Source organism: Maribacter algarum (ex Zhang et al. 2020), from assembly GCF_005885635.1.
Taxonomy (GTDB): Bacteria; Bacteroidota; Bacteroidia; order Flavobacteriales; family Flavobacteriaceae; genus Maribacter_C; species Maribacter_C algarum.
Genome location: NZ_VATY01000004.1, coordinates 230,686 through 346,028 on the forward strand (window position 1 = coordinate 230,686; position 115,343 = coordinate 346,028).

A 115,343-nucleotide genomic window follows, 5' to 3' on the forward strand; every position below is an offset into this window, starting at 1 on the left:
CGATTGAAGCGGCGAAAACAAATGTTTTTGGAACACAAAATACAATTGATGCTGCTGTAGCCAATAAAGTAAAGCGCATTATCTGCTTGAGTACTGATAAAGCGGCTTACCCAATTAACGCAATGGGAATCAGTAAAGCTTTGATGGAAAAAGTTGCTGTTGCAGCATCAAGGAATATTCCGAATGATGACACTATTGTCTGTTTGACGCGATATGGTAACGTAATGGCATCGAGAGGTTCGGTAATTCCCTTATTTGTTAAACAAATTGAAGATAAAAACCCGTTGACCATTACCGATCCAAACATGACTCGCTTCTTAATGTCTTTAGAAGATGCTGTGGATTTGGTCTTATTTGCCTTTAAACATGGTAATCAGGGGGACCTTTTTGTAAACAAAGCTCCAGCCAGCACCATAGGAGATTTGGCAAATGCTATTAAAGGAATTTTTAATGCCGATAATGACATCAAAATTATAGGAACACGACACGGTGAAAAGTTATATGAAACTTTGTGTACGCGCGAAGAAATGCAGAAAGCCGAAGATATGGGCGAATTCTATCGAATTCCTGCGGATAATCGCGATTTGAATTATAGTAGATATTTCTCTGAAGGTGAGACCGATATTAGTTCTATTGAAGATTATCATTCGCATAACACGACACAACTTACCGACGAAGAATTAAAGCAAACGTTACTAAATTTAGATTACATCAAAGAAAATCTTTAAATGGTCTTTCATAATTTAATTCACGGTGCCAATTTTTCTGATGAACGTGGTGGACTGAATTTTTTTAATTCATTTGAAATGAAAGAAATCGTTCGCATGTATGAAATAGCTCCAAGTGATACTTCAACAATACGAGGATGGCAAGGACATAAGGAAGAAAAAAAATGGTTTTATTGTCATTCGGGAAGCTTCGTAATGAATTTGATACAAATAGATGACTTTGATTCTCCGTCAAGAATAATAACACCTGAACGGCTTTTACTAGCATCGGAAAAGCCATCTATTTTGGAAATTTCAGGAGGCTATGCCACTGGATTCAAAGCTCAAGAGGAAAACTCGAAACTACTGGTGTTTTCTAATTTCTCTTTGGAAGAATCTAAAAATGACGATTTCAGGTTTCCTCTAGGTCAATGGCCAGGACAATGGTAGCAATTAGATAATTGAAATAAATAGATTTTTTCCTAAAGGGAATGGCACCAGAAGAAAAATGGATACTGAAACAAATTCAGCATAAATGAAAAAAGTAGGAATTACAGGGCAAGCAGGTTTCGTTGGAAATCACCTATATACGACTCTCACCTTAGATGAAACAGTAGAGCTTGTGCCTTTTGAACGCGATTTTTTTGACGATCAAAGTGCTTTAGAAAGTTTTGTTAAACAGTGTGACACTATTGTTCATCTTGCCGCAATGAACAGGCACGAAGATATGAATGTCATATACAATACAAATTTGGGCTTGGTAGAGGCATTGATTACTGCTTGTAAAACAACATCTTCCACCCCACACATTATATTTTCTTCCTCTTCTCAAGAAGATCGAGACAATTTATACGGAAAGTCAAAAAAGGAAGGGAAAGAGAAATTTGTTTCTTGGGCATCTGAAACTGGTGGAAAGTTTACTTCACTAACCATTCCCAATGTTTTTGGACCATTTGGGAAACCAAATTATAATTCTGTTGTAGCAACCTTTTGTTACAAAGTAGCAAGAGGAGAAGAACCTACTATCATTCAAGATGGTGAAGTTGGTTTAATCTATGTGAATGAATTAGTAGCTGTCTTTATTGAAACTATAAAAAATCAAGTCAAGTCAGAAAGCATTGGCGAGAATAGCTCTGAGGTAAGAATTCAACCAACTAGTAAGAACAGAGTTTCTCGTATTTTGGAATTGCTCAACCAATACAAGTCTGATTATATGGGGAATGGCATCTTCCCAAGTTTGGAAAATCAGTTTGAGAAAGCCTTATTCAATACATTTAGGTGTTATGTGCCCGAAGCGCATTATCCTGTAAAATTCACAAAGCATACAGACCCTAGGGGAAGCTTTGTAGAAATTGCAAGAACACAAACTAGCGGACAGTTTTCCTTCTCAACGACAGTCCCTGGAATTACCAGAGGGAATCATTTTCATACAAGAAAAGCAGAGCGCTTTGCCGTAATCAGTGGTAAAGCATTGATTCAGTTGCGTAAAATAGGAACTGATAAAGTCATTGATTATTATCTTGACGGTAATGAGCCGGCCTATGTGGATATGCCAATTTGGTATACGCATAATATCAAAAATATTGGAGACGAAGAATTAATAACCTTATTTTGGATTAACGAACCATACAACCCCGAAGATGCGGATACGTATTTCGAAGATGTATGATTTGAACGCGAGACCTTAAAACTTGAACGAAAAAAAACGTAGAATTCTGCAAATCAAGGGAATAACCTTATAACTTTGCAAGCAGTAACCCTAAACTTATCAATCTTTTGAAAAAACTAAAAGTACTTACCGTAGTAGGAACAAGACCTGAAATCATCCGTTTGGCCTGTGTATTAAATGCCTTAGATGCCAATGATGCCATAGATCATACCTTAGTGCATACGGGTCAAAACTATGATTACGAGCTAAATGAGATATTCTTTGATGATTTAGGAATTCGTAAACCTGACCATTTTCTTAATGCAGCTGGTAAAAATGCGACGGAAACGGTAGGAAATATTCTTATCAAAATCGACCCACTTTTAGAGGAAATAAATCCAGATGCTTTTTTGGTTTTAGGAGATACCAATTCTTGTCTTTGCGCCATTCCAGCGAAGAAAAGAAAGATTCCTGTTTTTCACATGGAGGCAGGAAATAGATGCTTCGACCAACGTGTTCCGGAAGAAACGAATCGCAAAATTGTCGACCATGTTGCCGATGTCAATCTCACCTACAGTGATATTGCCAGGGAATATTTACTTCGCGAAGGACTTCCGGCAGATAGAATAATCAAAACCGGAAGCCCGATGTTCGAGGTACTACAACAGTTCATTCCTAAAATTGAGAAATCAAGTGTACTTGAAAAACTCGGGCTTGAGAAAGAAAAATACTTTGTAGTGTCATCCCATAGGGAGGAAAACATTAGCAATCCTAAAAACTTTGAAGGATTGATTACTTCATTAAATCAAATTGCTGAAAAATATGATTTCCCGGTAATCGTTTCCACGCATCCGAGAACACGAAATATGTTAGATTCCAAAAATTTGGAAACCCATAAAAACATACAATTTTTAAAGCCATTAGGTTTTACTGATTATAATGCTTTACAGTATAATTCTTTTGCGGTTCTCTCTGATAGTGGTACCATTTCAGAAGAATCATCAATATTGAATTTCAGAGCTTTAAATATTCGCGAGGCCCATGAACGACCAGAAGCAATGGAAGAAGCATCAGTAATGATGGTAGGTATGAATCCTGAGCGAATAATGCAGGCCCTTGCAGCTTTAGATGTTCAAGAAAGAAATCCAGAACGTAACTTCAGACCGGTTGCCGATTATTCAATGCCTAACGTTAGTGAAAAAGTAGTTCGAATCATACTATCTTATGTAGATTATGTGAACCGAGTTGTTTGGTCTAAGCCCTAATCTTATGAAATAAGCCATGACAATTATTTTGTATCAATCGATGTAATAATGGCGAATTCCATCTGATAATATTAAAAAGAACAAAAAACAGATGAAAGTTATTTTTCTGGCACTTGCCTTTCCAAAAATGGATAAGACCAAGTACCTCTATACACAATTAGTTTCTCAATTTCACGAAAATGGACATGATATAACAGTTGTGGCACCAACATACGATGATACTATTGTCGGCTTGCAAATTGAAGAAGGTGTAAAGGTTATTCGCGTAAAAACTTTACCGCTTTTTGGGGTGGGTTTAATCAAAAAAGGGATTGCCAACGTATTACTACCGTATCAATACAAAAGTGCTTTGAAAAAGAATAATATTGGTCTTGATTTTGACTTGATTATCACTCCTACTCCACCTATTACCCTATATGGAGTCGCAGCTTGGTTGAAAAAGAAATCGAAAGGGAAACTCTACTTAATTCTTCGCGATATTTTCCCTCAAAATGCAGTTGACCTGGGTATGCTTAAAAAAAGTGGGCCAATACACTATTATTTTAGAAGGAAAGAAAAGAAGTTATATGCAAAAGCCGACCATATAGGTTGTATGTCTCAGGGCAATATTGACTTTGTTAAAAAGCACAACCCTTCAGTTTCTGCCGATAAGCTTCATATGTTATCAAATTGGGGAGATATTATTCCTCTTGCTCAAGAAGAGAAAATAAACGAATTACGACAGCAAGAAGGTTTTCAAGACAAATTTGTAGTAATATTTGGGGGAAACATTGGTTTGCCTCAAAAAATGGAAAACATTGTTAATCTCGCTATAGCCTGTAAAGATGAAAAAGACATCGTTTTTTTAATTATTGGACGAGGAAACGAACAAGAAAATCTTAAAAATCTCATAAAATCCAAGAATGTTAAAAATATGGAATTGAGAGATGGGCTACCTCAAAAAGAATACATGAAGTGGGTACAAATGGCCGATGTGGGCTTGATATCTTTAAGCGAAAAATTTACCATTCCCAATATACCCTCAAAAGCATTATCGTATTATAATACTAAAACTCCCATATTGGCCTCTATAGACCTAAACACTGATTTTGGAACCATATTAGACGACCTTAAAGTTGGGGTGTGGGCTGAAGCTGGTAATACTCTAGACTTAAAGAAAAAGCTAATGTTGCTATATAAAGATGCAGTGTTAAGAAAAGAAATGGGGCAAAACGGTTTTGAGTACATGAAAGAGTATTTGTCTTCTGAAACTGCTCTAAACATAGTTCTAAAGGAGGCTGGACTAGCTTAAAACCGAAGATTTTATCTTGAAAAATGACACCATACCGATAGTCAATTAATTTGAACAAGTAATCACGCTATTTATCTATATGTTGTCCATGAATCGATTAATAATTTTTAATTTGCTAATCATAGCGCAGAACTGACTGGGATGTATAAACTTTTTTTCAAAAGAGTCATTGATATTCTTTTTTCCCTAGGTGTCTTAACAATACTAAGTCCAATCTTCTTAGTAGTATTTCTATTGTTAAGTATCGCAAATAATGGGAAAGCCTTTTTTGTTCAGAAACGTCCAGGAAAAAATGAGGATATTTTTAAAATAATAAAGTTCAAGTCTATGAATGATAAAAAAGGAATAGATGGTGAACTTTTACCAGATGGGGACAGAATTACGAAGGTTGGTCAATTTGTCCGTAAAACTTCGTTGGATGAAATTCCGCAACTCTTGAACGTATTAAAAGGCGATATGAGTTTAATCGGGCCAAGACCACTTTTAGTTTCTTACCTTCCTTTGTATTCCGAAGAACAAAGTAGAAGGCATAATATTCGACCAGGAATAACTGGATGGGCACAAGTCAATGGCAGAAATGCAATATCTTGGGAAAAGAAGTTTGAATATGATGTGTGGTATGTTGATAATTGTTCATTTTTAGTGGACATGAAAATTTTTTGGATGACCTTTTTAAAGGTGATAAAAAGGGATGGTATTTCGTCAGATACTAACGCCACTATGGAAACATTCACAGGTAATTAGAACGTATGCAGTTAAGTATTGTCATTCCTTGTTATAATATGGAACGCTATCTACCAGAGTGTATAGACAGTCTGCTAGATCAAAATTTGAACCCAGCCGAATACGAGGTTATTATCGTTAATGATGAATCAAAAGATTCTACTTTAGTCGTTGCCAACAATTACGCAGCCAAGCATGAAAATATAGTAGTTATTGACAAAAAAAATGCTGGGGTTGGTGCTGCGAGAAATTCCGGTTACGATGTAGCAAAAGGCAAATACCTTTACTTTTTAGATCCAGATGATTATCTGGCTAAAAATACGGTTACCACGGTTTTAGGGTTAATGGAAAATAATGACCTTGATATTCTTACTTTTCATAGTATGCCCGTTGTTAAACGACATGTGCCCAATTCATTGAATATAGAACATGGAGTCAAAGAATTAGAGGTGCAGGACGGCATTTCGTATATAGCAAACATCAAACATCACAATGAAATTTGGTGGTATTTTATAAAACGTGAATTTATGGTATCCACAGGAATTCGTTTTATAGAAGGAAAATGGATGGAAGATGCCATTCTAACATCGGAATTATTCTTAAAGGCAAAACGAATGGCACATGCTGATATCGATGTACATCGATATCGAATACTACCCACATCGGCAATGCGGAATAAAAGCTCGGAACACTATAATAAAGTGATTTATGATAACGCCAATGCAGCACATGTTTATGGCGAACTTATCAAATCAGTGCCTGCAGCGCATGAAAAAGCAGAACCTTGTATAAAACGTTTGAAGACGCGACAACAATCCTTTGTCTTTTTTCTCATGGTTCGCTTAATGAAATCCGATATTTCGGTAAAGAAAATACCTGAAATGCTTAGTGGCTTCGAAAAAATAGATGCCTATCCCTTGAAAAAATTCATAGGTGAAGATTATCATGGCATTGGCTATTCCTTTCTTGTTTTTATATTTAACCGTAAACCTTTGATAAATCCATTTATCAAATTCTTTAGAACCTTTTATAACATAGCCAAATGAATATTTTAATTACCTCTGCAGGAAGAAGAGTTTCTTTAGTGCGGGCATTTCAAAAAGAATTAAAGAAATTGTATCCGGAGTCAAAGGTAGTAGCAGCTGATGCTAAGCCTGAACTATCAGCAGCTTGTCATGCAGCTGATGAGTACTTTCAGGTTCCTCGGCTAGATAAGCCCGAGTATATTGAGAATCTCATAGTGCAGTGTAAGGAACATGGTGTAAAATTGGTAATTCCAACTATTGATACCGAGCTGCTTCTTTTAGCAAAAAATAAAATTCTTTTAGAAGAAAATGGTATTATTCCAATTATAGCCTCAATCTCATTCATTGAAAAGTGCAGGGACAAAAGAGTTATACATGATTTTTTCGAATCACATAGTATAGCAATTGCGAAAGAGTATAGCAAAGATGATTTTGAATTGCCAATGTTCATTAAGCCAATTGATGGAAGTAGAAGTGTCGATACTTATCTAATTAAAACCAAGGAAGACCTTACGGAGTACCACTTTGAAAATGAAAAATTAATGTTTCTTGAGTATCTAGACCATGACCATTACGATGAATTTACCTGTGATTTATATTATGGAAAAGATCACAAATTAAAGTGTGCAGTGCCACGAAAACGAATTGAAGTCCGTGATGGGGAAGTAAATAAGGCGGTTGCAATGAATAATAGTTTGGTTGATTACATCAAGGAAAACCTTGCTTATGTTGAAGGTGCTGTCGGTTGTTTGACTGCCCAATTTTTTAAGCACAAAAGCGAAAGTAAGATTTATGGTATTGAAATTAACCCTAGATTTGGTGGAGGGTATCCACTCTCTTATTTAGCTGGGGCCAATTTTCCAAAGTGGATTATTGAGGAATACATCTTAGGTAAAGAAATAAGTGAAAAATTCGATTGCTGGGAAGATAACTTGCTCATGATTCGATACGACGATGAAATTCTAGTTCATGGATATAAAGGTTGATCAGAACACAGTTATCGTTTTTGATTTGGACGATACACTTTACAACGAAATCGACTATTTAAAATCGGCCTATACTGCTCTTGCTAAAGATTTGGAACCCGAAAATTGGGAACAGCTTTATGCTAACCTTTTCTCTCTATATAGGAACAACGAAAACCCGTTTAAATATGTGAGTGAAAACTTTGGTGTATCTACCACTGAATTGATCGAACTTTATAGAGATCACATTCCTAACATTACTCCTTTTGAAGGTGTTTTGCAAAAATTTCAAATTATAAAGGATAGAAAGGGTAAAATTGCCATCCTAACTGATGGGCGTAGCAAATCGCAGAGAAATAAAATCAATGCCCTTGGACTTATACCCTATCTAGATTATATTGTGATTTCAGAAGAAATAGGGTCTGAAAAACCGGATAAGAAAAATTTCAAGTCAATTGAAAATCATTTTAAAGTAAAGAACTATTATTATATTGGAGATAATCTCAAGAAAGACTTCATTACTCCCAACCAACGAGGTTGGCAAACCATAGCACTTTTGGACAATGGTTTGAACATTCATTCAAATGCCTATCTCTATAATAAAGAAGAACACCTTCCGCATAATTATGTGCTTCACTTTGATCAATTGAACTTCATTTAAAAAAATATTCTTCTGACAATAAGTTTTTTGGCTGAAATTAAAGTTCAATATTTAGTCGAATCCAACCTTTTATTAGAAATAGCTCAAGGAATATGAATATTGGTAAAATTTTTCATGTTTCAACCAAAACATAAACAACTGAAAAATAGCTTATTAACAATTAAGTTCATATTTTTTCTAAATAAGTTGGACAAGAAAAATCCAAATTGTACCTTTGGTCGTATATAAAGTGTATTTCATCGATAGTTTTGATCAAACCGATAATATTAACTTTTAAAAGCCCCGAAGTTTTGAACACCTATAAGCCCTCGATTCTAAAAGATTTTATTGACAAGGTTAGAGAGAAAGCGGTAATCTGGATGTATAATCGTTCGCCTATTCTTTTCACACTATTTGTTTAATAAACTTACCTTTGGATTTTAAATAATTAGCCCCTCCTTTGAAAACGCTACTTCAAAAGATTGAGAGTAAATCTTCATGTAAAGTAGTTTTTACAGATTTTTTTGACACACTAGTCCATAGAATAGTTCATCCTCATTACACAATTAAATTATGGGGTAAATTTATGATTCGTGAATTGGGACTTCTTATCAATGCAGACGAATTGTTTGCTATTCGAATCGACTCGCTTTCACATCTATCAAACAAATTATTTCTTAAAACAATTGAGGTTCCTTATGAAGAACTTCAAATTGAAGTTTACCGTAGACTTATTAATGCAGAAGTCTTACCAAATACATCTTTTGAGCATTTTTGTAAAATTTTCACACAAGCTGATTTAGTTTCAGAAACCTCTGTACAGTTTAAAAATGAATCCCTAGTTCACTCTTTAAAAGAAATAAGAGGAAAGGGATATCGCATTTACCTAATCACAGATTTTTTTCTTCCTCATGAAATTATTTCTAAAATTCTTGAATACCATGGCATGTTGGGGGTTTTCAATGCTATTTTTGTATCCTGTGATTTGAAAAAAAGTAAGGAAAGCGGTTCGATTTATCCAGAAGTCCTTGAACTTACAAATTCATCACCCGCTGAAACGATTATGGTTGGCGACAACAAAAAAAGTGATATCATTAATGCGCAAAAACATGAAATAGAAGGTATTCATACAAAAAATCTGAGACATCATTTTCGTAATAAAAGAAATTTAATGGGGAATGACAACCATAATTTTGATAATGTTTGCGAAACTATTGAGAAAACTTGTGCAAAAAGTAAATATCCATTTAGTGAATACATAATTCATTTTTATTTTTTTACGGAACGTTTGTATAAGAAAGCCAGAAGAGATGGGGTAAAAGACTTATTTTTTTTGGCAAGAGAGGGTCTTTACTTGAAGAAGTTATTCGACTTTTACCAAGAACTCAATCAATTCAATTCTAAAAATCAAATCCGTACTCATTATTTAAAAGCATCGCGGCAGTCCGCACAACAAGTTGCTCTTAAACCTCTTGAGGAAGAAGATTTCAAAGAATTAGGAGGAATGTATAACCAAATGTCCATAGATCAATTACTGACATGGTTCTTATTTCCTGAAAAATTAAAAAAACAGTTAATCGACCAATTAGGCATTAAACCAGAACAAAATTTTTCAAATTTGTTTACCTCAGAATTGATGAGCGAACTGCGAAAAAATGAAATTTTTGTAACACAATATGAAAAAAACCGGGTAAACCAAAAAGAAGCTTTCATGAAGTACTTAACTTCATTTGGTGCGGATATTGAAAAGAATGGGATTTCCTTGGTAGATGTCGGCTGGGGAGGTACAATGCAAGAATGTATCCATAAATTTCTTAATAAAGAGGTTCCAGTAACAGGATATTATATTGGACTTAAAGCTATTTACAATATTGAACCGGACACCAAAAGATTTGGCTTAAACTTCTCGCTCTATCCCAGTCATGGAGTTTCCTATGACATTTTAAAAGCAAATGGTCAGTTGTACGAACAACTATTAGGTGCCCCTCATGGCAGTACTTTAGGTTATAAACTTGAAAACGGACAGCCTGAGACTATTGAGTTTCATGAGGAAAGTGAAAAGTACGTTTTTGACAATTATGTAAAAGACGTTCAGTCATATATGTTCGGACGATTTGAGGAATTGTTCCTAAGCTTAAGATCTATTGATTATTCTCAAGTTCGAGTTCAGGAATATATGACCAGTATGGCAATGCGAACTGGAATATTAACGAACAAGAAACGTATTCGATTTATTAACAATATTTCAAAAGGTTTTTACCAAAATGTTGGGGAAAATAAGGTAGGCCTCAATTATAATCCAAAGCAGCTTTCGGTTTCAAAACGCTCTTTGGTTTATAAATTTATTCGATCTCCTGAGAAGGTTTTTCGTTACCTTGTTAAAGTCAAACCTTTCTTATATGCAAAAGGCCTTTACTGGTGCTCTTGGCCTGTTAATTTGGCATATTACTATATGAAATTTAACTTTTGGGTGAAGAAGACTTGGTTTCCAAAGCGATTGTTACGTTCCTAAAATCGGAGTTCGCATTATCCTATTTAAAATTTCGTTCCACTAGAACCTCTTTCTTAGTAATGGGGATTTTATAAATACAAAATAGATTTGTGCGAATAGAGGTCAAATTCTCCTTAGAATCTCTATGCATATCAGAATTAAGAATTACCTGCTTCTCTGTTTCCGCATTAAAAGTAAGCACGGGCAACCCATCAAAATTTTGTTCTCCAACGCAGTGAAAAATTACCATTTCTTTAGAAAAGTCAATAATTGGAAGTGGAAGTCCAGGTTTTCGAGTTCTATTAATCTTAGCGTATAAACTTTTAAGTCTTTTCTCATCTTTGATAATCATAGTTTCCTCAACATCGAAACCGCCATACTCATCTTGAACAAGCAATACCATCTTAGAGTTCGCAGGCTTAGAACCTGAACTAGAATCTTTCATACTTGCCTTCTTTTGCCCATTGCATGATGCCAAAACAAATAAAACGGCTACCAAATAATTTTTCACCTAACTATAACTTTTATTGAATCTACTTTTGTAAGCTTTTTCATAAACCTCTTCGTATAAAGGAAGAATATTGAGGATATCAAATTTTTCGGCTGACTTAACAGCGTTGTCTTTGAATCGGTCTAAAACCTCTTCCTCCTCCAGTATCTTAAGTGCATTCTGTGCCATTTCATCCACTTCTCCAACATCACTTAAAAAACCTGTAATTCCATGTTCGTTAACCTCAGGAATTCCTCCTGCATTACTTGAAATTACGGGTACCTTATTAATCATAGCCTCTAAGGCAGCTAAACCAAAACTTTCCGTTTCAGAGGGCAATAAAAATAAATCAGTAAAACATAAGATTCTATCAATTTCATTACTGTTACCAAGAAATATGACTTTATCAGAAATCCCTAACTTCTCACACAATAACTCAGCTCCTTCTTTTTCGGGACCTTCCCCTACCATCACCAATTTTGCAGGCGTCTTTGCCTGCACTTTGTTGAAAATATTAATCACATCGGGTATTCTTTTTACCTTTCTAAAATTACTAATATGAGTTAAAATTTTCTCATGATCAGCAGCCATTAAAGACCGTTGACAATCAGTAAAAGAAGCACTATACTTGCTCTTATCAATGAAGTTGGGAATTACCTCAATGTCCCCTTTAATATCGAAAATTTCTAGAGTCTGTTTTTTTAAATTTTCAGAAACCGAAGTTACCACATCAGAATTATTTATACTGAATGTAACCGCAGGTTTATAAAAAGGGTGTTTGCCCACCAACGTAATATCAGTTCCGTGCAGGGTGGTAATCATTGGAATATGAATATTTTCCTCTGCCAACATTTGTTTGGCCATATACCCAGCGTATGCATGAGGAATGGCGTAATGAACATGCAACAACTCTATTCCGTGAAACTTGATTGTATCGACCAGTTTGCTTGACAAAGCCAATTCGTAAGGTTGGTACTGAAATAAAGGATATTCTGGCACATGCACCTCATGAAAGTGTATTCTATTGTTTAGCAAGCCTAAGCGAACTGGTTGTCTATAGGTTACAAAATGAACTTCATGACCTCTATTTGCTAGGGCGATGCCTAGCTCTGTGGCAACTACACCACTACCACCCCAAGTAGGGTAACATACGATAGCTATCTTCATTAATCAAATTTAGTGAAAACAAGATTTAAGTCGTCTTTTAGCCAATTTATTTACATTTATTTTAAGAGAGTATCTTAATCGATTATGGCGTCGTAAATAGCTTTCTGGATTCTTGTGCGTAAACCAGATTTTACAAGTAAGGTGTTTGAAGCTGAGGGATATGTTCTATTCGAGAGAAAAACGTAAACAATTTCTTTTTCAGGGTCGGCCCAGGTATAGGTGCCTGTGAAGCCACTATGTCCAAAACTTTTTCTTGAAACACAACCACAAGTTGGACCCTTATCACGCAATTGTGGTTTATCAAATCCCACACCCCTTCTTACCTTCTTATTACAAAAGTAACAAGTATTGAATTTTTTAACCGTTCTTCCATCTAAAAACCGAACACCACCATACGTACCTCCTTGCAGGTACATCTGCATAATTTTTGCCACATCGTTAGCATTGCTAAAGAGTCCTGCATGACCTCCTACCCCACCTTGCATTGCAGCACCCATATCGTGAACATAACCTTGTACAGTCTGATACCTGTAGTAATTATCCTCTTCTGATGGTACAATCCTTTTTTTAGAAAATTTCTCCAATGGATTGTAGCTAGTATTTGTTGCGCCCAAGGGCTGGTATAAAAATTCATCTGCTAACTTGTCTAAACGCTTCGTGTTTTTATCCTCAATGTATTTTTTCATAACATAATAGGCCACATCGCTATAGCGGTATCTATTCGACTTTAAATCTTGTCTACCAATACGATTGTAAATTGAATCCTTATAATCATCCGTCAAGTATAGATTATCAGTGACTTTTGTAGAAAATCCTTTTAGGGGTTTGTTTCTGTAAAATTCTCCTGAAGGTTTTCTTTTTTCATCCAAGGTACTTACATAAAAAGCAATCCATGCCGGAAGTCTTCCGTAGTGCGATAATGCTTTAAGTACAGTTACATTTTTCAACTCCGTATCGGCATATTCAGGTACTAAATCAGCAAAAGTGTTGTTAAGGCGAATCTTCCCTTCTTCTTCCATCTTCATTACAACAGGCAGGGTTGCTAATATTTTAGTTATAGAAGCTAAATCGTAGATGTGATTTGGAGTGATTTTTTCTTCTGATTTATAGGTAGGTTTTCCAAAACCTTTATTATAAATTACTTTTCCCTTACGGGCAATCAGTACCTGAGCTCCCGGATACATTAAAGAATCAAGTCCATCTTGAACCAATTTATCCACTTCAGCAAGTTTAGAAACATCGAAACCCACACGCTCTGGAAAACTATAACCTAAACGTAAAAGGGACTTCAACTGTACACTAGAATTCACACCAAATTCTTTATGTCCTGAAACCGGCAAAACACCCTTTGCTGGGATTGCACCAAAAATCAACTGCGCTGTTTTTTCCTGTGCCAACTTACTATTTTGATGAGCTACCACCACCCCATCAATATTTTTAAAAGAACTAACGCCCAGTAAAGCGTATGGTTTGGCAAAAACAGAAAGTATCACATTTGAACTACGTTCTTTAGCAATCTCTTGTAACCAAGTCTTTTCTTTCGCACTAAAACTATAAGCCTTCCATGGGCTTGCATTGCTCTTATGGAGGCCGATAATGACCAGGTTGTACTCCTTTAATTTTTTCTTTAAAGTACCAATGTCTTTCCCATTGACTTGAGTAACATTAGCATATTTATTAAGCTCACTTAGAAAAGGGGCATTGTCAGCGTCCCCGAACTTTACATATGCGATTTTCTTGTTTTCCAGCTTTTTAATACCCATTAAATAATAGGCATTTTTAACTACTGTAATTGCATTTTCAATAGCTTCTTCATAAACCAAATCATCTGAACGTGAGTTCAAATCTTCATAAAGATTCTTCAGTGCTATTGGGCGATATTTATGTAAACCAGCTTTGTATTTGGCCATCAATATTTTCTTCACTGAGCTAGCCAAACGCTTTTCAGTAATTTTACCCTTTTTGTATGCCTTTACCAACTTCTCCTTTGCCTTTGACACCTCGGTGGGCATCAGTAACATGTCATTGCCAGCTAAAAAAGCTTTTACTTCAACATCACCATTCTTTCCAGTATTGGCGACACCACTCATATTTAGTGCATCGGTAAAAATCAATCCTTCGAAGCCCATTTGTTCTTTAAGAATTCCGGAAATAATTTGTTCAGAAAGTGATGAAGGTAGTCCTTTTTTAAGTTCTAAAGCCGGGACTTCTAAATGTGCAACCATTATACTACTGACTCCAGCATCAATTAATTTTTTATAGGGATATAGTTCGATACTATCCAGCCTTGATTTTGGAAAATCAATTATGGGCAGGGCTTTGTGAGAATCTGTTGCAGTATCTCCATGTCCCGGAAAGTGTTTACCACTTGAAAGTACGCCTGCACTCTCCATACCTTTTACAAAAGCAACTCCTTTTTCCGTCACATTTTCTCGGTCTTCACCAAAAGAACGACTGCCGATTATCGGATTTCTTGGATTAATATTGATATCAACATCTGGCGCAAAATTAATATGCACCCCCAATCGCTTCGCATGTTTACCAATTTGTTTTCCCACTTTCTCAACTATTCTATTATCAGAAATAGCACCAAGGGTCATGTTATAGGGAAAAGCGTATGTGGAATCCAATCGCATGGAAAGTCCCCATTCGGCGTCCATACCAATAAGTAAAGGGGTCTTGGAAATTTTTTGGTAGGAATTGGTCAACTTGGCTTGTCTCACTGGGCCTCCTGTAGAAAAAATTACTCCTCCAATATGTTCGTCTCGAATAAGTTGTGCAATCTTATCGGTAGCAGATTTGTTTTGATCGGAGGCAACACTAACCATAAAGAGTTGACCAAGTCGTTCTTCCAAAGACATGGCGTTGTACTTAGAATCCACCCATCTTTTTTGGGAAACGCTATCCTTGACCACAAGTGGGTTGCTCTGCGCATTTGCACAAAAGACGGCAAGTAAAAATAAAGGGAGAACTCTTAAAACACGCATATTCGATCGGTCTATCAAAATAACTGTAAACACTTGCATTTATTGCATTTCATCGGATTTATCAAACACTTCATCTTTGATAAAGCCACAATGCCACCTATCTAATTTCAAAACCCGTACCAAAACTGTCTAAAAGCGAAGTAGGATTGAAATTTTACATAAAGCGGCTGTGCCAACTTTCAGAGGCTGGAACTTCCCAATGTTCTAGATATTCACCCTTAGTGGCAACCAAATTGTTGAACACAATTGTTTTTGCAGAAACGGCTTTTTGCTTAGCCATCTTTTTAAAATCCAAAAGGGACTTATAAGCAACAAAATCACCTTGTTTATAGGATACATTCATTTTGTCTAACAATTCGACATTATATTTCTTTTCCAAATGCTGAATAAAATGAACAGATGCATCGATACTACAACCAGATGCAGAAGTCAACGACTGGTCTAAACCTACAATAATAAAACGATTGTATCGAATTTCAAAACCGGCCTTCAAGTCTTGACCATGGGCAGTCCATTCTGAAATAAAGGCACAGAATGCCTCTTTCAATTCAACTAATTCGTTTGGACCAAAACTCCTATTTGCCTGATATATCCATACTCTTGAAGTATCTGGAAGGGATTCAAATTCTACTAGCATATTTTAAAGTTCAAATTCAAGTATCAAACACAAGTTCAAATACTTAAGTATGTTTGGGGTAGTATAACTATTTCTACAAATCCTCAGCTGTAGCAATTAATTCTGCAATATCCATGACGGCTACTGATGCTTCTTTTTCTTTATTTTTTACACCATCGGTCATCATAGTGTTACAAAAAGGACAACCAGCCGCTATGATTTCAGGTTTGGTTTCTAAAGCTTGCTCCGTTCGTTCGATATTAATGTCTTTATCTCCTTTTTCGGGTTCTTTAAACATTTGTGCGCCACCAGCCCCACAACATAATCCTCGCGTTTTACAACTTTTCATTTCAACCAGCTCTGCATCTAGTTTCTGAATGAGCTCCCTTGGAGCTTCATAAACTCCGTTTGCCCTTCCCAAATAACAAGGGTCATGGAATGTGATGCGCTTGCCCTTGTATTGACCACCTTCCATGGTAATTCTTCCTTCAGAAAGCAGTTGTTTTAAAAACTGTGTGTGATGAACCACTTCATAATTTCCTCCCAGTCCTGGATATTCGTTTTTTAAGGTATTAAAGCAGTGCGGACATGCGGTTACCACCTTTTTCACCTCGTAAGCGTTCATCACCTCAATATTGGTTACCGCCTGCATTTGAAAAAGAAATTCGTTTCCCGATCGTTTGGCTGGGTCTCCAGAACAGCTTTCCTCAGTTCCCAATACCGCGAAAGAAACATTCGCTTTATTCAAAATTTTGACAAAAGCTTTGGTAATCTTTTTTGCCCTATCATCAAAACTACCTGCACAGCCCACCCAAAATAAAACTTCAGGTTGCTTACCAGCCGCAAAAAGCTCAGCCATCGTCGGTACCCTCAATGTATTCTCCATAAACTATTTTTTTAAGATTCTTCCGCCCAATTCAGACGATCCATCTGATTGAAAGGCCAAGGGGCTCCGTTATTTTCAATGTTGCCCATCATATTATTTAAATCAGATGGCGCGGCAGATTGCTCCATGACCAAATACTGACGCATATCCATAATAATGGATAAGGGATCAATACTTACTGGACAAGCCTGAACACAAGCGTTACAAGATGTACATGCCCATAGCTCTTCATGAGATATATAATCTCCTAAGAGTTGTTTTCCGTCATCTACAAAGGTCCCTTTGTTAGCTTCAATATTTTTACCAACCTCCTCCAGTCGATCACGAGTATCCATCATAATCTTTCTTGGGGAAAGTTTTTTTCCAGTCTGATTGGCAGGGCACTCACTTGTACACCGACCACATTCTGTACAGGTATAGGAATTTAATAGTTGAACCCAACTCAAATCAGTAACATCAGAAGCCCCAAATTTTTCAGGGTCTGGGGCATCCTCAGCTGGTGCCGCAAAAGGGTCAGCATTAGGGTCCATCATTAACTTTACCTCTTGAGTAACTGCATCATTATTCTTGAACTGCCCTTGCGGAATTAATTTTCCATAGAATGTATTTGGAAAAGCCAATAGAATATGTAGATGTTTGGAATAATATAGATAGTTCAGGAAGATTAAAATGCCGATGATATGCAACCACCAAGCACTACGTTCGATTAAGGGCAAAGTACTTTTAGATAATCCGCTAAATAAAGGAGCAAGGTATTGACTTATAACATTACCTGATTCCAATTCTTGGAACTGAACATCAGTTGCGTTCATTACCAAAAACAGACACATCAGAACTACTTCAAAATATAGAATTATATTGCCATCATTCTTCGGCCATCCAGTCATTTCCTTACTCAGGAAACGCTTTATTTTTATAATATTCCTCCGAATCCAAAAAACTATTACAGCAACTAAAACCAGTACGGCTAAAACTTCAAAAGAACCGATAAGAAATCCGTAGATAGATGTATTTAAAACTTTTAATCCTATACGATGCGTTCCAAAAAGACCGTCAATAATAATCTCTAGAACTTCAATATTGATGATTACAAAACCTATGTAAACAATAATGTGAAGAAATCCTGCAATTGGTCGAACCACCATTTTGGTTTGCCCCAGTGCAATTTTAGCCATGTTCTTCCAACGTTGTGGCTTATTATCAGATACATCCACATCCTTGCCGAGGTTGATGTTTCTTCGAAGTCTTAAAACATTCTTAGCAAAGAAACCAATACCAGCAATAAGGATAATAGCAAATAAAATCTGGGGAAGATAATTCATGTTTTAATTTTCTATTTGTTCCGCAGGGTCTTCTTCAGGAACTTCATATTGCTTTTGTTTTTTTCCAAAAACAGAAACATTTACATAACGTTTCGGATTCAGTCTAAAATCTTGAAGTAATAAATCAAGCTCGCGTGACGCATTGTTCAAATTCGTATACAATTCCTCATCCTTCATCAACTTTCCAATTGTTCCGTCACCCTTTTCAATTCGCGACATCAAATTATTCAAATTTGAAACGGTACCTTCAAGACTGGCCAAAGTACGTCCCAAACCAGCATTATTAAGAGAATCTGAAAGCTTTGCAAAATTTGAAGTCAACTCCTCAAAATTAGTAAGTGACTTATCTAACTTACTTTCGTTATTCTTCAATAACCTATTTAAGGTTCCACCTGCCCCTTTCAAATCAGCCATTAAAGCACTTAAATCACTTATGGCCTTTCTTAAATCACCCTTGGCCTTAGTGTCTAAAACCTCATTTACATTTAACATTACGGAATCCGCATCAGTTAAAGCAGATTCAAATTTTTCTAGAATTGGCGATAATTTTTGGTCCGCAACTTCACTCAAACTTGCTTTTCTTGAAGTTTCCAAATAATCTCCAGTTGCAACGGCAGCCCCTTCAAAAGATGGGTTTATGCGAAGTCCTTTACCCCCAATCAAACCAGTATCATATAATTCAACTGTACTTTGTTTAGTGAAAATCAAATCTCTATTCACTGAGAAAGCAACCAATAATTTTCCTGAAGCGTCTTTAAACTTTACCGTATTCACCGTACCTACATTTTTACCATTAATGGAAACAGCGGTACCTGGCTGCAGGCCTCCGACATCATCATAGATGGCATAAAGAGTTAAATCATTGTCAAAAATGGATGTGGATTTTAGAAAGCTGTAACCAAAAATGACACATAATATGCCCATTACAACGATAAGTCCCGTCTTAATTTCCCTGGATAATTTCAAAAGGATGGTTTTAGGATTCAAAACAAAATTAGAAATAAATATTCGGACATGGTTATTATTCTGAAACCATTTTAATGGCCTGCGGTGTGGGAATACGAACACCATCCTTATAAGCAACGATGTAGCTAGTCGGATAACCTTTAGAATCAGCAGTCTTTTTAAGTAGCTGTGCATCTCTATAAGAGTTAGCCTTACCATACATATAACGATACAGATTTTTGTAAGGCTCTTTTGATAGCTTATTAAGTCCGTTAAAGCGGCTAGGCTCCAAAGGCAAGTTTTTTGAACCCGCCATAAGCTGAACTCTAAATTCTACGCTTGATGCCGATTTAACTGGTTTAGCTACTTCCTTCTTCACAATAACAGGTTCTCTCTTCTCAACTACTGACGGTTTGGGTTTTTCTATGATTTCTTCAGCCGTTTCAACAACCTGCGGCTTTTCTTCAACCACTACCTCATCTTTTGTTACAACTTCGGCTACTTCAGTAATCTTTTGTTCTTCTTTTACAACGTCAATCATATCGGGAGCTTCTTTTTCCTTAGCGGCAATTTTTTCCTCCAAGGTCTTTTTAACAACTTCTTTGGCTGCAGGTTGATTTTGCATAGGATTCGCTCCAGGGTCTTTGGCAAACTCCTCAGCGGCACTTACTTCTTTTTTAGGAGTACTTTTTTCTACTCGTGGGGTATTAGTAACAACTTCTTTTTCAGGGTCTGGAACTGGCATGATAACTTTTTTTGGAGCTTGCGCTAAACTAGATGCCACACCACCCTTATAAGACAAAATAGCTTCGGCAATAGCAGTACCCATTTCTGATTGTCCTTTTTTAGAATTTAAATAAGCACCTTCCTTATCATTGGTTAGAAATCCTGTTTCCACTAGAACACTAGGCATAAAAGTTTGATGCAAAACGATAAAACCTGCCTGTTTTACCTCTCTGTCTTTTCGTTTAAGTTTTCCGGTGAAATTTTCTTGTATCGTTTTTGCCAAAGAAATGCTCTGATCTAAGAATTCTTCTTGCATAATAGTTAGGCCAATGACTGATTCGGGAGAATTGATATCGTAATCGGCATATCTAGTTTCATAATTATCTTCTAAGTAAATTACAGAGTTCTCTTTCTTGGCAATTTCAAAGTTTTGCTTGTTTGCATGAAGCCCTAAGACAAAAGTACCAGCTCCATAGGCATCTGAGGAATGTGAATCGCAATGAACGGATACAAAAAGATCAGCATTAGCCTTGTTAGCGATCTCCCCACGAACGAATAAATCGATAAAAGTATCGTCTTTTCTGGTATAGATGACTTTAATATTTGGATCTGATTCTAATAACTGCCCCACTTTTAAAACTATATTCAAAGCTATATTCTTTTCCAAATACCCGTTTCCTAGATTACCAGGGTCATGACCACCATGCCCCGCGTCAAGAACAACTACAAACGGGTCATCAATGTTTTCTTCAACGTCATTTTTGACAAATGAAGTCAACAACAGCACCAAGAGCGAAAAGGGGATAACAAAAAAACGTTTCGTATTCATAGAAATGAGGTGTTTAGGTCCTTTCAATATGGTTAAATTTATTGTAATGCCCTATTAAAGGAACAAAAAATATATGTAAGTTTGATCTCCTAAAGTGAAGCCAAACCTTTACAAAAATAGGATTTATAGCCTTGCAATCAAATAAACATTATTTACTTTTCCTCTTCCTACTTTTAATTGGTACGCTTTCTGGGCTGGCGCAGGAAGACCAGATAATTAGTTTGCCCATCAAGGCAGAAAAGGATACAATAGTTGCTCCTCTCTTTCCAAGACCTGTTGAAAAAGACAGCATTTCAAAAGATTCTACTGAAATTACTGGTGCTAATGGAGGTTCTCCACTCTTGCTTGACAAGATTCAATATAAGGCCAAAGATTCCATAATTTTAAGTCAAAAGAATCAAAAAATCTATCTCTACAATGAGGCGGAAATATACTATCAAGACACTGAACTCAAGGCCGGAATAATCATTATGGACTATGTTAACAACGAGGTATATGCAGGCCGTATTAAAGATTCATTAGGAGTTTACTCTCAACTACCTTATTTCAAACAAGGAGAGCAGGTAGTAATCCCCGATTCCATCAGGTTTAATTTCGATTCTCAAAAAGCCTTGATATTTAACTCAAGAACTGAGCAACAAGCAGGGGCCGGTCAACTAGGTAGTGACGCCATGAAGGTATATGCAGAAATCACAAAAAAAGAGAATGATTCGGTCTATTTTATGAACGAGGCAAAAATCACCACTGCAGAAGATACCATCAACCCTGATTACTACATACGGGTTCGAAAAGCCAAATTGGTGCCGGGTAAAAAAGTAATTGCTGGCTTGAGCAACATCTACATTGCCGACGTGCCAACGCCTATCGGATTGCCTTTTGCCTATTTCCCATTAAGTGTAGGAAGAACAGCTGGTCTTCTGATGCCCTCAATAGGTAACGATCCTAATCGAGGCTATTTTTTGCAAAATGGTGGTTATTATCTACCTATCGGTGATAATTTAGATATTGAGTTGACTGGAGACTTTTATACGAATGGAAGTTGGGGAATCAGGTCGCGCTCGAACTATGTAAAGCGTTATAAGTACAGAGGAAATATTAACGTCACTTATCAGAATCTAGTCACTAGCCAAAAAGGATTCAGTGATTTCAGTCGAAGTTCAAACTATAACATTCAAATATCTCATTCTCAAGACACTAAAGCGAGTCCCAATTCAAGATTTTCCGCTTCGGTCAACCTCGGTAGTAGTCAGTTCTTTCAAAACTCTTTGGGTAGGGTAAGTAGCGCCAATTTATTGCGGAATAATAACTCTTCTTCCATTTCGTATTCTAAGACCTTGCCAGCCTATCCTTCCATAAATATGAGTTTGACCGCCACTCATAGTCAAGATACATCCCCTGGGTCAACAGACGACGGTAAAGACAATATCCAAATGACACTTCCAACTTTTCAAGGAAGTATGGAGCGTATTTTTCCCTTTGTTAAAAGAGATGGAATAAAAAAGGGTATTTTTCAGAATATCAATTTACAGTATGATGTGAATGCTCGATATTCATTAACCACGAATGATGAAGACTTTCTTACTGGAGCAATGTTCGAAAATGCTCGTTTTGGCGCCAGACATAGAATACCTATTAGCACCAACTTTAAATTACTGAAGTACCTGAGTGTAACCATGGGAGGTAACTACGAAGATGTATGGACTGCAGAAACATTCAATCAAAGATTTGTTGAGGCAGAAGACCCAACTCAACGAGGAACGGTCGTAAGAGACACTGTTGCCGGTTTTGACCGTTACAATACGTATAATTTTAGCGCCAGCATAGGAACAACGATTTATGGTACGTTTCGATTTGGAGACGACAAAAAAGTGCAGGCGATCCGTCATGTAATGCGTCCGTCCATAAGTTACGGTTATGCTCCATCATTTGACCAGTTTTATGACGAATATATTGGAGAAAATGGAGAAGTAGTTCAATTTAGTAGATTCGAAGGAACACTAAATGGTGCACCTCGTCTGGGCAAATCAAATAGTTTGAGTTTTTCTTTAGCAAATACCTTAGAGGCCAAAGTACGCAATAAGGATTCTACTATTACTGAACCAAAGAAAGTTCCAATTTTAAGTAATTTCAATATATCCACAGGGTATAATCTAGAAGCGGATTCCCTGAAGTTAAGTCCATTAAGTGTTAACGGGGGTACTAACATCTTGAACAATAAGATGTCGATTAACTTTTCAGCAGGCTTAGACCCCTATGCGATTGACAATAACGGTAGGCGAGTCAATACATTTAATATAGACAATGGAGGTAGCTTATTACGTTTAACAAGAGCCAATGTCAATATTGGCTATCGCATCGATAGCGAAATGTTCGGCAAAAAAGATGAGGAAGAAGAGGAACCAGATGAGGAACTGGATGAAGAAGCCGGCCAATATGATTATTCTGCACAAGAGGAGATTAACAATCCTTTTGAGAAAGTAGATGAATTTGGAAATCCCATTTATGAAGAGGACAAACGAAAAGATCAGGATATCGAAAATCCTATTTTTAGCACCAAAATTCCTTGGGATTTCAATCTAGCCTATTCGGCCACCTATAATAACGCAGCACGTCAAAATGAATTCGGGAGTCATTCGATCATGGTAAGGGGGAATATTCAATTAACCCCTCGATGGAAAGTTGGAGGCTCAACCGGGTATGATTTCAAAGGAAAAGGATTTACCTTGACGCAGTTACGATTAGAACGAAAATTAGGTAGTTTTAATTTGCGATTCAATTGGACCCCTTTTGGACAATATAGAAGATGGGATTTCTTTATAGGGATTAGCTCTAGTATTTTGAAAGACTTGAAATGGGAAAATAGAAGCCAACCGCCAAGAAGATAATGCATTGTTTGAATTGTTTACTTGATGATTCAGTCTAATAAATAAAATATAGATTGCCGCCTCCGCGAGAATTACGATAAAAACATTTTCTATGAAAAAAATAATCAATACCTCAAATGCCCCAGCTCCTATCGGGCCTTATAATCAAGCTGTTTTAAGTGGGAACACCTTATACATTTCTGGACAGATTCCCATGGATGCAGCAACAGGAAATTTAATAGCCGGTGATATTAAAGCCGAAACCAAAAAATGCATGGAGAATCTCAAAGCAATTCTTAATGAAGCAGATATGGGTTTTGAACATGTAGTAAAGTCTTCTATATTCTTGGCTGACATGAACCAATTCTCTCAGGTAAACGAAGTTTACGGTGCATATTTCAACGCCGAAACAGCTCCGGCCAGAGAAACTGTTGAAGTAGCAAACTTACCTAAGTTTGTAAATGTAGAAATTTCAATGATTGCAGCACTATAGTATAGGCTTAGATGGTTTCTTTGTGAAACTCTACTAGCCCTTCGATCGGTCTTTGACGAATAACTCCGACAATAAGATCGTTTCGCTTTAAAACAGTTATTAGCTCTTCTTTTAGATAATGCGCAATGCTTCCTACAAAGTTGATTGGTACCTTGGTGGCCAATTCAAACTGCATGATATAGTTGTTAACAAACTGCTGAAAACCTTTATCTATTACGCCCTTACAATACGGATGATCTTTATTTTCTACTAAAAATCGGGCGAAAGTTGCCAAATAAGTATTTGGATTGGGTTGCTTGTAGAGGTTTTCTTTGATAACATCTGCATCCAAATCATAACCTTTGGCAAATTTCATTGCTAAATCTTGTGGCATTTTATGGAAGTAATAATCGCGAATCAATTTTCTGCCGAAGAAATTACCGCTACCATCATCCATAGGAATATAGCCTAATGAAGTAACCTTTTGAAAAAGTTGATGTCCGTCATAATAGCTACAATTTGACCCAGTACCAAGAATACAGACAATACCTTGGTGACCAATTTTCGTGGTTGAAAAAATCGCAGCATAAGTATCTTCCTTAACTTCAGCTTTTGCATTAGGAAAGAAATCAGAAAAAATTTCCTTTAAGAACTTTTTCATTCTATCTGTTCCGCAGCCTGCTCCATAAAAATATAACCGAGTGACCTTTTCCTTGTTTTTTGATAGTTCAAAATTGTTGGCCAACCGATCTTCAATAACCGCTTTAGTCAAAACTTCAGGACTTAAGCCTAAAGTTTGGGTAAGGAACAATTGTTCTCCTTTTTCATCAAGAGCAATCCAGTCTGCTTTGGTTGCACCACTATCAACAATCAATATCATAGAATGATTTTTAAAAATAGTATCCTGAAAACAAGTGTAAACCACTAATCTTCAGGATACCATAAATATAAACTTTTTGTTTATAAACTAGCTACATGCTGCGTAAGATCTACCATTTTATTGGAGAATCCTGCTTCATTATCATACCAAGAGATTATTTTATAAAAACCAGAATTTAGCTCAATACATGCTTCTGCATCGAAAATACTAGTTCTAGCATCTCCCACAAAGTCTTGAGAAACAACACTTTCATCTGTATAACCTAACACACCATTAAGTTCTCCTTCTGAAGCCGCTTTGAATGCTTTTTTAATCTCACCTAAGGAAGTTTCTTTTTTAACCCGAACTGTTAAATCAACAACAGAAACGTCAGCGGTTGGAACTCTAAACGCCATTCCAGTTAATTTTCCTGTTAAAGCTGGTATAACTTTAGTAACTGCAATAGCAGCACCTGTAGTTGATGGAATAATATTCAACATTGCAGAACGACCTAAACGATAGTTCTTTCTGGATGGAGAATCAACTGTAAATTGTGTTGAAGTACTAGCGTGAATTGTAGTCATTAAAGCCTCTTCTATTCCGAAGTTATCATCTAAGACTTTTGCCACAGGAGCTAAACAGTTTGTAGTACAAGATGCATTGGAAACAATAGTATCGGATGCTTGTACATTTTTGTGGTTAACGCCGTAAACAAACATTGGGGCATCCTTTGAAGGCGCAGAAATAACAACCTTTTTAGCGCCACCATCAATATGATATTGAGCCGTTTCCAAAGTGGTAAAGATTCCTGTACATTCATTAACTATTTCTGCCCCAACAGCATCCCATCCGATGTTCTTTGGATCTCTTTCCGCTGTAATCCGTACCGTTTTTCCGTTAACTACTAAATTTCCATTTTCTACTTCAACCGTTCCGTCAAATCTACCGTGAACAGAATCATATTTTAATAAGTATGCAAGATGTTCAACATCCAAAAGGTCATTAATAGCAACTACGTCAACGTCACCTCTTTTTACGGTAGTTCTGAATACCAGTCTACCTATTCTTCCAAATCCGTTAATTCCTATTTTTAAGTTTGACATTTTCTTCTTTTTAAGTGTTTTTATATTATGTTGTCATTATATCTGAAACTCGAATGAGTTCGCTATCTATTTTTGTATGTCCTTTTATGGCCTTGCTTATTGGTGTTAAGGTCAACTCGTTGTTCTGAATACCTACCATTAGATTCGTTTTTCCTTCCAACAGAGTCTCTACAGCTTTCACTCCCATTCTACTAGCCAATACTCGGTCGTAACAAGAAGGTGCTCCACCGCGCTGCAAATGACCTAATACCGATACTCTAACGTCGTATATCGGCAAGTGCTCTTCTACATATTCTTTTAGCTCAAAAACACTTTTCCCGATTTTATCGCCTTCGGCTACCACGACTATACTGGAAGACTTCCCAGACTTCTTACTGCGCTTTAGGGATTCAACGAGACGTTCTAGGCCTAAATCTTCTTCTGGAATAAGGATTTCCTCTGCACCAGCTCCAACTCCAACATTGAGGGCAATATGACCAACATCTCTCCCCATCACTTCAACAAAAAACAACCGATTGTGGGAGCTAGCCGTGTCTCTAATCTTATCAATTATCTCAACAACCGTATTACAAGCCGTATCAAAACCCAATGTATTGGATGTGCCAAAAATATCATTGTCTATTGTTCCAGGTATACCCATTACCGGGAAACCATACTCTTCATTGAAAATCATTGCTCCTGTAAAACTACCATCTCCACCAATGACCACAAAAGCATCTATTCCTTCAGCTGTTAACTGCTCATATGCTTTTCTGCGCCCCTCGGCCGTTCGGAATTCTTGACATCGAGCGGATTTTAAGATTGTCCCACCTTTGTTGATGATGTTATTTACGCTTCGGGCATCCATGGGTTTGAAGTCCCCTTCAATCATTCCCTGATATCCACGAAAAATACCAACACAGTTTATTTTCAAAAAGGCACATGTTCTGACTACTGCCCGAATGGCGGCATTCATGCCAGGAGAGTCACCTCCTGAGGTAAAAACACCTATCTTTTTTATCTTTGAAGCCATGGAAAAATTAAGCCAACGAAATTAGCAAACTTATTCGAATTATAGAACCATAAGAGGTCTTAATTTCGAATCATTTTACCACTAAAACGTTTTCGTGTGCTCGATAACACCAAAGTTGTTTAGAATACAACTAATAGGTTGGATTTTGTAGTAAAACTAACGCAAACCTTTGTTCTTAGTATAGAATCTTACCAGACTATCATTCCCCATTACAGATACCGGCTGTGTTTTCGGTTTTTCAGGCTTCTTCTGAGGCTCTTCTTCTTCGCCTTTCTTGAAAATTTTTCTCCATAATTCCTTGAAATTATCAAAATCTACTTCATAAGAGAGTCCAGCACCCTGAGTAGAACCAAGATTATCAGCCAGAATTTCTTGTACATCACCTTGTCGACTAAAGAACTTTGCACTCAAGGTGCCCTCTTCATTTAATAATAGCTGAACTTCAACGTCTCCTGCTACTATGGTTTCACTGTTTCCCCCAACAGGCACCCCAACCTTACCATTGATTAAAACCCTTTCACTTAGTTGGGTTGAAACGGTGACTCCTAACCTACTATCTGTGTTAATTGCGGCCGCCCTATCTTGAACACCTTGCTGATAGTCAACTCCAAATTTGAACTTGTCGTCGTTCGAACTTAAAAGCTGATTCAACATACTGGTGACAGACTGAGTTATATTTCCGGTAATTGCCTGTCCTGTATTAACCCCATTTTGATTGTTGACAAAAGAACCTTGCGCTAGTAAGAAAATAGCATTTCTTTCCTCTACGCTGGGATCCTGAAGTTGATACTCCAATTCTGATTTTACAATAGAATTTGTACCAGGAAATTCGATATTAAAGCCAATATCAGGGCTTTCAAGCTCTCCTGTCAAATCGATAACCACATCTGTTGATATACCGCGGGAATAACCTGAGTTATTCAATAGTGGTGCAGGATTAGCATTCAGGTTATAAACTGCTTCCATTCGTATTTGGGCCGCAAGAGGATCTTGTTCCCAATTAACGGTACCTCCAGGTTTAACATCGAAGGTTTTATCAATTAAGCCGCCGAACCTATAATTATACTTGCCGGTTACTACTGCAAACGTTCCAAACATTTCAAATCTGCCACGAGTATTGATTCGCATCAAAACAATGCCTTCTCCTGTTCCACTTAAAACACTACCTGTTTCAGGATCTCTAATTGCTACGGTAGCTTCAGGAGTAATATTCAAGTCAAACTCCAATTCTAAACCTTCTACATCATCCAAAACACGCTGCTCTTCAAAGTCTACCCTATTCTTCTTGTCAATAAAATTAATGAAGGAATAATCTCCTAATGAAGGAGCGTCGCTAAGTGGAATATTTATTGATGTACCCCCAGCTGTTTCTCCATCAACCGTAATTGTAAGTGCTTTAGTAGGTCCAAAAATTCTCCCTGTACCTTTCAAAAAACCTTGGCCAAAATAAAGTTCTTCTTCATCGTATTCCGTATTGAGAATGAGAAGGCGATCATTACTTGCATTAACATTTAAGTCAAGTAGCCAATCTTTGAAATAGGAATGTTTTATGGTACCATCAATTGTTGCTCTAGTTTGCTCAGCAACATCAGTCAAGGCGATTTCGTCAAAATCAAAGGTTTGGTCGATAAGTCTTACTCTTGAATTTGGTGCAAAACTATAGTCCACGTTAAGATAAGGCACGGCAATTCCTGCATTGTCCAAGGTCAGCAATCCATTGATTTCAGGGTTATCTATATTCCCATTTATACGTACGCTGCCATTTAAATCACCTCTTATATTGTCGATTACACCTTCACCCAAGGGGCTAAATGGTTCTAAGTCAAAATCACGAAAATTGGCGAGCAGCTGGGTGGTGGGCATATCTCCCTTATTGCTAATATTGCCAACTACGCCCAATTTTTCGATACCGTTGTCCGTTATTTGAGTGTTTACGACATAGTCGGTAAGGTCTTTATTCCCTACAATTCCCATAGTTAAATCTCCTAATCGTATCCCGTTGATTGAAAAATCATCGATACCTAGATTTGATGAGGGCAGATATATTCCGTCCTTTTGAAAAATATTCAAGGTACCATTGACCTCACCCTCAAGATTAAGGCTGTCAATGACAGGCGCAATTTTATCAAGGGACACAATTTTAAATTGTAATTGTAGGTTTTTTGATGTGGAATCTGCCAAGGTACCGCGAAGACGAATTTGCTCCTCTGCTTCATTATTCATGACAATTTCTTGAATATTGATACTATCTAATGTTCGATTCAGGATAACCTTGTTTTTCGTATCACCATCTTTATTCAAAACCCAAGTATTCCCCTTAAAGCTAACGTCTGAAGTTTTTAAACCGATTACAGATTTGTTTTGCTCATTGAACGTATGGTAGAAATTCAAATTGTAACTATCATTATACTCACTACCTCCCCTAAATTCAGCCCTAAAAAATAAGGTGTCTTTTAAAGTGGTGTTAATTAAATTGAAATCTTTTACGTCATAGTAAGGTGTTGACAGATCACCAACGGAGACGAACGTATTGAATAACGGGTTTTTGTTATCAATTTTCATTTCAATTTGATCTGCCTCTGTTCCAAAAGCAGAAATACTGGGAGATTTAAAATTGAGCTTAAAATCCCCTTCATCAGCAACAATATTTCCTTTGATAAAGGTATTTGGGTCAAACTTAACCTCTGGAAAGAATACATCCACGATTTTGTTATAAATCTTAAAATTGAAGGCTAAAGTCTGTCCCTCAGAAATTTCAAATGGACGGTAGTTCGTATACACCGTGCCCAGGGAGTTTTGTACTAATCTACCCAACTCCTCAACCTTAAATTTTCCTTTAAGATAGCCGGTAATAATATCCGTAGAATTAATATCGATGGTTCTTGTAGAATCCGCTTCAAACGTAGATGAAACCTTAAAATCTTCGAAATAATAGGTGTCGTTTTTATTTTGGAAATTGGTCTTGGTGAATCGAATATCCCCTTCGATGTTGTCAAGGGTATTTCCAGTGATATCCATATTTACATTTCCTTTAAAAATGGAAACACTATCATTTATAAAATTCAATTTTTTTAAATCGGCGTAATCAACGTTAGCAATGAAATTATAATTATTATTACCCGAACCAAATTCAGCTAAACCCTTGAAATTGAATTTCAAATTTTCGTCATTGGCGACCAAAGTACCATCAAACAATTGGTCTTTTACGATTCCAGATACTTTTATGTTTTCGTAGGTATAGCCATTAAAATCAACAGAATACACTTGTCCTATTACTTCGGTATTCAAATTTTCTTGCAAAAAGCCTTTACCTTCCACATTAAAGTCAAACGTAGTTTTCCCTAAACTTTTCCGCTGAGTTAATCCGCCAAGGTCAAAATCTATTAGGGACACGAATCCTTCATATTCGGCATTGTCTATGTTATCTATATTAGTGAGTTTTAAATCTGCGTAACTGCTACCAACAGCGGTATTCAAATTTACCTTTGCATTTATAGCCGTTTCAGACACTAAGGCATCACCTCTAACCGTAAACTGTCCCAATTTTTGAAAGGATGTTGGCAAAGTTCCAAGAATATTAGGAAGAAGAGATCGCAGTTCATAGTAACTTGTAGTGACATTCTTCATTTTAGCATCCATAATAAAGGACACATCCTTTTTAAAAAGGTTCTTAAAATTGAAGTCTCCTCGAATACCGGTATTATCTGATTGAGCAAAGAGCTTTTCTGCATTCAAATCATTCAAAACGCCATTTATACTTGACGCAAAGTTAACTTTTTTGCCCTTTCCAAATTGATTGTAAAGCTTATTAATTTCATCAAAAGCAACGGTCGATTCGGTAAAACTGGCTTGAATCTTTACCTTATTCAAAAAATCTTTGAAATCTTTCCGTTCATAGTTAAAAACAAGATTTCCCTTCAGTTCTGATTCAGGAGTTTTAATTCCTAGAGAATCAAAACGCATTTGCTGCTTGGTATATTTAAAATCTGTGGATAGCTTATCTACTTGAAGCCCCCGATGGCTATTAAATGACATCGCTTTAATATCAACAGTTACTTCCGGACCTAGAATTTGAAAGTCTTCTCCTGAGATATTCAGGTTTTTGAAGTTGAGCATTTCAACTGTCTCGCGATTTTCGTCATGAAGTTTGAATGTACTATTGGCAATTTCAACCTTAGAGGATGAAAAAAAGAAAGGTGGTGTTCCCGGTTTTCGAGGTTTACCATCATCTAATTTATCAATAAATACTTCCAAATTTGTGGAAATTGAGTCCTTATAAGTCTTAAGTTTAAAATCAAGTTCATCTATATCGATATCACCGAATTCTAATTTTCCTTTGGCCAAATTCCTGACATTTAAAATTGAGGTTGTTAGCTCGTTGATATAGAAAAGTGTGTCCTTTTCGTAATCTTCAATATAAACACCTTCTAGCGAGGTATTAAATGAAATAAGGGATACTTTAAGCTTATCAACGTTAATATTTGTTCCGTATTCTTTATTAATTGAATCTGTAGCGAGCTTCGCCAAACGAGTTTGAACAAAAGGTGCGGAGAGAATAAGAGTCCCCAAAACACATATCAGTATCAATACCAATACGGTTCGAAGCAATATTTTTCTCAGTTTCTTGATAGGACTTTTATGTTTTACCTTTGCTTTTTGGTTGTACTTCAATTTTTATTCCAAACCTTATGGAAAAAGAACCAATTTTTATTCTTGCGATAGAATCGTCTTGCGACGACACTTCGGCGGCGGTTTTGTGCAATAAAAAAAAGTTGAGCAATGTCGTGGCTACACAGAAAATTCATGAGGAATATGGGGGTGTCGTACCCGAACTTGCCTCAAGGGCTCACCAGCAAAATATCGTTCCGGTTGTACACCAAGCATTGTCGAAAGCAAATATCGATAAAAAACAGTTATCAGCCATAGCTTTTACGCGAGGACCAGGACTTATGGGTTCTTTATTAGTAGGCACTTCGTTTGCAAAATCATTGGCTATAGGATTGAATATTCCCCTTATCGAGGTCAACCATATGCAGGCACATATTTTAGCTCATTTTATTGAGGAGGAAAGTATGACAGCGCCTACCTTTCCTTTTTTGGCCCTTACTATCAGTGGTGGGCATACCCAAATTGTTTTAGTAAGAGATTATTTTGATATGGAAATCTTAGGTGAAACTTTAGATGACGCGGTTGGAGAAGCATTTGATAAAAGCGCAAAAATATTGGGACTGCCCTACCCAGGCGGACCACTGGTGGACAAATATGCCCAACTCGGAAATCCGAAAACATTCCAGTTTACAAAACCGCGGGTAGATGGCCTAAACTTCAGTTTCAGTGGCTTGAAAACCGGCATTCTATATTTCATCCAAAAAGAAGTTAAAAAGAACCCTGATTTTGTTGCCGAAAATATAAATGACATCTGTGCTTCTATCCAATATACCATTATTCAGATTTTAATGGACAAGCTGAAAAAAGCGGTAAAAGACACGGGAGTAAAACGAATAGCTATCGGAGGAGGCGTTTCTGCCAATTCAGGTATACGAAAAGCGCTGAAAGAAGCGGAACATCTACATGGTTGGATCACTTTCATTCCTAAATTCGAGTATTGCACTGATAATGCCGCAATGATTGGAATTGTTGGTTATTTGAAATACAAAGAAGCACATTTTACGAAACAAGATGTTACTGCCAAAGCTAGATACGTCATAGGTAGTTAAGAAATCTCTAAGAATGAATAAATACTGTATTCACAGTTAATTGAAACAAAATAATCATAAATCAATGCAATTATTCTACAATCCCCGATTAGATACTAGTGCATCACAATTTACTTTTAGCGAAGAAGAAAGTAAACATATTGTTAAAGTGCTGCGTAAAAAAAAAGATGATATTTTACATATCACTAACGGCAACGGATATCTCTTCGAAGCCAAAATTATTGATGCATCCGTTAAAATGTGCAAAGCGGAAATTATTGACACAGACAAAAAACACCCAAAAATGTATTGGTTTCATTTGGTAGTAGCTCCCACCAAAATGAACGATAGATTTGAATGGTTTCTAGAAAAAGCTACGGAAATTGGGGTGAATGAAATAACGCCTATTATATGTGAAAACTCCGAAAGAAAAGTCATTAAGTTGGAACGTTTGCAAAAGGTGATTCAATCTGCAATGAAACAGTCTCTACAAACATTTCTCCCCAAACTAAATGCACCAATATCCTATAAAGAATATATGGCCAAAGCGCAAGAAGGCCTTTTATTTATAGCACATTGCGAGGATGAGGAAAAGCTTGATTTAAAAAGAAGAGTAGCTCCTGACAAAGATGTTACGGTGCTCATCGGACCAGAAGGAGACTTTTCTAAAACTGAAATCAGCCAAGCATATGAAAAAGGATTCTTACCTGTTTCTTTAGGAGAAAATCGATTGCGAACTGAAACAGCGGCAATAGTGGCGTGTACAACAGTTAATATGATAAATAACGGATAAAAAAACCGCCGAATCATAGCAATTCGACGGAATTTCAAACAAACAACTTCTTCTTCATAGTCAGCGCACCAAACTTTGTTTGGCTGCAGCCTTGATATCGTATTCCTTGGTTTCCACAAGAACGATTAGGTTTAAATTATCATTAGGTTTGACAAGTTTTGGTATGGAAATTTCAATAGTACTAGCAGATTCCTCTAGTACAACCGATTTTTCAGCTACTACTATATTACTATTTTGTAATGTTCGGTTTCTATTCTCACCACGTTTTACTTGAGTTGTACGCTCATCAAGCACCAAAAGTGTTCGTATCATTTTATTTTTCAAACTTCCTTGGACCTGATACTTGAAAGAAACTTTATTTTTATCAACTGAAGCTCCATTAAGGTTAATTTTGTTTGTAGCTTTCTTTTGTCCGTAATCGTTGATTCTACCGTACATTTTTGCCGAACTTGAACCTACAAAATGTTCTTTTCCATTGACCACCAATTGTGGTGTGTAATTACTGCGGTTTCGAAATTTTATATTGTAAGCTCTTTGCTTTTTAGTAAATTCTGATTTGCTAAAAGGGTCCTTCCAGCCAATATAATTCCAGTAATCCACATGATATGATAATGCAAAAACTTTTTCTTTATATTCCTTTTTCACCTTTTGTAGAAGCAAATCAGCTGAAGGACAACTTGAACAACCCTGCGATGTAAAAAGCTCGAGAACAACAATAGGTTCATAAATTGCTTCTTCGCTCAGCTCAAAATTGGACCGATCTTTTTTATTAATATCAATAGTGAATGCCATTGTGACAAGGCTTCCTAATACAATTAAAACGATATAGATATTTTTCAAGATGATATTCATTAAATTTGTGACCACTCCTATTTAGTACGATGATTTATGAAGCACCTTACTCGATTAACATTAATTTTTGGTTTTTTCACCTCTCTCTTTGCTTTAGGACAGGACATAGCCATTCTAAAATATAACGGCGGTGGTGATTGGTATTCCAACCCTACGGCGGTTCCGAATCTGATTCACTTTTGCAATAAAAATGTTGGCACCAAACTCAATGAAAAGCCTGAAACTGTTAATCTGGGAGATTCTAGAATTTTTCAATACCCCTTTTTGTACATGACTGGTCATGGAAATGTAGTTTTCTCGAGTGAAGAAGCAGAGAACTTAAAAACGTACTTAATTTCTGGAGGTTTTCTCCACATCGATGATAACTACGGAATGGAACCTTATTTGAGAAAAGAATTGATAAAAGTATTTCCTGATAAAGAATTAGAAGAGATTGGAGCAAACCACCCGATATTTTCCCAGGAGTACAAATTTCCTGAAGGATTACCCAAAATTCATGAACATGATGGCAAAAGGCCTCAAGCCTTTGGAATTTTCCATGAAAATCGTCTTGTACTTTTGTTTACTTTCGAGTCAGATTTAGGTGATGGATGGGAGGACCCATCCGTTCACACTGACCCTGAACCTGTTCGATTACAAGCATTGCAAATGGGTGCGAATATAATTTCATATGTATTTAAAAACTGATTTAGAGGAGTTTTAAATACAATAAACTCAATAACTACAAGCTCTCAGCACAAAACCATAAAAAACTAATAATTTACCAATGACTGCCAAAACCATTTCCGAAGGTATTTTAAGGGCATTAGCCGTAATAGTCGGTATTCTACTTCTTGGTTACTTCTTGTACCAAATCAGTTCCGTATTGACTTACATTGCCATCGCTGCTGTAATTTCATTAATAGGACGGCCTATCGTTCTTTTTCTTAGAAGGAAACTTAAATTCAACAACACGATTGCGGTAATAGTGACCATGCTGCTTTTGATTGGAATTATCGCAGGAATAATCGCCCTTTTTATTCCATTGCTAGTTAAACAAGGACAAAATCTTTCGTTATTAAACATGGAGGCACTACAAGGAAACTTTGAGAATCTCTACTTGCAAATCATCGAATATTTTGATTTAAGTTCGGCAGAGATTGAAGAAAGTATCAAAAACTCCAAACTTTTGGCAAACTTTGATTTTGGATTCATCCCCAACTTCCTAAATTCCTTGGTTGGTATACTGGGTAGCTTAAGTATCGGTCTATTTTCAGTGCTGTTTATTGCTTTCTTCTTCTTAAAAGATAGTAAATTATTTGAAGATGGATTAATGGTTTTTGTTCCAGATAGCAAAGAAACCAGATTACAAAAATCAATTAATACGATTAAGGATTTACTGTCGAGATACTTCGTTGGATTAGTATTTCAGATATTGATTTTATTCGTGATTTACTCGATTGTTTTATTCATTTTTGGAATAGAAAATGCGATAGTAATCGCCTTCCTTTGTGCTCTATTAAATTTGATTCCATATGTCGGTCCAATAATCGGTGGGGCTTTGATGCTTGTATTGTCAATGACTAGCAATTTAGGAGCCGATTTTAGTAGCGTTATTTTACCAAAAACAAGCTATGTAATGATTGGTTTCGTTATCGGGCAATTGGTCGATAATTTCTTTTCACAACCTTATATTTTTTCCAATAGTGTGAAATCCCATCCGCTAGAAATCTTTCTTGTAATTATAATTGGTGGATTATTATTTGGGGTTACAGGTATGATCATTGCAGTACCCGGATACACCGCAATAAAGGTGATTTTAAAGGAATTTTTATCAGAAAATAAGATTGTAAAATCCTTAACAAAAAATCTGTAGTTTTACTTTGAATAAAAAACTATTAAACACTGGTGTACAAGATTTTATACTTCAAAATATAAATACTGACATCATGTCAGTATTACTAAAAAAACCGCTGTTCGAAGATATTTCCCAGCAGGAGCTTTCACAGCAGATAGAAAGCAAAAAAAAGTGTAAAAAAAAACTACCAACTTGGTACAAAACTCCAGGGATATACTATCCAAAAAAAATAAATATTGAACAAACCTCTTCTGAAATCGCAGCGCAATACAAGAGTGGGATTATTGCGGGAAAATCATTACTAGACCTAACCGGAGGCCTCGGAGTTGACAGCTATTATTTTAGTAAAAAAATAGCCGCTGTTTTTCACTGTGAAATCAATAAAAACTTGCAAGAAATTACAGCTCATAATTTCCATATGTTGGGCGCCAAAAACATCCAGACTTTTGCAATAAACGGATTGGATTTTATAAAGAATTCCAAGAAAAATTTTGATTGGCTTTTTCTCGATCCCTCTCGAAGAAATGATTCCAATGGAAAAGTCTTTCAACTTTCGGATTGTGAACCTAATATTCTAGAAAACCTGGAACTGCTTTATAGTAAATCAGAAAATATCCTTCTTAAAACATCACCGCTTCTAGATATTTCAATTGGCCTTAAAGAACTGAGTGGAGTAAAAGAAATTCACGTAATCGCCATAAATAATGATGTGAAAGAACTCCTTTGGGTGATGAAAAAAGGATTTTTGGGCGGAATAAAGATTAGAACTTGTAATTTTACAAATTCAAGAGTTCAGAACTTCGATTTTGAGTTAACTGAAGAAAAGACAGCCCAACCAGATTTCGCTCTACCCCTTTCCTACCTATATGAACCAAATGCTTCAGTTTTGAAAGCTGGGGCCTTCAAATGTATTGGATTTAAATGCAACCTAAAGAAACTTAACCCAAACACACATCTTTATACGTCATCAAGACTAATTGATTTTCCGGGCAGACGCTTTAAGTTGTTGAAACTTGTCGCTTATGGCAAGAAAAACGTCAAAAATCTTAACTTGACCAAAGCCAATATAACCACACGTAACTTTCCCGAAAGTGTGGATGGCATTCGCAAAAAGTTCAAAATAAAAGAAGGCGGGAGTTCATTTTTGTTCTTTTTCAAGGATATGGATAATACAAGTCAAGTTGCATTGTGTGATAAAGTTTAAGTGATTTTTTGGAAAGAAACGTTTAGTTTTAAGAGACAATTATATTCTACACCAGCAGACTCTCTTATCCTCTCTTTTTAACTTTTTCCGTGTAAAAGGCTAATCCAAGAAAAAACAACGCTTTTTCGATGAAAACCCAACATTTTAGAGAGCTGGGTTTAACGTTAAAAAATGCGTTGAAACGTAACAAATGAGTGAAGGTTTGTTAACGAGCACACTATTTGCAACATTTTCTTTTTTTATTAAAAAACTGCCGAATCACTAATATTTACAGTACATGAATGTGAAGTTGTAAAAAATATACCACGAAAACCTTGTAGTTGACAACCGTAAATTATGGGTTATTGTTTGTTGTATTCCGAAGAATTTTGCTATTATTACCGCTTAATTGGGTTTTTCTTAACACTTTTAGGTGGAGAACTTCTCTGAAATGTCCCTCTTAAATCAAAATTAATTTAAACTAACAAACAACAAGGATTATGAATCAAAAACGTGATTACAATTCGTTAAGGCCCAAAGGGAAGCTCTCTTCTTTTGGTATCGGGCTTTTGTCGATGGTGATTTGTCTAGGTGCGCAACTAGCGATGGCAAATCCGGAAACAAGCTTAACTAAGTTTGAACTTGCAAATGCAGTTCAATCTACAGTAACTGGAACAGTTACTGATGCAACAGGAGCACCACTTCCTGGTGCCAACGTACTAGTGAAGGGAACAACGAACGGAACACAAACCGATTTCGATGGTAACTTTACTATTGAAGCAGCAAGTGATGCTACTTTAATTTTCAGTTATTTGGGTTTTCAAACGCAAGAAGTTGCGGTTAATGGTCAATCAACCGTTAATGCAACAATGGCTGAAGACGCTGCTGCTCTTGATGAAGTTATTGTTACGGGGTATGCAACGGAGACAAAGCGTGAAACAACTGCAGCGGTCTCCATAGTTAAGGCTGAAGAATTAGCTGCTATCCCTTCAGGTAACATTGAACAACAATTACAGGGTAGAGTTGCGGGTGTAACTGTTTTGACCAATGGTCAAGTAGGTTCTTCTTCTCAAATTCGTGTTCGTGGTTTCGGTGCCTTTGGTGGTAACGAACCTCTATATATTGTTGATGGTGTTCCAACTTCGAATACAGATTTTATCAATCCTGCTGATGTCGAATCTACTTCTATCCTTAAAGATGCGGCCGCTGCCTCCATTTATGGAGCAAGAGCAGCAAACGGGGTTGTTGTATTTACTACGAAGCAAGGTTCTCGAAGCAATCGCAAAACTAGAATGACCATAGACATTTCAGGTGGTGTGTCTGATCCCAATGTTGGTGGGGCTCCAGAGCAATTGAATCCACAAGAAATGGCAGAATGGACGCATAGAGCATATGAAAACAATGCAGCTGCCACGGGTACTGCAGTTCAGTATTCACACCCTCAGTATGGAACAAATGCTACACCTAGATTTCCTGACTACCTGCACGCAGATGGTCAAAACGGTGTTTTTGAAGCTGATGTGGACTTAGCACAAATACGTGCCAACTACGAGGCTGATCCGGCTAACGTATTCCTAATTCGACCAAATTTGGCAGGAACAAATTGGTTTAAGGAAATTACCAGAATTGCACCAGTAAGTCGTGTAAGTCTAGGTTTTGATGGTGGAAATGAAAGTGGACGTTATTATATGGGCATATCTGCTCAAAATCAAGCAGGTATTCTTTTAAATAATGATTTTGCCAGATATACTGCTCGTTTTAACTCAGAATGGGATATTGCCCCATGGTTAAGTATTGGTGAAAACTTCCAGGTGACTTACAGATCAGTTGTAGGTGGGTTTGGTGGTGAAGGCGGTATTGGTGGTGCTGATGATGAATCAGTTATTCTTTCCGCCTACAGAATGCCTACTATTATTCCTGTACGTGATGAATTCGGAAGTTTCGCAAGTACAAGAGCTTCTGGGTTTAACAACCCACGTAACCCAGTAAGACAGCTGACACTTAATGACCAAGATGATACTGGTTACAATATTGGTGGTTTTGGTAATCTCTACCTTTTATTAAAACCAATTGATGGCCTTACCTTGCGATCTAGTCTTGGTGGTGGTTATAACAATAGTCATTTTGTTAATTATGGCTTTAGATACTTAGGTGATTCAGAACCACAAGCCAGTAATAGTTTTTCTGAAGGTAGTAACTATAGTTTCAACTGGACCTTCACCAATACTTTTACTTATGAAAAGCTTTTTGGAAAACACAAAGTAAAATTATTCGGTGGCGTTGAAGCCTTAAATACTGGTGCTGGAAGATTCATCAACGGTAATGGTATTAACCCGTTCTCTACTGATTTGGACTTTCAGAGTTTGAGTGTAGTGCAGAGTCCTAACGTGAATAGTGGTCAATTTAAAGGGGTGAATTTCTCTTCAACTTTCGGAAAACTTGATTACAACTTTGACGAGCGCTATTATTTAACTGGTGTTATTCGTCGCGATGGATCATCTCGTTTTGGTGGTAACAATCGTTACGGTACATTCCCCGCAGCTTCTGCTGCATGGCGTGTTATCTCGGAACCCTTTATGCAAGACCAAGATTTTATGTCTGATTTGAAATTCCGTGCAGGATGGGGACAAATGGGTAACTCAAACAATGTTGATCCGAATAACCAGTATTCTTTGTTTGCATCGAACAGAGGTAGAACATTCTATCCGATTGGTGGTCAGAACAGTGGTGCTGATGAAGGTTTCGCACAAAGTAGAATTGGAAACCCTGATGCAAAATGGGAGACCAGTACAACCATAAACGTTGGTTTGGATGCTGCCTTCTTTAATGACAAATTAGAATTCCAGATAGACTGGTGGAAAAAAGACACTGAAGACCTTCTATATAATGTACCACTGGCTGGTGTAACCGGTAACTTTGCGGCGGCTCCGTCAGTAAATATCGCAAGTATGGCGAACTCAGGGCTTGATATCCTGGTAGCCGGTAGAGGTAACTTTACAGAAGATTTTTCGTATGATGTTACTGTTACTGCAGGTTTCTTAAAGAATGAAATAACGGCTTTGGCCCCAGGTATTGATTTCTTTGACGGTAGAGGTTATAGAGGTATCCAGGCTACTAGAAATGCTGTAGGACAACCTATCTCAACTTTCTTCGGATATAATGTTATTGGATATTTCAACTCTCAAGCCGAGGTAGATAGTTCTCCAGCTCAAGATGGTAAAGGTTTAGGTCGTTTTCGTTATGAAGATGTTAATGGCGATGGTGCTATTACTCCTGATGATAGAACATTCTTAGGAAGCGCTGTACCAGATGTTACAGGTGGTTCTACCATAAACCTGAGATATAAGAACATCGAGATGGAAATGTTTTGGTTTTACTCCATAGGTAATGAATTGTTTAACCAATCTAAATGGTTTACGGACTTTTTCGGAACGTTTGAAGGTTCAGCGAAAGGTAGAGCAGCTTTCAATTCATGGACACCTGAATTGGGTAACAATGCAGCAGCGCCAATCTGGGAAAGTGCCTCTAACTTAAGTACGAGCGGAGCAGGTAACTCTTGGTACGTTGAAAAAGGGGATTATTTGAGACTACAGCGTCTGGCTTTCACCTATAGTTTTGATGATAACATAATAGATAAAATGGGTATAAGCAAGTTGAAAATTGGTTTTTCTGCCAACAATATCTGGACACTAACAAAGTACAGTGGTTTAGATCCAGGAATTGGTGGTGGTGCTGATACGAACTTTGGTATTGATGTAGGTAACTATCCTGTTTCACCTTCGTATCTGTTTAACTTACAAATCGGTCTTTAATCTATTGTGATAAAGCTGTGATATTTGTATCAAAATAATATAATATCTTTAACGAAAATATAACTATGAAAACAATGATTAATCTAAAAAAATTGACAGTCTTGACCATGGGGCTCCTGATGTTCGGAGTTTCATGTAGCGACGAGTTCCTTGAGGTTTTACCTACGGGCTCTCTTGCTGATGCTCAGGTAGGTACCAAAGATGGTATCGAGGGCTTATTAATTGGAACATACTCTGCCTTAAACGGTGTCTTCGGAAATCGTTTTGAAGGTCCTAATCACTGGGTTACCGGCTCAATAATGGGCGGTGAAGCAAATAAAGGAACCGATGCAGGTGATTATTCTTCGATCAACCCGATTCAACGTTACGAAATCGACCCAACTAGCGGTGATATCAATCAACTCTGGTTAGGGAGGTTTGAAGGAGTTTCCAGAGCTAACGCAGTTTTAGCTGCCTTGGCTAATGCAACTGATGTAACAGCGGAAGACGCAGCAAGAATAGGGGGAGAAGCCAGAATGTTAAGAGCACATTTTTATTTTGATTTGAAGAAGCACTTCAATAGTGTTCCAGTTTTTGATGAAACTGTTGAAGCTGTTGATGTGGTCACTGTGCCAAATACAACAGAGGTTTATCCTCAAATTGAAGCTGATTTACAATTTGCATATGATAATTTGCCTTCAACTACAGATGCTGGCCGCGTTAACAAATGGGCTGCCGCTGCCTTAATGGGAAAAGCTAAGTTGTATCAGAACAAATTTGCTGAGGCAAAGACTTGGTTTGACGATGTAATTGCAAATGGAGTTACTCCTTCAGGAGAAAAATATGCTTTATTAGATAATTATGCGGCAATATTCAACGCAGAATTTGATAATAATGCTGAAGCTATTTTCGATGTAGAATCTGCAAACGATACAGGTAGTACTCAGAATGCAAACTACTTTGATGATTTAAACTACCCATACAATACAGGACCAGATGGCCCTGGTAACTGCTGTGGTTTCTTTCAACCAAGTATTTCATTAGGAAATTCTTTTAGAACGAGTGCTGGCTTGCCTTTATTAGACGATTCTTTCAATGATCCCGCCAATCAAGTTGCTGATAACTTTACATTTTCTCAAATTGATGGAGGTGACGAAGCTGCATTTGTTGAAGATGCTGGTCCTTTAGACCCAAGAATCGATCATTCAATTGGTAGGAAAGGTATCCCTTATTTAGATTGGCCTGGTGTTGATGGGGTTCACCCTGGTTCAGCTTGGATTCGTAGTTTCCCTTATGCGGGTCCTTATTCACCCAAAAAGTATGTGTACTATCAATCTCAAGAAAACTCACTTACAGATGGTAGTTCATGGACAAGAGGTTATGCTTTAATGAACTACACGATTATTCGGTACGCCGATGTTCTATTGATGGCTGCTGAAGCAGAGATTGAAGCAGGCACGTTGGACAAGGCATTGGAATATGTTAACTTAGTTAGAGCTAGAGCTGCAAAGGCTGAGTTCTGGGTTAAGGATGCCGATGGAACTGATGCAGCAAACTATGATATTGCGGAATATACTTCTTTCCCTGATAAGGCGTACGCTACCGCTGCAGTTCGTTTTGAGCGTAAGTTAGAGTTATCTGGTGAAGGTCATGCTTTCTTCGATTTAGTTCGTTGGGGTATTGCAGCCGATTATCTAAATTCCTATTTAGCTTTTGAAGGTTCGAAATTGGTAACTAAATTTGGTGGAGCTAGCTTTACAGCTGGTAAAAGCGAGTACTATCCAATTCCTCAGACTCAAATCGATATTCAAGGATCCGATGTTCTCACTCAGAACCCAGGATACTAATACATATCTTTTACAATAAGTTAAAAGCTGCTCTAACGAGCAGCTTTTTTTGTTTCTTTCCCTTTGTTCATGCATCTTTGTGCATATCATAAATGTAAATTCAGACTACCGAATGCATAACAAAAAAGTCCTGTCCTTTAAGCTTTTATTACCTTTAGTAGTTATATTAATTTTTATAAGTGGATGCAAGGAAAAGAGGCCTACTACCCTATTTACTAATATCGATAGTTCTCAATCTGGTTTAGAATTTAATAACCAACTTACAGAGAATGACTCGATAAACATACTCAATAACGAGTTTGTATATAATGGCGCAGGGATAGCGCTAGGCGACGTTAATGGGGATGGTTTGGATGACATCTTTATCGCAGGAAATCAAGTTGACAACAAGCTATTTCTAAATAAAGGTGAACTAAAGTTCAAGGATGTTTCTGAAAAAGCAAAAGTTTCAAAACCAGATTCACTAATGTGGTCATCAGGTGTCTCAATTATCGATATAAACAGTGACGGGCTGCTAGATATCTACGTGTGTAATACTTTTAGAAAAAATCCGTATCAGCGCCAAAATCTTTTATATATCAACAAGGGAGTTGATAAAGAAAGCGTACCATCCTTTGAGGAGATGGCTGCGGCTTATGGCATAAATGATTCAAGTTATTCTTCACACGTCCAATTCGTTGATTTTGATTTAGACGGAGACCTTGATTTATTCGTTGGGGTAAACTGTATTGAAGGAATAAACCCCACGGAGTTTCGCCCCTCTGATGACGATGGAACTTCAAAAAGCAAAGATGTGCTTTATGAAAACATTCAAAACGATAGCTTACTGCATCCGAAATTCATTAATGTTTCAGAAAAAGCGGGCATTCGCTATCATGGTTACAGCCATAGCACCATAGTTCATGATTTTAATCAAGACGGATGGCCTGATTTTTATGTCGCAAACGATTTTTTAAGTAACGATCTAGTTTACATAAACAATCAAGATGGAACCTTTACAAACCGAGCCGGGGATATTTTCAAACATTTCAGTCTATCGAGCATGGGAAGCGACATTGCTGATATTGATAATAATGGGCGAATGGATATTTACACGACCGAAATGCAACCTTACTACAATAAACGTAAAAAACTATTTCAAGGTCCTAGTAGTTATTCAAAGGAGATATTTACCCGCAAGTATAATTATGAATACCAGTACACTCGAAATACCTTACAAGTCAATCATGGTGTCAATCCAGAGACTCTACTGCCCATATTTGGGGATATCGGTATGTATGCTGGTGTTCACGAAACTGATTGGAGCTGGGCTCCACTGTTTGCGGATTTTGATAACGACGGGTGGCAGGATCTCTTTATCACAAACGGATTCCCCAAAGATGTTACCGATAGGGATTTTGGTGACTTTAGAATAACCGCCAGTAGGCTTGTCAGCAAAGAAAAATTGTTAGCAGCAATTCCAGAGATTAAGATACCCAACTTTATTTTTAGAAATAATGGAGATTCCACCTTTGATGACCTTACTAACGAGTGGGGCTTGAATTTTGGAACCTTTTCAAGTGGAGCGGCCTACGGTGACTTGGATAATGACGGAGATCTTGACCTGGTAGTAAACAATATAAATGACCCCGTACTTCTTTTAGAGAATAATTCATCCGAACTACAGACTAGCAACCATTATTTAAGGCTAAAATTAAAGGGGAACACTAAAAATCCGGTGGCAATTGGGGCAACAGTAGAAATTTATTCGGATGGAGCGACTCAGAAGAAGTCCGTATTATCAGGAAGAGGATACCTATCTCAACCCGAACAGACACTGCATTTTGGCCTAGGGAAACAAACTAAACTGGACAGTATTAAAATTTCTTGGCCGGATAATAATATCCAAAAATTGACGGAAGTTACGTTAGACACGACACTTACAATTTCCTATCAATCTAATTTACTTGGTATACAACAAACTCCGGACAAATGGGATACAACCTTGATGAAGGAGGCCTCCAGTGAATACGGTTTAAAACACAATGTACGGGATATTGATTTTATCGATTTTAACTTCCAGCGTACCTTACCCCATAAATTCTCGCAGTTTGGACCATCTCTCGCTGTGGGAGATGTTAATAATGATAGCCTAGATGACCTTTTTGTGGCCGCAAGTAGAAATTTTAAAGAATCTTGGTTCCTGCAACAAAAAGATGGAAGTTTTAAGCAACAGGAAGTCGCCTATAAATCAAATGCAAAATTAGAGGAAGAAGATGCAGGGACTCTATTATTCGATGTTGATAATGATGGCGACCTTGATTTATACATTGCCAGAGGCTGTGGTCAGTACCCAAAGGATGACAAGTACTATAAAGACATTCTACTTATAAACAATGGCAAGGGAAGTTTTGAGGAAGCCGCCAATAGCCTTCCAGATATTCGAATTAACTCTTCTTCTGTCAAGGCTGCTGATTTTGATAAAGATGGAGATTTAGACCTTTTTGTAGGTAGTCGTGTTGAACCCTTTGCCTACCCAACGGGCGAAAGGTCCTATATTCTTAGAAACGAGAGTACGGAAAGCAATATTAGTTTTGTAGATGTAACTAAAGAAGTATCAAAGGAGCTAGCATCTCCAGGTTTGATATGTGACGCGCTTTGGACCGATTTTAATGGTGATTTCTGGCCTGACCTAATTCTTGCAAGTGAATGGGCTCCAATACGATTTTTTGAAAATAATGAGGGTATTTTAAAGGAAATTACCAACGAAACTGGAATTTCAAGAAATCTAGGGTGGTGGAACAGTCTGGCGGCGGCCGACATAGATAATGATGGCGATATGGACTATATAGCAGGGAATTATGGACGGAACATTAATTTCCAGGGAAGTAAAGAAGAACCTGTTCGGGTCTATGCTAAAGACCTAGACCAAAATGGAACTATTGATCCCCTAATCTCATATTATTTAAGAGATAGTATTGGCACACGAAAAGAATATCTATACCACCCCTGGCAGGATGTTACCAAACAATATGTTGGCATCCGTAAAAAATTCAATTCGTTCGGTGCGTTTGGAGCCTCTACCCTACCCGAAATGTTTTCAGATGGACTCCTAGATGATGCAACTGTATTATCATTTAACTATATGAAATCTGTATGGATAGAGAATATTGGTGGTGGTAAGTTTGACATGCACGCTCTTCCTACGGAGGCCCAAATAGGTCCGATTTTTGGTATTCTTCCAAAATATTTAGACGATGATAACAACATTGACCTCTTGTTGGTTGGAAATGATTATGGTATGGAGGTTCAACAAGGTAGAGCCGATGCTTTAATAGGGCTGGCTTTAAGGAATTCGGGAAAAGGTGATTTTAATACAATTCCCATTGAAAAAAGCAATTTTTATGTCCCCGGTGATGGTAAAAGTTTGGTTTCCATATCGCTAGGAAATGAAAAATCATTGATTATTGCTTCTCAGAACAACGATTCTTTACGCGTTTTCGAGCCCAAGCATAGAGATTTAGAAAAGGTATTAGCCCTGAAACCAAACGAAGTAAAAGTAATAGTTTCATTTACGGATGGAAGCAAACAAGTTTTTGAATACTATTGGGGAAACACTTTTCAATCACAATCTAGCAGAACTTTTTCAATCAACGACGGGGCGAAAGAAGTCCTGTTTTTTGATAATTCAGGAATAGAAACAAGAAAAATCAGTTACTGATAAAACTGGAAGCTGGTAATCCTGCTCCATTGAATAAGTTAGGTAACGCAGTATTACTCCAAGCAAATCGGACTTTTTTAGGTTCTTTTACTTCTTTAGCTGAAAGGATTACTTTCTCATCCTTGATTTTAGCCTTAGCGACATAATAATTACCATCGGTACCTGCGACTTCAAAATGTGTGCCTTTTTTTCCTTGAAAGTTTAAACCTTCGGAATGGTCAAAACTCACTTCAACTTTGCTGCCTAAAATGTTAATTTCTTTAAATAATGGACCATATACTTCTGCCTGAAGACTTTTGTACTGTTCCTTTAAGGCAATATTGGCCAGTCGAAGTCCGACATCCTGCTTATTTGTTGGATGTATATCGTCCACAGTACAAATATCACTAACAACCACCATGGCAGTGTTTTCGATCTTCAAAGCTCTTCTTTGAGCATCTCTAACTAAGACCCCTTGTTCTGGCTTCCCATATGTATAGGGAGCTATTTGCACATAATAAAAAGGAAAGTCATACCCCCAGTTCTTACGCCATGATGTTATCATTTTAGAAAACAATTCCTCATAACTTTCATTATTCGCTGTATTTGATTCTCCTTGATACCATAATGCACCAGCAATTTTGAATTGTTGTAAAGGATAAATCATCGCATTATACAAAATTGAAGGTTTCACGGGGGCCCATTTGTTTTCTCCTATTTTTTTTGCCTGTTCCCCCAGATAAGTGCTTTCTTCAAAAACCGATTCAGGAGTCCAAACCTCAGCACTTGTAGCTCCCCACCCAGTATCTATTATTCCTATCGGGATGTCCAAATCTTCCTTAAGTTTCCTAGCGAAGAAGTATCCAATTGCTGTAAAATCTTGCATTGATTCGGGAGTACATTCTTCCCAAGAACCTATTATATTGTCCTGTTTAGTTTCAGAGGTTCTCTTGGTTACACTAAAAAATCGAATATTCGGGTAGTTCGCATTTTTTATTTCTTCAGCAGCATTATCAATTCCGAGATTGGCACTCCACTCCATATTTGACTGTCCGGAACAAAGCCAAACTTCTCCAATCAAAACATTCTTTAAAATTATTTCATTCGATTTTCCTTTCACATGAACCGTGAAGGGGCCTCCGGCATCAGGGGTTGAAACCTGAAGATTCCATTTGGTCGTTAACAGTGTGGTCACCTTATACTCCTTATCATCCCAGCTTGTGACAATGGTAACCTCTTCGTTCAAATCTCCCCAACCCCATATATGTACTTCGCTGTTTCTTTGAAGTACCATATTATCCGTAAAAATGTTTGGTAGGACTATCTCCGCATGAACAATTGTGCTAAACAGAAATGTAACAGTAGCTAGAAACCAGATTCTCTTTTTCATATCAATGTTCTCCCCTATGTTTGTAATCCCCAAAACGATATTTTACGGTCTTCTTAAGGGGAATATTCATGCCTTTGGTTTTTTCCAACCAATCATAAATAGCAATAGACATCGATTTGGCAATTTCCTGTTTGTCAGGATCTGCAATTAAATTATACATTTCATCTGGGTCGTTTTTTAAATCATACAATTCGTTTCTATCCCAAATACCTTGAAATTTCATGTATTTATATTGATCCGTTCGCATACCAAAAACCGTTGGGGTCATCGGAAAATCATATTCCCAGTAATATTCATAGAAAACCTCCTTTCGTGAGGGAGCATTTGTATCTCCTGTCAAAATCGGAATAAAAGAAACTCCTGGCATATTATCAGGTTGTTTCACGCCAGCTTCAGCTAAGACTGTTGGTCCAATATCAATATTCTGTACCATTTGCTCAGGAGTTATCCCACCTTCAAATAATTCTGGACATCGCACTAATAATGGAACTTTCACAGATTCTTCATAAAAATGGCGTTTATCGATTAGTCCGTGCTCTCCCCAGCTAAAACCATTGTCGCCCATGTAAATCACCAATGTCGATTCATCAAGACCTTCTTTTTTCAAATATTCCATCACGGTGCCAACACTTTCATCAACACCTAAAAGGGTTTCACAGTAGTCAACAACCATTTCATGAATATCACGATTATCATGGTACATATAATCAACCCCGTGCCAACTGATACGCTGGTCTGCAACCCATTGTGGCCATTTTAAATCGCGATATGCTCCCGTTTTTGTTTGATCATAAGTAGCTGGCAATTCGATACGTTTCCCCTTGTATTTGCCTTTATGACGTCGCGCAGGCTTAAAACCTGCATGTACCGCTTTATGAGATAAGTACATAAAAAAAGGCTTCTTCTTATCACGATTGTCCAACCAATCCACGGCATGCTCCGTCAGTAAATCAGTTATATAAGTTGAGTCCTGATATTTTGTTCTTTTACCATTAATGTTTAACGTGGGATTATAATATACTCCTTGACCAGGAAAACTTTCCCAATGGGTAAACCCTGGTTGGGGTTCATCACCATGATCTCCCATATGCCATTTTCCGAAGAATCCGGTTTGATAACCTACCTTTTCCAGGTACTGAGGAAAGTAGGTCAAATTACCAGGGTCAGGTGCCTGATTGTCCACAATAGTATGTGAATGCGAAAACTGTCCGGTAAGGATGGAAGCCCTACTTGGCGAACATAGCGAAGTAGTTACAAAAGTATTGGGCAAATAAGCTCCTTCGGCAGCTAGCTTATCCATATTCGGAGTCTCCAACCAAGGTACTTTCCCAGTAAAGCCCATATAATCAAAACGGTGATCGTCAGTTAGAATAAAAATTACATTTCTGGGTTTCTTTTTCTTTAAAAGTTCAGGTTCTGTGTTTCCGTAGGCATTCCCTAAGACAAGACAAAAAAAGAAAAGGACCGTGGTTTTTAGGATTCTCATAACTATTGATTTTTGCGACTTTAGGTTTTGTTGAAAATACTAAAAAAGCAATGAAATGAACAGTTTATTTCTAACAGAACACGAAGAATCTGTATCAATTACCATATTAGAAATCAATCCTTTCGTTCTTGTCTCATAAACCAATCATACAGCTCCTCCGTCTTGTATGCTTGTATCCAAGAATTATGACCCACCCCAGGGTATCGGGTAAACTTTACATCATATCCCATTCCCTTTAATCTATTCACCATGGTCTCTGATTCAGAGATAGGAATAGATTCGTCTTCTTCCCCATGAAAAACCCAAATTGGCATATTTTTATCAATCCAAGCTGCATACGGAAGGGGCGTCATACCGCATATAACAGCCATAGCTGCAAATTTTTCAGGATACTGCACGGCCATCTCCCAAGCGGCTCCTCCCCCTCTACTTAATCCTGTTAAATAAATTCTCTTTTTATCTACTCGATTATTCTCAACAACACTGTCCAATAATTGATTCAAAGCACGTGTATTCCACCATTTTTTTTGATATGGGTTTTGGGGAGCAAGAATCAAGAAAGGAAATTGCTTTCCTTCCACAATCATTTTAGGAGGACCGTTTCGCTTTATTTCCGTCAAGTCTTTACCAGATTCTCCACCTCCATGAAGAAACAAAAGAATAGGGAATTCCCTTTCAGTTTCTTTTTCATAATCCTCAGGAAAGTAGAGGTAATATGCTAATTTTTCAGTTGTCACAGTTTCCAATTCTGCATCAATCAAATTGGGTTTTGATTGAGCTGCACAGCTCTGAAAAAGCACTACAACGCACAATGTACAAAGGTATTTCTTCATTTATATGGACAAATCATTTTAAAAAATCAAGATACAAAAAAAGGCACCCGATTGGATGCCTTTTCATTTATGTATTTTTTAGTTTATCGGTATAAGGTGAAGTGCCCCACATAACGTATTTTACTTTTGTCATTGGCATTCACCACATACCAATAGTCTCCTGTTGGAAGTTCGGTACCTTCATACTTGCCATCCCATTTGGCAACTTGATCCAAAATCGCAACAACTCTTCCATATCGGTCATAAATTTTGACTTCGATATTCGGGAAGAACTCACGATTATTAGGAGCCCAGAAGTCATTGTTATTATCCCCGTCTGGGGTAAAGAAATTCGGAATATCCAACATTCCAGTGAATTCAAAAGGGATAGCAATCATAGCTACGCAACCACCTTCATCATGTACTTCTATGTTGACTACACCATTTTCATTCTGAGTATAAACAGTTTCGGTACCTGTTGACTCTCCCTGGAAGAAATACTCATAGTTTCCAAATCCGCCTTCAGCTAGCGCTGTGACCTCATTTGGGCCTGTTTTCTCCGCAGTCAATGTCAATGGTTCATATACCTCCGTTGTAAACGTAACTGAATTGGTACATCCATTTTGGTGATAGATATAAACAACATGATCTCCCGCTGGTAAATCTCCCCAAGAAGTTTGTGTGCCTGCATTAGAACTTATCGCGTCTGTTGGATCAGCAGGGTCTAGTGCAAACAACAAATCTGGAAGCAGACTTGTATCCAACATCGTTACTGTAGCCGTGCTATTCGGGAAGATTCCTTCGCAACCATACACTACCTCAGGTGATGCTGTTAAATCAACACCAATTTCAATTGGGATTATAATATCCGTAGAACAATCATTAGCATCTCTAATAAAGACGATATAAGATTCTCCACCTATTAAATTATCAAAATACAGGTTATCATTTCGAACAAACACTTCGCTTCCGTCGGAGTTTGGACCAACCAATCGTGTTTCATAATATGTTGCAAATGTAGAAGTATCGACAAATGGTGTACCTCCAACCACATTTATTTGGGCCGTGCCATCGGCAAAACCAATACATGTTTCTGGGGTCACATCCACCAAATTGGCAGTTACCACCTCAGGTTCTGTTACCTCAACAGTAGTTCTTTCAAAACATCCATTTTCATCTTGAATTAAGACTTCATAGCTACCAGCGGCTAGCTCATCAAAGGTATAGATACCTGGTGTTGTCACTTCACTAAAGAACTCATTAAAGTTAGGGGCAATTGCAAATTGTATTAATCCCACCCCGCCACTCGTAACTTCAATTGTAATTTGACCATCAGCAGTACCATTACACGTTGTGGGTGTTGCCGTCGGTGTAAAAAGAATAGGTTCAGGACGTAACACTTCAAACGGTCCGGCGACATCATCACAAGTTGCTCCACTTGTCACTCCAATCCAATAATCACTTCCAGCAGGGATACCTTCAAAAGTTCCTATGGGTTGAGGACCTCTAAATACGGTAGCCGTACCGGGATTATAACCATCAGTTGGCTGACCGATATACAAGGTGAACATTTCACCTCCTACACCTCCATTGATAAAGGATTCAATTCGTCCATCTAATTCCGAGGCACAAGAAATATCATCTACAGGAGAGTTTGGCAGTATTTGTATACCTAAAGCATCTGTCAAGGTGATACCATTTGTATTTACTGGCAAACAAGTATTTGCTGAATTTTTCTTGCGAACCTCATACTGGTAGCTAATTCCTGTTGGGCTTCCTGGCACATCGAAGAACACCTCCGTTACTCCAACACCCATATCTATCCAAGGATCCGTAAGCGGGTCAGGAGTAGGTATTTGACGATATTCGTATTCGAAGCTAGATAATGGATCGTGGTTGTCAATAAACAAACGGATTTGACCATTTCCGCCACAACCAGGTACACGTGTCTGTGCTAACCTCGGTTCGATTGGTGGTGGTGGATCTACATAATAAGGTACTGTAACAAATGCACAATCAAAGCTAGAAGTAACTTCAATTGCATACCATCCTTCGCTTATAAATCCGCCAGTTGCGCCAATAAAGGTGGGTGTGTTTTGCAATCCACTTGAAGAAGCGATATCAGTATTATCATTAGAATTTAGGTAAAGTAATCGGTAAGTGTATCCCGCACCAGGGAAACCTCCACTCGCTCCAGCGGTTGCCGTTGTTGCGTCACCAGTTGTTGGGTCGAAAGCCTCTAGAATAGCATTGTTACCATTAGGACATTGCAAAGCCAAAGGTTCACGAATACCTGCATCAATTTGCGGAACTTCAACAAGTTCGATATCAAAAGTGTTTGGACATCCTTCAACATCTCGAATTTCAACTTGATAGAATCCAAACGAAAGACCCGTAAATTGATGACTTGCGCCATACGCAACAATTTCGGTGTAAGCGGCAATACCATCAGGACTTTGTAAAAGACGATATTCATAAGCTGAAGTATCCCAGCCACCAACGCCGGTCGCTTCTATGATTCCGGTATTGTTATTACAACTTACATTGCCAACCTCAGCAGCTGTTACTGCCAATGCTCCATTCGGCGTACGTATTGTTGCAATGTTACTTTCGGCCGAACAGAAAGGAGTTGCGGTCGAAGTTACTTCAACAAAGAAATTACCACCCGGCAGACCCGTAATAGTTTCTGGGTTGTTAGCTGTATCTAAGTTACCAGTCGCCAAAGGAGTCGTTTTACCTGAATCATTGCCACTATATACGGTATATGAGTAAAGACCGGTATAGTCTGTAACCTCAATTGACAATTCTCCATCACTAGCACCGAAACAACCAATAGGTTCAACTTCAGCAATAACGACTGTGGGTTCAATTGGTTCAACAACTGTATGAACAGGCATAGGGTAGGCACATCCGCCAGGCAAATTATCCTGAACTTCAAAAAGGTAATCTCCAGATGCCGGTAAGAATACATCCACAAAATTATCGCCTGGATTATTCGTAACTGGAGCAACCGAAGTTGCCGACACAGTTAAAACTGTAAAGTCGGTTGTTCCAATAACTTCAATACGAACACGCTCATCATCCCTACAGTTGAGTGGGTCGATTTGAATAATGGACGGAACAACATCCATAGGTGGGTTTATCGTTACATTAGCCGTAGCCTGACAACCATTATCATCTATGGAATACACTGTAATGTTTTGTACACTTCCATTATCTACAATCTCGAAAGTCGGGCTTGTTTGGTAATTCTCAAAACCAGTAATACTATAACGGTAGTTTCCTGCCGTTCCTGGGCTTGTGATGGTCGTTGTTATAATTGTAGAACTGAACCTATTCGCTCCTACCACACAAGTAAAATCTGGGGCAGTTGCATCGATAGTATAAACCACTGGTTCTGTAATATTTATCATTCCAGATAAAGCAATACAATTCCGATCCGTAACTACTTCCACCTCGTAACTTCCTGGTGCAAGTCCTGGAAATGAACCAGAAGCATTATTTGAAATCAAAGCTCTTGTTGCGAAATCTAGTAGACGATAGTCAATTGGTGAATCGACATCGGTTCCCGCTTGTAGCGTAATGTCTATACTCCCATCATCATCTGCATTACATGTTACATTTTGAACATCTGGTGGTAAAATCACCGGTGGCGTCGCTGCATCTAGGTCAATATTGTCAACTAAGAAGGTACAATTTGCAACTCCATCAGTTACTAATCTATCAGTTACAACTACTTGGTAACTACCTGGAGTGATTCCTGTAAACACACCGTTACCTGTTATGTTTGTAAGATTAAGTACAACGGGATTTGCTAAATAATCTGTCCCTGTTAACGCGTAGTCAAAATTATTACTGCCTCCATTCGGAATAATAGTAATCTCTCCATCGGCATTGTTACAAGATGGTTCGGTGGAAAAGCCTCCAGAGGCGGATAAAAATTCAAATACTTCTGCCGTTCCTTGACTATCGCAACCATTTGCATCGACAACATCGACTATGTAGCTACCAGGAGTAGTTACGGTATAGGTATATTCCCATGCAGTTCCTCCGCCATTCAATACAGGAAACTGCGTGTCACCCCCCAAAGTAAATCGTGGCGTGTCAACACTGGATGGAACACTTACAATGATATCAAACGTTGGCGATGCTACCGCACATTGATTGTCTACAACAAATGTAGGTGCAGGTAACGCAGGATCTAAAGGAATGATTTCCGCAATCGCAAATGAAGTACATCCTAAAGCATCTTGTACATATACGTCATAGTTACCTGCTGCCCCGAAAAAGGTGGTAGTAGGACTAAAATCTCCTGGAGTTGGGGGAGTTCCCACGGACATAAAGGCAAACAAATACGGTCCGCCGCCGCCGCCATTTCCTTGTACAGTAAATGAACCATCAGCAGTACAATTGGCAGGGTTTGTTGAAAGAATATCAATAGAAGGTAAATTTTGAACAATCGTGACCGGAGCTGCATCTGTACAGTTATCCGTAAGATCAGTTACAATGATCTGATAATTCCCTGGAAGTGTTTCGTGCGTACCAGAATGTGTAGGCGAAACGTTCGTTGGAGACTCCAATGTAATTCGTGCTCCAGTATCAGTGTTTAACAATTCGATTACCAAATCACTACTTGGCGCAAAACCATTGACATCATAAGTTATTTGTCCGAAACGATTGGCATCACAAAATCCCGGGGTTGTGCTTGCTGTTACATCTAATGTCGTTGGTCCGTCAACCGGTGGAATTTCATCAAGATAAACGCATCCAGTAGCCGTGTCTGTAACCTCAACAGTATAGGTAACTCCAAATTGTAAGCCCGTGAATGTATGTCTTCTAGGCGGGCTGTTCGGAGCAACCGGAGCCGCTGGGTCGTTTTCCAAACGAATCAGAAAGGGTCCAACTCCACCGAAAATCTCAACGGTATTCGTAAAACCGGTAACGCTACAGACTGGAGTAACAGGGTCAGGAACCACATCAACTGTAGTTTGAACAACAGTGACTGTATCGGTATCCCTACATCCTAATGCATCAATCGTCACAATGGTATAAATACCCGGTTCTAAATTGCCAAAATTGGCCGTCGTGCTAGCCGTTGGTCCCGTTCTTGTAAGTTCAATTCCGAATTCATCTTCCAATATATAGGTAAAATCCGCACTACCTCCTGTTACTCCAGTAACGTCAATAGAACCTTCTACTGTACCCGTTGTACAAACTGCCAAATTAGGCACTACTGTGGCATCAGGTGCTGCAGTTCCATCCAACGGAATCAGCTCGGAACCTGTTACTTGACAACCTCTCGCATCACGAATGATATAATTATAGGTTTGGCCAGCGTTCAAATTTGAGAAAGTAGCCTGTGTTCCAAATGCGCCTCCTTCAAAACTAATTTCGTAAGGTGGTATACCACTTGTAGCATCAGGAATAATAGTCATAATACCATTATTAGTCTGACCACAACTAGCAGGAACGACATTTACGGTAGCTGGGTCCAAAGATACTGGGGGATCTAGGACTATTGGCGTTGATTCTGCTATACATCCTTCGTTATCAGATACTCTAAAAATATAGGTCCCGTCAACATTGGTATTGTACAGAAAGTTATTTGTCGTAAAGGCAACTGGTGCAGCAAAACTTCCTCCATTATCTGAACTAACTTCGTAAAATTTTGGATTAGGATTTGACAAATACCCCCCCGTAACCTGAACTCGAATTTGCCCATCAGCTCCACCACAAGGTATTGCCGTTTCTATGCTAGTATTTACCCTCAATTGAGGTCTCACCGTTACGTTAATAGTATCACTGCAATTATTACCATCAACAACTTCAATGGAGTAGTTGCCTGGACTAAGATTTGTAAAAGTGTTACTTGCTTGTAATGTTCCTCCATTAATTCTGTATTGATGTGTTCCAATAGCTGCAGAGCCCGCGGTCGACGTTACTACCATAGTAGCTCCTGTTCCGGGAACATAACAGAAATCAGAAGATACAGCGTCCAATGCGATTGTCGGAGAATCTATTTGCGTTAAGTCAAATGTGAAAGTTGCTGTACAACCTTCCGCATCCTCTACTAACAAGGTATACGGATTTCCAGGGGTGGAAGGCACAGAAAGCCCGCCAAATGTTGGTCCCGATTTTGGTCCTACAGTTGTTGTTCCGTTAGGATACGTCAAGGTATATCTATTATTTCCCCAACCACCAGTTGGGTTTGCAACTACTCTACCGAGATTACCGTTATTACATGACATTGGTGTTACAGTTCCTAATAATGACAAAGGTGTTGCCGGTTCTGAAACCGTGAAGTTCGCCGTATCGGTACAACCGGTATCTTCATCCGTAATTGTTATCGTATAGGTTCCCGGTCCTAGACCCGTGATTGCTACTTCGCCGGCTGTCTGACCTGTAACAACTGGATCTGCGTTTATTTGATATTGATAGGTATTAGCAAATCCGTCAATAAGAAACGCTCCAGACCCATCACTTGCACCTGAGCATACCTGCGTATCTCCTCCGGATTTTACCCTCGCTCGAATGGAACTGATTATGGAAGGGGAATATCCTTCTGTGTAGGTACAATTATTTGCATCTGTAATTTGAAAAATATAGGACTGAGAGGCGTCTAAGGCTACAAAAGTATCACTACCTCCATTGTTTTGAACTACTGGACTAATAATCGAGTAGTTTACAATCGCAGCATTACTAGTTGGTACTAGTTGCAAATCAACTGTATTGGCTGCACAATTACTATTCGTAGAAATAAAATCGATATCTGTTGGGGGATCAATATCTAAAATTGTTATTGGTGTAAGCTCCAAACGACATCCGCCACCATCTTCTACCATCGGCGTATAAGTTCCAGGAACTAGCCCTGTAAAAGATGTGGTTGCATTAAAGTTGAGTCCATCAATACTGAAAACATAGCCACTTCCTGATCCACCACTTGCTGCTCCAAAATCGATTTGGCCACCAATCGTTCCTCCTGAACCGTCGCATGTTCTGTCAGCAACCTTTGTAGCAGAACCGGTAATCACCCCAACACTGGCAACTGTAATATCCGGAAGGTCTAAAGTACATTCAAAACCGCCTTGTTGGTATCTAACCGAAATCCCTGTATAGGTAGTTCCACCCGGAGTTGCTGGAACAGAAATCGAGGTATTCGTATCCCAAGGATCTCCAGTATTTACACGATACGATAAATTATATCCGTTTGCATTGGTAACATTAAAATTGATTCTCGCGCCCCCGTTCGAACAAGTTCCGTCGACTCCACTAGCGGTAACAGTCGGAGGCGCTAGATCTTCAACATTAGCAGAGGCTTGAATCGTACAACCATTACTATCGGTAATTAGAAAGTCATAACTCCCAGGCGCAGTTACATTGAAAGTAGTTGTTCCTGTATAAGATGGTTGCGAAGGTCCACCATTTACGGTAAATGTGTATGGCGCAGAACCACCACTTGTATTTACGGTAATATCAACATCGGTAATCGTCGAACAACCGAAACTGCTGTTTACCTCTGTTGAAGCATCCAAAGCTACTAGACCATTACCAATTACGATGGGATTCCCGCCGGTATCAAGAGGCTGTCTGGGTGGGTCGATACCGTTTAGTGGATCACCCGTACATTGCTGTGTTTCTACTTGAACAATATAGGTTCCGAAACCTACAGCCGCAAAAGTATAGTTGTCAGTAGGCAAGAAAGCGGTAAATTCCTGAGGAACTCCACCTGCGTCCAATAAGGTGTATTTGTACGGTCCCGGTACTGTATTGTTTACGTTAACCGTAACGCTGCCCGTATCTCCCGCACATTGGGCGTCCACATAAGTGACGTCTATTGCGATGTCTCGTTGAACAATTTCGATTGGTGCGTATGGATACTCACAAGCTCCTGGAGTTCCTTGTTGACGTGCTTTAACATTATAAAAACCAGGGGTTAAATTGTCAAAGATAGGTCCTTGCCATGGTCCGAAACCACTTCCACTATCAATACTGAACTCATATGCGCTAGAAAGACCGGTAATTTGAATTCTACCATCTACACCACAGATGAAATCAGTTTTCACGAAGGTTTGAGTAATAGTACTTTTAGCAACCTCGAAGTAGTACCAAGGTCCCGAACCATTTACCCTTACTCTAAATTCTGAGCCAGTAGCGGCAGGTATTGTACTTGCATCGATCGTAAATGTTGAACCTGAGCCGACGGTAGTATAACTACAAGATGCATCAGGACAAGGGGTATTCAAATCGGGAGTACACCCTCCTGTTGCCTGTTGCCATTCTAACGAACCTCCACCACTTACTGAAACTATGCGATCATCTGAATCACCACAGAGGCTAAATTTTGCTACGGTACTTCCATCATCGGCACATACCAGTTCTTCATCCGCCCCTTGAATGATAGTCATGAACATCGGTGCCGAAACCGAAATGGGTTTAGATGTTAAATTTTCTGAGTTTGAATTGTGTGTAGCCAGAGTAGTCGTATCTTCAGTCGAAGAACTGACAACGGTAGTTTCTATAACAGAAGCTACTTCAGCGATAAAACTAAATACTCGAGTATTTGCTACAGCGGTGGTACATACTACTGATAAGATCATCAGTAATACGGCATACCAAAAGTGCCGTGAGTTTTTTTGGAGCATAGGTTAAGTCAATTTGGGCAGGAATATTTAGAACTTGGGGACCTAAATATTCTCTTCGTGTAATTATTTAAACTTATAAATTCTGTTTAATTTTACCCTTACGGGTTTACCTTATATTATACTTCTAACGTTCGATTATGAAAAATAGTGTCTTTCTTTCTTGCTTATTCGTTATCTTGTTCAACTTTTCTTGCGCCCAAGATTCTGAAAATCAGGTTTCTACACCAAAAAATATTCCCTTTTTAGCAGAGCTATTAATCGATGAAATGCAGATTCCTTGGGGTATGGCCTTCTTGCCTGATGGCGGAATTTTAGTAACAGAAAAATCCGGTGAATTGATTCACTTTGCGAATGGAAAAAGAACTACAATTTCCAATGTTCCAGAAGTTTACGTTAGAGGTCAAGGTGGACTGCTAGATATTGTAATTCATCCGGATTATGCAACCAACGGTTGGATTTATATTTCCTATTCCTCATCAGAAGGTAGCGGAAAGGGTGGTCATACGGCTCTAATGCGTGCTAAATTGGAAGGTAACACGTTGAAAAACAAAGAATTACTATACAAGGCCGGACCTAATACTACAAAAGGACAGCATTTTGGTTCTCGGATAGCATTTGATAACGGTGGATATCTGTTTCTTTCTATTGGAGAAAGAGGCGCTCGCGATGAAAACCCTCAGGATATCAATCGAGATGGAGGAAAAGTTTATCGTTTTAATGACGATGGAAGCATTCCAAAAGACAATCCGTTTGTGACTGTAGACAAGGCAAAAAAAGCGATTTATAGTTATGGACATCGCAATCCACAGGGATTAGCAAAACACCCGGATACTGGAGAAATATGGGACCACGAGCATGGACCGAGAGGTGGAGACGAAATTAATATAGTTAAGCCTGGGGCAAATTACGGATGGCCTGTAGTTACCTATGGAATAAATTATAGCGGAACCAAAATCACAGACAAAACCGAAATGGAAGGTATGGAACCGCCTATTCACTATTGGGTTCCTTCAATTGCACCTAGCGGAATGACCTTTGTAACAACAGAAAAATACGGAGCTGACTGGAAAGGAAGTTTATTAGTGGGCTCTCTGGCCTTTCAATACTTAGAACGTCTTGAAATAGAAGGAACTAAAGTAATCAAGCGCGAAAAATTAATGGGCGGTATCGGGCGTGTTCGCGATGTAAAGGAAGGACCTGACGGGTATATTTATGTAGCTGTTGAAGGAAAAGGAGTTTATAAACTTATTCCAAAAAAATAATTTCGGTTAACTACCAGCCTCAATCGCTTTTTTTACGGACCCATGTTCGTTTAGTAATTGTGCTGCCTCAGAATAGGAAATACCTAAACCTTCCATTACATATCGGGTTCCTCGGTCTACTAGCTTATTGTTGCTCAATTGCATATTGACCATTTTATTTCCTCTTACCCTTCCAATTTTTATCATCAACGCGGTGGAAATCATGTTCAAAACCAATTTTTGAGAAGTACCACTTTTCATACGGGTGCTACCCGTAACAAATTCAGGGCCTACATTGACTTCAATAGCAATATCAGCGGACTTAGGCAAAGGAGAACCAGGGTTATTAGTAATTCCAGCTGTTAACAATCCATTTGCTTTAGCATCGGCTATTCCTCCTAAGACATAGGGAGTGGTTCCGGAAGCAGCAATTCCTACCACAACATCATTTGAATTGATATCGTGCTCCATCAAATCTTTCCAAGCTTGTTGCTTATCATCTTCGGCATGTTCTACCGACTTGCGAATGGCAATATCACCTCCAGCAATTAGCCCCACTACCCTCTCGTGTGGCATTCCATAAGTCGGAGGAATCTCAGAAGCATCTAAAATCCCTAGTCTTCCGCTTGTTCCTGCACCAATGTAAAAAAGACGTCCTCCATCAACAAAACGCTCCGCCAAGGCATCCACTAGTTTTGAAATTTGAGGAATTACCAGTGCAACGGCTTCAGCCACTTGTTGGTCTTCTTGATTCATTTTAGTCAAGATTGAATCAGTATCCAGCTGCTCTAAATTATCATGATTTGAGGGAGTTTCGGTGATTTTAATGTAATCCATAGAATTATAAAAGATGTATGTCGTGTGTTCTAAAACTTTTTAACAGCTCATTTTCTGGAGCTAACTCGGTAATCATTGTATTTATCGCATTGATATCACAGGTTTTATAACGATGTTGCGAATTAAGTTTCTCCGAGATGCACAAAAGTACCGTTTTCTTTGCCGCTTTTATGACTGCCTTTTTTAATTGAACAATGTCCCAGTCAAATTCCGTAAGACCGTATTGGGAATCTACATAACCGGTTCCTATAAAGCTATAATCAACTTTGATTTCCGAAAGATTATGAATAGCATTTGCACCAATTGAAATCTGCGCATCTTTAGAAATCTGTCCACCTATAAAAATGACTGTAACACTCGGTTTTGAAGATAGCTCCATTGCCACCGGCAAACTCAGTGTGAAACAGGTCAATTCCAAGTCGATAGGAATTAATCGTGCTAATTCTAGACAAGTAGTACCTCCATCAACAAAGATTACAGAACCTTCCTTCAAGAGCGATAAAGCTTTTTCAGCAATCTCCATTTTTTCTTTCAGGGCGTAAATGTTGGTGTTTCGGGTACTACTCGTTGTAAATCCAAGGGAAATAGCCCCCCCATGAACTTTTCTAAGTTTTTGCTCTGAATCCAACTCTTTTACATCCCTTCGAACTGTATCGATTGATACATCTAGCGTCTCTGCAATATCGGTAAGTAGTATCCGATTATGCAGTTCTACTTCATTTAATATCGTCTGTTGCCGCTCTTCCTTTAACATATATTCTAGCTTGAAAATACAAATATAGCGAATAAATCCATATGCCGTTTTTTACTGTTTTATCGATTTTGTTTTTATATAAAAGCAAAAAACAGCATAATATCTTGCAAAAAACAGCAAATGTAAATATTATTGCATACATTTGCCGTAATTATACACAGACCAAAAACCTAAAATTCATTCAATTACATGACGACAATGGCTGCACGAATTAAAACCGATATCCGATACAAACCAGTAGGACAGTTTGAAGAAACCCGCTTCGAGAAAATACATAATGTGATTTTTGAAAACTCGAATGACGCCTCAATCGAGGTTGCGGAGGAAATTGCCAAGCTAATCCGCAGAAAACAATTATCAGATGAAATGTGTGTTTTAGGATTAGCAACCGGTTCTTCCCCCATACGCGTATATGAAGAACTCGTTCGAATGCATCAAGAAGAAGGACTGAGTTTTGAGAACGTAGTTACATTTAATCTGGATGAGTATTTACCGATGGATAAGGAAAATACCCAGAGTTATCACTATTTCATGCATGAGCATTTGTTTAATCATGTGGATATTCTTCCTGAAAATGTACATATCCCAGATGGGAAAGTATCCAATGAAAAAGTAGTCGACTATTGCTTATCCTATGAGAAAAAGATAAAAGATTTCGGAGGACTTGATTTCCAACTCCTAGGTATCGGGCGCACAGGACACATAGGTTTTAACGAACCAGGGTCGCATTACAATTCTGGCACCCGTGTCATTACCCTTGACCATATTACAAGAGTAGATGCCGCACCCGCTTTTTTAGGCATAGATAATGTACCACGAAAAGCCATTACTATGGGTATCGCTACTGTCCTTGGTGCAAAGCGAATTGTACTACTTGGTTGGGGGCAAAACAAAGCTGAGATAATAAAGAATACTGTTGAGGGAGAAATATCATCCCAGGTTCCGGCTACATATTTACAAAGCCACAAGAATTGCACCTTCGTCCTCGATATTGGTGCCGGTAGCGAATTGACCAGAAACAGAACACCTTGGATAGTAAAGCCTTGCGAGTGGACTGAGGAACTTACTGCCAAAGCAATTGTCTGGCTTTGTACCAAGCTAGGCAAAACGATCTTAAGCTTAACAGATAAGGATTATAACGACAATGGAATGGCAGATTTGTTGATGATTCATGATTCGTATGACCTCAACATTAAAATGTTTAATCGCCTGCAACATACCATTACTGGATGGCCCGGAGGAAAACCAAACGCCGACGACACGAACAGACCTGAAAGAGCGACACCAATAAAAAAACGTGTTATTATTTTTAGTCCGCACCCCGATGATGATGTAATTTCAATGGGAGGGACTTTTGATAGATTAATAGAGCAAGGGCATGAGGTACATGTCGCCTATCAAACTTCAGGAAACATAGCTGTATCAGATGCTGATGCAAGAAAATATGCAGAAATCGCCAAGCGGATTGCTCCCTCAGAGGAAGCCCAAGCCATTATTGATTCCATAAAAGCGAAAACTGAAAGTAGTTTCGATTCATCGGAAGTTCGAAAACTAAAAGGAAATATCAGAAGAGGAGAATCATACGAAGCTACGCGCTATTTAGGTTTGGCAGACGGTAACGTGCATTTTCTAGACCTTCCCTTTTATGAAACAGGAACCATTAAAAAGAACAACCTGTCAGAAGAAGATATCGCCATTATAGTGAACATAATTCAAGATATCAAACCACATCAAATATTCGCTGCGGGAGATTTGGCCGACCCGCATGGTACCCATCGTGTTTGTTTGGATGCAGTTTTTGAGGCCATGAAGCAGCTAAAATCCGAATCATGGATTAAAGACTGCTGGCTATGGCTCTACCGGGGAGCATGGCACGAATGGGATATCAATGAAATTGAAATGGCCGTGCCTATGAGTCCAGGACAAGTATTACGAAAACGGAATGCAATTTTCGCACATCAATCGCAAAAAGATGGCGTGATGTTTCAGGGCGATGACACTAGAGAATTTTGGATGCGTGCTGAAGAACGAAATCGTGATACCGCAAGAAGGTATAATGAACTCGGCCTTTCAGATTATGCCGCCATGGAAGCTTTTGTTCGACATAAGTTTGATTAGGTTTGTATTTTAACGAAATAGTTAAAATCTAAATGCTTCGAACACTTTCACTTTTAATCCTATTCATATCGGTAAGTTCCTGCTCGGTATTCAAATCTATCCCCCAACCCCGAACAGAATTTCGTGGATTTTGGGTAGCTACCGTGGTAAATATCGATTGGCCTAAGAATGGGAATGATTCGGCAGAAAAGCAAAAAAGGGATTTCTTAGCAATACTTAATTTCTATCAAGACCTCAACTTCAACGCGGCTATTGTTCAAATACGAACTGCTGGAGATGCTTTCTATGATTCCAATCATGCTCCATGGTCCCGATTTCTAACGGGAACAGAGGGTGAAGTTCCAACATCAAAATCATCGCTTTTGAAATGGATGATTGACGAAACGCATAAACGCGGAATAGAATTTCATGCGTGGCTTAACCCTTATAGTGCCACCTTTGATTTGAAAACCGAAATTTTAAGTGAGGCCCATGATTATAACCAGCATCCAGAATGGATGTTGAAATACGGAAAGAAATACTACTACGACCCCGGTTTACCGGAAGTACAGCAAAAAATGGCTTCTGTTATTGATGAAGTAGTAACCAATTATGATGTAGATGGTATTCATTTTGATGATTATTTCTATCCGTACCGAATACAAGGTGAAGTTTTTCAAGATTCCATTTCTTACTACAATTGTGCTTTACCCAATCAGAATTTAGAAGATTGGCGCAGAAGCAATATTGATTCCCTTATCAAAAACAGCCATGACATTATCAAATCAAGAAAACCCTGGGTACAATTTGGAGTAAGTCCGTTTGGGGTTTGGAAAAACAAATCCACCGACCCAAAAGGTTCCGATACCAAAGCCGGACAAACAACCTACGAAGATTTGTATGCTGACCCCTTACTTTGGATGGAAAAAGGATGGCTCGACTATCTGATTCCTCAAGTATATTGGAGCATGGAGCTGCCCGTGGCCTCCCATCGCAAAATAGTGGATTGGTGGTCAGACAACAGTCAAAACACCAATTTATATATTGGTAATGGACCTTATAAAATCAGGAATAATAGTGACAAAGCCTGGGATGACAAAAAGGAGCTTCCAAATCAAATCAGCTATTCACGAGAAAAAAATGTTGTTCAGGGGAATGCTTTTTTTAGTGCGAAAAGTTTAATGAACGACAATGCTGATGTAGTAAAGTATTTAAAACGAAAACATTATAAAGAACCTGCGCTTTCTCCAGTATCTAAATTGGCTTCCCAGAACCCAAAAAACTTTATCGCGCCAAAATCAATTCGAAAATCAAATGATACGATTGAATTAAAATTTGACGACCAAGAATCTATTCGGTATGTGATGATATATCCTTCAGGGAAAAACGAAAAAGAAACCTATCCCCTGAAAAAATTAATCACAAAACTTTCTGTGGAAAACGGCAAAGAAGTGACTCTTCCCTCAGAAATCATTGGAGAAAGAAAATATGTTGCGCTGACTTTTATTGATTTTTACGGAAGAGAGTCTCAACCGATAATTGTAAATTTAAAGCAAAGTACGGAATAATAAATACGAGGTACGAAGTCCTTGAAAAGCCAAACAAAAGAAAAATGTCATGCTAAGCCTGTCAAAGTACTTATTATTTTTTAATACTGATTCTTAAAACTATGATTCAAAAAAACAAATGGGCATGGGCATGGGTACCAACCATGTACTTCGCTCAGGGCCTCCCCTACGCACTCGTAGTTACAGTATCGGTAATCATGTACAAAAAGTTAGGAGTGAGTAACTCTGACATTGGCTTATACACCAGTTTTTTGTATATCCCTTGGGTAATTAAACCTTTGTGGAGTCCTTTTGTAGACCTAAAAAGCACAAAAAGAAATTGGTTTTTATGGATGCAATTGCTCGCTTCCGCGGCGCTTTTAGCCATTGGTCTCACCTTACCGACGAATATTTTCTTTGTTACCAGTTTAGCTTGCTTCTGGATGGTCGCTTTCGCATCGGCTACAAATGATATCGCCACTGATGGATACTACATGATTGGGCTAACGGAAGACAAGCAATCCTTTTTTGTGGGAATGCGAAGCGTATTCTATAAACTAGCTAATGTAACAGGGCAAGGACTTTTGGTAATATTGGCGGGCTTTCTCGAAAATAAATATGGTGACAATACTAAAGCGTGGTCCTATACGATGATATGTGCAGGTTCTCTGATGTTGCTCATGACCTTATCTAACCTTTTTGTCACACCAAAATTCGAAAGTTCTGAAGCCATAGAACTAGAAAAACCCAAAGGTTTTTTGGAGGTTTTTGTTTCTTTCTTTAAAAAACCAGGAATGGGTCTGGCGATAGCTTTCATTCTATTCTTTAGGCTTGGCGAATCACAGTTGGTAAAAATGGCCTCGCCTTTTCTGCTAGACTCTACAGCAGTTGGTGGGCTAGGATATAGCACATCTGAGGTTGGAACAATTTACGGAACAATTGGAGTTATCTTTTTGACCATAGGCGGCATTTTAGGAGGCATCTTAATCTCGAAACAGGGCTTAAAAAAATGGATGCTACCAATGCTAATATCCCTGAACGCTCCAAATGCGCTTTACGCCTTGCTAGCAATTACAGCAACAACCGAAGCATGGGCTGTAACGGGTACTGTAATCGTAGAGCAGTTCGGATATGGATTCGGAATTGCCGGTTTCATGGTGTATTTAATTTATATCGCGGAAGGAAACTCAAAGACCTCTCACTACGCATTGGCCACTGGTTTTATGGCCTTGGGAATGATGTTACCAGGTCTCATAAGCGGTTTTATGCAAGAATGGTTGGGCTATGATGGCTTCTTTATTTGGGTGGTAGTTGCTGCGCTTCCAGCATTTTTCATTTTAAGATATATCAAATACCCTGCTGATTTTGGAAAAGCAAAAGCTTAAAATGAAGAAAATACCAAATTACGAAGTCGCCAAATCTGAATTCAGCTTATCGGAAAAAGTAGGCCAGCTATTTATGCCTGCAGCATTTATTAACGATACGGAAGAAGAAATTCAAAAACTAGAAAAACTAATCCAAGAAAATGCTATTGGATCACTTTGTTTTTTTCACAGTCGTGCAAGTGCAGCAACGAACTATGAAGGTAAGAAAGAGGTAGTTTATAATGCTGAAAGTTTCGAGACTCTTAAAGCACTTATCAAACGCTACCAAAGTGTTTCAAAATATCCTCTATTAATAGCGATTGATGCTGAATGGGGACTTGCGATGCGAATTGAAAACACCCCACAATACCCTTATAATATAACCTTGGGAGCGATTCAAAAAAATGTAGGACTCGTTTTTGATGTAGGCCGAAATATTGCAAAAGACTGCAAAGCTGCAGGTATTCATTGGAATTTAGCACCATGTATTGATATTAATAACAATCCAGATAATCCGGTAATCGGATATCGTTCCTTTGGGGAAGACAAAATCAATGTGACCGAAAAAGCTTTAGCTTTTATTAAAGGAACGCAGAGTGAAGGTATTTTAACAAGTATCAAACATTTCCCTGGCCATGGTGACACTGCGACAGATTCACATTTGGGCCTCCCCTTAATTGAGAAATCCAAAGATGAGTTGGTCGCAAATGAGTTGTATCCTTTCCAAAAACTGATTGGAGAAGGTATTGATTCCGTAATGGTCGGACATTTATCAGTTCCCACGCTAGCCAATGGGCAAAAGATATCCACAAGCATATCCAAAGACATTATTAAAGGTCTTCTTAGAAATGAAATGGGTTTCAACGGAGTGGTTATTTCCGATGCCTTGAACATGCATGCAGTTTCTAAAAACTATCCAAATAAAGGAGAATTGGAATGGTTGGCATTTGAAGCAGGCAATGATGTGTTGTGTTTTGCAGAACATATTCCACAAGGAATTGAAACAATACTCAAAAATGCATTTGAGGAACGAATTGAAGAAAGTTTTCAGCGAGTTTGGAAATTGAAGGAAAGATCTTTTCAAATACAAACTCAAGAATCAAATACAAATCTTGAAAATCCTAATGAACTAAATCGAAGGCTAGCCGAAAATAGTTTGACTTTATTGAAAGGAAGCGATACCGATATTGCCACTTTTAGAAGTACTGACTTTTGCACTTTGACTATCAAACGGTCGATGCGAGACAGTGAACCAGAGGAGATTCTAGACAGACTGAAGGAAATGAAATCTGAAGTCGAAAAAGAGAAGGATATTTTGATTTTACTAACTCCTCCTCAGGTAAAACCTGCAAATATCTTTGGCTTACTTCAGCAAGAAATCGATTTTGTAAATGCTCTTATTCGGACTAAAAGTGTGGTTTTGTATCTTTTTGGAAATCCTTATGTTTTGAATCATTTGAATATTCAAAATGCCAAAGCGGTGGTCGCAGTTTATCAAAACTTTACTGAATTTCAAGATGTGGCTACGGAACATTTTTTAGGAAAATTGAAAGCAAAAGGAAAATTACCCGTATCGGTAAATATGAATGCAAATTAAATGGAACAAGAAATTCTAAAATCTTGGAATGAAAACGCTGATGAGTGGATTAAGAATTTGGAAGAAAGAAAAATCTCTTCTAGAGAAATTACCGATAAAGCTATTGTAGCTGCAATTTCGGAATTGGACGCAAACAATATTCTTGATTGTGGTTGCGGCGAAGGATGGCTTACTAGAAGCATGACTGAAATCGGAAAAAACTGTGTTGGTATTGATGCTACCTCCAGGCTTATTGAAAATGCAAGATTAAAGGGTTCTGAGACATTCCACCTAATGAGTTACGAAGACGTAATTAGCGAAGTTCAAATTCCTGAAAGTCCCTTTGATACTGTAGTTTTCAATTTTTGTTTGTATCAAAAAGATGGTCTGGTGGGGTTATTCAAAGGTATTAAAAAAGTAATTTACAAAAATGGTCATATCCTCATACAAACCTTACACCCCTACTTTTTGAAACAGCAAGGGCTACCTCAAAAGAGCCAATGGATTTCAGATTCTTGGAAAGGATTATCGGGTGATTTTAAGAATGGACATAAATGGTATGCAAGAACTTTTGAGGACTGGATGACAGAATTTTACAAGAGTGAGTTGGATTTAAAAGAGAAGATAGAAGTAAGAGATTCTGAAAAGATTCCTTTAAGCGTCATTTACATATTAACTTTAAAGTCATGAAACAATTTAAAGTTTTAGGATTAATGTCAGGCACATCATTAGATGGACTTGATTTATGCTATTGTCATATCACAAAAGATTTGGACAAATGGTCTTTTGAAATAAAAGAAACTAAAAGCATCTCCTATTCTGATGATATGCAATCGGAACTTAAAGATTCTATTTACTTAAAGGCAGATGAATTGCTTCAGTTCCATAATACTTATGGCACATGGTTAGGACAGCAAGCAAAACAATTTATTTCCGATATAAAACTTGAAGTCGACTTTATTGCTAGTCACGGACACACAACGCATCATCAGCCCAAAAACGGACTTACTTTCCAAATCGGTTCAGGACAGCATTTGGCAAATGAAAGTGGATGCAAAGTTGTTTGCGATTTTAGAACAAACGATGTTGCACTGGGTGGTCAGGGTGCGCCTTTGGTTCCCATTGGGGACCAACTGTTTTTTGGAGCATATGAACTTTGTTTGAATTTGGGGGGAATCAGTAATATATCATTAGAACAAAAAGGAAAGCGGATTGCTTATGATATTGGTTTGGCGAATATGATTCTGAACTACATCACCAGAAAAATCGATTTAGCCTATGACAAAGGGGGCGAACTTGCTGCTTCCGGAAAGGTAAATCAAAATATGCTAGATAGATTAAATGGATTGAAATACTATTTACTGCCACACCCGAAGTCCATTGGGTATGAATGGTTTGTGGAAGAGGTGGTTCCTATTGTTGACATCACCGATGATTCCATAGAAAATCTATTGCATACCTCTATTCATCACATTTGTGAAAAAGTTGCGCAACAAGTAAAACTGAATAGCACAAAAGAAGAAAGTTCCCTATTTGTTACAGGTGGTGGTGCATTGAATGATTTTTTGATTGAAACTCTCCAAGAAAAACTTGGAAAAAGCACGAAAGTAGTCGTCCCTGAAAAAGAACTTATTGAATTTAAAGAGGCAGTAGTTTTTGCTTTGATGGGAGTGCTACGAATGGAGAAAGAAATCAATGTTTTGAAATCAGTTACAGGAGCCAAAAGAGATTCTTCAAGTGGGGTACTCTATTTGCCGGCTTAAAGATTAAGGGAAATCGTTATCTTAGAAAATTATTGTAAAAACAACCAACTATGAATGACAAACAACAAAAAGCAAGTGCCTATTGGAAAGAAAATGTTAGATACCTTTTCATTCTTCTAGGCATTTGGTTTGCGGTTTCTTACGGAGCCGGAATTCTTTTTAAAGAAGCCTTGGATTCGATTCAAATAGGAGGTTTTAAACTTGGTTTTTGGTTTGCCCAACAGGGTTCCATATACGTATTTGTTATTTTAATATTTGTTTATGTAAGATTGATGAACAAGCTCGATAAGAAATACGGTTACGATGAGTGAAGTAAGACTTAAGACTAACTAAAAAACCATATACTATCAACTAACAACCAACCCTATGAGTGTTCAAACTTGGACCTATATTTTAGTCGGAATCACCTTTGCCCTTTACATAGGCATTGCCATTTGGTCAAGGGCGGGTTCTACAAAAGAATTCTATGTTGCTGGAGGTGGCGTTTCTCCGCTCGCAAACGGAATGGCAACCGCAGCAGATTGGATGTCAGCAGCGTCTTTTATTTCGATGGCTGGTATTATCGCCTTTGCCGGCTATGACGGTTCCGTTTATTTAATGGGATGGACTGGTGGATATGTACTACTAGCACTTCTGCTAGCCCCCTACTTGCGAAAATTCGGGAAGTTCACAGTCCCTGATTTTATAGGAGATAGATATTATTCAAACACGGCAAGAATCGTCGCGGTTATCTGTGCCTTGTTAGTTTCTTTCACCTATGTTGCAGGACAAATGCGTGGCGTAGGCCTAGTGTTTTCCCGCTTTTTAGAAGTTGACATCAATACTGGCGTAATCATAGGAATGATTATCGTGCTCTTTTATGCTGTGCTTGGAGGTATGAAGGGCATCACCTATACCCAAGTAGCACAATATTGTGTCCTGATTTTTGCTTTTATGGTCCCTGCAATTTTTATTTCCATCCAAATGACGGGGAACCCGATTCCTCAACTCGGTATGGGTTCCACGTTAAATGATGGTTCTGGAACATTTCTATTAGATAAATTAGACGGACTCTCCACAGAACTTGGTTTTAATGAATACACTGACGGCTCAAAATCGATGACCGATATATTCGCAATTACATTGGCACTGATGGTCGGCACCGCGGGTTTGCCACATGTAATTGTTCGTTTCTTTACAGTAAAAAGAGTTAAAGACGCACGTAAATCGGCGGGTTGGGCATTACTGCTAATAGCCATACTGTATACCACAGCTCCTGCCGTAGCAGTATTTGCTAGAACAAACATGATTAATACCGTTAGTGACCAGCCCTATGCAGATATGCCAGAGTGGTTTTCAACTTGGGAAAAAACTGAACTTATCAAATTCGATGATAAAAACGGAGATGGAAAAATTCAATATGTGGCTGATGTCAAGTTAAATGAACTAACGGTGGACAGAGATATAATGGTGTTGGCGAATCCTGAAATCGCTAATTTACCAGCATGGGTAATTGCCTTAGTAGCTGCCGGAAGTTTAGCTGCTGCGCTTTCAACGGCCGCAGGACTATTGCTGGTTATTTCCTCATCCATTTCTCATGATTTAATTAAAAAGGTACTAAAACCAGAGATCTCCGAAAAAGGAGAGCTTTGGGCGGCAAGAGGTGCTGCAACAGTAGCTGTAGTTATCGCTGGTTATTTCGGTATTGACCCACCAGGCTTCGTGGCAGCGGTAGTTGCCCTAGCCTTCGGACTGGCGGCAGCATCATTCTTTCCTGCAATTGTACTAGGAATATTTTACAAAAAAATGAACAAAGAAGGCGCCATAGCAGGTATGGTCGTCGGTATTTTACTGATGCTCTTTTATATGCTCAAATTCAAATTTGGAATTTTCGATGGTGGTAAAGCAGCAGTAGCTGGCTTAAAAGAAAGTTGGTGGTTTGGGATTTCCCCTGAAGGATTTGGTACCGTGGCTATGCTTGTAAATTTTGCAGTCTCAATTGTAGTTATGCAGTTTACACCTCCACCACCTCAAAATGTTCAAGATATTGTTGAGGATATTCGAATTCCAAGTGGTGCAGGAGCGGCTACTGGGCATTAATTATTTATTTATTTTTAAAGGAAAGAAAGCAGAAGATGAGTAATTACCATATCAAACATTTAGAAGAATATTTTCAAGTCTATCGGAAATCAGTCCGAAATCCCGAAGGATTTTGGGAAGAAATTGCTGAGGAGCATTTTGTATGGCGAAAGAAGTGGGACAAGGTTTTGGAATGGGATTTTACCAAACCTGAAATCAAATGGTTTGAAGGGGCTAAGCTCAACATCACTGAAAATTGTCTAGACCGTCATTTGCCTACTCGAGGAGATAAAACTGCAATTCTTTTTGAACCCAATGACCCAAAAGAAGAAGCCCAACATATAAGCTATAAACAATTACATGAACGTGTTTGTCGCATGGCAAATGTTCTTTCAGATCATGGAATTAAAAAAGGAGACCGGGTTTGCATTTATTTACCCATGATTCCTGAATTGGCGGTCTCAATTTTGGCTTGTGCGCGAATCGGAGCTATTCATTCTGTAGTTTTCGCTGGCTTTTCTGCAAATGCTCTTTCCACTAGAATCAATGATTCGGATTGTAAAATGGTGATTTGTTCCGATGGATCTTATCGTGGAAGTAAAACCATTGATTTAAAAGGAATTGTAGATAAAGGTTTGGAAGATTGTCCTGGTGTTGAAAATGTTCTGGTCGCAAAACGCATCAATTCCGATATTAAAATGAAAGAGGGAAGAGATAAATGGTTACAGCCACTTCTCGATAGTGCTTACGCCGATTGCAATGCTGAAATCATGGATGCCGAAGACCCGCTTTTCATTTTATATACTTCAGGTTCTACCGGAAAACCGAAGGGCATGGTTCATACAACGGCCGGTTATATGGTTTACACTGCTTATACTTTCAAAAATGCATTTCAATACACCGAAAACGATGTCTACTGGTGTTCTGCGGATATCGGTTGGATTACTGGACATTCTTACATCGTTTACGGACCTTTAGCCAACGGAGCCACTTCAGTGATGTTTGAGGGAGTGCCTTCCTACCCTGATTATGGGCGTTTTTGGGAAATCATTGAAAAACATAAAGTCAGTCAATTTTATACCGCACCAACGGCCATAAGAGCCTTGGCAAAAGAGAATCTCGATTTTGTAGAAAAACATGATTTATCATCTTTAAAAGTTTTAGGATCTGTAGGGGAACCAATTAATGAAGAAGCCTGGCATTGGTATAATAACAATATTGGTAAGAAGAAAAGTCCGATTATAGATACATGGTGGCAAACGGAAACGGGTGGAATGATGATTACTCCAATTCCATATGTGACACCCACTACTCCGACGTATGCAACCCTTCCTTTTATCGGAATTCAGCCCGCATTGATGGATGAAGAGGGCATAGAAATTAAAGGCAATCAAGTGGATGGGCGTTTATGTATTAAATTCCCCTGGCCATCCATCGCGAGAACTATTTGGGGTAACCATGACCGATATCGAGACACCTATTTCTCAGCCTATAAAAACATGTATTTCACTGGTGATGGTGCACTTAGAGACGCCGTAGGTTATTACAGAATTACGGGAAGAGTAGATGACGTAATCATCGTCTCTGGCCATAACTTAGGAACCGCACCTATTGAAGATTCCATCAACGAACATCCTGCGGTGGCAGAATCAGCTATTGTCGGTTTCCCCCATGACGTAAAAGGAAATGCTTTGTATGGCTATGTAATTCTCAAAGAGACTGGAGAAAGTAGAGATAGAGATAATCTTCGAAAAGAAATAAACCAACAAATTACAGAACAGATTGGACCAATTGCCAAACTGGATAAGATTCAGTTTGTGCCCGGACTTCCTAAAACGCGTAGTGGTAAAATTATGAGGCGTATTTTGAGAAAGATTGCGGGTAAGGATACTTCCAATTTAGGAGATACAAGTACGTTGCTAAATCCTGAAGTTGTAAAGGATATAATGGATAATGCCCTCTAATCATATTTGTTTTCTATTTTTACATCAAATTAAAAGGGTATGTTGGTTATTGGAATTGCAGGAGGAACCGGCTGTGGTAAAACCACCGTTGTCAACCAGATTATCAATGAATTACCCGATGAAGAAGTTGGGGTAATTTCTCAGGACTCCTATTACAATGACCTTTCTCATTTAACGCTTCCTGAAAGACGAGAAACCAATTTTGACCATCCTAATTCCATAGATTTTAAATTACTAGCACAGCATCTAAAAGCTCTTAAAGATGGACACTCTATCCAACAACCGGTGTATTCTTTTCTAGAATGTAATCGTAAGGAAGAAACTGTTCCTACACATCCAACCAAAGTATTGATAGTTGAGGGTATTTTGATTCTAACCAATCCCGAGATACGAGAGATGTGTGACATCAAAATCTTTGTGCATGCCGATTCCGACGAGCGACTTATCCGGAGATTAAAAAGAGACGTCAACGAACGTGGGTGGGATTTAGATGAAACTTTGGAAAAGTATCAGACCATTCTCAAACCAATGCATGACCAGTTTATAGAACCCTCCAAAGAGTATGCAGATATTATTATTCCCAACAATAAATACAATACAGTTGCCGTAGATATCGTGAGAAGTATTGTCAATGAAAAATTAGTATAATTTATGGCTTGGAAGGATTTCAAAAAAAGCAAATGGTTCAAAATAGCTACTATTTTTAGTAGCATCTACGTTTTGATTCTTACCGCTTTTGTGGTGTGGATGGTCTTTTTTGACACTAATTCCCTGCGCATTCATATGGAACTCAAGCGCGAAATAGACAACCTTGAAAAGCAAAAGGAATACCTGAAGGAGCAGATTGAAAGCGATAAGAAGATTATTGAAAAACTGTCCGACCCGGAAGAACTGGAGAAATTTGCACGGGAACAATACTATTTGAAGAAAAAGAATGAAGAAATCTATCTTATTGAGTATGAAGATAGTTTAAAATTGAAACAAAAAAAGAACGATTAACCGTTTAAAAAATCGATATACTCACCTCATTTTAAGCCAACTAAACTCCTTCTCCTACTCAGACTCAAAACTTTAACTCAATTTAACGCAAGACACGATAGTTATTCACTTTCTGTTAACAAAATTCGCCGAATAGCATCGTAAATAATTGTATTTTTACGGGCTAACTTAACATACCTATGGGCAAAATTATTGCAATTGCGAATCAGAAGGGAGGAGTAGGTAAAACCACAACAACCGTAAATTTAGCTGCTGCGTTAGGGGTACTCGAAAAGAAAGTACTGCTGATTGATGCAGATCCACAGGCGAATGCTACATCTGGCTTAGGCATAGATGTAGATAGTATCGAACTGGGAACGTATCAGTTACTTGAGCATACGAAAACTGCTGAAGAAACTATACTAGAAACATCATCACCAAATGTTGATTTGATTCCCTCGCACATTGATTTAGTTGCCATAGAGATTGAGCTGGTCGACAAAGATGAGCGTGAATACATGATGAAGAAGGCCATTACAGACTTAAAAAACAAATACGATTATATACTTATAGATTGTGCGCCTTCGCTTGGTCTTTTGACCTTGAACGCTTTGACCGCCGCTGATTCCGTAATGATTCCCATTCAGTGTGAGTATTTTGCACTTGAAGGTCTTGGGAAGCTTTTAAATACTGTAAAGAGCATCCAGAAAATCCATAATCCTGATTTAGATATTGAGGGTATGCTCTTAACCATGTACGATTCGAGATTACGGCTTTCAAACCAAGTAGTTGAAGAGGTTCGAAAGCATTTTGAAGACATGGTTTTCGAAACGGTCATTCAAAGAAATGTGCGTCTAAGCGAAGCACCTAGTTATGGAGAAAGTATTATCAAGTACGACGCGAGTAGCAAGGGTGCCGCAAATTATTTGAATTTGGCAAATGAAGTAGTAAAGAAAAATAAGGAAGTAGTATAAATGGCGAAAGCAACTAGAAAACAAGCCTTAGGACGGGGACTCTCGGCATTATTGAAGGACCCTGAAAATGACATTCAATCTGCGTCAGACAAGAATGCTGATAAAGTTGTTGGGAATATCGTTGAATTGGATATCGATTCTATAGAAGTAAATCCGTTTCAACCGAGATCTCATTTTAATGACGAAGCCTTACAAGAATTAGCATCCTCCATTCGTGAACTAGGCGTAATACAACCCATTACAGTTCGAAAACTGGATTTCAATAAATTCCAATTGGTTTCTGGGGAAAGAAGATATAGAGCTTCGAAACTTGTTGGTTTAGAGACCATTCCCGCATATATTCGTATTGCGAATGACCAAGAGTCTTTAGAAATGGCCCTGGTTGAAAACATTCAGCGCCAAGATTTAGACCCGATTGAAATTGCACTTTCCTATCAACGTTTGATTGACGAAATACAGTTGACTCAAGAAAAACTAAGTGACCGTGTTGGAAAGAAGCGTTCCACTATTGCAAACTATATGCGCCTTCTCAAGTTGGACCCTATTATTCAAACAGGAATCCGTGATGGATTTGTGAGCATGGGGCATGGGCGAGCTTTGGTAAACATGGAAACCAAAGAAGACCAGATTGCGATTTATGAAAAAATAGTAGGTAATAATCTTTCCGTTCGAGATACAGAGCGTTTGGTCAAAGCGCATCATGAAGGATTGAGTTCTACTCCTTTAGGAAAAAAAGCCACTCCCGAATTTATAAAAACTGCTAAAGATGAAATTACCAATCATCTGTCTTCAAAAGTAGTCATTCAAGCTTCGGAAAATGGAAAAGGAAAAATAACCATCCCATTTCAATCAGAAGAAGAATTTTTACGAATAAAAAAATTACTCCTTGGTAAGTAGGCAATTCATTATTTCTTTTGTTTTTGTACTTTCCGCATTCATAAGTTGGGGGCAAGAAGAAGATATTGATAATCCCGCAGTAGATTCTCTCAAAACTGATTTGAAAGGTGAAGGCTTTGTAATTGATACACTGGTCTCGAAAAGACGAAGTTTAAATCCGCTTGCACCTGCGAAGGCTGGTTTTTATTCCGCTGTTTTACCAGGTTTAGGACAGATTTACAATAAACGCTACTGGAAAGTTCCGATTGTTTGGGCTGCTATTGGAGGTGGCGCTTATGCATACGTAAACTTCGATAACAGATACAATGCATTTCGCACAGCATTTAAAAGAAGGAAGGCCGGCTTTACTGATGATGAATTCTATGACTTAAGACTAGAACCAGGGGAAGTGACTACTAGAACTACCCCAGAAATTGATGACCAACGTTTAGAAAGACTGCAAAATGACCGACAGAACGACCGTGATTTGGCGCTATTAGCTACTATTGTTTTATATGCTTTAAATGTCGTGGATGCCAACGTGGATGCCCATTTAAAACAGTTTAATATTGATGATGATTTAAGTATGGATATGGAGTTTCAACCTTACCTAGAAGTAAACCCCATAACTACCGACCCGCATTACGGTATGGCTTTAATCGTAAAGTTTTAAAGATGAAAATTGCATTATTTGGTTACGGAAAAATGGGGAAAATGATTGAGCAAGTTGCTCAACAACGAGGTCATACCATTGTTGCAAAGGTAGATGTGGATACTATTGACATTGATTTCTCATCGATGGATGTAGCCATAGATTTTAGTATGCCAGATGCTGCTTTTGGAAATATTTCTAACTGCATAGAAAATAATGTTCCTATAATATCGGGAACTACAGGGTGGCTTCAAAACTATGATAAGGCTATCGCTTTATGTAACGAAAAAAGAGGGGCTTTCATATACGCTTCCAACTTTAGTTTAGGTGTGAATGTTTTTTTTGAACTCAATTCCTACCTCGCCAAAATGATGAAAAACTTGGAACAGTATGAGGTTTCAATGGAAGAAATACACCATACTCAAAAATTGGATGCTCCTAGCGGAACGGCCATTACATTGGCTAAAGGTGTAATTGAGCATACCAATTATGAACATTGGAAGCTAGATGAAGGAAAGGAAAAAGAAATTCCCATTACCTCCAAAAGAATAGGCGTTACACCTGGTACACATACGGTGGTTTATAATAGCAAAGTAGATACGATTGACATCAAACATACGGCCCATAACCGAGAGGGCTTTGCCCACGGAGCAGTTATTGCGGCAGAATGGCTGGTGGGTAAAACCGGAGTTTTTTCAATGAAAGATGTTTTAGGATTATAAAAATTAACCATCCAACATAAATAACAAACAAAGATGGACACAACACAATGGCTCATATTTATTCTTATTATTCAAGTCATTCACTTTTTAGGAACTTGGAAACTTTATGTAAAAGCAGGAAGAAAGGCATGGGAAGCAGCTGTTCCTGTCTATAATGCTATCGTTTTGATGCAAATCATCAATCGTCCGAAGTGGTGGGTGATTTTGTTATTTATACCCATTATCAATTTATTGATGTTTCCCGTTATATGGGTGGAAACCATTCGAAGTTTTGGACGCACCAGTTTACCAGAAACTTGGTTGGTCATTCTTACCTTAGGTTTTTACATTTACTATGTCAATTATAAACTAGATGTTGAACATGTAAAGGAAAGAAGTCTCCACCCAAGAAGTGTTGCAGGTGAATGGGTAAGTTCAATAGTTTTTGCTATTGTAGCCGCAACCTTAGTCCACACTTATTTTATTCAACCTTATGTAATTCCCACTGGGTCTTTAGAACGCACCTTGCGCATAGGGGATTTGTTATTTGTCAGCAAGTTTCATTATGGGGCCAGAACACCTATGACAGCTGTTGCAGCTCCAATGGTGCATGATACGCTTCCCTTGGTTGGATTGCCCTCTTACATCAGAAAACCACAAATTCCATACTTCCGATTACCAGGATTCAAGGATATAAAAAGAAAAGAAATCGTTGTTTTTAGCTGGCCCGCGGATACCGTGCGCCAATTTCATAAAAGAGAGGCCGGAGTAATAAAACCCATCGATAAAAAATCAAACTATGTCAAGCGTTGTGTAGGTCTTCCTGGAGATTCTTTACAGATTATTGATGGCTACGTATATGCAAATGGAAAACAGCTAGAATTACCCGACCGAGCTAAGCCCATGTACAATCACGTAGTTACTGTAGATAAAAACATCAATAATTACATCAGAATACTTGGCAGGGAAAATTTAAGTGGGCTAGTTACACAAATACCGGTAAGTGTATTAGATGAAGAAAGACCCAAACAGATTGTGCAAGCTCTAAAATTAAATGAAATTAGAAGAGACTCATCATATGTTTATTTCGCCGGTCAGATTGGTGATCAAAGAGCAATTGATATACTGAAAAGTAAAACGGCCGCAAATATGGCCTTGGTCAATTTGGTGGCTGAAGACGTAAAAGGTTTAGTAAAAAAGAATGGCATTGTTTCAATTGAACGTTTCAATGAGAAAAATCCCCATACACGGGTTTTTCCTCATGATAGATCACATGCGGGAACTGTGGATAATTTTGGTCCATTCTATATACCTAAGCGAGGTGCTACAATTCCACTCACTGTAAGTACTTTGCCTTGGTATAAAAAGATAATAAAAGATTACGAACACAATACCTTAAGCGTAAAAGGAAATCAAGTACTTTTAAACGGTGAAGTGGCCAGTTCTTATACCTTTAAACAAGACTATTATTGGATGATGGGTGATAATCGCCATAGTTCAGAAGATAGCCGAATGTGGGGATATGTGCCGGAAAACCATATCGTAGGTACTCCCATTTTTATATGGATGAGCTTTGACAATTTTGTCGATGCCAAAGGCAATATGAACAAACCTTGGAAGTGGAAACCGCGCTGGGACCGTATTTTCACAACCGTAAATGGCACTGGAGAACCAGTTTCCTATTTCAAATACTTTTTGATTGCCTTAGCTGGATGGTTTGCATTTGACTTCTTTAGAAAGAAACGGAAACAGAAGAAAAGTTAATTTTCCGTGATTCATCTTTTACACCCTGCCTATATTCCGAACATTGCAACTTTCGCGGTGATTGCTCAAAATGAAGTGCGTTGGGAAGTATGGGATAATTTTCAAAAACAGACCTATCGGAATAGAGCCTATATCTGTACGGATCGCGGAAAATTGATGCTCAATATTCCCATACAACATGTAGGAAAAAATCAAGGTAGACAGTTATACAAAGATGTAAAAATAGAAAACGAGTATAAATGGCAACGTCAACATTGGCGGGCTTTGCAAACTGCTTATCGGACCTCTCCTTATTTTGAGTTTTACGAAGATGAAATCGCCCCGTTGTATACCAAAGAATACGATTACCTCCTAGATTACAATTTAAAGTCCATTGAAATCATTAGCAATTGTCTTCAAATTAATATGCCCAATTTAAAGACAGGTAAATTTGAGTTAAACCCCAAAACAGTAAGTGATGACCGATTTTTGGTGGAGGCGAAAAAGCGACTAGATTTTGTTCAGCCAGAATATGTTCAGGTTTTCGGTGACCGCCACGGATTTATTGAAAATATGAGCGTACTAGATCTGTTATTTAATGAAGGTACCAATGCCTTGTCCTACTTAAAAGCTCTGAATATAAAGCCTTTAAATGTTTAGGTTTTTTATCCACTATGGAATTCACTTCATTGTTCCAATAGCAATAGGATTACTCTTTTTCAAAGAAAATAGAGAGACAGCAATCATTATTTTACTTGCAGGTATTTTAATCGATATAGATCATTTGTTGGCGAGTCCGATTTTTGACCCAAATCGCTGTAGCATTGATTTTCATCCTTTACATACGTATTGGGCCATTGGAATATATGTTGCACTATTATTCTTCAAAAAGACTAGAATCTTCGGAATTGCTTTGCTTATTCATATTCTGGCGGATCTAGTGGACTGCTATCTTCTTCTGGGGAGATGGTAAGTAAATGAAATCGTTTCAATGCTAGATAAAGCCCTGCAAAACACACAAAAAAGAAAATAAGAATTGCGAAAAACTGATTGTCATCAGTATAAAATTCTCTTCGTTTTACAACTATTGCCAACAAATTAAATATAGCGTGATAACCCATTACCAATATCAGGGAATTCGTTCGGTGATACATATAGCCTAAAATACAACCACCTATAAAATAGTAGGCAAAACCTTGAAAATTAAGATGGACTAAGGAGAACAACGCACTAGAAAGTACGATGGCCGTTGATACTGATAAAACTCTCTTAAATTTCTTGAATAGAATCCCTCGAAAAAAAAGTTCTTCCAAAATTGGACCAATCAAGATTACATTCGCGAAATAAAAATAGGAGTCAAACTCGTTGAATTGCGAAATACTCCAATCAAAAAAAAGAATTTTACCTTCTTGTATTCTCTCAAAAAACATCCGTAAATTAAAAAAATCACTAACTAAAAATTCGAGAATAACAATAAGTAAGGCTGTGGTAATTATCTTTTTTGATGGTAGTTTTGAAACCCATTCAATTTTAAACTTCCATAGCCATAGCCCAGTGAAAACTGCTATCAAACTTCCTAGAATACTCGTGAGAGCATTCAAATTTAAAGCTATTTCAAACGAAGAATCATTTGAAAAATATTTTGATATGAGTACAAATGCCCCATATTCAAGTATACCCACAAGTACTAATATCAAAACTGCTTCTAAAACAATTCCATATCCCTTCATTTACAACCAACGTTTGAAATAAAGGATTATTTCAATTTAAAAGACGCCATAATAGGAAAGTGATCGGAGTACTCTTCGTCGTAATTCTTATGACTTTTCACTTCAAACTCCGGGTCGGCTAAAATAAAATCTATTCGAACAGGTATCCCATGAAAGTTCAATGTTCGTCCGTAACCAGAACCCTCTTCTATAAAAGTATCTACTTTATCACCTTTGATAATTTTATATGCATTTGAGAACTGTGTATTATTAAAATCACCGCAAAGTATCTGTTTGTAATTCACTGTTTTCATGTCGGCTTCAAGCATTTTGGCTTGTTGTTGCTGTATTTTGAAATTCTCGTTAAGCATTTTAAAAAGCTTATCCTTGGGCTTGTTTTGAATTATTCCTTTTCCCGGAGTAATGCCCAAAGATTGGAGATGTACATTATACACTCGAATAGTATCTTTTTTATAAAGTATATCCGCATATGCAGCGTTATTTGGGCTATCAGGAAAACAAACAAAATCCCGATTTACAATTGGGTATTTCGAAAAGATTCCTAAAAGAACCTTTCCATCCATATAAATGTAATCCAAATACTGATATGGATAATCATCAAGAAACTCCTTCTTTCTTGTGTACCCTGCTTCTTGAAAACAAATGATATCAGGCTGCTCTTTATCTATTAAGCTCTTGACATCTTCAAATACATTTGGGTTATCCAATTGGTTATATCTATTAAATCCCCTAACATTATAACTCATTATACTCAGGTCTTCCTCTTGCAAATCTTCTCCCCAAAAATTGAATTTAAGAAAGGTGCCGAGCGTAAAATATCCAAATACCAATACAAAAAGGGAAAGCCACAATTGCCTTCTTCTTTTCAACATCCAAAACAGTAAAGAGAAGAAGTTCATTCCTACCAACAAAGGAACCGTTAAACTCAAAAAAGACAGGAATGAAAATTTTTCATTTGATATGTAAGGCACCGCACAAGCTGCGAGCAGGAGCAATGCAGCTATGGCATTTAAAACAAAAACTACTTTATTAAATGCGGAGAGTCGCTTCACCTATCTAGTCTTCTTTACCTGCTTTGAATAAAAAGTCTTTTTCAGCTTTTGAAAGACTTTCGTAACCCGACTTACTAATTTTATCGAGTATTGTATCGATTTGACGCTGGTGGCTATCTTTATCTCGCTTTACCTTTGATTGGGAAGTAGCTCTATTCTTATATACCGTTTTCATTGGCGCTTTCTTTTCTTTGGTTTTGAATAGGTTTGCTAATCCGTCTAAAAATTTAGAGAAACCAGCACCGATATCTCTACCTTCCATAAGTTTACGGGCATACATATAGCCCAATAAAGCTCCACCTAAGTGAGCAATATGGCCTCCAGCATTTCCCATTGGGATTTGAATTAAATCTTTCAAGACAAAGAAGGCCCCAATATACCAGAGCTTAACATTAAAAAAGATGAGCCTAATCTCTTGATTGGGAATATAAGTGCATATAAAAATAAGAACCGCCATTACTCCTGCCGAGGCACCAATCATTTGAGAAGTATTTTCGAGAAAAGCAGGGAAAATATTATAACTTAATAAGAAGGCTGTTCCACCAGCTATTACACCTAAAAAGTAAATATTAAGAAACTTCTTGCCATCGAACAGATTGAGAAGAATTCTACTTGCAAAATAGAGAATGAGCATGTTCATGAGAATATGCCAAAAATCTGCGTGAAAAAAGGAATAGGTTACAATGGACCAAGGTTGTGAAAAGAAATCAAGTAAACTTTTAGGTAACCAGAACCATTGAGAAATACTATCAGGATGCAGTTTAAAAAGAAACGGAACCAAATAATTTACAATGTAAACAGCCACATTAATCGCTATTAGTTTTTCAGCGATACTTAATCGGGCATATTGATATCGTAGTCCTCCAGTTTTCATATTAGTTCCAACGGTTTTTGTTGAATTGATTCTTTTTCCAGTACCAGACCATAAACAATCCGAAAAGTGCTCCTCCGATATGTGCAAAATACGCGATGTTACCTCCACCCCCACTAAGGCCGTAGTATAAATCCCCTAAAAATAGAATTGGAATAGCGAACTTTACTTTAATCGGAATAGGGAAAAGCTCTCTCTCGGGGTACATAAAAGCGAACGCAGCCAAAATACCAGAAGTCGCCCCGGAAGCCCCGACTAAATGTGTCATATAATTGCTAATCATCCCCTCAACCAAACTTCCAGGGATTATATCATACCATCCAGGCATATACCTTCCTTGCGACATTAAATCAATTATTTCATTTTCGGAAACCCCAGCATCAACGAGTGCCGAAATTCCTTGATTAAATTGATAATAATTTACTCCTGTTTGAACCAATGCAGCACCAATGCCTGCAGAAAAAAAGAAAAAAAGAAATTTTTCTTTACCCCATACCATTTCCAAAGAAGTACCAAACATCCATAACGCTAACATATTGAAAAAAATATGGTCAGGCCCGCCATGCATAAACATATGCGAAACAAACTGCCACCATCCGAAAGGCTCAGCCTTTGGAAACCACAGCGCAAACCATTCTATCATGATATCGCCATAAAGAGAAGTGGCTATAAAGAATAGAACATTCAATATAAGTAAGTGTTTTACTCCTTCTGTAATTCTAAACATCTAAATGAATTTTCTATCAATATCGTTTTCGGTAATTGTAATATATACAGGTTTATTAAACGGACTAACCAATGGCTCCTTACAAGCAAATAAATCATTGACTAGTGCGGTTTGTGACGTGCTTTCCAAAATTTCACCAGTCTTTACCGAGAGTGTTTTAGCAAGGGTTTTAGCAACAATATCGGTTTGTGAAAAACTGTTTCCTGAAACCTCCATTTGATAATCAGAAATCAATTGATCAAGTACCATTCCTACTTCACTCTCAGAAACCAAAACTGGAACTCCTTTTATTTCAACAGTTTCATCACCCATGGCTCCAAAAATGAAGCCAATCGTATTCAAGCTTTCTTTAATTTCTTCTAAAATGGCTCTATCATTAATAGAAAAGGAAAGTGACAGTGGAAAAAGTAATTGCTGACTTACAGCCTCTTTAACGGTAATATTCTTTAAGAATTTCTCGTATAAAACACGTTGATGTGCACGGCTTTGATCAATTACAATCATGCCTGACTTGATGGTAGTAACAATATATTTTCGTCGCAATTGAAACGTTGTACTACTGGTATTCAAAGATTCTTTTTCTTCGTCAAATACAGACCCAGTAATGGTATCTGACTCAAACTGCATACTTCTAAAAGCAACCTCTTTCCCAATTTCAGATTCTAAGCCGGTGTATAGACCTTCCCAGGATTGATTGCTTACTTTGCTTCCTTTTTGATATGAGGCTGCACCTTTTGTAGCCACTTTTTCTTGAAATGGGTTAAAACTGGAATCAACAGCAACGCTCGGCAATTCAGCTTCTTTATTTTTATAGGCATAGGGAGTTTCCAAATTTTGATCCTGTTCAAAATCTAAAGCAGGAACTATGTTGAATTGCCCTAAGCTATGCTTTACGGTAGATCTCAAAATTGCGTACAAGGTATGCTCATCATCAAATTTTACCTCCGTTTTGGTTGGATGAATATTAATATCTATGGATGCGGGGTTTACATCCAAATACAAAAAGTAGCCTGGGTAAGTATCCGGCTTTATAACTCCTTCAAATGCCGAAACTACGGCGTGGTGTAAATACGGACTTTTAATAAACCGATTGTTTACAAAGAAAAACTGTTCTCCCCTACTCTTTTTGGCAAACTCAGGCTTGTTGATAAAACCAGATATCTTAACAACCTGTGTTTCCTCCGCTACTGGCACAAGTTTCTGATTTGTTTTCGCGCCAAAAATATTTACGATACGCTGACGATAATTACTTTTTGGAAGGTTGAACATCTCACTTCCATTATTATGAAAATGAAAGGCAATATTTGGATGAGCCAATGCCACTCTATGAAACTCATCCGTAATGTGCCTTAGTTCAACCTGATTTGATTTCAAAAAATTACGTCTTGCCGGAATATTAAAAAAAAGGTTTTTTACTGCCATGGAAGTACCCGTAACAGTAGCGCCAACTTCCTGTGAAATTATTTTACTACCCTCTATCTTCAAAACAGTACCTAACTCCTCAGCTTGGAGCTTAGTTTGCATTTCTACATGAGCAATGGCGGCAATAGATGCCAATGCCTCACCACGAAAGCCTTTTGTATTTAAATCAAAAAGGTCTTCGGCCTTCTGAATTTTAGAAGTTGCATGACGTTCAAAACTCAATCGCGCATCTGTAGGACTCATACCGATTCCATCGTCGACCACTTGGATTAGGGCTTTGCCTCCGTCTCGAACAATAAGCATAATGGTACTAGCACCAGCATCAATAGCATTCTCCAGAAGTTCTTTGACCACTGAAGCCGGCCGCTGCACTACCTCACCCGCCGCTATTTGATTGGCTACATGGTCAGGCAGAAGTTTAATAATATCTGCCATTAGCTAGAGTAGAATATAGAAAGATCGAAATCGATGATATAGAGAAAAATAAATACTAGTATGGAAATAATTACAAGTAAGCGTATACGCATATTGCGATCACCTTTCCTTCTTGAGTCTTCAAGGATGTTATTGAATTTTTTTTTCAAGCCTCTATTAGAGCCTGCAGTAGTTCGATACTGATCAAACTTATATTCAATTTTGAACGGATTACCCTCCTTATCACTTTTATAATATCGTGGTTGGTAATCAAAGTCTTTGGCACGCCCCAATTTTGTGAATTTGCTTAAGAATCCCATAGTATCAAAGTTACTTAAATTCAAAAAAAATGCTGTAGTTCTTCTGCCAAAAAATGTTAACAGAATTGAATAAGCCCATTCGCATCCAAATAGCCGGTATCATGAGTACAAATACAGTACCAAATTTCAAAACTGATCGCCATTATCGAGGCACTATGTTGTGCTATTTCGAATTGCCTTTGCAATGCGATCTAAACCTTTATGAAGACGAGCTCTAGGGCAAGCTAAATTCAAACGGATATGACCAGCACCGTTCGCCACAAACATATTATCCCCCTCCAAAAGCACTCCCGCCTTATTTGCAAAGAACAAAGTCAAGTTTTCTTCATCTGGTAAATAGGCGCCAATATTAACCCAGGCAAGGTAAGTAGCATCCGGAATTTTAAAAATGGCCTTGGGCAAATATTCAGATAAATAGTCTTTTAAAAATTCAAAATTTCCATCCAAATATTCTTTTAGTTCAGAGAGCCATTCATTACCATGGGAATAGACAGCCTGGGCCGCCGCAATGCTTAAGGGATTATCAATGGGGATTTCCTTTTGCTGCCAAAGCGTGCGCAATTCGTCATTAGGAATGATAATATTTGCAATCATAAAACCTGCCATATTAAAGGTTTTACTGGGTGCCATGCAGGTGATGATTTGGTCACTTTCAGGAAAAAGGCGTGCAAGGGGAGTAAATGTTTTTTCGGTTCTCAAAAGGTCACAATGTATTTCATCAGAAATAATCATGACATCGTTCTCCAAACATATTTCTCCAAGTTGACGAAGTTCATCATCTGACCAGACACGTCCTGTAGGATTATGTGGGTTACAAAAAATGGTCAAAGTTACTTTTTCGTCTTCCGCTTTTCTTCTAAAATCCTCAAAATCTATAGTATAATTACCATTTTCATTGATTAAATCAGAAGTAATCAATTCTCTATTGCTGCCCTCTGTTGCCAGCTTAAAAAAAGCATAGGAGGGGGTCATGATAAGCACTTTCTCATCGGGAGCGCAAACGTACTTGACAAGCGAAAATAATGCCGGAATCACACCATGGGAAGTAACCAAATGATTTGGCTTAAACTCCCAGTCATAATGTAGTTTTGACCAGTTTAAAAAAGCTTGCTTGTAGTTAGGGTCAAATATTTGTGAGTATCCGAAAATACCATGTTCCGCTCTATCCTTTACTGCCTTGGAAACTGCTGGAGGTGACTTAAATTCCATATCCGCAATCCACATCGGAATCAAATCTTCATCTGAATAATCAGATTCAAAGGCATCACTGCCTCCAAAGAGGTAATTGCGATAACCATTTAGACTCATCGCATTTGTATTTCGGCGATCTATGATTTCATCAAAATTGTATTTCATAATCCGTGTATCTACACGGAAAATACATTTTAAAATTGAATTGAAAACAAAAGAGGGTTTGATTTTACGCTCCGAGAGTCGCCATTTTGATAGCCGCAATGGCAGCTTCCGTACCCTTGTTGCCGTGTTTGCCACCACTGCGTTCTTGAGCCTGCTGCAAGGTGTTGTCTGTGAGAACACAAAAAATTACTGGAGTATTAAATTGAACATTTAAATCTTTGATTCCTTGAGCAGTTGCACTACAGACAAAATCAAAGTGTTTCGTTTCACCTTGAATAACACTTCCTATGGCGATAACGGCATCAACTTTGGTGTCCAATATCATTTTTTTACAGCCAAAAGTCAATTCAAAACTCCCTGGAACATCCCAACGAATAATATTTTCTGAACTGGCACCACAGTCTAACAAAGCTTCCAAAGCTCCTGTGCAGAGTTCTTCCGTGATTTCAGAATTCCATTCAGAAACAACAATCCCAAACCGAAGGTCTTTCGCGTTTGGGATTGTTGCTTTATCGTAAACCGATAAATTTTTATTTGCCGTAGCCATTAGTTTCCACTTTTAGCCATTCCAATAAATGCATCAATTGTCTGAGCCTCATCAGATTTTGAAAACTCGTCTTTAATTCTTTGGAAATATCCTAAGGCCTTATCGTTTTGGTTTAATTCCAAGGCTGTAATTCCCGCTTTATATAAAAACTTTGGAGTTGTAAACTCATTGGCATTGTGGCTAATTGCCTGCTCATAATAACCTAAGGCATCGGCCGCTTGACCTAGCTGCATGAACGCATCGCCAAGTCCGCCTTTCGACAAGGCACCCAAAACAGCATCATCAGAAGAGAAATCCTCTAAATAATCCACAGCTTTCTCGTACTCATTCATATTTAGATAGGCCATTCCTGCAGAATAGTGCGCAAGGTTTGCTGCCTTTGTTCCATTGTATTCTTCAATGATTTCTAAGAATCCATATTTACCTTCAGCCCCTTCCAGCGCCAAAGTGAATAAGGAATCCTTTTGAGTTGGACTATTTACTGCTTGGTCAAAGTATTGCTGAGGATAGTACATTTCGTTTGCAGCACTTTCTTCCTTTGGAGCTTGAATAAACTGGTTATAGGCCAAATAACCTAATACACCGATAGCAACTACACCAATAATACCTAAAATAATATTTTGGTTCTTGGCAACCCATTCCTCACTACGAGAGGCACTTTCATCTAAGGTACTAAACACCTCAGCTGTTGTGCTTTCCTGCTCATCGAACTGTTGCTGCTCCGCTTTATTTTTAGGTTTAAAACCTCTTTTCTTATATGTTGCCATCAGAATTTTTATTGGTCGCGCAAAAATAAAGTTTTTATTGAAATCGTGAGCCGTATTTATTCGTTATTTTTCGATAATTTGCATCTTCTTAGGCGACTCGAATCAAAAATACTTCGGCACACGGAATGCTTCTAAAGAATTTATCACTTATCAATTATAAAAATTTTGAGTCGGCTGAGTTCGATTTCGACACCAAAATAAACTGTTTTGTAGGTGCAAATGGTATCGGAAAAACAAATGCTTTAGACGCTATTTATCATCTTTCTTTAGGTAAAAGTTACTTTAACCCTGTAGCCACTCAAAATATCAAACATGGCACCGATTTCTTTGTTATAGATGGAACATTCGAAAATGGAGAACGAGAAGAAAAAATTGTTTGCAGTCTCAAACGTGGGGCAAAAAAAATAATAAAAAGAAACGCCAAGGCCTACGAGCGTTTATCTGACCACATTGGTTTATTACCCTTGGTGATTATCTCTCCAGCTGACAGCGACCTAATTGTAGAAGGCAGCGATACACGAAGAAAGTTTATGGATGGTGTAATTTCGCAGTCCGACAAGGCCTATTTGCAAGATCTTATCAAATACAACAAGGTGCTTTCACAACGGAATTCACTTTTAAAATACTTTGCTGCAAATCAAACATTTGACGCCACAACTCTTGCAGTTTACAATGAGCAATTAGTAGAGTATGGAAAGCCCATTCATAAGAAACGGACGGTTTTTTTGGAGACTTTTATTCCTATTTTTATTGAACAGTATCGTATTATTTCTGGGGATAATGAGGTTGTTTCCCTTACCTATGAATCGAAACTTACCAATACGGATTTCCTCAGTTTACTAGAAAAAAACATTGATCGTGATAAGGCGCTCCAGTATACAAGTGTTGGTATTCACAAAGATGATTTGAGTTTTAAAATTACTGATTATCCTATAAAGAAGTTTGGAAGTCAAGGACAGCAGAAATCCTTTTTGATAGCACTGAAATTTGCACAATTTCATTTCATGAAGGAATTAGCAAAAACCACTCCTATTCTACTCTTAGATGATATTTTTGACAAGCTCGATGAAAATCGCGTGAGTCATATTATAGCGGTGGTTGATAATAAGAATTTTGGACAAATCTTCATTAGTGACACCCATCCTGAACGAACTGAAAATGTGGTGAAAAACATTCATCAGTCTTATAAAATCTTTAAATTGTAATATGAAGTATTTCAGTTTCATATTTTCTTTTTTAGTACTCCTCGGATGTACCACAAAAATAGCTCAACAAGATATTTCAAAGCTTAATGGATATTGGGAAATTGAACAAGTTACCTTCCCGAATGGAGAAACCAAGGAGTTTACCGTAAATCCTACCGTGGATTATATTGAATTGGATGGATTGAAAGGTTTCCGAAAAAAAATGCAGCCCAAATTCGATGGAAGCTTTACAACTTCGAACGACGCAGAACCTTTCCTAATTCAAGAGAATAATGGTGAATTCAAAATCCATTATAAAAATGCCATGAGTGAATGGTCGGAAGTTATAAAATCAATTTCACAAGATAAATTTTCGGTTACAAACCATGATACCTTGACCTATACCTACAAACGTTTTCAATCCATTAATTTAGAAGAATAATGGCGAAACGACGAAATGACAATTTGAATATGGGCGAAGCCCTGAATGAGTTTATTAAAGCTAACAAACTCGAAAAAGGCATAGACAAGGTAAATGCCAAAGAGGCTTGGGTAAACCTTATGGGCAATGGGGTCAACAATTACACGACGGCGGTTGAACTTCGTAACCAAACTTTATTTGTTTCGCTTTCTTCCTCAGTTCTCCGAGAGGAATTAAGTCTTGGGAAATCGAAAATTATCGCAATGCTGAACGAAGAATTGGGTAAGGAATTGGTGACAAAACTAGTTTTGCGGTAATAAAAAACCCAACAAGCTAAACTTATTGGGTTCCTTCAGTATAAATTATCAGTCTAGTAAATCTCTCTACCAGCAAAATGAAATGCACCTTCAATAGCGGCATTCTCATCACTATCTGAGCCGTGAACGGCATTTTCTCCGATACTGGTTGCATATAATTTACGAATTGTACCTTCGGCAGCTTCAGTAGGGTTTGTAGCACCAATCAAGGCACGAAAATCCTCAACTGCGTTATCTTTTTCTAATATTGCGGATACAATAGGTCCTCTCGTCATAAAATCAACCAATTCACCGTAAAATGGGCGTTCACTGTGAACCGCATAAAATTCTTGTGCATCTCTCTTGCTCAATTGCGTATACTTCATAGCTACAATCTTAAAACCAGCAGAGGTAATTTTATCCAAAATTCCACCGATATGTCCGTTTTCAACGGCATCAGGCTTAATCATTGTAAAAGTTCTATTTGTCGTCATGTTTCAAAATTTTGTGCAAAAGTACAGTTTATTTGGCAATCGGCAAGTATTAATACGACTGTCTTAACTCTCCTAAAACCGCTCCTCCATCTCCCATCATTTTAAATACAACCTCGCCTTTATCGAAATCAAATTCTAACACTCCAAAGCTTTCCGTACTTACCACTTCTCCAACTCTAAACGGATTTGGTTCACCACTAAATTTAGAATAGGCATGTGTCAAACCACTACTTGTAAAATCAATCAACGGGTAATTCATCCCTTCTATTTTAGTTTTTGAAAATTCTGAAATGTGCCGATCTCCCGATAATACAATGACACCCTTGGCCTTAGAATCTGCAACCAATTCATTAAACCGATCAACTTCGTGTGGGAAGTTGCCCCAGCATTCAAAACCGTGCTCGTTAGAGAGAAATTGAATACTACTTATTACAACATTGAAATCTGAACTAGAATTGGCCAATTCACCTGCTAACCATTCCCATTGAACTTCCCCCAAAATTGAGCCCTCTCCATAAGTATTTGGTTTTAAACGTTTATTAGTTTCGGTATCTGGGGTAATCGCAGTCCGAAAATACCTCGTATCCAAAACAATAACCGAAACGGTTCCCCACGAAGTACGATAATGGTGAGACGTATAAACTCCTTCTTGTTTTCTTCTTGGGCTATTCTTTGGAACATCTAAGAAATTCAATAATTCTTGTTGGCTATCCTGTTTCGCTGAAAATTCAACTCCCCCATCATTTAATCCGTAATCATGGTCGTCCCAAGAACCAATTACTGGAACTTCACTTTTCATGTCCTTATATCCTACTACCTCGTTTTGAGCCGCGTACGTGCGTCTTAGTTCGGTCATATCATCTGTGTCGGCATACACAATATCACCGCCCCATATCCAAACATCAGGATTAGAAGCCTTAACGTCATCCCACAATAGATTCGGCAAATCGTGTTTATTACAGGACCCAAAAGCAATGGTGAAATCAGATTTTCCAATAGTGGCCGAAACCTGAGTTTTTGGAGTTTTACATCCGAAGAGAAATAAAACACTTAAAATTGAAACGAATTTTAGCATCCTTATCTGTATTGGTTTATCCAACAAAAATAGCCTTTTAGGGTTTATCTCTGTATTATATTATTGTATCTTTGCGCGCATGAATTCAGCCAATATTAAAGCGGTAGAGGAGCTGCTTTCAGTACCGCAGAGAATTGTCATTATTCCCCATAAAAATCCCGACGGTGATGCAATTGGCTCTACACTTGCTTTATGGCACTACCTTAAAAATCGAGGTCACGAGGCTGTTATAGTTTCCCCAAATGACTATCCGAAATTTTTAAAATGGATGCCAGGCAATGAGCATATTCTAAATTTTGAGACGAAAAATTCACAGGCACTTGCGGCAATGCAAGAAGCGACCTTGATTTTTACTTTGGATTTTAATCACTTCGGACGAACGGGACAATTAGAACCCATCTTAGAAGCTTCAAACGCTCGGTTTATTATGATAGACCATCATCAAGCTCCGTCAAATTATGCTGAAGTGACCTATTCAGATGTCGAGATGAGCTCCACCTGTGAAATGGTTTATAACTTCATTGAATTTTTAGGCGATACAAGTACGATTACCCCAGAAATGGCGAATTGTATTTATACGGGAATCATGACTGATACCGGTTCCTTTAAATTCTCTTCAACGACCAGCAGAACGCATCAAGTTGTGGCCAATTTAATTGACAAAGGAGCAAAAAATACCGAAATACACAATAGCATTTACGATACCAATTCTCCAAGTAGACTTCATTTGTTAGGCTGCGCCTTAAAGAACATGGTCATCTTAGAAGAATATCGAACAGCTTATATCACCTTAAGTCAAGAAGAGTTAGATACGTACAACTATAAAAAAGGAGACACCGAGGGTTTTGTAAACTACGGACTAACCTTGGAAGGTATTCGGTTTGCAGTTATTTTCATTGAAAATAAAGAAGAGGGAATCATAAAAATTTCTTTTCGTTCTGAGGGTGACTTTTCGGTCAATCAATTTGCTCGAAAGCATTTCAATGGCGGTGGTCATGATAATGCCGCCGGAGGGAGGAGTGATGTTTCCATTGAGGAAACTGCAAAGTATTTCGTTTCCCTGTTAGAAGACTATAAAGAGAATTTGAACGCATGAGAAATTTAGTTTGCCTCTTATTATTTGTAGGTCTTATTAGCTGTGAAGGCCCAGTACCGAGACATCCTGTGAAAAGGAAAACCGGCAGTTCTATTGAAGCCTCTATAGAACGTAGCAAAAAACTACTTGCCCTTGAAGAATCAATTATGAAACAGGTTATAGCCAAGGATTCTACAAACAGCTATTTGCAAAGTGACACAGGTTCATGGTATTATTATAATAAGAAAAATGAAGTTGCCATATATACTCCGCAACCTGACGATTTGGTTACCTTGACCTATAATATCTTAAGTCTTTCAAATGACACCATATATAAAATGGAGGACATCGGAATCTTAAAATACAAAGTAGATAAACAAGAGCTTTTTCCTGGACTGAGAAATAGTGTGAAATTGCTAAAGGAAAATGAAACCGCTACCTTTTTATTTCCGTCTTCCTTAGGGTACGGTTATCCTGGTGATGGTGACAAAATAGGAATTAATATGCCTTTAAAGTCAACTATAGCCATTTTGAAAATTGAAAAAGACAGTATTTAAAAACTAAATTATTTAAAATACCATTCATGAAAAAAGCATTACTATTAGTATTAAGCATCTCAATGATACTTTCAAGCTGTAAATCAAGCAAGTATCCTGATTTAGGAGATGGGGTTTTTGCCGATATACAAACTACAAAAGGTGATATTGTTGTAAAATTGGAATATGAAAAAGTTCCGGTTACCGTGGCAAATTTTATCTCTCTGGCAGAAGGTACAAATACCTTCGTAGCGGAAGAATACAAGGGTAAAAAATTCTACGATGGCCTTATCTTTCATCGGGTTATGAAAGATTTTATGATACAAGGCGGAGATCCTCTTGGAACAGGAATGGGAAATCAAGGGTATAGATTCATGGATGAGTTCAATGACTCCTTGGTTCATGATAGAAAAGGAGTTCTTTCGATGGCCAATTCAGGGGCGAATACCAATACAAATGGCAGTCAGTTTTTTATTACGCACAAGCCAACTCCTTGGTTAGACAAGATACACAGCGTATTCGGGGAAGTTGTATTGGGTATGCCAATAGTTGATTCTATTGCAAACGTTGCAGTAGCCGGCCGTAATAGACCAGTTGAAGAAGTTAAAATGAACACTATCGAAATCATTCGCAATGGAAAAGAAGCCAAGGACTTTGATGCGGTAGCAGTGATGACTGATTATTTCAATAAGGAGGGGGAACGTTTAGCAGCCCTAGAGGCTGAGAAAAAGGCTAAAATGGAAGCCGTTAAAAAAATAAAAGAAACCTTTGTCGCAGATTTAGCTTCTCAAAAAGCCAAGGCGAAAGCATATCCTTCAGGATTGAAAGTATTAATACTTGAAGAAGGTTCAGGGGAAAAGCCGGGAATGGGGACCAAAGTTTTAGTAGACTATGCTGGTTTTTTAGAAGATGGAACTTTATTTGATACCAGTAAAGCCAGTGTTGCGGACACCTATGGAATGTTGGATCAACTTACTCAGATGCATCGCGGAAATTTATCCCCAAGCCCAATGGATTATAGTCCTGATGCACAGCTCGCCCCTGGTTTCAGGGAGGGTCTATTGACAATGAAAGTTGGCGATAAGGTTCGTTTGTTCTTTCCATCTCATTTAGGATATGGTGATCGTGATTATGGCCCTATACCCGGGGGGTCAAGTTTAGTTTTTGACCTCGAGATTACGGGTCTGGCCCAGTAAAAATATAAATCCCGCCACCAAGCGGGATTTTTTATTTCTTCACTCCCCCTGAAACAATTTGTATTTTTAATCCGTTAAACAATAAAATCCTCCTTGCTATGAGAAGAATATGTCTTAATCTAATCTTAGTTTGTCTTTTAATATCAACCACATCATGTAGTTCGTCCGATGAGCCTGTAGTGAACCCAGAGATTTCCGAAGATCAGACTCCTAAAGAAGAAGAAGAAGAAGAAGCACCTGAGAATCCAGTTACAGCCAGCTCAATAGTCGATATTCATGGTCAACTAAGCGTCTCTGGAAAAAACCTTGTTGATAAAGATGGAAACATAGTCCAATTGAGAGGTATGTCTTTATCTTGGACCAATTGGTGGCCGCAGTTTTATACCAAAGAAGTCGTACAATGGTTGAAGAAGGATTTCAAAGCTACCATAGTAAGAGCCTCCATGGGAATTGAAGACCCAGGAGGATATCTTGAAAACAAAGAAAGTCAAAAAGCACTTATTTTTACTGTTATAGACGCTGCGATTGAAGAGGGTCTATACGTGGTCGTCGACTGGCATAGTCATCATGCCGAGGACAGTGTTGAGGAAGCAAAAATCTTCTTTACTGAAGTAGCACAAAAATATGGAGACCAGCCCAATATCATTTACGAGACCTATAACGAACCGCTAGATACTCCGTCTTGGAATGATGTAATCAAACCCTATCATGAAGCCGTAATTGCCGAAATACGCAAATATGACCCCGATAATGTTGTCATCGCTGGCACTCGGACTTGGTCACAACGTGTTGATGAAGTAATTGGCAACCAAATTGAAGATGATAATGTGATGTATACGCTGCATTATTATGCATCTTCACATAAACAAGAACTTCGTGATTTAGCAAAAACGGCCATTGACGCAGGCATTCCCCTTTTCGTTACCGAACAAGGTGTTACAGAATATACCGGCGACGGATTCATTGACATTGTCGAGGCCAATACTTGGTGGGATTTCCTTGACGAAAATAATATCTCATGGCTCAACTGGTCAATAGCGGATAAGGAAGAAAGCTCTGCAGCTGTAAAACCAGGTGCTAGTGGTAGCGGTGAATGGCCCGATAGTATGCTGACCCAATCAGGATTAATGGTAAGGGAAGAGCTTAGGGGGAAAAACCCTAATTGATGCTTGGGTATTCGAAATCATTCTACGAAAAATAAAAAATATTCCTAGGCATTGCTTATTTCAGGGATATCTTCCAGAATAGCCAATAAATATTTCCAGAATTTTTGAACAGATGAAATCTGAACTCGCTCATCGGGAGAATGGGCACCGTGAATAGTGGGTCCAAAACTAATCATATCCATATCGGGATAGTTTTCTCCAAGTATGCCACATTCGAGTCCCGCGTGGCAAGCTACCACTCTAGGCTTCTCATTGAATAAAGACTCATATCTCGACTTTAAAACCTTTAGAATTTCAGAGTCGGGATTTGGGTTCCACCCTGGATAGCTTCCGCCGAAAGTGACAACAAAACCTGCAAGTTCAAAAGTAGCTCTCAAGGTTTCTGCCAAGTCCATTTTAGCTGAATTTACAGATGAACGCGTTAAACATCCGATTTTAATCTTCCCATCTTTCACCAAAACCCGAGCAACATTATTTGATGTTTCCACTAAATCAGGAATAGAAGCACTCATGGCATACACACCGTTATGAGCGGCATAAAGTCCTTTGAGTAATTCCTCTTGAACAAGACCATCCATCACTTTCGTAGGTGTCTCCGTGGAAATCAAATTAATTTCAAGGTTTTGTTCTGTAACCCTAAGTTCGTTTTTAATTACGGTAGTTAAAAGTTCAAAATTCTCTTCAAATTTTAGTTTTTGAAATTCATCGATAACGATTACCGAAGTGCTTTCCCTAGGGATAGCATTACGTAAACTTCCACCATCAATGTGTGCCACCTGAATATGATACTTTGCCATATTATAGTGCAAAATGCGATTCATAATCTTATTGGCGTTGCCCAAACCTTTATGGATGTCCATTCCACTATGTCCACCATTCAATCCTTTAACGGTAATTGAATAGGCAACATGACCAGTTGATACCTCTTTCTCTTTGTAATTCTTTTCTGCGGTAACGTCAATTCCCCCTGCGCAACCAATATCAATTTCATCATCTTCCTCGGTGTCGAGATTTAACAGAATTTCTCCTTTAAGAACGCCACCTTGCAAACCCATAGCGCCGGTCATTCCTGTTTCTTCATCTATTGTAAATAAAGCTTCAATCGGTGGATGAACGATATCGGAACTCTCCAATAAAGCCATAATCGCTGCAACACCCATTCCGTTATCCGCGCCTAAAGTCGTACCCTTGGCTTTGACCCAATCTCCATCAATATACATTTCAATACCTTGGATATCAAAGTCAAAAACCGTGTCATTATTCTTCTGATGTACCATATCTAAATGCGACTGTAAGGTCACCCATTTTCGATTCCCCATTCCTGAAGTGGCCGGTTTTCTGATAATCACATTTCCAACTTCATCTTTAAAAGTCTCTAGATGTAGTTCTTTTCCAAAATCCATCATAAACTGAATGACCCGCTCTTCTTTTTTTGAAGGGCGGGGCACGGCATTTAAATCAGCAAATTTGTTCCAAACGGTTTGAGGTTCTAAGTTCCTTACTTCAATACTCATAGAAATGGTTAATTTTTCCTAAAAATACGGACTCAAAAATTGCTATCACCCATAAAAGTTTAATTTTGGACGAACTGCAATTCTTTAACATCATTTGAAAAACAAACTCAGAAACGCAATCGCTCTTAGTCTCATCCCTCAAATCATTTTGGTGAAGTGGCTGGCAGGTCATACTGATTGGGTAGAAAGCTTTTACAGCACAGGCATTTATCCATGGATTAGTCAATTTTTCAGGAGTTTATTCGGATGGATTCCCTTTTCAGTCGGAGAAATCATTTATACCCTCTTAGTTGTATTGGTATTCCGCTACATCCTTAGAAATCGTAGAAAAATCAAGACAAAACCATTGCTATTTCTACGTGATAATATCATGGTACTCGCGGTTTTTTATTTCACTTTTCATATTTGTTGGGGGCTCAATTATTACCGAAAGCCTCTTTCAGAAACCCTAGCAGTAAATGAGAAAGCGACCTATGAAGACATAAAAAGTTTAACGGAAACATTGATCGAGAAAACCAATGCCTTGCAGTTACAAATCACTCAAGACAGTACTGCAATGGTAAACGTACCGTATAACAGAAATGAAATCTTCGAGCGGACTATTGCTAGTTACAACAACTTAGATGATCAAATGCCCTTTTTGGAGTACCGTCGACCGAGTGTTAAAAAATCTATGTTCAGTATCATGTCAAGTTATATGGGTATTGGGGGGTATTTGAATCCGTTTACCAACGAAGCACAGGTGAATAAAAAGACACCTGTTTTTAGGTTCCCAGTTGTAGCAGCCCATGAAATCGGACACCAAATTGGCTATTCCGCAGAAAACGAAACAAATCTCATCGGTTATATGGTCACAGCTGAAAACGAGGATATTTATTTTCAGTATTCAGCTTCAGCTTATGCCCTAGCCTATTGTCTAAGCGCCGTACACACCACCGATGAAAAAGAGTTTGAAAGACTATACACAAACATTAATGAGGGTGTAAGGAAAAACTATCGTGAACTTCAAGATTTTCATGAGGATTATGAGAATCCGTTCGAGCCAATCTTCAAATCTGTTTTCAGCACCTTCTTAAAAGCCAATAATCAGGCAGACGGTGTACAGAGCTATAGCCGCGTTGTACATTTGTTAGTGGGATATCATGAGAAGAATCCTTTATAAACTCTAACTAAATCATAAAATACAGGCCCTCCCCTTTTTTCAAGGGGCGACGCTGTGAGAACAGTGGGCGAGTTGAGGCGATGGCCTAGGGTGGAGGGGTATTTGGTGAAAATAATCGAGAAGGTTAATCAATTCGTGTTCCTAGGTTAACCACCCCGGCTGTCGCCACCCCTCCTTGAAAAAAGAAGGGGACCCTTTGTAACCACCTTTCTAGTTTTGAGGGACTTTCAGCAAACGTTAAAAATCCCAAAACCTCTTCGTAAATCCCCTGACTTCCCTTACATTTAGAAAGACTAATTAATCAACTATTCTAATATGAAAATCAGACTATTCGCGCTCGCCATTCTTTGGTGTGGCAGCACCTTGTTTGCTCAGGATTACTTTCCTGAAAACGATGGGGTAAAATCAAAAAACAACAACTATACAGCTTTTACAAATGCTAAAATTTATGTGACTCCAACTCAGGTAATCGAAGGAGGCACATTGCTTATTCAAAATGGCAAGGTTAAGCAGGTTGGAAAATCAGTTTCGATTCCTAAAAATTCTGTGGTTGTAGATGCGAAGGGACATTCAATTTATCCCTCTTTTATCGATATCTATTCCAAATTCGGAGTAGAGCAACCCAAGCGTCCTTCTGGTGGAGGTCGTGCCACACAATATGATGCGTCACGACAAGGTTTCTACTGGAATGACCATATCATGCCTGAAAATGCAGCAATTGCAAAGTTTAAATACGACGATAAGAAAGCTAAGGAATTGCGAGATGCAGGTTTTGGCGTAGTGAACTCCCATATTCAAGACGGAATTGTCCGGGGAACAGGAGTACTGGTTGCTTTAAACGGAAGCGGTGATGATTCCAACCGAATTTTGGATGACAAATCAGCGCAATACCTTTCTTTTTCGCGTAGTGTCATTAAAAAGCAATCTTACCCTACTTCACTTATGGGTGCCATGGCTTTGCTACGTCAAATGTATTCCGATGCGAAATGGTATGCTGCCGGAAACTCTGATACCAAAGACCGTTCTTTAGAAGCCTTAAATGAAAACAAAGGTCTTGTGCAGATTTTTGAAGCAAAAGATAAAGGTCATGCCCTTCGAGCAGATAAAATCGGAGATGCGAACGGCATACAATATGCCATCTTAGGGGGCGGAAATGAATACGAGCGAATTGCTGAAATCAAAGGAACCAACGCGAAGTTTATTCTTCCTATAAATTTTCCTGAGGCCTATGATGTTTCCGACCCGATTGCCGCGAATTACGTGAATTTGAAAGATATGCGTAAATGGAATCAAGCACCTTCAAACCCAAAGATACTCGCTGATAACGGAATTCCTTTTTCATTGACACTTTATGATTTAAAGTCCCCTTCAAAATTCAAAGCGAATCTGATGAAGGCCATAAAATATGGACTTCCCAAAACAAAGGCCTTAGAAGCATTAACAACGGTCCCAGCTTCCATCTTAGGAAAATCAGGAAGTGTTGGTTCCTTACAAGTTGGCCGTCAAGCCAATTTCTTGATTACTTCTGGAGACATTTTTGATAAAGAAACAACGCTTTATGAAAACTGGGTGCAAGGACAAAAAAATGTCATCAACGATAAAAACCAGAAAGATATTCGTGGCAACTATGATTTATCTGCTGGAGGCATGACATATAAAATGTCAATTACGGGAGAAGCTGGCAAACCTAAAATCGAAATCAAACAAGATACCAACAAGTTAAAGTCAAAACTTAGCTACAAAAATGATTGGGTAGCGCTTTCCTTTGCCACGGATAAAGGAGCGAAGAATTACCGTATGACGGGATTGGTTAACAAAGCTTCGGATAACATCAAAGGTAAATTGACCCTTCCTAATGGAAACGAGTCTACATTCGCGGCCATCAAAACTTCGGCATTCACTAAAGACAAAAAGGATGAAAAGAAAGATGCCAGCGCTCCGGAAGTAATGCCTGTAACCTTTCCAAATTTAGCCTACGGATTCAAAACAAAGCCTCAAGCAGAAACGATTCTATTCCAAAATGCAACGGTCTGGACAAGTGAAGATTCTGGAATATTAGAAAACACGGATGTACTTATTAAAGACGGAAAGATTTCCAAAATTGGTCAAAATCTCTCAGCAGGTCGTGCCAAAGTGGTAGATGCCACAGGAAAACACCTAACAGCAGGTGTCATTGACGAGCATACCCATATTGCCGCCTTAGCGGTTAATGAGGCCGGACATAACTCTACAGCAGAGGTAAAAATGGAAGATGTTGTAGATAATGAAGACATTGATATCTACAGACAACTTGGTGGTGGTGTAACTTCAGCACAGTTGCTGCATGGTTCTGCGAATCCGATTGGGGGTCGCTCTGCGATTTTAAAATTAAAATGGGGGGAGTCTCCCGAGAACATGATTTACAGCAATTCTCCCAAATTCATCAAATTCGCTTTGGGTGAAAACGTAAAACAAAGTAACTGGCAGAGTTTTTCAAGATTCCCCCAGACACGTATGGGAGTTGAACAAGTATTTATGAATTACTTCCAAAGAGGTAAGGAATATGATACTAAAAAGAAAAGCGGTCAACCCTATCGTTATGATGAAGAGATGGAAGTGATTGCCGAAATTCTAAATGGCGAGCGCTTTATCAGTTGTCACTCCTATGTGCAGAGCGAAATCAATATGATGATGAAAGTAGCCGACCATTTTAACTTCCGTCTAAACACGTTCACACATATTCTTGAAGGGTATAAAGTAGCCGATAAAATGGCAGCACACGGTGCAGGTGCAGGAACCTTTAGTGACTGGTGGGCCTATAAATATGAAGTTAATGATGCGATTCCCTATAACGCGGCAATCATGCAGCGACAGGGTGTTACAGTTGCTATCAATAGTGATGATGGTGAAATGGCAAGACGCTTAAATCAAGAAGCGGCCAAAACGGTAAAGTATGGAGGAATGACTGAGCTTGAAGCCTGGAAGATGGTAACCATCAATCCTGCGAAATTGCTGCATATCGATGACCGGGTAGGAAGCATAAAAGTTGGCAAGGATGCTGATTTGGTATTGTGGTCCGACCATCCATTATCCATTTATGCTAAAGCAGAGAAAACATTGATAGAAGGAGCTACCTACTTTGATTTGGAAGTGGATAAGCAAAACAGGGAAGCTATTAAAAAAGAACGTACACAGCTCATAAACATGATGCTAAAAGAAAAAGCAGGCGGTGGCAAAATGCAGGGACCAAAGATGAGCAAGAAGGAACGTATGACTTGTGAATCCTTGTAGCAGATAGAATGAAACAAAGGTTTTCCCCTCTTGAGAGGTGTTAGGGGTGTGTTAAGCCCAAGCCATAATAAGCATAAAAGCAACAGTAAATAGATTCCCGCCTTCGCGGGAATGACAATAAAAGTACTAATGATGAAAAAACAAAAAAACATACTAATCACCCTCCTCCTCACCTTCGGGATGACCAGCTGGGCACAACAAACTCCCGCAAACAAACAAACAGAAGCCATAACCATTACAGGTGCCACCGCACATATCGGAGATGGTACTGTAGTTGAAAACTGTACCATTGTTTTTGAGGATGGAAAAATCACAGCTTTGGGTTCTGGCGAAACTACCCAGGGGACGGTCATAGATGCTTCCGGGAAACATGTTTACCCCGGATTCATAGCCCCAGTAAAAGAATTAGGCTTAATTGAAGTAAACGCAGTTCGAGCTAGTAGAGATGCTGACGAAATAGGAGATATGATTCCCCATGTACGGAGTTTGATTGCCTATAACTCAGAATCCAAAGTAGTAGAGAGCATGCGGCCTAATGGGGTTTTGATGGCGCAAATTACGCCCAAAGGAGGTCGTATTTCCGGTACATCTTCAATAGTACAATTTGATGCATGGAACTGGGAGGACGCTGCCGTAAAAGTAGATGACGGTATTCATTTAAACTGGCCGTCCAGTTTTAGAAGAGGTCGCTGGTGGTTAGGGGAACCAAGAGGTTTAAAACCAAACAAGGACTATCAAAAGCAAGTTACTGAAGTAGAAACTTTTCTCCAAAATTCCGCTGCCTATGGTGGTAATACTGCAAAAGAGTTGAATCCTGCTTTTGCCGCTATGCAAGGAACCTTTAATGGAAGTCAAAAATTATACCTCTATGCAGATGGGGAAAAAGAAATCATTGACGGAATTACCCTAGCAAAAAATTCGGGTATAAAATCAGTTGTTTTAGTAGGAGGTTATCATGCTTATAAGGTGACTGACTTCTTAAAAGAAAATGATATTCCTGTGTTAGTACAGTTTACCCATAACACACCGAATTTTGAGGATGATGATTACGATTTACCATACAAGCTGCCCAAACTATTATCTGACGCTGGGCTCTTAGTTGCCATCCAAAACGGAGAAGCAAGCAACTTTCAAACCAGAAACCTTCCTTTCTATGCCGGGCAGGTTGTCGGACAAGGATTGGCAAAAGAAAAAGCGGTACAAATGATAACCGGTAATACCGCCAAAATCTTGGGCATTGATGCAACTCACGGAACGCTTGCCATCGGTAAAAGTGCCACCTTATTTATTTCTGAAGGAGATGCCTTAGATATGCGTACAAATCAATTGAGTCATGCTTTTATCGACGGCAGAAACATTTCTTTGGAAACCCATCAGACTGAGCTTTGGAAACGTTATTCAGGCAAGTATGAAGGTGAATAATTACGAAAACAATTAAGATGTCCAAAAAGCTATTCCTATTCGTTCTGGCATGTGTATATGCTATAAACAGTTCTGCACAAACCGGAAAAAATCCTTCTTTTGAAGAAGTCATTTCTTTGCAATCAAACTCCAATGCGGTCATTTCTCCTGACGGAAAACATATTGTTTTTGAAAAACAGTCTGTTGATTGGAAAGGAAACAAATTTGATAGGGAGCTTTGGCTATCTAAGAATGGTAATACCCCTTTTCAACTGACCAATAACAATGAGGGAATTAGCAGAAATCCCAAATGGTCACCCAATAGTGAATGGATAGCTTTCTCTTCAAAGCGAGGGGAAAAAACACAAATTCATATTATCCGGGCCGAAGGTGGAGAAGCCTCTCAACTTACTAGTACAGAAAAAAACATCTCCCGTTTTGAATGGTCTCCTGACGGAAAAAAAATTGCTTTTATTCAATCTGAAGATAAGTCAAAGGAAGAGGAAAAAAGAAAGGATAAATTTGGCGGTTTCGCCGTTGAGGATGCCGAGTTTAGTCAGAATCAAATATGGTTGTTGGATTTTAATCCTGCCAAACTCAATCTCCTTCCCTCTCCAGAACAACTTAAAGATTCTCTTTTTAAAAAAGAACATGAAGCCAAACCGTTAATCGACAGCACTTCTTTTTCGGTCAATACCTTTAAATGGTCTCCAGATGGAAAGAAAGTGGCCATTGAACACCAGCCCAATCCGTTAACCAATACTTTTTTCGAGGCAGATATTTCTATCTACGATATGGAGACCAAATCACTCAAATCATTGGTCAAGAATCCGAGCTATGATGGACTAGTAGATTGGTCGCCAGATGGAAAGTCTATTTTGTATGGAAGTAGTTTGAACGACAAAGTCTCGAACTATTATAAAAATGGAAAGTTTTTCCGAATCGATATTGACGGAACAAATAATCAACAATTGGCAGCAGCTTTTGATGAAGACTTGTTTGCTATGCAGTGGAATACCAAAGGTATATTTGCCCTGTCATGGCAAAAAACCGTGCGACGATTACTAAGCATCAATCCAGAAAACGGCAACACCGAAATTCTTTCTAAAACTCCGGAACGCATTTGGAATTATTCATTTTCAGATGATGGAACAAAAGTTGCTTTTACTGGAAGTAACGATACCGATTTAACTGAGGTATATTCAACAAGTTTTCCTTTTGATGACATAAAAGCACTAACGTCATCAACTAAACAAATCGAAAATTGGGCAACAGCGCAAAGTGAAGTTATTAGTTGGAAGAGTAAAGATGGTACCATTATCGAGGGTGTTTTACATAAACCTCAAGATTACGATGCTAATAAAAAATATCCTCTTTTAGTTATCATTCATGGAGGACCAACGGGAGTGTCTACTCCCGGAGCAGTACCGTCATATGTTTATCCGATGGTACAATGGTTGAATAAGGGAGCATTGATATTACGCCCTAATTATCGCGGTTCGGCCGGTTATGGTGAAAAGTTTCGTTCGCTCAATGTAAAAAATCTAGGGGTTGGAGATGCTTGGGATGTGCTTTCAGGAGTTCGCCATTTGGAGAAAAAAGGAATTATTGATGGAAACAAAGTAGGTTCAATGGGTTGGAGCCAAGGAGGCTACATTTCGGCCTTCTTAACCACGAATTCAGATAAATTCAAAGCAATTTCAGTTGGTGCTGGAATTTCCAACTGGATGACTTATTATGTGAATACCGATATTCATCCGTTTACACGGCAGTATTTAAAGGCTACCCCATGGTCAGATAAGAAAATCTATGAAAAAACCTCTCCTATGACGAACATAAATAAGGCTAGCACCCCTACCCTTATACAACACGGGGAGAATGACCGGAGGGTACCGATTGCCAATGCGTACGAACTATTTCAGGGCTTACAGGATGTTGGCGTTGAAACAAAGTTTATCATCTATAAAGGCTTCGGACATGGTATTACCAAACCCAAAGAGCGACTAGCCGCTACTTGGCACAATTGGCAATGGTTTGGGAAATATATTTGGGGAGAAGATATTGAAGTCCCCATGGATTAATAGCATCCCCTTATGAAGAAATTCCTTTTTCCTCTTATAATACTCGTCACCTGTTTTACTACGGCACAATCGACCGTCTTGTTAGGAAATCTAGACATTTCTTTGGAAAAAGAAACCCTAGTCGGCGACTATTCCCTAACAAATCTTAATGTCGAAAGCAGCAAAGTACAAATCATTCTCCATCATAAAATTGCTATTAAGGAGACCTTATTAAACGGGCAAAAGATTTCAATAAAAAAGACCAAAGAAGAATGTTATGATTGCGATATTTATGAAATATCGTTATCGAAACCAATTACTCCTAGCGACACCCTACATTTAAAAACCAAGGGCTCTTTTAAAAGTTATTCCAATGGGAAGAACAAAAAAGATTACAAAGGGGAAATTGTGAACAACTATGGAATTCTAAGGGCCAGCGAACAATCCAAATGGTATCCGACTTTTGTTGGGCCAAATCAAATGTCCTCTATATCGAATAAAACATACTACACCTATGCTATTAAAGCGAGCTGCACCGATTGCAGGAATATTTACATCGGTTCAGGCATTCCGAAATCTAGTGGAAGTACCTTTGAAAGTAGCATCCCTACAGAAAATATTATGCTTATTGCCGGGGACTTCGATTGGCAGGAAACCGACCACGCCATTTATATCAATATCGACCAAGAGTCGACCATTTCCTATTTCGATGCGCTCTTTCAAAGTATCAATTCGTATTACGAAACGACTACTGCTATCAAAATGCCTAAAAAATTTACGTTTGCGCATCTGCCTTCAGACAATTCGAGTTGGGGTGGTTTTATGACCTACCCTACCATTGTAAATGTGAATCAAAAATTAGCTGCGAAAAACTTAGAAGGCTATCTCTCGCATGAGGTTGCCCACTATCTTTTTGGTAATGTCTTTAAACCCAAAACCAATTTATACTGGCTATTTCTAGAATCTTTTGCGGAATACTATAGCTATAAATATCGTTTGGAGTACCATCCAGAACTTATGAAAAGACCTTATGAACGTCTACAAAAAGCGCAAAACTTCGTTCGCTTAGATAAAGTAGAGCATTACCACGAAATTACCAATGGCTATCGGTATTTGATAGGAGCTTTTCAATTGTTGGCGATTGAGCATCTAATCGGAGAAGAAAAAATGATAGCCTTTACCAAGGCACTCTTTTTAGACCGCAAGGACAAGCAGACCAATGGTTATGAACTGTTGCTGAAAACACTTAAAAATTCTGGAGTTGACGACAAAGCAATAAACGATATAGAAGAAAAAATCATCAAAAACTTTGATTTGGATACCTATACATTCGTCGCTTCAAAAATCAAAACGACAGAATAAACCTATACTAAACAACCTGAGACTAGCTACAGGCTGGCCTCATCTCCGCTCACGTAAAATTTAGAATCTTGAAAAAATATAGATTTTCAAACACTTCCACCGCTTCATCATCATTTTACAAGTAACGACATTCATAAAAAAGTCATTTCACTAGGCAACGTCCCAAGCGAATTTTACGTCTGTTAAATGAACAGGCTTTCTTTTATCAATCAAAAAACCAACACTATGGCATCATCAACCATTACCAGTACTGTAAAATCACCAAAACTTCTTAAAACTTCCGTCAATATTTGGTTTACCGTTGTTGTCATCGGTCAATTCATTTTTGCACTTTATATTTTAGGAGTCTACGGCGTGAATGGTTTAGCAGGGGACTTTGAACGTTGGAATGCTTCTACTACAAATGGTTATGTTCCCAAAGATATTTGGGGAAATGTCTTCTTTGCCCTACACATGGCCTTGGCTGCGGTTATCACTATTGGCGGGCCTTTACAACTAATGAAAAAAGTTCGGTCCAAATTTCCACGCTTTCATAGAATTAATGGCCGTATTTATATCATCTCAGCATTTGTAATTAGTTTGGCAGGTTTGTACCTAGCTTGGATGAGAACTATGGCCGGTGGTTTGGCTGGTGCAATTTTCATCACCATAAACGCAATGCTCATTATGATTTGTGCAATTTACGCCGTAAAATTTGCCATAGCACGAAAGTTAGCAGTACATAGAAAGTGGGCCATACGACTGTTCTTAGCCATGAGTGGTGTTTGGTTTTTTCGGGTCTTCCTTATGGGGTGGATTGCTATAAATCAAGGGCCTGTTGGTTTTGACTTAGATACCTTTCAAGGTCCCGCTTTAAACGTACTGTATACCTGTAGCTATATATTACCCGTAGTTTTTGCTGGGTTCTATTTTAAAGCGAAAGAAAGTAAACTGCCCAAGGCCCAAAAGGCGATTTCTATTTTTATTCTTCTTTTAACTACCTACATTGCTGTAGGTACTGTCGTTGCCACTATGGGCATGTGGTTGCCAAATCTGTAATGACCCAACAGCTATTTATACCTTAAAAACCTCCTTTTTTATAAGGTTTTTGGTTTTATCGTTTAGCAAGTAGTTCTTATCTTGTCGTACCTCAGATTGCCTATCATCTCCCCCATACTAATTTGCACTTATAAACTTTTAAGTATTTATACAGATTTATCATCTAAATAGCATTGTATTATTATGGAACATCGATTCGTAGGATTGCCCGAAAAAGGAAAAACCTATCTGTACCAGATAAAAGATGGAACACGCAAAAAAGTCAAGCAAGTGCTTTGGGGCGATTGGCTTTGTATCGACCCAACGAAGAACAAGACGTATGAAAGAGAAAAGTATCTTGCGGTAATCTGGGCACCCAATAGCGATAACCCCGAAACGCTATTTATACTTGAAACGCATACCGCTGAAAAGCGACCGATGGAATTGATATTTCTAGATGTCGGTCAAGGTGATGGTTGTGTTTTGATAACGCCTGAACGCGATCAAGATGAACGGATAATGATTATTGACGCCGGTAAAGGGGATAATATGAATGCCTTTCTCGAGCGACGCTTCAAAACCTATCGGGACAAATTTCAGTTTGAAGCGGCCATACTCACCCACCCTGATAATGACCACTATTTAGGTTTCGAAAGCATTTTCGCCAATAAGAAAATCGGATTTAATAATGTGTATCACAACGGACTCAACGAACGCCCCGTGAGTGGAAAATGGCCCAAGCTTGGTGACCATCATGAACATGCAAACGGACATAGCTATGTACATGAGCTTGTAGAAACCAAAAAACGCTTGGAGGAACTCTACGATACCGAAGAAAAAATAGGCAATTACCAATACCCAGGAGTGATGCATACTGCCTTGAAAAACCCGAACATAAAAGGCTACAAAATGTTGTCAGTACATGAAAGGCATAGCACCCATGATGCCGATGGGCGTGCCTATATGAAAGGTTTTGCTCCAGGAAATGAAAAAGACTATACTATCGAAGTACTCGGGCCAGTACCGGAAGAAGATGAGAATAAAGATTTGATGTTACGCAAGTTGGCATCCTACGGTGAGACCAAAAATGGACATTCCATTCTTTTACGCTTGCATTATGGAAACTTCAAAATATTCTTTGGAGGCGACCTGAATATTCCTGCTGAGAAATATCTTTTGCAACATTACAGCAATACCACAAAATGGCCCAAAAAAGGAAGTGCACGAAGTGAAGCCATGATTGAGGAGGCCCAAGAATGGTTTCGCTCCGATGTGATGAAAGTATGCCACCACGGCTCGGAAAAAGTAACCGATGAGTTTATACGAACGGTTGACCCTGCTTGTTTTATCATCTCCTCTGGTGACGAAGAAGGGCACGTACACCCCAGACCGGACCTTCTAGGACGACTAGGTAAATTAGGCCGAAGTTCAAGCCCGGTAATTCTCTCAACAGAGCTCCAACGTTCTACGCGCGAAAGTGAAGACGAAAAAATAATTAACCGACTAAAAAAGAACGCCAAAAAGTTTCGAACCGTTAAAGATGAAAAACTAGCAGCGCATACCGAAAGTGTAGAAGCCGATATTGACCGACTGGGGCGTACCAATGTTAGTGTCTTTGGTTCTATCTACATTAAAACCGATGGCGAACGGCTTATCGCCGCCTTTAAAAACGAGGCAGATTCAGAAACCAAAAAGTGGTTTTATTTTGAGTATCATTTGAATGACAAAGGCGAGTTGGTGTTGAAGTCGTAAGCGATTTTGTAAGCCTTCTGAACAAGCTAATACTACGACAAAGGAAAACCTCCATTTTTATAAGGTTTTCGGTTTTAAAAATTGATATTTTATTTTTAAATTCCACGGCTTCAACTTTCATCCTTGACTTTCTTTATCTTCTTATGAGAAAAGAGATTGTAAAAATTCATGTAAGAATTTGAAATACAAATCTAGTCAATCTACTAATGCTATTTAATAAAAGTATTTGTAGAATTTATGTTTTTCAATTCCATTGACTTTGCGATTTACCTGCCTATTGTATTTATACTCTACTGGTTTGTTACAAATAAAAACTTGAAGTTACAGAATTCATTAATTTTAGTGGCAAGCTACGTATTTTATGGTTGGTGGGATTGGCGATTTTTATCATTGATTTTTTTGAGCACAATAATTGACTATTCTGTTGGTAGACAACTGTTCCGAGAAGAAAATACCCTGAAAAGAAGGCTTTTACTTTGGATAAGCATTATTATAAATATCGGGCTTCTTGGAGCATTTAAATATTATAACTTTTTCTTAGATAATTTCATAAATGTGTTTTCATTTTTCGGAACCGATATAAAGGCCAATACATTAAATATCATACTTCCAGTAGGTATTAGTTTCTATACTTTTCAAACATTGAGTTATACGATTGATATTTATAAAAAAAGGTTATCTCCGACTAAGGACTTTATTGCATTTTCAGCTTTTGTTAGCTTCTTTCCACAATTAGTAGCTGGACCGATTGAAAGAGCCACACAGTTACTCCCACAATTCCATAAAAAAAGAGCGTTTGATTATTCAAAGTCAGTAGATGGCATGCGACAGATTCTTTGGGGACTTTTTAAAAAAATGGTAATTGCCGATAATTGCGCTGAATATGCTAATTTAATTTTCAACAATTCAGATGACTATTCTGGAAGTACCTTATTGCTTGGCGCCTTATTTTTTGCTTTCCAAATATATGGTGATTTTTCTGGATATTCTGATATTGCTATTGGCACCTCTCGGCTATTTGGTTTTGATCTAATGAGAAATTTCAACTACCCTTACTTTTCACGAGATATTGCAGAATTTTGGAGGCGTTGGCACATTTCACTCTCTACTTGGTTTAGAGATTATCTTTACATTCCGTTAGGTGGCAGTCAAGGTGGAAAATGGATGAAAGTTAGAAATACATTTATCATTTTTATTATAAGTGGTTTTTGGCATGGCGCAAATTGGACTTTTATTGTTTGGGGAGTATTAAATGCTATTTATTTTTTACCACTTTTACTGACCCATAACAATCGGAAATATATAGATACCGTAGCTGCCGAAAAGTACTTTCCAAACATCAAAGAACTTATTTTAATGTTATTTACCTTTGGTTTAACCGTATTCGCCTGGATATTCTTTAGGGCAGAAAGTCTGTATCATGCATTTTCTTTTATCGATGGTATTTTCTCTGAGTCTTTATTTAGAATTTCGATTCTAGACCTCAAAAAAATTAGCTCGGGAGCAAACATAATTTACACTATTTTATTTCTTACGGGATTTATTTTAGTTGAATGGTTCCAACGAAAAAAACAGCACGCGCTGCAATTTTCCAATGCCAATAAAAGTATAATACTTCGATGGAGTATCTACTATGGTCTGATTTTATTGATTTTTATCTTCCAAGGAAACCAGCAAGATTTTATTTATTTCCAATTCTAAATAAAAACTCAGGTGAAAGATTTTATTAAAAGAATTCTACTTTTTTTAGTCCCTCTGATTATTTATGTTTCATTGGCGCTGTACATTGACCCATACAATGTTTTACGTAAGGAGACTAATCCTAAACTACTCGAGCTTAAGTTACAAATATCCTCTAAACTCAATTATCGTTTATACAAACTCAAAGAATACTCAGATCAACCGAAAGACATTATTTTTCTCGGAGATTCAAGGACTAACAGACTAAAGGTCAAAATAGTAGATAGTTTAAAAAATATGAGTTCTTCAAATCTAGCCTACGCTGGAGCAACTCTACCTGAAATAATTGAAACCTTTTGGTACATAAACAAAATTCATAAACTCAAAGAAATTTATATTGGAGTAAATTTCAATCTCTACAATAAAAAAAATAGTATGAATATGGTAACTGAAGCTATTGATTTGAAAAAATCTCCTTTATCATATCTATTTAGTCAAAGTTGTTTTAAATCAACTTTTTATATTCTTAAATCATTAGTAACCAAACAGAAAATAGATATAGAAAAACCACGATTGGACAAAGCTGAGTTTTGGAGATATCAGCTAGAATCAACAGCCAATAATTTTTACAGAGATTATAATTATCCAAACGGATTTTTTATTCAATTATCAGCAATAGCAGAGTACTGTGATAATAATAATATTAAGCTAGTATTTTTCATACCCCCTACTCATGTTGATCTTCAACAAAAAGTAGAAGAATTTGAACTTTTGCCAAAAGAACATAAATTTAAGTCTGACTTATCAAAATTGGGCTTGTTTTATGATTTTGACTACCCAAATAAATTAACTAAAAACAACAATAATTTCTTAGATCCTTTTCATTTCAACGATTCAATTGCGAATATTATTGTTCACGAAATTGTTACTGGAAACGTTAATTATGCTAGAATACATGTTAATGAACATAAGTAATAAAATAAATTTCTATTTAAAACAAAATTTCCTAAAAACATGGGAATGAGGACTGAAACCCAGTCGCTAATACTAAGTTATTGAAAGAAGTTTGTAGCAAGTATTTTTTTTAGGAGAAGAATAAGGTTAAGTTCTAATATCCTCATTATTATGTAATAAATACGGAGATTATTTAATTTAATGTATAGGTTGCTTTACCTGCTCCGCTTCAAACCTCTCCCGCCTGGCAAGAGCCTCCAACTTATGTCCGCAATAGAGAGCTTTCAAAGTTAAATATTAGATTCTAAACCTCCATATACTTCGCAGGCTCATTTTCAAAACTCACCTTACACCCATCACAGCAGAAATACACCTTCTCCCCTTCGTATTCTACAATATGTTTTGGGTTTTTTTTGGAGACCGGTACGTTACAAACCGGGTTGATATAATAGTCTTCGGCAAACTTTTCATTTACGGGTGCTGAGCTTTCTGTAGTGGAGGTTTCATGTACAGGCATATTATCAGCAGCATTGCCATTTCTAAAATGGTCTATGATTTCCGCCAAAATACTGATGGCTACTTCACTGGCCATTTTGGCATTGATGTCCAATCCAACAGGGCTACGCAATTCGTTCGTCCGTTTTTCTGAAATGCCTTGGTCCAACAGGTACTTTCGAATATCCTCTGATTTTTTGGCACTTGCTACAAAACCCACAAACTTCACTGCCGTCTGTAAGGCTTTACGAACGGAGAGTTCATCATCTTCGCCCTGTGTCGTTACAATGATATAGGTATTCGAAACACTCTTAAACGACCGAAAATCCACTTTATCTTTTACTTGATAGGCTGAAGGAAACATTTGCAGATCCGCATCACTGGCCATCACAGAAACCTTAAAATCAGCTGCTGCGGCCAAAAGCGAAAGCTTTCGTGCGATATTGGACTTCCCTACAATAATCAATTCGGGTTGTGGAATTACGGGTTCTATCATAACTTCTAAGGTTCCTTTACTTTGACAAGACATTACATATTCTTTGTAATTAGCTGTTTCGCGCGTACCCCCTTCAGGAGAAATACGAACACGTCGGTAGCGTTTGCTTCTTATGACATCCAAGGCTTCTTTAATGACAATACCACGCACACAGCCGCCGCCTATCCAACCGATGAGTTCTCCAGTTTCTAAAATCAGGGCCTTGTCCCCTACTTTTCCTGAACTGGGTGCGATACGGTCTATCACTTGCGCAATGGCAAAGTTGGAGCCTTTCGCCAGGTGTTCTTCTATTTTTAGGGCAATCTCGTTAAACATCCATCAATACTTTTTCCAATTTCAATAAACTATCCAAGTTGTGTGCCGATTCAAAAGCATCTAAATGGGGCATCACGTTCACCATTCCTTTTTGAATGGGTTGGTAGCCGGCCATTCCCTTTAATGGGTTGAGCCATACCAAGGTTTTGCATTTTCTTCTAATGGTTCTGACCGCTTCTTTTAGCACAGTTACGTTTCCAGTTTCCAATCCGTCACTTAACACCACTACAATGTGTTTTTGACTTAGAAACTTACTGCCGTAGACCGAAAGAAATTCAGTCAACGACTCCCCTATCTTCGTACCACTAGACCAGGAATGTACATTCTTACCGATTTGCTTTAAAACTTCCTGTTCGTTATTCTGTCGTAATAGCGGCGTTACATGCGTCAACTCCGTACTAAAGGTAAAGAACTCCAGGCTTTTAAAATACTTTTTTAACACCATCACATAACGCAGTAAATAGTAGCTATAGGTATCCATCGAACCGCTAACATCCAAAATAAAAACGACTTTGCGCTTTTCTTTTCGTTTGCGTTTGTGTGCTAAATCCAAAAGCATTCCCCCTTTGGAAACCCCATGGCGAATCGTATTTCTGATATCAATACCGCCTTTATTGGCATTTTCCAGTCTACGTTTGAAACGCATACTCATTTGGTGAAAAAGTTCTTCGGCTAGCTCTTCCAGTTTCTCTTTATCCGTAACATCTACTTTTGAGAAGTCCGTCATACGTAATCGAATGCTTTCATTCGCACCAACAGTCTCTTTGGCTTCTTGTTCTTTGACTTCTTTCTTCGGGAGTTTAAATTCGGTTCCCAAAAAAATGACGGTAGCGGTATCCTTTTCTTTTTTAAGTTGTTTGATTTGCTTTTTCCGCTGCTCTAACTTCTCTTCGTAATAGCGACTCCAAAAGCGTTGGAACATTTCATCAAAGCGGTCAAAGTGTTCTTTCCGTTTGCAATAAATCGCCTTTAGGCTGTATTGAAACAATTTACGGTCCAACGCATATCCCCGTTCCGCAATTTCAAAAGCATCCCTAGTTTCTTGGGGGC

At 38.2% G+C, this 115,343-nt stretch carries 86 protein-coding genes and 1 pseudogene (2 of these 87 only partly in view); 55 read left to right on the forward strand and 32 right to left on the reverse strand.

Features of this window, described 5'->3' with window-relative positions:
• The 10 genes from FEE95_RS18035 to FEE95_RS18080 form a co-directional block, all read left to right on the forward strand.
• Positions 1 to 728: the 3' portion of a polysaccharide biosynthesis protein gene (locus FEE95_RS18035; RefSeq protein WP_138659420.1), read on the forward strand. It extends 277 nt beyond the left edge of the window; 728 of the gene's 1,005 nt are visible here — the last part of the coding sequence; the start codon falls outside the window, past its left edge; it ends in the stop codon at positions 726 to 728.
• On the forward strand, positions 729 to 1,157 hold the full coding sequence (locus tag FEE95_RS18040) for a cupin domain-containing protein (protein ID WP_138659421.1): 429 nt from the start codon (positions 729 to 731) through the stop codon (positions 1,155 to 1,157).
• Between the two features lie 85 nt (positions 1,158 to 1,242).
• The gene (locus FEE95_RS18045; protein ID WP_138659422.1) at positions 1,243 to 2,376 is read left to right on the forward strand and encodes a polysaccharide biosynthesis C-terminal domain-containing protein; all 1,134 of its coding nucleotides are present in this window, start codon (positions 1,243 to 1,245) and stop codon (positions 2,374 to 2,376) included.
• Positions 2,377 to 2,483: 107 nt separating this feature from the next.
• Entirely contained in the window at positions 2,484 to 3,620 is a 1,137-nt protein-coding gene (gene wecB, locus FEE95_RS18050) for a non-hydrolyzing UDP-N-acetylglucosamine 2-epimerase (RefSeq protein ID WP_138659423.1), read from the forward strand.
• A gap of 91 nt (positions 3,621 to 3,711) precedes the next feature.
• A complete protein-coding gene (locus FEE95_RS18055) occupies positions 3,712 to 4,911 on the forward strand; it encodes a glycosyltransferase family 4 protein (protein WP_138659424.1) in 1,200 nt (399 codons plus the stop codon).
• A 141-nt stretch (positions 4,912 to 5,052) separates the two neighbouring features.
• Positions 5,053 to 5,655, forward strand: a complete 603-nt coding sequence (locus FEE95_RS18060; protein WP_138659425.1) for a sugar transferase — start codon at positions 5,053 to 5,055, stop codon at positions 5,653 to 5,655.
• Positions 5,656 to 5,660: 5 nt separating this feature from the next.
• The gene (locus tag FEE95_RS18065) at positions 5,661 to 6,680 is read left to right on the forward strand and encodes a glycosyltransferase (RefSeq protein WP_138659426.1); all 1,020 of its coding nucleotides are present in this window, start codon (positions 5,661 to 5,663) and stop codon (positions 6,678 to 6,680) included.
• A complete protein-coding gene (locus FEE95_RS18070) occupies positions 6,677 to 7,645 on the forward strand; it encodes an ATP-grasp domain-containing protein (protein WP_138659427.1) in 969 nt (322 codons plus the stop codon). The genes FEE95_RS18065 and FEE95_RS18070 overlap by 4 nt, the downstream gene beginning before the upstream one ends.
• A complete protein-coding gene (locus FEE95_RS18075) occupies positions 7,629 to 8,285 on the forward strand; it encodes an HAD family hydrolase (RefSeq protein ID WP_138659428.1) in 657 nt (218 codons plus the stop codon). Before FEE95_RS18070 ends, FEE95_RS18075 begins: the two co-directional genes overlap by 17 nt.
• A 439-nt stretch (positions 8,286 to 8,724) precedes the next feature.
• Positions 8,725 to 10,776, forward strand: a complete 2,052-nt coding sequence (locus FEE95_RS18080; protein ID WP_138659429.1) for an HAD hydrolase-like protein — start codon at positions 8,725 to 8,727, stop codon at positions 10,774 to 10,776.
• Between the two features lie 19 nt (positions 10,777 to 10,795).
• On the opposite strand, the gene FEE95_RS18085 is transcribed toward FEE95_RS18080, so the two are convergent.
• The 8 genes and pseudogenes from FEE95_RS18085 to FEE95_RS22535 all read right to left on the reverse strand — a co-directional run.
• The gene (locus tag FEE95_RS18085) at positions 10,796 to 11,266 is read right to left on the reverse strand and encodes a hypothetical protein (RefSeq protein WP_138659430.1); all 471 of its coding nucleotides are present in this window, start codon (positions 11,264 to 11,266) and stop codon (positions 10,796 to 10,798) included.
• Positions 11,267 to 12,412, reverse strand: a complete 1,146-nt coding sequence (bshA, locus tag FEE95_RS18090) for an N-acetyl-alpha-D-glucosaminyl L-malate synthase BshA (RefSeq protein WP_138659431.1) — start codon at positions 12,410 to 12,412, stop codon at positions 11,267 to 11,269. It abuts the gene before it with no gap.
• 74 nt (positions 12,413 to 12,486) lie between these two features.
• Complete coding sequence (locus tag FEE95_RS18095) at positions 12,487 to 15,399, reverse strand: glycoside hydrolase family 3 N-terminal domain-containing protein (protein ID WP_138659575.1); 2,913 nt, start codon at positions 15,397 to 15,399, stop codon at positions 12,487 to 12,489.
• A 154-nt stretch (positions 15,400 to 15,553) separates the two neighbouring features.
• Positions 15,554 to 16,036, reverse strand: a complete 483-nt coding sequence (locus tag FEE95_RS18100) for an ABC transporter ATPase (protein ID WP_138659432.1) — start codon at positions 16,034 to 16,036, stop codon at positions 15,554 to 15,556.
• Between the two features lie 73 nt (positions 16,037 to 16,109).
• The gene (locus FEE95_RS18105; RefSeq protein WP_138659433.1) at positions 16,110 to 16,901 is read right to left on the reverse strand and encodes a (Fe-S)-binding protein; all 792 of its coding nucleotides are present in this window, start codon (positions 16,899 to 16,901) and stop codon (positions 16,110 to 16,112) included.
• 11 nt (positions 16,902 to 16,912) lie between these two features.
• Positions 16,913 to 18,223, reverse strand: coding sequence for a 4Fe-4S dicluster domain-containing protein (locus tag FEE95_RS18110; protein ID WP_138659434.1), 1,311 nt, complete (start codon positions 18,221 to 18,223; stop codon positions 16,913 to 16,915).
• Positions 18,224 to 18,226: 3 nt separating this feature from the next.
• Positions 18,227 to 19,189 (reverse strand): MlaD family protein, encoded by a 963-nt coding sequence (locus tag FEE95_RS18115; RefSeq protein WP_138659435.1) that lies wholly within the window; start codon positions 19,187 to 19,189, stop codon positions 18,227 to 18,229.
• A gap of 760 nt (positions 19,190 to 19,949) precedes the next feature.
• Positions 19,950 to 20,723, reverse strand: a pseudogene (locus FEE95_RS22535) (N-acetylmuramoyl-L-alanine amidase family protein); the annotation flags it as partial.
• 131 nt (positions 20,724 to 20,854) lie between these two features.
• Between FEE95_RS22535 and FEE95_RS18125 the strand changes: the two are divergent.
• The gene (locus tag FEE95_RS18125; RefSeq protein ID WP_138659437.1) at positions 20,855 to 23,608 is read left to right on the forward strand and encodes a putative LPS assembly protein LptD; all 2,754 of its coding nucleotides are present in this window, start codon (positions 20,855 to 20,857) and stop codon (positions 23,606 to 23,608) included.
• A gap of 91 nt (positions 23,609 to 23,699) precedes the next feature.
• Positions 23,700 to 24,080: a Rid family detoxifying hydrolase gene (locus FEE95_RS18130; protein ID WP_138659438.1), complete on the forward strand. Its 381-nt coding sequence runs from the start codon at positions 23,700 to 23,702 to the stop codon at positions 24,078 to 24,080.
• A 7-nt stretch (positions 24,081 to 24,087) separates the two neighbouring features.
• Here FEE95_RS18130 and FEE95_RS18135 read toward each other — a convergent pair whose 3' ends face one another.
• The 4 genes from FEE95_RS18135 to FEE95_RS18150 all read right to left on the reverse strand — a co-directional run bounded on the left by FEE95_RS18135 (position 24,088) and on the right by FEE95_RS18150 (position 31,704).
• Positions 24,088 to 24,939, reverse strand: coding sequence for an N-acetylglucosamine kinase (locus FEE95_RS18135; RefSeq protein ID WP_138659439.1), 852 nt, complete (start codon positions 24,937 to 24,939; stop codon positions 24,088 to 24,090).
• 80 nt (positions 24,940 to 25,019) lie between these two features.
• Complete coding sequence (gap, locus tag FEE95_RS18140) at positions 25,020 to 26,021, reverse strand: type I glyceraldehyde-3-phosphate dehydrogenase (RefSeq protein ID WP_138659440.1); 1,002 nt, start codon at positions 26,019 to 26,021, stop codon at positions 25,020 to 25,022.
• Positions 26,022 to 26,046: 25 nt separating this feature from the next.
• Complete coding sequence (gene pfkA / locus FEE95_RS18145; protein WP_138659441.1) at positions 26,047 to 27,033, reverse strand: 6-phosphofructokinase; 987 nt, start codon at positions 27,031 to 27,033, stop codon at positions 26,047 to 26,049.
• 156 nt (positions 27,034 to 27,189) lie between these two features.
• Positions 27,190 to 31,704 (reverse strand): translocation/assembly module TamB domain-containing protein, encoded by a 4,515-nt coding sequence (locus tag FEE95_RS18150; RefSeq protein ID WP_317129263.1) that lies wholly within the window; start codon positions 31,702 to 31,704, stop codon positions 27,190 to 27,192.
• Between the two features lie 17 nt (positions 31,705 to 31,721).
• On the opposite strand from FEE95_RS18150, the gene tsaD reads away from it, so the two are divergent.
• Together tsaD and FEE95_RS18160 are read left to right on the forward strand one after the other, a co-directional pair.
• Complete coding sequence (gene tsaD / locus FEE95_RS18155) at positions 31,722 to 32,750, forward strand: tRNA (adenosine(37)-N6)-threonylcarbamoyltransferase complex transferase subunit TsaD (protein ID WP_138659442.1); 1,029 nt, start codon at positions 31,722 to 31,724, stop codon at positions 32,748 to 32,750.
• A 64-nt stretch (positions 32,751 to 32,814) separates the two neighbouring features.
• Positions 32,815 to 33,522 carry a 16S rRNA (uracil(1498)-N(3))-methyltransferase gene (locus FEE95_RS18160; RefSeq protein WP_138659443.1) on the forward strand — a complete coding sequence of 236 codons (708 nt, stop codon included), beginning with the start codon at positions 32,815 to 32,817 and terminating at the stop codon, positions 33,520 to 33,522.
• Positions 33,523 to 33,582: 60 nt separating this feature from the next.
• On the opposite strand, the gene FEE95_RS18165 is transcribed toward FEE95_RS18160, so the two are convergent.
• Positions 33,583 to 34,362 (reverse strand): DUF1223 domain-containing protein, encoded by a 780-nt coding sequence (locus FEE95_RS18165; protein ID WP_171037084.1) that lies wholly within the window; start codon positions 34,360 to 34,362, stop codon positions 33,583 to 33,585.
• Positions 34,363 to 34,410: 48 nt separating this feature from the next.
• On the opposite strand from FEE95_RS18165, the gene FEE95_RS18170 reads away from it, so the two are divergent.
• The 6 genes from FEE95_RS18170 to FEE95_RS18195 all read left to right on the forward strand — a co-directional run bounded on the left by FEE95_RS18170 (position 34,411) and on the right by FEE95_RS18195 (position 46,732).
• A complete protein-coding gene (locus tag FEE95_RS18170; protein WP_138659445.1) occupies positions 34,411 to 35,061 on the forward strand; it encodes a DUF4159 domain-containing protein in 651 nt (216 codons plus the stop codon).
• A gap of 79 nt (positions 35,062 to 35,140) precedes the next feature.
• Entirely contained in the window at positions 35,141 to 36,229 is a 1,089-nt protein-coding gene (locus tag FEE95_RS18175; RefSeq protein WP_138659446.1) for an AI-2E family transporter, read from the forward strand.
• 73 nt (positions 36,230 to 36,302) lie between these two features.
• Positions 36,303 to 37,415, forward strand: a complete 1,113-nt coding sequence (locus tag FEE95_RS18180) for a THUMP-like domain-containing protein (RefSeq protein WP_317129265.1) — start codon at positions 36,303 to 36,305, stop codon at positions 37,413 to 37,415.
• Positions 37,416 to 37,894: 479 nt separating this feature from the next.
• The gene (locus tag FEE95_RS18185) at positions 37,895 to 41,206 is read left to right on the forward strand and encodes a SusC/RagA family TonB-linked outer membrane protein (RefSeq protein WP_138659448.1); all 3,312 of its coding nucleotides are present in this window, start codon (positions 37,895 to 37,897) and stop codon (positions 41,204 to 41,206) included.
• A 65-nt stretch (positions 41,207 to 41,271) separates the two neighbouring features.
• Positions 41,272 to 43,032 carry a RagB/SusD family nutrient uptake outer membrane protein gene (locus FEE95_RS18190; RefSeq protein ID WP_138659449.1) on the forward strand — a complete coding sequence of 587 codons (1,761 nt, stop codon included), beginning with the start codon at positions 41,272 to 41,274 and terminating at the stop codon, positions 43,030 to 43,032.
• A 112-nt stretch (positions 43,033 to 43,144) separates the two neighbouring features.
• Positions 43,145 to 46,732, forward strand: a complete 3,588-nt coding sequence (locus FEE95_RS18195; protein WP_138659450.1) for a VCBS repeat-containing protein — start codon at positions 43,145 to 43,147, stop codon at positions 46,730 to 46,732.
• Here the strand turns inward: FEE95_RS18195 and FEE95_RS18200 are convergent.
• From FEE95_RS18200 to FEE95_RS18215, 4 genes are all read right to left on the reverse strand, one after another.
• Complete coding sequence (locus FEE95_RS18200) at positions 46,722 to 48,101, reverse strand: sialate O-acetylesterase (protein WP_138659451.1); 1,380 nt, start codon at positions 48,099 to 48,101, stop codon at positions 46,722 to 46,724. The genes FEE95_RS18195 and FEE95_RS18200 overlap by 11 nt on opposite strands.
• Position 48,102: 1 nt before the next feature.
• Positions 48,103 to 49,587 carry a sulfatase family protein gene (locus FEE95_RS18205; protein ID WP_138659452.1) on the reverse strand — a complete coding sequence of 495 codons (1,485 nt, stop codon included), beginning with the start codon at positions 49,585 to 49,587 and terminating at the stop codon, positions 48,103 to 48,105.
• A gap of 113 nt (positions 49,588 to 49,700) precedes the next feature.
• On the reverse strand, positions 49,701 to 50,420 hold the full coding sequence (locus FEE95_RS18210) for a carboxylesterase family protein (RefSeq protein WP_138659453.1): 720 nt from the start codon (positions 50,418 to 50,420) through the stop codon (positions 49,701 to 49,703).
• An 83-nt stretch (positions 50,421 to 50,503) separates the two neighbouring features.
• Positions 50,504 to 59,041, reverse strand: coding sequence for a T9SS type B sorting domain-containing protein (locus FEE95_RS18215; protein ID WP_138659454.1), 8,538 nt, complete (start codon positions 59,039 to 59,041; stop codon positions 50,504 to 50,506).
• Positions 59,042 to 59,178: 137 nt separating this feature from the next.
• Here FEE95_RS18215 and FEE95_RS18220 point away from each other — a divergent pair, with 137 nt between their 5' ends.
• Complete coding sequence (locus FEE95_RS18220) at positions 59,179 to 60,303, forward strand: PQQ-dependent sugar dehydrogenase (protein ID WP_138659455.1); 1,125 nt, start codon at positions 59,179 to 59,181, stop codon at positions 60,301 to 60,303.
• A 6-nt stretch (positions 60,304 to 60,309) separates the two neighbouring features.
• On the opposite strand, the gene murQ is transcribed toward FEE95_RS18220, so the two are convergent.
• Together murQ and FEE95_RS18230 are read right to left on the reverse strand one after the other, a co-directional pair.
• A complete protein-coding gene (gene murQ, locus FEE95_RS18225; protein WP_138659456.1) occupies positions 60,310 to 61,119 on the reverse strand; it encodes an N-acetylmuramic acid 6-phosphate etherase in 810 nt (269 codons plus the stop codon).
• Positions 61,120 to 61,123: 4 nt separating this feature from the next.
• The gene (locus FEE95_RS18230) at positions 61,124 to 61,873 is read right to left on the reverse strand and encodes a DeoR/GlpR family DNA-binding transcription regulator (RefSeq protein ID WP_138659457.1); all 750 of its coding nucleotides are present in this window, start codon (positions 61,871 to 61,873) and stop codon (positions 61,124 to 61,126) included.
• A gap of 189 nt (positions 61,874 to 62,062) precedes the next feature.
• Between FEE95_RS18230 and nagB the strand changes: the two genes are divergently transcribed.
• From nagB to FEE95_RS18320, 18 genes are all read left to right on the forward strand, one after another.
• Complete coding sequence (nagB, locus tag FEE95_RS18235; protein ID WP_394347959.1) at positions 62,063 to 63,991, forward strand: glucosamine-6-phosphate deaminase; 1,929 nt, start codon at positions 62,063 to 62,065, stop codon at positions 63,989 to 63,991.
• Between the two features lie 32 nt (positions 63,992 to 64,023).
• Complete coding sequence (locus FEE95_RS18240; RefSeq protein ID WP_138659458.1) at positions 64,024 to 65,538, forward strand: glycoside hydrolase family 10-like protein; 1,515 nt, start codon at positions 64,024 to 64,026, stop codon at positions 65,536 to 65,538.
• Between the two features lie 101 nt (positions 65,539 to 65,639).
• Complete coding sequence (locus FEE95_RS18245) at positions 65,640 to 66,902, forward strand: MFS transporter (RefSeq protein WP_138659459.1); 1,263 nt, start codon at positions 65,640 to 65,642, stop codon at positions 66,900 to 66,902.
• 1 nt (position 66,903) lies between these two features.
• On the forward strand, positions 66,904 to 68,478 hold the full coding sequence (locus FEE95_RS18250) for a glycoside hydrolase family 3 protein (protein WP_138659460.1): 1,575 nt from the start codon (positions 66,904 to 66,906) through the stop codon (positions 68,476 to 68,478).
• Positions 68,479 to 69,147 (forward strand): class I SAM-dependent methyltransferase, encoded by a 669-nt coding sequence (locus tag FEE95_RS18255; protein WP_138659461.1) that lies wholly within the window; start codon positions 68,479 to 68,481, stop codon positions 69,145 to 69,147.
• Positions 69,144 to 70,220, forward strand: a complete 1,077-nt coding sequence (locus FEE95_RS18260; RefSeq protein ID WP_138659462.1) for an anhydro-N-acetylmuramic acid kinase — start codon at positions 69,144 to 69,146, stop codon at positions 70,218 to 70,220. The genes FEE95_RS18255 and FEE95_RS18260 overlap by 4 nt, the downstream gene beginning before the upstream one ends.
• 50 nt (positions 70,221 to 70,270) lie before the next feature.
• Positions 70,271 to 70,531: a DUF4212 domain-containing protein gene (locus FEE95_RS18265; RefSeq protein ID WP_138659463.1), complete on the forward strand. Its 261-nt coding sequence runs from the start codon at positions 70,271 to 70,273 to the stop codon at positions 70,529 to 70,531.
• 55 nt (positions 70,532 to 70,586) lie between these two features.
• A complete protein-coding gene (locus FEE95_RS18270) occupies positions 70,587 to 72,299 on the forward strand; it encodes a sodium:solute symporter family protein (protein WP_138659464.1) in 1,713 nt (570 codons plus the stop codon).
• Positions 72,300 to 72,334: 35 nt separating this feature from the next.
• Positions 72,335 to 74,242 carry an acetate--CoA ligase gene (acs, locus tag FEE95_RS18275; RefSeq protein ID WP_138659465.1) on the forward strand — a complete coding sequence of 636 codons (1,908 nt, stop codon included), beginning with the start codon at positions 72,335 to 72,337 and terminating at the stop codon, positions 74,240 to 74,242.
• Between the two features lie 39 nt (positions 74,243 to 74,281).
• Positions 74,282 to 74,890 carry a uridine kinase gene (udk, locus tag FEE95_RS18280; protein WP_138659466.1) on the forward strand — a complete coding sequence of 203 codons (609 nt, stop codon included), beginning with the start codon at positions 74,282 to 74,284 and terminating at the stop codon, positions 74,888 to 74,890.
• A gap of 3 nt (positions 74,891 to 74,893) precedes the next feature.
• The gene (locus FEE95_RS18285) at positions 74,894 to 75,241 is read left to right on the forward strand and encodes an FtsB family cell division protein (RefSeq protein ID WP_138659467.1); all 348 of its coding nucleotides are present in this window, start codon (positions 74,894 to 74,896) and stop codon (positions 75,239 to 75,241) included.
• A 179-nt stretch (positions 75,242 to 75,420) separates the two neighbouring features.
• Positions 75,421 to 76,194 carry a ParA family protein gene (locus tag FEE95_RS18290; RefSeq protein ID WP_138659468.1) on the forward strand — a complete coding sequence of 258 codons (774 nt, stop codon included), beginning with the start codon at positions 75,421 to 75,423 and terminating at the stop codon, positions 76,192 to 76,194.
• Positions 76,195 to 77,091 carry a ParB/RepB/Spo0J family partition protein gene (locus FEE95_RS18295; protein WP_138659469.1) on the forward strand — a complete coding sequence of 299 codons (897 nt, stop codon included), beginning with the start codon at positions 76,195 to 76,197 and terminating at the stop codon, positions 77,089 to 77,091.
• Positions 77,081 to 77,743: a DUF5683 domain-containing protein gene (locus FEE95_RS18300; RefSeq protein ID WP_171037085.1), complete on the forward strand. Its 663-nt coding sequence runs from the start codon at positions 77,081 to 77,083 to the stop codon at positions 77,741 to 77,743. The genes FEE95_RS18295 and FEE95_RS18300 overlap by 11 nt, the downstream gene beginning before the upstream one ends.
• 2 nt (positions 77,744 to 77,745) lie before the next feature.
• On the forward strand, positions 77,746 to 78,444 hold the full coding sequence (gene dapB / locus FEE95_RS18305; protein ID WP_138659470.1) for a 4-hydroxy-tetrahydrodipicolinate reductase: 699 nt from the start codon (positions 77,746 to 77,748) through the stop codon (positions 78,442 to 78,444).
• Positions 78,445 to 78,477: 33 nt separating this feature from the next.
• Positions 78,478 to 80,187, forward strand: coding sequence for a signal peptidase I (lepB, locus tag FEE95_RS18310; protein WP_138659471.1), 1,710 nt, complete (start codon positions 78,478 to 78,480; stop codon positions 80,185 to 80,187).
• A 6-nt stretch (positions 80,188 to 80,193) separates the two neighbouring features.
• Entirely contained in the window at positions 80,194 to 80,826 is a 633-nt protein-coding gene (locus tag FEE95_RS18315; RefSeq protein WP_138659472.1) for a WbqC family protein, read from the forward strand.
• Positions 80,819 to 81,139 carry a DUF6122 family protein gene (locus FEE95_RS18320; protein WP_138659473.1) on the forward strand — a complete coding sequence of 107 codons (321 nt, stop codon included), beginning with the start codon at positions 80,819 to 80,821 and terminating at the stop codon, positions 81,137 to 81,139. Before FEE95_RS18315 ends, FEE95_RS18320 begins: the two co-directional genes overlap by 8 nt.
• Here FEE95_RS18320 and FEE95_RS18325 read toward each other — a convergent pair.
• The 8 genes from FEE95_RS18325 to FEE95_RS18365 form a co-directional block, all read right to left on the reverse strand.
• Positions 81,084 to 81,896, reverse strand: a complete 813-nt coding sequence (locus FEE95_RS18325) for a CPBP family intramembrane glutamic endopeptidase (protein ID WP_138659474.1) — start codon at positions 81,894 to 81,896, stop codon at positions 81,084 to 81,086. The two genes, FEE95_RS18320 and FEE95_RS18325, sit on opposite strands and share 56 nt — an antisense overlap.
• A 26-nt stretch (positions 81,897 to 81,922) precedes the next feature.
• Complete coding sequence (locus FEE95_RS18330) at positions 81,923 to 82,948, reverse strand: endonuclease/exonuclease/phosphatase family protein (RefSeq protein ID WP_138659475.1); 1,026 nt, start codon at positions 82,946 to 82,948, stop codon at positions 81,923 to 81,925.
• Between the two features lie 4 nt (positions 82,949 to 82,952).
• The gene (locus tag FEE95_RS18335) at positions 82,953 to 83,822 is read right to left on the reverse strand and encodes a rhomboid family protein (RefSeq protein WP_138659476.1); all 870 of its coding nucleotides are present in this window, start codon (positions 83,820 to 83,822) and stop codon (positions 82,953 to 82,955) included.
• Between the two features lies 1 nt (position 83,823).
• Positions 83,824 to 84,546, reverse strand: coding sequence for a rhomboid family intramembrane serine protease (locus FEE95_RS18340; protein ID WP_138659477.1), 723 nt, complete (start codon positions 84,544 to 84,546; stop codon positions 83,824 to 83,826).
• On the reverse strand, positions 84,547 to 86,403 hold the full coding sequence (mutL, locus tag FEE95_RS18345) for a DNA mismatch repair endonuclease MutL (RefSeq protein WP_138659478.1): 1,857 nt from the start codon (positions 86,401 to 86,403) through the stop codon (positions 84,547 to 84,549).
• Positions 86,404 to 86,855: 452 nt separating this feature from the next.
• Positions 86,856 to 88,058, reverse strand: coding sequence for a MalY/PatB family protein (locus tag FEE95_RS18355; RefSeq protein ID WP_138659480.1), 1,203 nt, complete (start codon positions 88,056 to 88,058; stop codon positions 86,856 to 86,858).
• Between the two features lie 64 nt (positions 88,059 to 88,122).
• Positions 88,123 to 88,605 carry a 6,7-dimethyl-8-ribityllumazine synthase gene (gene ribH / locus FEE95_RS18360; RefSeq protein WP_138659481.1) on the reverse strand — a complete coding sequence of 161 codons (483 nt, stop codon included), beginning with the start codon at positions 88,603 to 88,605 and terminating at the stop codon, positions 88,123 to 88,125.
• Positions 88,605 to 89,372 carry a tetratricopeptide repeat protein gene (locus tag FEE95_RS18365; protein ID WP_138659482.1) on the reverse strand — a complete coding sequence of 256 codons (768 nt, stop codon included), beginning with the start codon at positions 89,370 to 89,372 and terminating at the stop codon, positions 88,605 to 88,607. The genes ribH and FEE95_RS18365 overlap by 1 nt, the downstream gene beginning before the upstream one ends.
• Positions 89,373 to 89,497: 125 nt before the next feature.
• Between FEE95_RS18365 and recF the strand changes: the two genes are divergently transcribed.
• Genes recF through FEE95_RS18380 form a run of 3 tightly spaced genes read left to right on the forward strand, consistent with a single transcriptional unit; the run spans position 89,498 to position 91,294 of the window.
• Complete coding sequence (gene recF, locus FEE95_RS18370; protein WP_138659483.1) at positions 89,498 to 90,577, forward strand: DNA replication/repair protein RecF; 1,080 nt, start codon at positions 89,498 to 89,500, stop codon at positions 90,575 to 90,577.
• Position 90,578: 1 nt separating this feature from the next.
• Positions 90,579 to 90,998, forward strand: a complete 420-nt coding sequence (locus FEE95_RS18375; protein WP_138659484.1) for a hypothetical protein — start codon at positions 90,579 to 90,581, stop codon at positions 90,996 to 90,998.
• Positions 90,998 to 91,294, forward strand: coding sequence for a DciA family protein (locus FEE95_RS18380; RefSeq protein WP_138659485.1), 297 nt, complete (start codon positions 90,998 to 91,000; stop codon positions 91,292 to 91,294). Before FEE95_RS18375 ends, FEE95_RS18380 begins: the two co-directional genes overlap by 1 nt.
• 53 nt (positions 91,295 to 91,347) lie before the next feature.
• Here FEE95_RS18380 and FEE95_RS18385 read toward each other — a convergent pair whose 3' ends face one another.
• Entirely contained in the window at positions 91,348 to 91,767 is a 420-nt protein-coding gene (locus FEE95_RS18385) for a nucleoside-diphosphate kinase (RefSeq protein ID WP_138659486.1), read from the reverse strand.
• A 49-nt stretch (positions 91,768 to 91,816) separates the two neighbouring features.
• Positions 91,817 to 92,842 carry an alkaline phosphatase D family protein gene (locus tag FEE95_RS18390; RefSeq protein WP_138659487.1) on the reverse strand — a complete coding sequence of 342 codons (1,026 nt, stop codon included), beginning with the start codon at positions 92,840 to 92,842 and terminating at the stop codon, positions 91,817 to 91,819.
• A gap of 79 nt (positions 92,843 to 92,921) precedes the next feature.
• Between FEE95_RS18390 and FEE95_RS18395 the strand changes: the two genes are divergently transcribed.
• The 4 genes from FEE95_RS18395 (at position 92,922) to FEE95_RS18410 (ending at position 96,815) form a co-directional block, all read left to right on the forward strand.
• Entirely contained in the window at positions 92,922 to 93,938 is a 1,017-nt protein-coding gene (locus FEE95_RS18395) for a DHH family phosphoesterase (RefSeq protein ID WP_138659488.1), read from the forward strand.
• Complete coding sequence (gene gldI, locus FEE95_RS18400) at positions 93,935 to 94,474, forward strand: gliding motility-associated peptidyl-prolyl isomerase GldI (protein WP_138659489.1); 540 nt, start codon at positions 93,935 to 93,937, stop codon at positions 94,472 to 94,474. Before FEE95_RS18395 ends, gldI begins: the two co-directional genes overlap by 4 nt.
• Positions 94,475 to 94,500: 26 nt before the next feature.
• Positions 94,501 to 95,649 carry a peptidylprolyl isomerase gene (locus tag FEE95_RS18405; protein ID WP_138659490.1) on the forward strand — a complete coding sequence of 383 codons (1,149 nt, stop codon included), beginning with the start codon at positions 94,501 to 94,503 and terminating at the stop codon, positions 95,647 to 95,649.
• Between the two features lie 98 nt (positions 95,650 to 95,747).
• A complete protein-coding gene (locus FEE95_RS18410) occupies positions 95,748 to 96,815 on the forward strand; it encodes a glycoside hydrolase family 5 protein (protein WP_138659491.1) in 1,068 nt (355 codons plus the stop codon).
• Between the two features lie 44 nt (positions 96,816 to 96,859).
• Here FEE95_RS18410 and FEE95_RS18415 read toward each other — a convergent pair whose 3' ends face one another.
• Entirely contained in the window at positions 96,860 to 98,329 is a 1,470-nt protein-coding gene (locus tag FEE95_RS18415; protein WP_138659492.1) for an aminoacyl-histidine dipeptidase, read from the reverse strand.
• 94 nt (positions 98,330 to 98,423) lie between these two features.
• Between FEE95_RS18415 and FEE95_RS18420 the strand changes: the two genes are divergently transcribed.
• The 9 genes from FEE95_RS18420 to FEE95_RS18460 all read left to right on the forward strand — a co-directional run bounded on the left by FEE95_RS18420 (position 98,424) and on the right by FEE95_RS18460 (position 113,008).
• Positions 98,424 to 99,491 (forward strand): DUF3810 domain-containing protein, encoded by a 1,068-nt coding sequence (locus FEE95_RS18420; RefSeq protein ID WP_138659493.1) that lies wholly within the window; start codon positions 98,424 to 98,426, stop codon positions 99,489 to 99,491.
• 315 nt (positions 99,492 to 99,806) lie between these two features.
• The gene (locus FEE95_RS18425; protein WP_138659494.1) at positions 99,807 to 102,761 is read left to right on the forward strand and encodes an amidohydrolase family protein; all 2,955 of its coding nucleotides are present in this window, start codon (positions 99,807 to 99,809) and stop codon (positions 102,759 to 102,761) included.
• 132 nt (positions 102,762 to 102,893) lie between these two features.
• Positions 102,894 to 104,183: an amidohydrolase family protein gene (locus FEE95_RS18430; RefSeq protein WP_138659579.1), complete on the forward strand. Its 1,290-nt coding sequence runs from the start codon at positions 102,894 to 102,896 to the stop codon at positions 104,181 to 104,183.
• Between the two features lie 17 nt (positions 104,184 to 104,200).
• Positions 104,201 to 106,243, forward strand: coding sequence for a S9 family peptidase (locus FEE95_RS18435; RefSeq protein WP_138659495.1), 2,043 nt, complete (start codon positions 104,201 to 104,203; stop codon positions 106,241 to 106,243).
• A gap of 12 nt (positions 106,244 to 106,255) precedes the next feature.
• A complete protein-coding gene (locus FEE95_RS18440; RefSeq protein WP_138659496.1) occupies positions 106,256 to 107,584 on the forward strand; it encodes a M1 aminopeptidase family protein in 1,329 nt (442 codons plus the stop codon).
• A gap of 225 nt (positions 107,585 to 107,809) precedes the next feature.
• Entirely contained in the window at positions 107,810 to 108,622 is an 813-nt protein-coding gene (locus FEE95_RS18445; protein ID WP_138659497.1) for a DUF2306 domain-containing protein, read from the forward strand.
• A gap of 183 nt (positions 108,623 to 108,805) precedes the next feature.
• Complete coding sequence (locus tag FEE95_RS18450; RefSeq protein ID WP_138659498.1) at positions 108,806 to 110,353, forward strand: ComEC/Rec2 family competence protein; 1,548 nt, start codon at positions 108,806 to 108,808, stop codon at positions 110,351 to 110,353.
• 237 nt (positions 110,354 to 110,590) lie between these two features.
• On the forward strand, positions 110,591 to 112,054 hold the full coding sequence (locus tag FEE95_RS18455; protein WP_138659499.1) for an MBOAT family O-acyltransferase: 1,464 nt from the start codon (positions 110,591 to 110,593) through the stop codon (positions 112,052 to 112,054).
• Between the two features lie 12 nt (positions 112,055 to 112,066).
• Positions 112,067 to 113,008, forward strand: coding sequence for a hypothetical protein (locus tag FEE95_RS18460; protein WP_138659500.1), 942 nt, complete (start codon positions 112,067 to 112,069; stop codon positions 113,006 to 113,008).
• A gap of 283 nt (positions 113,009 to 113,291) precedes the next feature.
• Here FEE95_RS18460 and FEE95_RS18465 read toward each other — a convergent pair whose 3' ends face one another.
• Together FEE95_RS18465 and FEE95_RS18470 are read right to left on the reverse strand one after the other, a co-directional pair.
• A complete protein-coding gene (locus FEE95_RS18465) occupies positions 113,292 to 114,293 on the reverse strand; it encodes an XdhC family protein (protein WP_138659501.1) in 1,002 nt (333 codons plus the stop codon).
• A protein-coding gene (locus FEE95_RS18470; protein ID WP_138659502.1) for a vWA domain-containing protein crosses the window boundary here: on the reverse strand, positions 114,286 to 115,343 show its 3' portion. The gene runs 79 nt beyond the window's last position; only the last 1,058 of its 1,137 coding nucleotides appear in the window; its start codon lies beyond the right edge, outside the window; its stop codon occupies positions 114,286 to 114,288. The genes FEE95_RS18465 and FEE95_RS18470 overlap by 8 nt, the downstream gene beginning before the upstream one ends.

What these genes read in the sequence shown, in the direction of transcription:
- acs (WP_138659465.1), top strand. Translation starts at nt 72,335, where the DNA reads ATGAGTAATTACCATATCAAACATTTAGAAGAATATTTTCAAGTCTAT.
- FEE95_RS18250 (WP_138659460.1), top strand. Translation starts at nt 66,904, where the DNA reads ATGAAGAAAATACCAAATTACGAAGTCGCCAAATCTGAATTCAGCTTA.
- FEE95_RS18105 (WP_138659433.1), bottom strand. Translation starts at nt 16,901, where the DNA reads ATGGAGAATACATTGAGGGTACCGACGATGGCTGAGCTTTTTGCGGCT.
- recF (WP_138659483.1), top strand. Translation starts at nt 89,498, where the DNA reads ATGCTTCTAAAGAATTTATCACTTATCAATTATAAAAATTTTGAGTCG.
- FEE95_RS18070 (WP_138659427.1), top strand. Translation starts at nt 6,677, where the DNA reads ATGAATATTTTAATTACCTCTGCAGGAAGAAGAGTTTCTTTAGTGCGG.
- mutL (WP_138659478.1), bottom strand. Translation starts at nt 86,403, where the DNA reads ATGGCAGATATTATTAAACTTCTGCCTGACCATGTAGCCAATCAAATA.
- ribH (WP_138659481.1), bottom strand. Translation starts at nt 88,605, where the DNA reads ATGGCTACGGCAAATAAAAATTTATCGGTTTACGATAAAGCAACAATC.
- FEE95_RS18075 (WP_138659428.1), top strand. Translation starts at nt 7,629, where the DNA reads ATGGATATAAAGGTTGATCAGAACACAGTTATCGTTTTTGATTTGGAC.
- gap (WP_138659440.1), bottom strand. Translation starts at nt 26,021, where the DNA reads ATGTCAAACTTAAAAATAGGAATTAACGGATTTGGAAGAATAGGTAGA.
- FEE95_RS18210 (WP_138659453.1), bottom strand. Translation starts at nt 50,420, where the DNA reads ATGAAGAAATACCTTTGTACATTGTGCGTTGTAGTGCTTTTTCAGAGC.
- FEE95_RS18130 (WP_138659438.1), top strand. Translation starts at nt 23,700, where the DNA reads ATGAAAAAAATAATCAATACCTCAAATGCCCCAGCTCCTATCGGGCCT.
- FEE95_RS18260 (WP_138659462.1), top strand. Translation starts at nt 69,144, where the DNA reads ATGAAACAATTTAAAGTTTTAGGATTAATGTCAGGCACATCATTAGAT.
- FEE95_RS18065 (WP_138659426.1), top strand. Translation starts at nt 5,661, where the DNA reads ATGCAGTTAAGTATTGTCATTCCTTGTTATAATATGGAACGCTATCTA.
- FEE95_RS18205 (WP_138659452.1), bottom strand. Translation starts at nt 49,587, where the DNA reads ATGAGAATCCTAAAAACCACGGTCCTTTTCTTTTTTTGTCTTGTCTTA.
- nagB (WP_394347959.1), top strand. Translation starts at nt 62,063, where the DNA reads ATGACGACAATGGCTGCACGAATTAAAACCGATATCCGATACAAACCA.
- FEE95_RS18425 (WP_138659494.1), top strand. Translation starts at nt 99,807, where the DNA reads ATGAAAATCAGACTATTCGCGCTCGCCATTCTTTGGTGTGGCAGCACC.
- FEE95_RS18040 (WP_138659421.1), top strand. Translation starts at nt 729, where the DNA reads ATGGTCTTTCATAATTTAATTCACGGTGCCAATTTTTCTGATGAACGT.
- FEE95_RS18465 (WP_138659501.1), bottom strand. Translation starts at nt 114,293, where the DNA reads ATGTTTAACGAGATTGCCCTAAAAATAGAAGAACACCTGGCGAAAGGC.
- FEE95_RS18335 (WP_138659476.1), bottom strand. Translation starts at nt 83,822, where the DNA reads ATGAAAACTGGAGGACTACGATATCAATATGCCCGATTAAGTATCGCT.
- FEE95_RS18190 (WP_138659449.1), top strand. Translation starts at nt 41,272, where the DNA reads ATGAAAACAATGATTAATCTAAAAAAATTGACAGTCTTGACCATGGGG.
- FEE95_RS18430 (WP_138659579.1), top strand. Translation starts at nt 102,894, where the DNA reads ATGAAAAAACAAAAAAACATACTAATCACCCTCCTCCTCACCTTCGGG.
- FEE95_RS18285 (WP_138659467.1), top strand. Translation starts at nt 74,894, where the DNA reads ATGGCTTGGAAGGATTTCAAAAAAAGCAAATGGTTCAAAATAGCTACT.
- FEE95_RS18385 (WP_138659486.1), bottom strand. Translation starts at nt 91,767, where the DNA reads ATGACGACAAATAGAACTTTTACAATGATTAAGCCTGATGCCGTTGAA.
- FEE95_RS18390 (WP_138659487.1), bottom strand. Translation starts at nt 92,842, where the DNA reads ATGCTAAAATTCGTTTCAATTTTAAGTGTTTTATTTCTCTTCGGATGT.
- FEE95_RS18220 (WP_138659455.1), top strand. Translation starts at nt 59,179, where the DNA reads ATGAAAAATAGTGTCTTTCTTTCTTGCTTATTCGTTATCTTGTTCAAC.
- FEE95_RS18135 (WP_138659439.1), bottom strand. Translation starts at nt 24,939, where the DNA reads ATGATATTGATTGTTGATAGTGGTGCAACCAAAGCAGACTGGATTGCT.
- FEE95_RS18185 (WP_138659448.1), top strand. Translation starts at nt 37,895, where the DNA reads ATGAATCAAAAACGTGATTACAATTCGTTAAGGCCCAAAGGGAAGCTC.
- FEE95_RS18435 (WP_138659495.1), top strand. Translation starts at nt 104,201, where the DNA reads ATGTCCAAAAAGCTATTCCTATTCGTTCTGGCATGTGTATATGCTATA.
- FEE95_RS18450 (WP_138659498.1), top strand. Translation starts at nt 108,806, where the DNA reads ATGGAACATCGATTCGTAGGATTGCCCGAAAAAGGAAAAACCTATCTG.
- udk (WP_138659466.1), top strand. Translation starts at nt 74,282, where the DNA reads ATGTTGGTTATTGGAATTGCAGGAGGAACCGGCTGTGGTAAAACCACC.
- FEE95_RS18180 (WP_317129265.1), top strand. Translation starts at nt 36,303, where the DNA reads ATGTCAGTATTACTAAAAAAACCGCTGTTCGAAGATATTTCCCAGCAG.
- FEE95_RS18170 (WP_138659445.1), top strand. Translation starts at nt 34,411, where the DNA reads ATGAAGCACCTTACTCGATTAACATTAATTTTTGGTTTTTTCACCTCT.
- FEE95_RS18340 (WP_138659477.1), bottom strand. Translation starts at nt 84,546, where the DNA reads ATGTTTAGAATTACAGAAGGAGTAAAACACTTACTTATATTGAATGTT.
- FEE95_RS18110 (WP_138659434.1), bottom strand. Translation starts at nt 18,223, where the DNA reads ATGAATTATCTTCCCCAGATTTTATTTGCTATTATCCTTATTGCTGGT.
- tsaD (WP_138659442.1), top strand. Translation starts at nt 31,722, where the DNA reads ATGGAAAAAGAACCAATTTTTATTCTTGCGATAGAATCGTCTTGCGAC.
- FEE95_RS18295 (WP_138659469.1), top strand. Translation starts at nt 76,195, where the DNA reads ATGGCGAAAGCAACTAGAAAACAAGCCTTAGGACGGGGACTCTCGGCA.
- FEE95_RS18245 (WP_138659459.1), top strand. Translation starts at nt 65,640, where the DNA reads ATGATTCAAAAAAACAAATGGGCATGGGCATGGGTACCAACCATGTAC.
- bshA (WP_138659431.1), bottom strand. Translation starts at nt 12,412, where the DNA reads ATGAAGATAGCTATCGTATGTTACCCTACTTGGGGTGGTAGTGGTGTA.
- lepB (WP_138659471.1), top strand. Translation starts at nt 78,478, where the DNA reads ATGGACACAACACAATGGCTCATATTTATTCTTATTATTCAAGTCATT.
- FEE95_RS18415 (WP_138659492.1), bottom strand. Translation starts at nt 98,329, where the DNA reads ATGAGTATTGAAGTAAGGAACTTAGAACCTCAAACCGTTTGGAACAAA.
- FEE95_RS18440 (WP_138659496.1), top strand. Translation starts at nt 106,256, where the DNA reads ATGAAGAAATTCCTTTTTCCTCTTATAATACTCGTCACCTGTTTTACT.
- FEE95_RS18095 (WP_138659575.1), bottom strand. Translation starts at nt 15,399, where the DNA reads ATGCGTGTTTTAAGAGTTCTCCCTTTATTTTTACTTGCCGTCTTTTGT.
- FEE95_RS18230 (WP_138659457.1), bottom strand. Translation starts at nt 61,873, where the DNA reads ATGTTAAAGGAAGAGCGGCAACAGACGATATTAAATGAAGTAGAACTG.
- FEE95_RS18325 (WP_138659474.1), bottom strand. Translation starts at nt 81,896, where the DNA reads ATGAAGGGATATGGAATTGTTTTAGAAGCAGTTTTGATATTAGTACTT.
- FEE95_RS18195 (WP_138659450.1), top strand. Translation starts at nt 43,145, where the DNA reads ATGCATAACAAAAAAGTCCTGTCCTTTAAGCTTTTATTACCTTTAGTA.
- FEE95_RS18255 (WP_138659461.1), top strand. Translation starts at nt 68,479, where the DNA reads ATGGAACAAGAAATTCTAAAATCTTGGAATGAAAACGCTGATGAGTGG.
- murQ (WP_138659456.1), bottom strand. Translation starts at nt 61,119, where the DNA reads ATGGATTACATTAAAATCACCGAAACTCCCTCAAATCATGATAATTTA.
- FEE95_RS18215 (WP_138659454.1), bottom strand. Translation starts at nt 59,041, where the DNA reads ATGCTCCAAAAAAACTCACGGCACTTTTGGTATGCCGTATTACTGATG.
- FEE95_RS18395 (WP_138659488.1), top strand. Translation starts at nt 92,922, where the DNA reads ATGAATTCAGCCAATATTAAAGCGGTAGAGGAGCTGCTTTCAGTACCG.
- FEE95_RS18290 (WP_138659468.1), top strand. Translation starts at nt 75,421, where the DNA reads ATGGGCAAAATTATTGCAATTGCGAATCAGAAGGGAGGAGTAGGTAAA.
- FEE95_RS18060 (WP_138659425.1), top strand. Translation starts at nt 5,053, where the DNA reads ATGTATAAACTTTTTTTCAAAAGAGTCATTGATATTCTTTTTTCCCTA.
- FEE95_RS18355 (WP_138659480.1), bottom strand. Translation starts at nt 88,058, where the DNA reads ATGAAATACAATTTTGATGAAATCATAGATCGCCGAAATACAAATGCG.
- FEE95_RS18445 (WP_138659497.1), top strand. Translation starts at nt 107,810, where the DNA reads ATGGCATCATCAACCATTACCAGTACTGTAAAATCACCAAAACTTCTT.
- FEE95_RS18055 (WP_138659424.1), top strand. Translation starts at nt 3,712, where the DNA reads ATGAAAGTTATTTTTCTGGCACTTGCCTTTCCAAAAATGGATAAGACC.
- FEE95_RS18365 (WP_138659482.1), bottom strand. Translation starts at nt 89,372, where the DNA reads ATGGCAACATATAAGAAAAGAGGTTTTAAACCTAAAAATAAAGCGGAG.
- FEE95_RS18200 (WP_138659451.1), bottom strand. Translation starts at nt 48,101, where the DNA reads ATGAAAAAGAGAATCTGGTTTCTAGCTACTGTTACATTTCTGTTTAGC.
- FEE95_RS18045 (WP_138659422.1), top strand. Translation starts at nt 1,243, where the DNA reads ATGAAAAAAGTAGGAATTACAGGGCAAGCAGGTTTCGTTGGAAATCAC.
- FEE95_RS18380 (WP_138659485.1), top strand. Translation starts at nt 90,998, where the DNA reads ATGGCGAAACGACGAAATGACAATTTGAATATGGGCGAAGCCCTGAAT.
- FEE95_RS18175 (WP_138659446.1), top strand. Translation starts at nt 35,141, where the DNA reads ATGACTGCCAAAACCATTTCCGAAGGTATTTTAAGGGCATTAGCCGTA.
- FEE95_RS18265 (WP_138659463.1), top strand. Translation starts at nt 70,271, where the DNA reads ATGAATGACAAACAACAAAAAGCAAGTGCCTATTGGAAAGAAAATGTT.
- FEE95_RS18240 (WP_138659458.1), top strand. Translation starts at nt 64,024, where the DNA reads ATGCTTCGAACACTTTCACTTTTAATCCTATTCATATCGGTAAGTTCC.
- FEE95_RS18375 (WP_138659484.1), top strand. Translation starts at nt 90,579, where the DNA reads ATGAAGTATTTCAGTTTCATATTTTCTTTTTTAGTACTCCTCGGATGT.
- FEE95_RS18100 (WP_138659432.1), bottom strand. Translation starts at nt 16,036, where the DNA reads ATGCTAGTAGAATTTGAATCCCTTCCAGATACTTCAAGAGTATGGATA.
- FEE95_RS18160 (WP_138659443.1), top strand. Translation starts at nt 32,815, where the DNA reads ATGCAATTATTCTACAATCCCCGATTAGATACTAGTGCATCACAATTT.
- dapB (WP_138659470.1), top strand. Translation starts at nt 77,746, where the DNA reads ATGAAAATTGCATTATTTGGTTACGGAAAAATGGGGAAAATGATTGAG.
- gldI (WP_138659489.1), top strand. Translation starts at nt 93,935, where the DNA reads ATGAGAAATTTAGTTTGCCTCTTATTATTTGTAGGTCTTATTAGCTGT.
- pfkA (WP_138659441.1), bottom strand. Translation starts at nt 27,033, where the DNA reads ATGGCTTCAAAGATAAAAAAGATAGGTGTTTTTACCTCAGGAGGTGAC.
- FEE95_RS18320 (WP_138659473.1), top strand. Translation starts at nt 80,819, where the DNA reads ATGTTTAGGTTTTTTATCCACTATGGAATTCACTTCATTGTTCCAATA.
- FEE95_RS18410 (WP_138659491.1), top strand. Translation starts at nt 95,748, where the DNA reads ATGAGAAGAATATGTCTTAATCTAATCTTAGTTTGTCTTTTAATATCA.
- FEE95_RS18405 (WP_138659490.1), top strand. Translation starts at nt 94,501, where the DNA reads ATGAAAAAAGCATTACTATTAGTATTAAGCATCTCAATGATACTTTCA.
- FEE95_RS18455 (WP_138659499.1), top strand. Translation starts at nt 110,591, where the DNA reads ATGTTTTTCAATTCCATTGACTTTGCGATTTACCTGCCTATTGTATTT.
- FEE95_RS18270 (WP_138659464.1), top strand. Translation starts at nt 70,587, where the DNA reads ATGAGTGTTCAAACTTGGACCTATATTTTAGTCGGAATCACCTTTGCC.